The 97,376-nt window shown below is 59.1% G+C and carries 97 protein-coding genes, 2 tRNA genes and 2 pseudogenes (1 of these 101 cut by a window edge); 62 read left to right on the plus strand and 39 right to left on the minus strand.

Annotation, left to right across the window (positions count from 1 at the left end; all coding sequences use genetic code 11):
• Positions 1-154, minus strand: the 5' end (the start) of a protein-coding gene (locus KUW67_RS15625) for a type VI secretion system-associated protein TagO (protein ID WP_224826267.1). 464 nt of this gene lie to the left of the window's left edge; only the first 154 of its 618 coding nucleotides appear in the window; the start codon lies at positions 152-154; the stop codon falls past the left edge of the window.
• Between the two features lie 323 nt (positions 155-477).
• Between KUW67_RS15625 and KUW67_RS15630 the strand changes: the two genes are divergently transcribed.
• The 28 genes and pseudogenes from KUW67_RS15630 to KUW67_RS15770 all read left to right on the plus strand — a co-directional run bounded on the left by KUW67_RS15630 (position 478) and on the right by KUW67_RS15770 (position 23,292).
• On the plus strand, positions 478-1,197 hold the full coding sequence (locus KUW67_RS15630) for a hypothetical protein (RefSeq protein ID WP_224826268.1): 720 nt from the start codon (positions 478-480) through the stop codon (positions 1,195-1,197).
• On the plus strand, positions 1,194-1,508 hold the full coding sequence (locus KUW67_RS15635; RefSeq protein ID WP_224826269.1) for a hypothetical protein: 315 nt from the start codon (positions 1,194-1,196) through the stop codon (positions 1,506-1,508). Before KUW67_RS15630 ends, KUW67_RS15635 begins: the two co-directional genes overlap by 4 nt.
• A complete protein-coding gene (locus KUW67_RS15640) occupies positions 1,505-1,816 on the plus strand; it encodes a hypothetical protein (RefSeq protein ID WP_224826270.1) in 312 nt (103 codons plus the stop codon). The genes KUW67_RS15635 and KUW67_RS15640 overlap by 4 nt, the downstream gene beginning before the upstream one ends.
• Positions 1,817-1,818: 2 nt before the next feature.
• Positions 1,819-2,046 carry a DUF3310 domain-containing protein gene (locus tag KUW67_RS15645; protein ID WP_224826271.1) on the plus strand — a complete coding sequence of 76 codons (228 nt, stop codon included), beginning with the start codon at positions 1,819-1,821 and terminating at the stop codon, positions 2,044-2,046.
• Positions 2,043-3,254 (plus strand): primase-helicase zinc-binding domain-containing protein, encoded by a 1,212-nt coding sequence (locus KUW67_RS15650; RefSeq protein WP_224826272.1) that lies wholly within the window; start codon positions 2,043-2,045, stop codon positions 3,252-3,254. The genes KUW67_RS15645 and KUW67_RS15650 overlap by 4 nt, the downstream gene beginning before the upstream one ends.
• Positions 3,247-4,059 carry a DNA adenine methylase gene (locus KUW67_RS15655; protein ID WP_224826273.1) on the plus strand — a complete coding sequence of 271 codons (813 nt, stop codon included), beginning with the start codon at positions 3,247-3,249 and terminating at the stop codon, positions 4,057-4,059. The genes KUW67_RS15650 and KUW67_RS15655 overlap by 8 nt, the downstream gene beginning before the upstream one ends.
• A gap of 170 nt (positions 4,060-4,229) precedes the next feature.
• Positions 4,230-4,631: pseudogene (locus KUW67_RS15660) on the plus strand (DNA cytosine methyltransferase); the annotation flags it as partial.
• A gap of 700 nt (positions 4,632-5,331) precedes the next feature.
• The gene (locus KUW67_RS15665; RefSeq protein ID WP_224826358.1) at positions 5,332-5,544 is read left to right on the plus strand and encodes a DNA cytosine methyltransferase; all 213 of its coding nucleotides are present in this window, start codon (positions 5,332-5,334) and stop codon (positions 5,542-5,544) included.
• An 11-nt stretch (positions 5,545-5,555) separates the two neighbouring features.
• A complete protein-coding gene (locus KUW67_RS15675; protein WP_304522397.1) occupies positions 5,556-7,775 on the plus strand; it encodes a phage/plasmid primase, P4 family in 2,220 nt (739 codons plus the stop codon).
• Positions 7,776-8,242: 467 nt separating this feature from the next.
• Positions 8,243-9,010, plus strand: coding sequence for a hypothetical protein (locus tag KUW67_RS15680; RefSeq protein ID WP_224826274.1), 768 nt, complete (start codon positions 8,243-8,245; stop codon positions 9,008-9,010).
• Positions 9,011-9,127: 117 nt separating this feature from the next.
• Complete coding sequence (locus KUW67_RS15685; RefSeq protein WP_224826275.1) at positions 9,128-9,382, plus strand: hypothetical protein; 255 nt, start codon at positions 9,128-9,130, stop codon at positions 9,380-9,382.
• A 2-nt stretch (positions 9,383-9,384) separates the two neighbouring features.
• Positions 9,385-9,750 (plus strand): HNH endonuclease, encoded by a 366-nt coding sequence (locus KUW67_RS15690; protein WP_224826276.1) that lies wholly within the window; start codon positions 9,385-9,387, stop codon positions 9,748-9,750.
• Positions 9,751-9,978: 228 nt separating this feature from the next.
• Positions 9,979-10,323, plus strand: coding sequence for a hypothetical protein (locus KUW67_RS15695; RefSeq protein ID WP_224826277.1), 345 nt, complete (start codon positions 9,979-9,981; stop codon positions 10,321-10,323).
• Positions 10,323-12,038 (plus strand): terminase large subunit, encoded by a 1,716-nt coding sequence (locus KUW67_RS15700; RefSeq protein WP_224826278.1) that lies wholly within the window; start codon positions 10,323-10,325, stop codon positions 12,036-12,038. Before KUW67_RS15695 ends, KUW67_RS15700 begins: the two co-directional genes overlap by 1 nt.
• Positions 12,038-13,234, plus strand: coding sequence for a phage portal protein (locus KUW67_RS15705; RefSeq protein WP_224826279.1), 1,197 nt, complete (start codon positions 12,038-12,040; stop codon positions 13,232-13,234). Before KUW67_RS15700 ends, KUW67_RS15705 begins: the two co-directional genes overlap by 1 nt.
• Positions 13,235-13,247: 13 nt before the next feature.
• Positions 13,248-13,913, plus strand: a complete 666-nt coding sequence (locus tag KUW67_RS15710; protein WP_224826360.1) for an HK97 family phage prohead protease — start codon at positions 13,248-13,250, stop codon at positions 13,911-13,913.
• A 9-nt stretch (positions 13,914-13,922) separates the two neighbouring features.
• Positions 13,923-15,176: a phage major capsid protein gene (locus KUW67_RS15715; protein ID WP_224826280.1), complete on the plus strand. Its 1,254-nt coding sequence runs from the start codon at positions 13,923-13,925 to the stop codon at positions 15,174-15,176.
• Between the two features lie 74 nt (positions 15,177-15,250).
• On the plus strand, positions 15,251-15,628 hold the full coding sequence (locus KUW67_RS15720) for a hypothetical protein (RefSeq protein WP_224826281.1): 378 nt from the start codon (positions 15,251-15,253) through the stop codon (positions 15,626-15,628).
• Positions 15,628-16,176, plus strand: a complete 549-nt coding sequence (locus KUW67_RS15725) for a phage head-tail connector protein (RefSeq protein WP_224826282.1) — start codon at positions 15,628-15,630, stop codon at positions 16,174-16,176. The genes KUW67_RS15720 and KUW67_RS15725 overlap by 1 nt, the downstream gene beginning before the upstream one ends.
• Positions 16,176-16,532, plus strand: coding sequence for a phage head closure protein (locus KUW67_RS15730; protein WP_224826283.1), 357 nt, complete (start codon positions 16,176-16,178; stop codon positions 16,530-16,532). The genes KUW67_RS15725 and KUW67_RS15730 overlap by 1 nt, the downstream gene beginning before the upstream one ends.
• Complete coding sequence (locus tag KUW67_RS15735; protein WP_224826284.1) at positions 16,529-16,918, plus strand: HK97-gp10 family putative phage morphogenesis protein; 390 nt, start codon at positions 16,529-16,531, stop codon at positions 16,916-16,918. The genes KUW67_RS15730 and KUW67_RS15735 overlap by 4 nt, the downstream gene beginning before the upstream one ends.
• Complete coding sequence (locus KUW67_RS15740) at positions 16,915-17,334, plus strand: DUF3168 domain-containing protein (RefSeq protein WP_224826285.1); 420 nt, start codon at positions 16,915-16,917, stop codon at positions 17,332-17,334. The genes KUW67_RS15735 and KUW67_RS15740 overlap by 4 nt, the downstream gene beginning before the upstream one ends.
• Before the next feature lies 1 nt (position 17,335).
• Positions 17,336-17,752 carry a phage tail protein gene (locus tag KUW67_RS15745; protein WP_224826286.1) on the plus strand — a complete coding sequence of 139 codons (417 nt, stop codon included), beginning with the start codon at positions 17,336-17,338 and terminating at the stop codon, positions 17,750-17,752.
• Positions 17,753-17,799: 47 nt separating this feature from the next.
• A complete protein-coding gene (locus KUW67_RS15750; protein WP_224826287.1) occupies positions 17,800-18,135 on the plus strand; it encodes a hypothetical protein in 336 nt (111 codons plus the stop codon).
• A 124-nt stretch (positions 18,136-18,259) separates the two neighbouring features.
• The gene (locus tag KUW67_RS15755) at positions 18,260-21,385 is read left to right on the plus strand and encodes a tape measure protein (RefSeq protein WP_224826288.1); all 3,126 of its coding nucleotides are present in this window, start codon (positions 18,260-18,262) and stop codon (positions 21,383-21,385) included.
• Positions 21,385-21,747 (plus strand): phage tail protein, encoded by a 363-nt coding sequence (locus KUW67_RS15760; RefSeq protein ID WP_224826289.1) that lies wholly within the window; start codon positions 21,385-21,387, stop codon positions 21,745-21,747. The genes KUW67_RS15755 and KUW67_RS15760 overlap by 1 nt, the downstream gene beginning before the upstream one ends.
• The gene (locus KUW67_RS15765) at positions 21,747-22,508 is read left to right on the plus strand and encodes a phage minor tail protein L (protein WP_224826290.1); all 762 of its coding nucleotides are present in this window, start codon (positions 21,747-21,749) and stop codon (positions 22,506-22,508) included. Before KUW67_RS15760 ends, KUW67_RS15765 begins: the two co-directional genes overlap by 1 nt.
• A gap of 4 nt (positions 22,509-22,512) precedes the next feature.
• Entirely contained in the window at positions 22,513-23,292 is a 780-nt protein-coding gene (locus KUW67_RS15770) for a Mov34/MPN/PAD-1 family protein (RefSeq protein WP_224826291.1), read from the plus strand.
• On the opposite strand, the gene KUW67_RS15775 is transcribed toward KUW67_RS15770, so the two are convergent.
• Both KUW67_RS15775 and KUW67_RS15780 read right to left on the minus strand, forming a co-directional pair.
• The gene (locus tag KUW67_RS15775; RefSeq protein ID WP_224826292.1) at positions 23,289-23,672 is read right to left on the minus strand and encodes a type II toxin-antitoxin system HicB family antitoxin; all 384 of its coding nucleotides are present in this window, start codon (positions 23,670-23,672) and stop codon (positions 23,289-23,291) included. The two genes, KUW67_RS15770 and KUW67_RS15775, sit on opposite strands and share 4 nt — an antisense overlap.
• Positions 23,673-23,680: 8 nt before the next feature.
• Positions 23,681-23,866 (minus strand): type II toxin-antitoxin system HicA family toxin, encoded by a 186-nt coding sequence (locus KUW67_RS15780; protein WP_224826293.1) that lies wholly within the window; start codon positions 23,864-23,866, stop codon positions 23,681-23,683.
• A 62-nt stretch (positions 23,867-23,928) separates the two neighbouring features.
• On the opposite strand from KUW67_RS15780, the gene KUW67_RS15785 reads away from it, so the two are divergent.
• From KUW67_RS15785 to cysG, 15 genes and pseudogenes are all read left to right on the plus strand, one after another.
• A complete protein-coding gene (locus KUW67_RS15785; RefSeq protein ID WP_224826294.1) occupies positions 23,929-24,525 on the plus strand; it encodes a hypothetical protein in 597 nt (198 codons plus the stop codon).
• Positions 24,525-27,779, plus strand: a complete 3,255-nt coding sequence (locus KUW67_RS15790; protein WP_224826295.1) for a host specificity protein J — start codon at positions 24,525-24,527, stop codon at positions 27,777-27,779. The genes KUW67_RS15785 and KUW67_RS15790 overlap by 1 nt, the downstream gene beginning before the upstream one ends.
• A 15-nt stretch (positions 27,780-27,794) precedes the next feature.
• Positions 27,795-28,553 carry a phage tail protein gene (locus tag KUW67_RS15795; RefSeq protein WP_224826296.1) on the plus strand — a complete coding sequence of 253 codons (759 nt, stop codon included), beginning with the start codon at positions 27,795-27,797 and terminating at the stop codon, positions 28,551-28,553.
• Complete coding sequence (locus KUW67_RS15800) at positions 28,550-29,272, plus strand: hypothetical protein (protein ID WP_224826297.1); 723 nt, start codon at positions 28,550-28,552, stop codon at positions 29,270-29,272. The genes KUW67_RS15795 and KUW67_RS15800 overlap by 4 nt, the downstream gene beginning before the upstream one ends.
• On the plus strand, positions 29,272-29,682 hold the full coding sequence (locus KUW67_RS15805) for a hypothetical protein (RefSeq protein WP_224826298.1): 411 nt from the start codon (positions 29,272-29,274) through the stop codon (positions 29,680-29,682). The genes KUW67_RS15800 and KUW67_RS15805 overlap by 1 nt, the downstream gene beginning before the upstream one ends.
• A 3-nt stretch (positions 29,683-29,685) precedes the next feature.
• The gene (locus KUW67_RS15810; RefSeq protein WP_224826299.1) at positions 29,686-29,997 is read left to right on the plus strand and encodes a hypothetical protein; all 312 of its coding nucleotides are present in this window, start codon (positions 29,686-29,688) and stop codon (positions 29,995-29,997) included.
• 54 nt (positions 29,998-30,051) lie between these two features.
• On the plus strand, positions 30,052-30,876 hold the full coding sequence (locus KUW67_RS15815; protein ID WP_224826300.1) for a hypothetical protein: 825 nt from the start codon (positions 30,052-30,054) through the stop codon (positions 30,874-30,876).
• Positions 30,873-31,058 carry a hypothetical protein gene (locus tag KUW67_RS15820; protein WP_224826301.1) on the plus strand — a complete coding sequence of 62 codons (186 nt, stop codon included), beginning with the start codon at positions 30,873-30,875 and terminating at the stop codon, positions 31,056-31,058. Before KUW67_RS15815 ends, KUW67_RS15820 begins: the two co-directional genes overlap by 4 nt.
• 94 nt (positions 31,059-31,152) lie before the next feature.
• A complete protein-coding gene (locus tag KUW67_RS15825) occupies positions 31,153-31,512 on the plus strand; it encodes a hypothetical protein (RefSeq protein ID WP_224826302.1) in 360 nt (119 codons plus the stop codon).
• Between the two features lie 2 nt (positions 31,513-31,514).
• Positions 31,515-31,982: a hypothetical protein gene (locus KUW67_RS15830; RefSeq protein ID WP_224826303.1), complete on the plus strand. Its 468-nt coding sequence runs from the start codon at positions 31,515-31,517 to the stop codon at positions 31,980-31,982.
• Between the two features lie 117 nt (positions 31,983-32,099).
• Positions 32,100-33,338, plus strand: a pseudogene (locus tag KUW67_RS15835) ((2Fe-2S)-binding protein); the annotation flags it as partial.
• Positions 33,335-33,670, plus strand: a complete 336-nt coding sequence (gene nirD, locus KUW67_RS15840; RefSeq protein ID WP_224826304.1) for a nitrite reductase small subunit NirD — start codon at positions 33,335-33,337, stop codon at positions 33,668-33,670. The pseudogene KUW67_RS15835 and the gene nirD, both read left to right, overlap by 4 nt.
• Positions 33,667-36,243 (plus strand): nitrate reductase, encoded by a 2,577-nt coding sequence (locus tag KUW67_RS15845; RefSeq protein ID WP_224826305.1) that lies wholly within the window; start codon positions 33,667-33,669, stop codon positions 36,241-36,243. The genes nirD and KUW67_RS15845 overlap by 4 nt, the downstream gene beginning before the upstream one ends.
• Positions 36,240-37,175 carry a glycosyl transferase family protein gene (locus KUW67_RS15850; protein WP_224826306.1) on the plus strand — a complete coding sequence of 312 codons (936 nt, stop codon included), beginning with the start codon at positions 36,240-36,242 and terminating at the stop codon, positions 37,173-37,175. The genes KUW67_RS15845 and KUW67_RS15850 overlap by 4 nt, the downstream gene beginning before the upstream one ends.
• On the plus strand, positions 37,172-38,569 hold the full coding sequence (cysG, locus tag KUW67_RS15855) for a siroheme synthase CysG (protein ID WP_224826307.1): 1,398 nt from the start codon (positions 37,172-37,174) through the stop codon (positions 38,567-38,569). The genes KUW67_RS15850 and cysG overlap by 4 nt, the downstream gene beginning before the upstream one ends.
• 3 nt (positions 38,570-38,572) lie before the next feature.
• Here the strand turns inward: cysG and KUW67_RS15860 are convergent, their stop codons facing one another.
• The 3 genes from KUW67_RS15860 to KUW67_RS15870 all read right to left on the minus strand — a co-directional run bounded on the left by KUW67_RS15860 (position 38,573) and on the right by KUW67_RS15870 (position 41,631).
• Complete coding sequence (locus KUW67_RS15860) at positions 38,573-40,084, minus strand: tripartite tricarboxylate transporter permease (protein ID WP_224826308.1); 1,512 nt, start codon at positions 40,082-40,084, stop codon at positions 38,573-38,575.
• Between the two features lies 1 nt (position 40,085).
• On the minus strand, positions 40,086-40,571 hold the full coding sequence (locus KUW67_RS15865; RefSeq protein ID WP_224826309.1) for a tripartite tricarboxylate transporter TctB family protein: 486 nt from the start codon (positions 40,569-40,571) through the stop codon (positions 40,086-40,088).
• A gap of 73 nt (positions 40,572-40,644) precedes the next feature.
• On the minus strand, positions 40,645-41,631 hold the full coding sequence (locus KUW67_RS15870) for a tripartite tricarboxylate transporter substrate binding protein (RefSeq protein WP_224826310.1): 987 nt from the start codon (positions 41,629-41,631) through the stop codon (positions 40,645-40,647).
• A 108-nt stretch (positions 41,632-41,739) separates the two neighbouring features.
• Here KUW67_RS15870 and KUW67_RS15875 point away from each other — a divergent pair, with 108 nt between their 5' ends.
• From KUW67_RS15875 to KUW67_RS15885, 3 genes are read left to right on the plus strand one after another with little or no spacing between them, the layout of a single operon-like run.
• On the plus strand, positions 41,740-42,405 hold the full coding sequence (locus KUW67_RS15875) for a response regulator transcription factor (protein ID WP_224826311.1): 666 nt from the start codon (positions 41,740-41,742) through the stop codon (positions 42,403-42,405).
• Positions 42,398-43,765, plus strand: a complete 1,368-nt coding sequence (locus KUW67_RS15880; RefSeq protein WP_224826312.1) for a sensor histidine kinase — start codon at positions 42,398-42,400, stop codon at positions 43,763-43,765. The genes KUW67_RS15875 and KUW67_RS15880 overlap by 8 nt, the downstream gene beginning before the upstream one ends.
• On the plus strand, positions 43,744-44,739 hold the full coding sequence (locus KUW67_RS15885; protein ID WP_224826313.1) for an ABC transporter substrate-binding protein: 996 nt from the start codon (positions 43,744-43,746) through the stop codon (positions 44,737-44,739). Before KUW67_RS15880 ends, KUW67_RS15885 begins: the two co-directional genes overlap by 22 nt.
• A gap of 20 nt (positions 44,740-44,759) precedes the next feature.
• Here the strand turns inward: KUW67_RS15885 and KUW67_RS15890 are convergent.
• The 7 genes from KUW67_RS15890 to KUW67_RS15920 all read right to left on the minus strand — a co-directional run bounded on the left by KUW67_RS15890 (position 44,760) and on the right by KUW67_RS15920 (position 52,384).
• Positions 44,760-44,834 (minus strand) — tRNA-Gln (locus KUW67_RS15890).
• Between the two features lie 69 nt (positions 44,835-44,903).
• The gene (locus tag KUW67_RS15895) at positions 44,904-46,223 is read right to left on the minus strand and encodes a mechanosensitive ion channel family protein (RefSeq protein ID WP_224826314.1); all 1,320 of its coding nucleotides are present in this window, start codon (positions 46,221-46,223) and stop codon (positions 44,904-44,906) included.
• 57 nt (positions 46,224-46,280) lie between these two features.
• The gene (locus tag KUW67_RS15900; RefSeq protein WP_224826315.1) at positions 46,281-47,777 is read right to left on the minus strand and encodes a phosphomannomutase/phosphoglucomutase; all 1,497 of its coding nucleotides are present in this window, start codon (positions 47,775-47,777) and stop codon (positions 46,281-46,283) included.
• A 16-nt stretch (positions 47,778-47,793) separates the two neighbouring features.
• Positions 47,794-48,627 carry a 3-deoxy-8-phosphooctulonate synthase gene (gene kdsA, locus KUW67_RS15905; protein WP_224826316.1) on the minus strand — a complete coding sequence of 278 codons (834 nt, stop codon included), beginning with the start codon at positions 48,625-48,627 and terminating at the stop codon, positions 47,794-47,796.
• The gene (locus tag KUW67_RS15910) at positions 48,628-50,292 is read right to left on the minus strand and encodes a capsule biosynthesis protein (RefSeq protein WP_224826317.1); all 1,665 of its coding nucleotides are present in this window, start codon (positions 50,290-50,292) and stop codon (positions 48,628-48,630) included.
• Entirely contained in the window at positions 50,270-50,929 is a 660-nt protein-coding gene (locus KUW67_RS15915; protein ID WP_224826318.1) for an ABC transporter ATP-binding protein, read from the minus strand. The genes KUW67_RS15910 and KUW67_RS15915 overlap by 23 nt, the downstream gene beginning before the upstream one ends.
• A gap of 153 nt (positions 50,930-51,082) precedes the next feature.
• On the minus strand, positions 51,083-52,384 hold the full coding sequence (locus KUW67_RS15920; RefSeq protein WP_224826319.1) for a Na+/H+ antiporter NhaA: 1,302 nt from the start codon (positions 52,382-52,384) through the stop codon (positions 51,083-51,085).
• Positions 52,385-52,483: 99 nt separating this feature from the next.
• On the opposite strand from KUW67_RS15920, the gene KUW67_RS15925 reads away from it, so the two are divergent.
• Together KUW67_RS15925 and KUW67_RS15930 are read left to right on the plus strand one after the other, a co-directional pair.
• Entirely contained in the window at positions 52,484-53,071 is a 588-nt protein-coding gene (locus KUW67_RS15925) for a uracil-DNA glycosylase family protein (RefSeq protein ID WP_224826320.1), read from the plus strand.
• Complete coding sequence (locus tag KUW67_RS15930; RefSeq protein ID WP_224826321.1) at positions 53,064-53,837, plus strand: SseB family protein; 774 nt, start codon at positions 53,064-53,066, stop codon at positions 53,835-53,837. Before KUW67_RS15925 ends, KUW67_RS15930 begins: the two co-directional genes overlap by 8 nt.
• Here the strand turns inward: KUW67_RS15930 and KUW67_RS15935 are convergent.
• The 7 genes from KUW67_RS15935 to KUW67_RS15965 all read right to left on the minus strand — a co-directional run bounded on the left by KUW67_RS15935 (position 53,834) and on the right by KUW67_RS15965 (position 62,068).
• Positions 53,834-54,763 carry a glyoxylate/hydroxypyruvate reductase A gene (locus KUW67_RS15935; protein WP_224826322.1) on the minus strand — a complete coding sequence of 310 codons (930 nt, stop codon included), beginning with the start codon at positions 54,761-54,763 and terminating at the stop codon, positions 53,834-53,836. The two genes, KUW67_RS15930 and KUW67_RS15935, sit on opposite strands and share 4 nt — an antisense overlap.
• A gap of 3 nt (positions 54,764-54,766) precedes the next feature.
• Positions 54,767-55,906: a rod shape-determining protein RodA gene (rodA, locus tag KUW67_RS15940; protein ID WP_224826323.1), complete on the minus strand. Its 1,140-nt coding sequence runs from the start codon at positions 55,904-55,906 to the stop codon at positions 54,767-54,769.
• Positions 55,903-57,849 carry a penicillin-binding protein 2 gene (mrdA, locus tag KUW67_RS15945; RefSeq protein WP_224826324.1) on the minus strand — a complete coding sequence of 649 codons (1,947 nt, stop codon included), beginning with the start codon at positions 57,847-57,849 and terminating at the stop codon, positions 55,903-55,905. Before mrdA ends, rodA begins: the two co-directional genes overlap by 4 nt.
• Positions 57,850-58,386, minus strand: a complete 537-nt coding sequence (locus KUW67_RS15950; RefSeq protein ID WP_224826325.1) for a rod shape-determining protein MreD — start codon at positions 58,384-58,386, stop codon at positions 57,850-57,852.
• Entirely contained in the window at positions 58,379-59,290 is a 912-nt protein-coding gene (gene mreC, locus KUW67_RS15955; protein ID WP_224826326.1) for a rod shape-determining protein MreC, read from the minus strand. The genes KUW67_RS15950 and mreC overlap by 8 nt, the downstream gene beginning before the upstream one ends.
• 28 nt (positions 59,291-59,318) lie before the next feature.
• Positions 59,319-60,356, minus strand: a complete 1,038-nt coding sequence (locus KUW67_RS15960; protein WP_224826327.1) for a rod shape-determining protein — start codon at positions 60,354-60,356, stop codon at positions 59,319-59,321.
• A 140-nt stretch (positions 60,357-60,496) separates the two neighbouring features.
• On the minus strand, positions 60,497-62,068 hold the full coding sequence (locus KUW67_RS15965; protein WP_224826328.1) for a 2-isopropylmalate synthase: 1,572 nt from the start codon (positions 62,066-62,068) through the stop codon (positions 60,497-60,499).
• 241 nt (positions 62,069-62,309) lie between these two features.
• Between KUW67_RS15965 and KUW67_RS15970 the strand changes: the two genes are divergently transcribed.
• Both KUW67_RS15970 and KUW67_RS15975 read left to right on the plus strand, forming a co-directional pair.
• The gene (locus KUW67_RS15970; RefSeq protein WP_224826329.1) at positions 62,310-62,975 is read left to right on the plus strand and encodes an SDR family NAD(P)-dependent oxidoreductase; all 666 of its coding nucleotides are present in this window, start codon (positions 62,310-62,312) and stop codon (positions 62,973-62,975) included.
• Positions 62,969-64,495, plus strand: coding sequence for a cryptochrome/photolyase family protein (locus KUW67_RS15975; protein WP_370635014.1), 1,527 nt, complete (start codon positions 62,969-62,971; stop codon positions 64,493-64,495). Before KUW67_RS15970 ends, KUW67_RS15975 begins: the two co-directional genes overlap by 7 nt.
• A 6-nt stretch (positions 64,496-64,501) precedes the next feature.
• Here the strand turns inward: KUW67_RS15975 and KUW67_RS15980 are convergent, their stop codons facing one another.
• The 3 genes from KUW67_RS15980 to KUW67_RS15990 form a co-directional block, all read right to left on the minus strand.
• A complete protein-coding gene (locus KUW67_RS15980; protein WP_224826331.1) occupies positions 64,502-65,242 on the minus strand; it encodes an SDR family oxidoreductase in 741 nt (246 codons plus the stop codon).
• 9 nt (positions 65,243-65,251) lie between these two features.
• Positions 65,252-66,700 carry an aldehyde dehydrogenase family protein gene (locus KUW67_RS15985; protein ID WP_224826332.1) on the minus strand — a complete coding sequence of 483 codons (1,449 nt, stop codon included), beginning with the start codon at positions 66,698-66,700 and terminating at the stop codon, positions 65,252-65,254.
• A 63-nt stretch (positions 66,701-66,763) separates the two neighbouring features.
• The gene (locus tag KUW67_RS15990) at positions 66,764-68,149 is read right to left on the minus strand and encodes an MORN repeat-containing protein (protein ID WP_224826333.1); all 1,386 of its coding nucleotides are present in this window, start codon (positions 68,147-68,149) and stop codon (positions 66,764-66,766) included.
• A 157-nt stretch (positions 68,150-68,306) separates the two neighbouring features.
• Between KUW67_RS15990 and KUW67_RS15995 the strand changes: the two genes are divergently transcribed.
• Positions 68,307-69,965, plus strand: coding sequence for an NAD+ synthase (locus tag KUW67_RS15995; protein ID WP_224826334.1), 1,659 nt, complete (start codon positions 68,307-68,309; stop codon positions 69,963-69,965).
• Positions 69,966-70,038: 73 nt separating this feature from the next.
• Here the strand turns inward: KUW67_RS15995 and KUW67_RS16000 are convergent, their stop codons facing one another.
• Positions 70,039-70,962, minus strand: a complete 924-nt coding sequence (locus KUW67_RS16000; RefSeq protein WP_370635015.1) for an MBL fold metallo-hydrolase — start codon at positions 70,960-70,962, stop codon at positions 70,039-70,041.
• A gap of 140 nt (positions 70,963-71,102) precedes the next feature.
• Here KUW67_RS16000 and gltX point away from each other — a divergent pair, with 140 nt between their 5' ends.
• Both gltX and KUW67_RS16010 read left to right on the plus strand, forming a co-directional pair.
• The gene (gene gltX / locus KUW67_RS16005) at positions 71,103-72,428 is read left to right on the plus strand and encodes a glutamate--tRNA ligase (RefSeq protein WP_224826336.1); all 1,326 of its coding nucleotides are present in this window, start codon (positions 71,103-71,105) and stop codon (positions 72,426-72,428) included.
• Between the two features lie 4 nt (positions 72,429-72,432).
• Positions 72,433-73,824, plus strand: a complete 1,392-nt coding sequence (locus KUW67_RS16010) for an MATE family efflux transporter (protein WP_224826337.1) — start codon at positions 72,433-72,435, stop codon at positions 73,822-73,824.
• On the opposite strand, the gene KUW67_RS16015 is transcribed toward KUW67_RS16010, so the two are convergent.
• The 3 genes from KUW67_RS16015 to KUW67_RS16025 are packed head-to-tail and all read right to left on the minus strand — an operon-like array spanning position 73,799 to position 77,576.
• The gene (locus KUW67_RS16015) at positions 73,799-74,353 is read right to left on the minus strand and encodes a gamma-glutamylcyclotransferase family protein (RefSeq protein ID WP_224826338.1); all 555 of its coding nucleotides are present in this window, start codon (positions 74,351-74,353) and stop codon (positions 73,799-73,801) included. The genes KUW67_RS16010 and KUW67_RS16015 overlap by 26 nt on opposite strands.
• Positions 74,350-76,884, minus strand: coding sequence for an ABC transporter permease (locus KUW67_RS16020; RefSeq protein WP_224826339.1), 2,535 nt, complete (start codon positions 76,882-76,884; stop codon positions 74,350-74,352). Before KUW67_RS16020 ends, KUW67_RS16015 begins: the two co-directional genes overlap by 4 nt.
• On the minus strand, positions 76,881-77,576 hold the full coding sequence (locus KUW67_RS16025) for an ABC transporter ATP-binding protein (RefSeq protein WP_224826340.1): 696 nt from the start codon (positions 77,574-77,576) through the stop codon (positions 76,881-76,883). Before KUW67_RS16025 ends, KUW67_RS16020 begins: the two co-directional genes overlap by 4 nt.
• Here KUW67_RS16025 and KUW67_RS16030 point away from each other — a divergent pair.
• Positions 77,575-78,264, plus strand: coding sequence for an arylesterase (locus KUW67_RS16030; RefSeq protein ID WP_370635016.1), 690 nt, complete (start codon positions 77,575-77,577; stop codon positions 78,262-78,264). The genes KUW67_RS16025 and KUW67_RS16030 overlap by 2 nt on opposite strands.
• A 50-nt stretch (positions 78,265-78,314) precedes the next feature.
• Here the strand turns inward: KUW67_RS16030 and KUW67_RS16035 are convergent, their stop codons facing one another.
• From KUW67_RS16035 to KUW67_RS16050, 4 genes are all read right to left on the minus strand, one after another.
• Complete coding sequence (locus KUW67_RS16035) at positions 78,315-78,521, minus strand: cold-shock protein (RefSeq protein WP_224826341.1); 207 nt, start codon at positions 78,519-78,521, stop codon at positions 78,315-78,317.
• Positions 78,522-78,742: 221 nt separating this feature from the next.
• Positions 78,743-79,333: a hypothetical protein gene (locus tag KUW67_RS16040; protein ID WP_224826342.1), complete on the minus strand. Its 591-nt coding sequence runs from the start codon at positions 79,331-79,333 to the stop codon at positions 78,743-78,745.
• Positions 79,330-80,985 (minus strand): energy-dependent translational throttle protein EttA, encoded by a 1,656-nt coding sequence (gene ettA, locus KUW67_RS16045; RefSeq protein WP_224826343.1) that lies wholly within the window; start codon positions 80,983-80,985, stop codon positions 79,330-79,332. The genes KUW67_RS16040 and ettA overlap by 4 nt, the downstream gene beginning before the upstream one ends.
• Positions 80,986-81,049: 64 nt before the next feature.
• Entirely contained in the window at positions 81,050-81,745 is a 696-nt protein-coding gene (locus KUW67_RS16050; RefSeq protein WP_224826344.1) for a DUF2268 domain-containing putative Zn-dependent protease, read from the minus strand.
• A gap of 93 nt (positions 81,746-81,838) precedes the next feature.
• Here KUW67_RS16050 and KUW67_RS16055 point away from each other — a divergent pair, with 93 nt between their 5' ends.
• Positions 81,839-82,438, plus strand: a complete 600-nt coding sequence (locus KUW67_RS16055) for a nicotinate-nucleotide adenylyltransferase (protein WP_224826345.1) — start codon at positions 81,839-81,841, stop codon at positions 82,436-82,438.
• On the opposite strand, the gene KUW67_RS16060 is transcribed toward KUW67_RS16055, so the two are convergent.
• A complete protein-coding gene (locus KUW67_RS16060; RefSeq protein WP_370635017.1) occupies positions 82,420-83,352 on the minus strand; it encodes a DMT family transporter in 933 nt (310 codons plus the stop codon). The genes KUW67_RS16055 and KUW67_RS16060 overlap by 19 nt on opposite strands.
• Positions 83,353-83,356: 4 nt before the next feature.
• Here KUW67_RS16060 and dacB point away from each other — a divergent pair, with 4 nt between their 5' ends.
• Positions 83,357-84,844 (plus strand): D-alanyl-D-alanine carboxypeptidase/D-alanyl-D-alanine-endopeptidase, encoded by a 1,488-nt coding sequence (dacB, locus tag KUW67_RS16065; RefSeq protein WP_370635018.1) that lies wholly within the window; start codon positions 83,357-83,359, stop codon positions 84,842-84,844.
• A gap of 9 nt (positions 84,845-84,853) precedes the next feature.
• Here dacB and KUW67_RS16070 read toward each other — a convergent pair whose 3' ends face one another.
• Positions 84,854-85,276: a tellurite resistance TerB family protein gene (locus KUW67_RS16070; protein ID WP_224826347.1), complete on the minus strand. Its 423-nt coding sequence runs from the start codon at positions 85,274-85,276 to the stop codon at positions 84,854-84,856.
• 112 nt (positions 85,277-85,388) lie between these two features.
• On the opposite strand from KUW67_RS16070, the gene KUW67_RS16075 reads away from it, so the two are divergent.
• The 3 genes from KUW67_RS16075 (at position 85,389) to KUW67_RS16085 (ending at position 89,828) form a co-directional block, all read left to right on the plus strand.
• Positions 85,389-86,963 carry a lysine--tRNA ligase gene (locus KUW67_RS16075; RefSeq protein WP_224826348.1) on the plus strand — a complete coding sequence of 525 codons (1,575 nt, stop codon included), beginning with the start codon at positions 85,389-85,391 and terminating at the stop codon, positions 86,961-86,963.
• Positions 86,964-87,011: 48 nt separating this feature from the next.
• Positions 87,012-87,422: a DUF4864 domain-containing protein gene (locus KUW67_RS16080; RefSeq protein WP_224826349.1), complete on the plus strand. Its 411-nt coding sequence runs from the start codon at positions 87,012-87,014 to the stop codon at positions 87,420-87,422.
• 114 nt (positions 87,423-87,536) lie between these two features.
• Positions 87,537-89,828 (plus strand): glycosyl hydrolase family 28-related protein, encoded by a 2,292-nt coding sequence (locus KUW67_RS16085; RefSeq protein WP_224826350.1) that lies wholly within the window; start codon positions 87,537-87,539, stop codon positions 89,826-89,828.
• On the opposite strand, the gene KUW67_RS16090 is transcribed toward KUW67_RS16085, so the two are convergent.
• Both KUW67_RS16090 and KUW67_RS16095 read right to left on the minus strand, forming a co-directional pair.
• Positions 89,825-90,310, minus strand: a complete 486-nt coding sequence (locus KUW67_RS16090) for a HugZ family protein (RefSeq protein WP_224826351.1) — start codon at positions 90,308-90,310, stop codon at positions 89,825-89,827. The genes KUW67_RS16085 and KUW67_RS16090 overlap by 4 nt on opposite strands.
• A gap of 57 nt (positions 90,311-90,367) precedes the next feature.
• Complete coding sequence (locus KUW67_RS16095; RefSeq protein WP_224826352.1) at positions 90,368-91,063, minus strand: hypothetical protein; 696 nt, start codon at positions 91,061-91,063, stop codon at positions 90,368-90,370.
• Between the two features lie 133 nt (positions 91,064-91,196).
• Here KUW67_RS16095 and KUW67_RS16100 point away from each other — a divergent pair, with 133 nt between their 5' ends.
• Positions 91,197-91,607, plus strand: a complete 411-nt coding sequence (locus KUW67_RS16100) for a universal stress protein (protein ID WP_224826353.1) — start codon at positions 91,197-91,199, stop codon at positions 91,605-91,607.
• Here the strand turns inward: KUW67_RS16100 and KUW67_RS16105 are convergent.
• Positions 91,604-92,710, minus strand: a complete 1,107-nt coding sequence (locus tag KUW67_RS16105; protein WP_224826354.1) for a hypothetical protein — start codon at positions 92,708-92,710, stop codon at positions 91,604-91,606. The genes KUW67_RS16100 and KUW67_RS16105 overlap by 4 nt on opposite strands.
• Positions 92,711-92,839: 129 nt before the next feature.
• Between KUW67_RS16105 and KUW67_RS16110 the strand changes: the two genes are divergently transcribed.
• Complete coding sequence (locus KUW67_RS16110; protein ID WP_224826355.1) at positions 92,840-93,121, plus strand: zf-TFIIB domain-containing protein; 282 nt, start codon at positions 92,840-92,842, stop codon at positions 93,119-93,121.
• A 19-nt stretch (positions 93,122-93,140) separates the two neighbouring features.
• Here KUW67_RS16110 and uvrB read toward each other — a convergent pair whose 3' ends face one another.
• Entirely contained in the window at positions 93,141-95,324 is a 2,184-nt protein-coding gene (gene uvrB, locus KUW67_RS16115) for an excinuclease ABC subunit UvrB (RefSeq protein ID WP_304522398.1), read from the minus strand.
• Positions 95,325-95,732: 408 nt separating this feature from the next.
• Here uvrB and KUW67_RS16120 point away from each other — a divergent pair, with 408 nt between their 5' ends.
• A complete protein-coding gene (locus tag KUW67_RS16120; RefSeq protein ID WP_224826356.1) occupies positions 95,733-96,044 on the plus strand; it encodes an ETC complex I subunit in 312 nt (103 codons plus the stop codon).
• Positions 96,045-96,120: 76 nt separating this feature from the next.
• Here KUW67_RS16120 and KUW67_RS16125 read toward each other — a convergent pair.
• Positions 96,121-96,197 (minus strand) — tRNA-Arg (locus tag KUW67_RS16125).
• A gap of 56 nt (positions 96,198-96,253) precedes the next feature.
• On the minus strand, positions 96,254-97,111 hold the full coding sequence (locus tag KUW67_RS16130; RefSeq protein ID WP_224826357.1) for a lysophospholipid acyltransferase family protein: 858 nt from the start codon (positions 97,109-97,111) through the stop codon (positions 96,254-96,256).
• Positions 97,112-97,376: the final 265 nt, after the last annotated feature.

The raw sequence follows: 97,376 nt of genomic DNA on the forward strand, positions 1-97,376 counted from the left end.
TCTGAGACGGGCTGTCCGTGCGTGTCGGGGTGTGACCCAAAGCCTGATCGTAACAGGCCAGCCGGTCAGTATCCGATTTGATTGCTGCACATTGGCGACCGTCTGCCATAGCCGCGCCAGGCAGCATGGTCAGCGCAATAATCAGTCTTTTCATCGGAACCCCTCCGTTTTGCGAACTACACGGCAATATAGGGTTCGGTTGCGGGAATGTCAGCCATTGCGCGCGACCTCGCATTTTGAAGAATTTGCAGCATATCGGGCGTCCGCACTCGCTCGAATTGCCGCCGTAACAGGGGGGCACGGTCTGTGCTGCAAAGCCCCCCATCGTATTCTGACGCGCGGCCATTCTGGCCCATTTGGACCTAAAGCAAGGGGGCGGGTTGCGCGTCGTGTGGCCCCCTTATCCTCCCTGTTGGACTGTGGGCGGCATCATGCTGGTGTCGCCCGCATTTTTCCGACCGTCCGGGGGGAGGCATCATGAGCGCGAACCGTTCCACCGCTGTGATGCAGCGCCGTCATGAACCCCATGACAGCCTTGATTATTTCCCGACACCGCCATGGGCCACGCGCGCGCTGTGCGAACGGCTTATGGCGGTGTCACCGCTTCACCTGCTGCATGTCTGGGAACCGGCCTGCGGCGAAGGCCATATGGCCCGCCCGCTTGGTGAGTATTTCGACCGGGTCTACGCCAGCGATGTGCATGATTACACCGACGCCTTCCCGGCGCAGGATGATGTCTGCGATTTCCTGTGTTCATGGGATCACCCGTTTCAATTCACGCAAGCACCCGCATCAGGCGACCAAGACGCCGTGGATTGGATCATCACCAACCCGCCGTTCCGCATGGGCGAAGAGTTCATCCGCACAGCCCTGATGCGCGCCCAGGTCGGTGTCGCGGTCTTTGTCCGCACCTCGTTTCTGGAAGGCAAGGAACGTCATCGATCACTGTTCACGCCCACGCCGCCCGCGCTGGTTCTGCAATTCGTGGAACGTGTGCCGCTGGTGAAGGGCCGGTTGGACAAGGAAGCATCATCCGCCACCAGTTATTGCTGGATTGTCTGGCTGAAGGACGGGGCAACCGGCACCGCCTTTGACTGGATTGCGCCTTGTCGCACCCGGTTGGAACAAGCCCGCGACTATCCGATTGCCGAAACCGAACTGGCCCCAGCGCCATTGTTTGACGGGGGGGCGGCATGACCCAGAACCCTGTCGTTGCATTCGGGTTGAGCGCCACCGCCGCCGCAATGGGCGCGAAATGCGGGCAAACATCGCTGCGATCCCGCATGGATCTGGCCATCGCCACCCTTCGCTTGGTGCCGCGCGATGAAGCGGCCTGCACCGCAGTAGCCGATTTCCTTGTGCAGAGTGAGCGCGACCCGGTGACGGCAGGCCATGGCCTGCAGGATTTCGTGTCGACCTGGGTGAACCAGATACCGCGCCAAGACGCGCAAGAGGTCACAGACGGCGCGCCGCTCTTTGACTGGCAGAAACGGGCGGACCTGCAATGAGCAATCGAACCGCCTCTGCTGAACGCTGTCTGGTCGCGGCCTGTGCGCACCTGAGCATGATGACCGTGCGCAATGAGAATTTCCCGATGTGGGTCAGCATCATCCGCGACGTGCTGCCGGATTGCGAGGGCTGTGCATCGGCCATGGCGCAGCTGAAGGCCGCGGCTGACGTGCTGGCCCATGCCGAACGCGGCAGACCGCAGGACAACGCCATGTCCCGGCTTCGTTGGGAAACGGAACGCTATTTCGCCATGGCCGCGGCGCATCGGTTTGAGGCGTGGAAACAAGCAAAGTCTGGGGGCGCGTGAGCATGGCAGACAATGTGAATCACCCAAAGCACTACACATCGCACCCAAGCGGCATCGAGTGCATCCAGATCGTAGAGCATATGGGCTTTTGCCTGGGCAACGCGGTCAAATACATCTGGCGCGCTGATCTGAAGGGCCACGCCATCAAGGATTTGGAAAAGGCACGGTTCTACATCGATCGTGAAATAGAGCGCCGTCGCCGTGCAGGGTTGGTGGAGCGCTGCGAATGAGTTTTCAAGATGACCCACGGCTGATCGAGGCAAAAGCCATTCCCATGACGGAACTGGTCGACCGCCTTGGCATCTCACGGCTGAAGCCGATGGCTAATGAATTGATTGGCCCGTGCCCCCTGTGTGGTGGGCGTGATCGGTTCGGTATCAATTTGCGCACCGGGGCTTTCCTGTGTCGCAAGTGCGACCTGCGCGGTGGTGACCAGATTGCGTTGACAATGGGCGTCCTGAACATGGATTTCAAAGGCGCGCTGCAATGGCTTTGCGGTGACAAACCGGCGCAGCTGGATCAAGCGGAAATAGACCGCCGGCGCAAACGCGCGGCAGAGGCTGACCGGAAGCAGCAAGAGGCGCAAGAGCGCTACCGCCGCAAGGCCATCGCGGACGCCCGTGTGATCTGGAAAAACGCACGGCCCGGCCATTTGGGCATTGTGCCCGCCTATCTGGAAGCGCGCGGCATCAACCCGTCGCTGCTGTCCGAAATCCCGGTCGCGCTGCGCTTTATCGTGGATCATCCCTACGTCAAGAAAATCGGCCGGGAATATGTCACCGCGCATCGCGGCCCCTGCATGATTGCGGGCATTCTGAACATGGCGGGTGAGTTGACCGCAGTGCATCAGACATGGGTCGACATCAACCCGCCCCACGGCAAGGCCAAGATTTCACATGAGGGCGAAAGCCTGCCCGCCAAGCTGGTGCGCGGGTCGAAGAAATCCGGCGCCATCCGCCTGCATACGCCTGAAGGCGCTGACACGCTGGTGATAGGCGAAGGGATTGAAACGACGCTGACGGCGCTGGTCGCGGACCCGTTCCCGAACGCTGCCTATTGGGCCGGTGTGGATTTGGGCAACATTTCTGGCCGTATGCAAAAGGTGAAAGGCCAGAAATATTCCGGCCTGCCTGACATGAGCGATTCCGACGCCTTTGTGCCGCCGTCTTGGGTGAAGCGACTGGTGTTCATCATGGATGGCGACAGCGACCCGACCATGACCCGCGCCAAGCTGGAATGCGGGCTGCGCCGGGCCATGGCCCTGCATCCGGGCCTTGAAGGCAAAATCGTTCACGCTGGCAAAGGCGTCGACCTGAATGATGTGCTGATGGGGTCGAAGCCGGAAAAGGGAACGTCCAGTGGACGTTCCGAGGCTGAGACGGGCGAAGCCCCGGCCCGTCAGGGAACCCCTGAAGATGAAGGGGGTGAAGATGGTTGAGGTTAAACGCCCCGTTCTTCGCTGGCATGGTGGTAAGTGGATACTTGCACCGTGGATCATTTCGCACTTTCCAGTTCATCGCGTCTACGTCGAGCCATTTGGCGGTGCGGCTTCAGTTCTTTTGCGAAAGCCTAGAAGTTATGCCGAGGTCTACAACGACCTTGATGATGAAGTCGTAAACCTTTTCAGAGTGCTTCGAGGGGACCGTGCGCTAGAACTTACCGAACTGTTGCGTCTTACACCGTTCGCTTCCGATGAATTTTTCTCTGCCTATGAATCTGATGAAGATGAAGTTGAGCGCGCTCGAAGAACGGTTGTTCGGGCCTTTATGGGGTTTGGCTCAAACGGTGTACACAAGAAGACCGGCTTCCGGTCAAATTCTAATCGCAGTGGGACGACACCCGCGCGTGATTGGGTAAATTACCCTGATTGTTTGTCTGAGGTCGTTGAACGGCTGCGCGGTGTTGTTATTCTCAACAGAGATGCAAAAGAAGTTATGGCCGCTCACGATGGGCCAGACACACTGCACTATGTTGACCCTCCCTACATCGCAGGAACGGACTATGCGCATGAACTCACAGATGATGATCATGCCAAGTTGCTTGAGTTTTTAGCTGGCCTTTCGGGGCGTGTCATTTTGTCTGGTTATCCAGATGAACGCTATGATCACGCCTTGCCTACTTGGCGGCGGGTTACCCGAAAAGCGCTGGCTGATGGTGCGCGGGAACGGACTGAAGTTCTTTGGATGAACTTCCAAGCCCCTTTGCAACAAATTGAACTCTTTGATTCCGAGGGCACGGCATGATCGGCGCGACCTTCTGTTCCGGCATCGGTGCCCCTGAAGCTGCGGCCCCTTGGGTCGACTGGCGCTTTGCGTCGGAGATTGAGCCGTTCCCCCGCGCCGTGTTGGCAGAGCGGTTCGGCTACCGCGACCCGGACGCCCAGAACCAAGGTGAGCCGCTGCTGTGGGGTGACATGCAGACCGTCACGCCAGACCTCTGGCGCAGCCACGGCTTGCCGCTGCCCGAACTGATCGTGGCGGGAACGCCGTGTCAGGCCTTTTCTGTCGCTGGCATGCGGCGCGGGCTGGATGATGACCGCGGCAACCTCACCCTGAAATTTGTGGAGATCGTGCATGACATCGTCGCAGCTAGACATGATGGACAGCTTGTTGTCCTCTGGGAAAACGTCCCCGGCGTCCTCAGCGACAAGTCCAACGCCTTCGGATGTTTCCTGGGCGCGATTGTCGGAGCTGAACAGCCCATCACTATCGCTGGAAGCTGGCCAAGTGCAGGTATGGTTGGCGGACCACGGGCAAGGGCCGCGTGGATCGTTCGGGACGCTCAATATTTCGGAGTGGCCCAACGACGCCGCCGTGTGTTCGTTGTCATCGACTTTGGAAACCGGGTCGATCCCGCGCAAATATTATTTGAGCGCCAAGGCCTGCAGGGGAATTCTGCGCCGCGCCGAGAAACGGGGGAAGAGCCTGCCCAAACTCTTGATGCAGGCATTGGTCGCCGCCGCGGCTCAGGAATGAACCCAAATTCCTTGGTTGTTCCAAGCCAAGACCCAGCCGCAACCCTCGAAACAACCTGCAATGACTACAGCCGCGCAGATGGGTTCAATTTCGTAGCGGAAGTGCCGCCCTTGGCCTTCGACTGCAAAGGCTCTGAGGTTCAGCACGACACGGTCGCGCCCCCGCTGCGCGCCATGGGACATGCCGGATCGCACACAAATGGCGGCGGTCATGCAGCTGTGGCCATTCAGGAACGTGCCGTTTCGGAAAACCCCGATGCCGGGCCGGATGGCAAAGGTGTTCGGGATGATGACACAGCTTTCATGCTGGAAGCCCGCACCCAGCCGCAGGCCGTGGCCTTCAAGCCGTCACACTACACGCGCGGCAAGGATGGCGCGCCGTCACAAGTTTTCCCGCCCCTGACCGCCGATGCGGACAAGGGCGACCAGGGCCCGGTCATTGCCTTTGATCTGAGGGGCCGCGAGGGGGGGGGCATTGCCCGAAGGGCCGCACGATACGGCCAACCTGCGCGCGGCTTCCGGCGGATCGTCGCGCAGCTATGTGCAAACGGGTCCGATTGTTCGCCGTCTGACGCCGGTAGAATGCGCCCGGCTGCAGGGCTTCGAAGACAATCATTGTCAAATCACATACCGGGGGCGGCCCGCAGCGGACGGCCCCCAATACAAAGCATACGGCAATTCAATGGCCGTGCCCGTGGTCGCGTGGATCTTGGACCGTGTCGAGGCCGCTGTCGCGGCGGGCGATAGGAACTGATCGGGGCGAGGATGACAGGCAACATCGATCAGGAAGAGCAATTTAGACAAGCGGTCATGCTTGTCTGGGCCGAAGGCAAATGCTCGACCAGACTTGTTCAGCGAAAACTGGCAATAGGCTACAATCGGGCTGCAGGTCTTGTCGAACGCATGGAAGCTTTGGGCATAGTTTCGGCGTCCAATCATGTTGGAAAACGTGAGGTTCGTAACCCTGACGACATTCGTGCTGCATTGAACATCAGACAAGAAATTACAGATATTGCCGGGGAAGAGGCTGGCAAAATTCTTTTGAATGTGCTGGTAGAAGGTCTGCGAACCCTTCCTGAAGAACCTAAAGCGCAACCCGATGGGCTGTCTGAAGTTCGTTCAGCGTTCGAATCCGCAGAGGATGTCACCCCTGCCGATGGCCTGACGCCGCCTGATGATGGCCGCTTCGACGGGCCGTCTTACGGCGATGATGGTCCGCCGCCCCGCACCCCAGACTTGCCGATGCCCGAAATGGATGGGGCCAAGCTGCCCCTGAATGATACGGGCAATGGGCAGCGCTTCGCGCTCTATTGCGGCGATGATGCGATGTTTGTGCCCCGTGTCGGGTGGCACATCTGGGATGGCAAGCGCTGGAAGCTGGACCCAGACGGCATTGCCGTGCGCCGTCATGCGCAGACGATTCATGAGCGCATCGAGAAGGAAATTCCCCACCTTCAGCTGAATTCGGCTGAACAGCGCCGGGTCGACCGCCTGGAAACCATTCGTGTCGACTTGCGAGATTTCGACCAGACATTTGTCGACTTATCCGACGAAGAGCGCATCGAGAAGCGCCAGAATCTGGTGGCGGAAAAGGATAAGTTGAACTCTGAACTCTGGGGACGCGGGTCGACCAGGCAGCGCCACAAGGCCTTCGCCAGATCAGCTGGCAACAGCAACGCCATCAAGAACCTTTTGGCGGAAGCTGTGACCAGCCTTCACCGCGATGTTGAAGACCTCGATGCCGATCCGCTGACAGTGAACACTGAAACTGGAATTCTGAGATTTCTTCGCAAGGATAACCCAAACTTTGGCGTTGCGGGCGCGACGGGATCAAGCCTGAAGTGTTTCGCTGAAGTGGAGATTGAAGAGCACACGCGCGTCGTGTCGATCGAGGGCAGGAATCGCCCACAATACATCACCAAGATGATGCCAGCCGCGTATGACGCCGACGCCAAATGCCCAAAGTTTGATGCGTTCTTAGAGCGGGTGCAGCCCGACCCGGCCATGCGGGCCTGTCTTCAGCGTTGGTTTGGCCTGAGCATGACCGGCGAACCGATTCAGAAATTTCTCTACATGTATGGCATGGGTGCCAACGGCAAATCGCTGTTGGCGGGTTTGATGCGCCGCATGTTGGGCGATTATGCCACCATGGTCCGCATCGAAAGCTTGACGGGCAAGAACCGCAAATCCGGCTCAGATGCCACACCGGACCTGATGCGCTTGATTGGCGCGCGCGCGGCCATCACCAACGAACCTGAAGAAGGCGAACGCCTGCAGGAACAGAAGGTCAAGGAAATGACCGGTGGCGACGAAATGCTGGTGCGGAACCTGCATTCCGACTTTGTCGCCTTCACGCCCTATTTCAAGCTGACCTTTACCGGGAACCACAAGCTTGAAATACGCGGCACCGATGACGGTATCTGGCGGCGTCCGCTGTTGTTTCCGTTTGATGTCCAGATCCCGGAAAATGAGCGGGATGAAAAGCTTGGCGACAAACTCTTCGAGGAAGAGCGGTCGGGCATCCTGAATTGGATGATTGCAGGTCTTCTGGACTATCTGGAAGGCGGGCTGCAAGAGCCAGCACAGGTTCTTGAGGCAACAGAAGAATATCGCAAGGACAGTGACCCGGTGGGCGACTTCCTTGCCACTGGCTGTGAGATTGATGGCGGAACGGATTTCCTTGCCGCCCGTGACCTTGTCGACGCCTGTTACCTCTACCTGCTAGAGAACACCGCCCACGCATGGCAACCAGGCAATCTGCAGCGCAAGCTGAAAGAGCGCAACGGCAAATATATGCATCCGGCCACAGGCAAGTCCTACACGCGCCACAAGCGGAATGGGACTTGGGGTTATTCAGGCATTCGTTTGACAGACGATATGCGCGACCGACTGGCAGATGCGCCACGCGACCCCAAAGGCCTGCCAATGTTGCGAAAAGATGGAAGTAGCGGTTCTTCGCCGCACTCCGAGGGCTACCCGCTGTGACGCGCCGGGCGGCACATACGCAAGCCACCGCCGCCCGCACCCCGCACCCCTACAACCACATTCTTCGAAAATCGGGGCAGCTTTCCGACTTCTGCCCCGTATCGGGGCGCAATTCCCAAATCTATCTGTTGGGAAAAAGCATTTTGTTTCTGAGGTTTGTGACTGTTTCGGGGCGTTTGGGGCGCTTGGGGCAGAAAAATCCGGGTTACGTGCGCGCGCGTATTCTGGGGGGTCTGGGGGGGAGATGTCTTGCGTATAGGTCGCGCTCTTCTGCCCTATCTGCCCCGCGCGCCCCGCCAGACGGATTGTGCTCATGTTTTCAGTGGGTTGCCGGTCTAGCGATTGTTGTGGGGTTCTGCCCCGTTCTTTTGCGTTCTGCCCCGTCTGCCCCGCCATTCATCACTCGAAATCAACATCTTGGTTTCCTTTCATTCGAAACAACAAAATCTAGAAAGTAGAGGTCAGGCATGAAGCTAAAGAGGGTCGAAAAGACGTGCTGTGTGGATGAAACAGGGGCAAAACTGGCCTTTCATCTGTGCTGCCCGGATTGCCGCAAAGAGTTGGCACAAGAGGAACGGGCGTGGCTGATGGATGTGGGAACGGCACCGGACGGATGCAGTGCTGAGATTATCACGGCACCTGCGCGTGGCCCGCTTGCCCGGTTCCGCGAAGGCTATTGGCATGAGAAAGACGGCCAAGGTGAATGGCGGCACGTTCCCTATCGGTCAGGCTGTCCCGGTCAGGCCCGTGACATCTTCGACACCATGACAGACCAGGCAACGCGGCGGGGCGGTGATGCGCCATTTACGGCGGCTCAGGTTGGTGCTGCCCGCGACTATCGCGCGCTGTTTGAGCGGGTGCAGTCTGCAGGCGTCAAGTGTTCCAAGGCCTTCGATGTCCAGATGGGTGGCCAAGGCGATACCGATTTCATGACCGCCTATATGCGCGATGCCGAACGTCTGGCCATGTTCCACGACGCAATCGGCAGCGTGATTGCCAAGGATATGAAGCGGGTCAGCCCCGACAAAGCGCAGCGCGTCATCATCACAGATGACATCCTTGCCCAAGTCGACAAGCGCATCATCACTGTGCGAACGTTGGTGGATGACGTGTGTATCAAGGAACGCGCCCTGAGCGACGTTCTGGACGCGCATGGCTGGTCTGTGACTGGAAAAAACCGAAAAGCCCTTCGGGACGCCCTATGCGCCGCTTTGGGGCGTATGCAGGGCATCTGAATAGCAGGGATACAAAATGTTGTTGACATAAGGACCACCGGATGATTCTAAATAGCTATCATCACGAAATGCGCCCGCAGGTATCCCCTGACGGGCGCTTTTGTTTGGGAGGTAGCCATGCAGATTGGACATATTGAAGGCGCAACGCGGGTCATCGGGAAGTCACAGGGCTACCTTGGCCTGCCCATCCGTGATGTTGCCATCGACTGTTCGGTCAATGGCGAAGGCACACCAGCGATGGTGACGGCGTGGCATCCGACACCGGATGAACTGGAAGCGCTGATGAACGGCGCACCGATCTATGTGCAATTGCTGGGCCAGTCGCATCCGCCCATCATGGTGGGTGTCGGCCCGGAGCCTGACCCGGTCTGACCATGGGTCGCCTGTCCGCTGCCAAGCCGCGTCTTGGTTCCATGTCATCCCGCTTGGGTGGCGCGCCAAAGTCCGAAGCCGAACGGTCCCGTCATCGTGACCAGACGCAAGGATGGCGCAGCTGGTACAAGACCGCGCGCTGGCAGCGGCTGAGACTGAAGGTGTTGCAGCGCGACGGCTACACCTGCCAAGCTACGGGCGCGCTGCTGGTCGGCAAGCATCCGGCACCCAACAGCCCGGTGGTTGACCACGTTCGACCACATCGCGGCAACCCAGACCTGTTTTGGGATGAAGACAACCTGCAGGCTGTGTCGAAGGAATACCACGACAAGGTCAAGCAAAGCATCGAGAAGCGCGGGCGGCACTGAGCGCCCAGCCATCACCACAACAATCAATCAAGGGGGGGGCGGTCAAAAGTCTGACGGCCCCAAACGGCTAGACCCGCGCCCCCCCAATTCGGAGATTTTTTTCCTGTGAAACCTGAAAATTCCACTGCAGATCTGGAAACAGACCTCTTTGGAAATCCCTTGCTGCCGATGAAAGACCCGCGCGGTCGGAAGGCGTATGCAAAAAGCAAGGCAAATCAGGAACTTGTCGTGGACCTGCGCGCCGGGGGCATGACGCATGGGGAGATCGCCACCGTTCTGGGGTGCGATGAAAAGACCTTGCGCAAGTATTATTCCCGCGAACTTCACGAGGGGGCGATTTTGGTTCAGGCCGAAGCCATCCGCGTGATGATGCGCAAAATGCGCACCGGCAACATGGCTGCGACAAAACAGGTTCTGGAAATGGCCAGCCTGCAGAACACGCCCATGAAAAAGCCCCAGGCGGCTGAGCCAAAGCCCGAACCTTTGGGCAAAAAGGCTTTGCTGGAAAAGGGCGCGTCCGAAGTGCCGTCCGGCTGGGGCGACCTGCTGGGTGACGGGAAACCGGTGAACTGATGCCCTTTGACTTCGCTTGCCCCGACTGGATTGAAAAGCTTCAATCCGGCAAAACGCCGATTCCTGAACTGCCGCTGGATGATGTGGCGGCGGAACGTGCGGTCGGGGTGTTCAACAATCTGCGCCTGCCGGATGTTCCCGGCAATCCTTCTCTGGGCGATGCGGCTGGCGAATGGATGAGGGAAATTGTCCGCGCCGTCTTCGGATCGATGGCTACTTCCGCCGACGCGATGGCGTCCCGTCAGGTTGGCGAAGTCTTCATCCTTGTTCCCAAGAAAAACGCCAAGACCACCAGTGCCGCCGCCATCGCGCTGACGTTCATGCTGCTGAATGAACGCCGTCACGCGGACATGCTGATCATCGGCCCGACCCAGAAGATTTCGGATGTGGCCTTTGAACAGGCCAAGGGCATGATTGACAGCGACCCGGAAGGGTATCTGCAGAAGCGCTTTCATGTCCAGGACCACAAGAAAACCATCATGTGCCGTGTTACCAAGGCGCGGTTGATGATCCGAACCTTTGGCATGGACGTTCTGACTGGGGCGAAGCCAGTCTTCTGTTTGATCGATGAAGTTCACATTCTGGGGTCAATCCCCCATGCCGCTGATGTCATTCGCCAGATCCGGGGCGGCATGCTGCCATTCCCCGAGGCGCTGTTGGTGATGATCACCACGCAAAGCGACCATCCGCCAGCGGGCGTGTTCAAATCGGAACTGCAATATGCGCGCGGAGTGCGGGACGGCAGCATCACGGAAAACGTGCGCCTTCTGCCGGTGCTGTATGAATTCCCCGAAGACATCCAGACCAGCGAAGACCAGAAATGGCTGGACCCGAAGAATTGGTTCATGGTCACGCCCAATATGGGGCGGTCCATCAATCTGGACCGGCTTGTCGAAGGGTTCGAGCGCGCCAAACATGACGGCCCAGGCGAAATCGCAGCTTGGGCCACCCAGCACCTGAATGTCGAAGTGGGCCTTGCACTTCACACTGACCGCTGGATTGGTGCTGATTATTGGCAGTCCTGTGCCGAACCGTGCCTGACCAAAGCAGAACTGTTGCGCCGCTGCGATGTTGTCGTGGCGGGCTTCGACGGTGGTGGCCTCGATGACCTTGCTGGGCTGGTTCTGATCGGGCGTTGCCGCGAAACACGCAAGTGGCTGTTCTGGGCGCATGCCTGGGCGCAAACTGATGTGTTTCAGAAACGCAAAGAAATCGCGGCGCGGTTGCGCGATTTCTCGGATGATGGCGACCTGACCATCTGTCCCGAAGGCGACCCACAAAGAGACTTCCGCGAAGTGACCCAGATCATTTCGGAAATCAACGATATGGGGCTGCTGCCTTCCCATGGCGCGGTCGGGCTGGACACCTACGGCGTTGCTGATCTGGTCGACATGCTGCTGGAAGCTGGGCTGACCGAAGACCAGCTTGTCGGGGTGCCACAGGGCTACAAGCTTTCGTCTGCCATCTGGGGCATGGAACGCAAGCTGAAGGACCGGTCGCTGCTGCATGGCGGCGCACCGATGATGAACTGGGTTTTGGGGAACGCCAAAGCCGAACTGCGCGGCAACAACATCTACATCAGCAAATCTGCGGCGGGCAAAGCCAAGATTGATCCGCTGACGGCAGGTTTCAACGCCTTCCAGCTGATGGCCCGTAACCCTGAGCCTGCCGGGCGCGGGTCAATGCTGCTGGACATGGAAGAGGTGCTTGTCTGATGTTCCGTTTTCTTCAGAGAAAATCAGCCGTGGAAGCGCGCATCCTTGAAGCCATCGACAGCGGTGTGCCGGGTAGCGCGACGGCCATCAAGGTATCTGCAGAACAGGCCTTGGGTGTCATGGCCGTCTTTGCCGCAGTGCGGGTGATTTCGGAAGATGTCGCCAAGCTGCCCGCGAAGCTGAAGCGCGAAACCGAAGACGGCAGCGAAACCGCGACGGCGGAGCCTGAACACATCGTTTTGAGCCGTATCGGGAAGCCCGCCAGTGAAGAGGATGACGGCTTCACCGCCATGGAATGGATCGAAGCGGTTGTGGCAGCAGCAGCGCTTGGTGGGTGCGGCGTGGTCTATCTGAACCGGGTGGGCGGTAAGGTCCGCGAAGTGGTTCCCATCAAACGCGGTTGCTGGTGCGAAGAGCGGGGGAAATGGCGCATCAAATGGCGCAAGGACCGTTGGGAAGAGGTCGACCGGGCTGATTTGATGGTGTTGCGCGGCCCGCAGTTGGGCATGGACGTAACCCAGACCGCGCGTCAGGCCATCGATCTGGCGCGGCGGTTGGACATGATGATGACCAGCCTTGCCAAGAAAGCGGGCCGGGCCAACGGTATCATCAGTTCGGAAAGCCTGAATTCGCAGGACAAGGCCCAGACCTTTGTCAGCCGCATCAAGAACTATTTCGGCCCGTCCGGCGATGGTGGCCTGATGCCTGTCGACCTGGGGGCGCTGCACTATATTCGGCTGAGCATGACGCCGGAGGAACTGCAGCAAGACAAGACCTATTCCCGCGTTGTCACCCAGATTGCCAGTGCCTACCGCGTTCAGCCGGCGCATTTGATGCATGCCCTGACCGAACACAACAACGCGAGCCTCTACAGTTCGAACCGCCAGCACGTCGAGGTTTGCATCCAGCCTTGGACCAAGCGCTTTCGCCAGACCTTCGACAAGGATGTGCTGGGCGAAGCCAGAGTTTCTGAAGGTTACTATTGCGACATCGCCCTTCAGGGACTTCTGCAGGGCGATCCAGATTCGCGCGCCAAGCTTTACATGGCATTGCGAACAGTTGGCGCGATGTCGCCGCTGACCGTGGCCAAGTTGGAAGACCTGCCGACCAAAGGTGTCAGTGATGACCCGGCATTCCCGCTTTTGACCAACCCCAAACCGAAAGAAGAAAAGGACGGCGACGATGATGACGAATGATCGTTGTCACCCGATGGAACGCAAGTCGGCCGTCGAGGTGGCAGAGGGTCTTGTGACCCCTGAATTCAAAGCGGCCAAGGATGGCACCGTGGAAGGCTATGGTGCAATCTTCGGCAATATCGACAAAGGCTATGACATCGTTGAGGCGGGCGCATTTGCTGACAGCCTTAAGGGCGGCGTCAAGGTCAAGATGCTTTGGCAGCATGATCCCTACAATCCGATTGGTGTCTGGGATGAAGTCAAAGAGGATGACAAGGGCCTTTGGGTTAAAGGTCGCGTCCTTGGTGACGTTGAAAAGGGCCGCGAAGCCACGGCCTTGGTCAAGGCTGGCGCCATTGACGGTCTGTCGATCGGCTATCGCACATTGGAATTCCGCGAAGCCAAGGTCGCTGACCGTTGGGTCCGCGTGATCGAAAAAGCAGAACTTTGGGAAGTGTCTCTGGTGACCTTCCCGATGAACCCCGAAGCGACCATCGACTCGGTGAAGGCCGCGGCCATGTCGCAACGGGAATTTGAGCGTCAACTTCTGAGGGATTCGAAGATGTCGCGCAGTGTCGTCAGCGCCTTGATGCGGGACGGCTTCAAAGGTGTTCAGGCCCTGAGTGACTCGGGCGATGAGGACTATTCCGAACTGCTGGAAGCCCTGGAGGCATCCAGTCTCATGAACTCGTTGTCATAGGAGGAAATCATGGCAACTCTTGCAGAAGTGAAAGCAGCGATCGAGGATCAGGCCAAAGGCACCCAGACGTTGCGTGACGAAGTGAAAAAGCTTCAGGGTGATGCGGTCGACCGTGACAGCTTCGCCAAGTTGGAAGCACTGGTGACCGATCTGGACGAAAAGCGCCAGAAGATGGAAACCGAATATCTGGCGGAACTGAAGGAAGCCAAAGAACTGGCCGAAGAGGCATCTCTAAAGGCGGGTCGCCGGGGTTCCGGGACCGATGAAGGCCCGAACGAAGACCAGATCGCACACAAGTCGGCCTTTGTCGATTTCATCCGTGGTCATGGCACTGCGGATCTGAAACACGCCGCCGACGAAGCCGAGAAGAAAGCCCTTGGTTCTGCCACTGGTTCTGGCTCTGGCGTGGCCGTGCCCACCGTGATCGCGCAAGACATCCAAACCAAGACCAATGATGACAGCGTCATGGCTGGTCTGGTGAAGGTCGTTCGCGTCGGCACCAGCGATTACAAGGAAATCGTGGACAAGGGCGGTATGGGCTTCGGTTGGGTTGGTGCGGGTGATGCCCGTGCGGCGACCGGCAAGCCGGATGTCTATGAGGTCGAACCGGCCATGGGCACCGTTTATGCCTACCCCGAAGCGCAGGAAGAGCAGCTGGACGATGTGTTCTTCGACATCGAAAACTGGTTGGTAGACTCGGCCCGCACGTCCTTCGCCAATGCGCGCGACGTGGCGGTGATCGCCGGTGACGGCACCAAAAAGCCGCTTGGCCTGCTGGGCACAGCGCCCGTTGCTGATGCCGATGGTGCGCGCGCGGACAAGGTGTTCCAGTTCCTGGCGTCGGGCAATGCGGGCACGATTGGTGATGCGGACAAGCTGGTCGAACTGGTCTATCTGACCAAGGCCCAGTATCGCGCCAATGGCCGGTTCCTGATGAACTCGCTGACCACGTCCAAGGTGCGCACCATGAAGGACGGCGACGGTCGTTTCCTCTGGGCCGATGGTCTTGCAGTTGGCCAGCCCGCAACCTTGCTGGGTTATGCAGTGTCCACTGCCGAAGCCATGCCTGGCATCGCGGCCAATGCGACACCTATCGCCTTCGGTGATTTCCGTATGGCCTACACGCTGGTCGAACGTCATGACCTGCGCGTGACCCGCGACGAAATCACCAAACCGGGTTTCGTCAAGTGGCACATCCGCCAGCGTCTTGGTGGCGCGCCCACCAATGATGATGCCGTCAAGTTCCTGAAGGTCGCCGCGTAAGCCGGACCTGCAGGACAGTAACGCAATCACCCCGCGAGGTTCACGCTTCGCAGGGTTTTTCATAAGGACATGACATGAAGATCAAACCTATCCTGCCCTTCCGGGCCGTGGTGGCCGGTTCGGCTTACCCCAAAACTTTCACTGTGGATGATGATTTGGCCCCTGATTCGGAAGCGGCGAAAGCTGCGCTCGAACTTGGGTGCCTCAGTGATGAAGATGCGGTTACAGTCCGCGAGGCGCTTGGTTTGGGCGTAGACCAAACCAGCGCCGCTGCTGACAAGGCCGCTGCTGACAAGGCCGCTGCTGACAAGGCCGCTGCTGACAAGGCCGCTGCTGACAAGGCCGCTGCTGACAAGGCCGCTGCTGACAAGGCCGCTGCTGACAAGGCCGCTGCTGAGAAGAAAGCGCAAGGCGCAGCACCAGAAAACAAAGCGGGCGGAGCAAAAGACTGATGCGCCCGTTTCAAGTGGAAGCGCCGCAGGGCGTGTTGGTTCCCGTTGAAGAACTGCGACAGCAGGTTCGTGTGGATACCGATGAACAGGATAGTTTGATCGAGGCCTATGAACAGGCCGCGGTTGACTTCCTTGATGGCTACACTGGTCGGTTGGGCCGTTGCATCCTGCGCCAGAAATGGGCGCTTCCGCTTGTTGGCAATCCCCAAGCGGTATTTCTGCCGTTCCCTGATTGCCGAGAATTTGCCATCGAACGGCTTGATGATCAGGGTGCTTGGGCACAAGTGGCTGGTGTCACTGTAACTCAGCTGGAAGACTATGCGCTGCTGGTGGACCTGCCCAGCGATCAAACCGGCCTGCACCTGACGTGCTGGGCGGGATGGGCAGCTGCCGACGATGTGCCCGAAAATCTGAAACAGGCGGTGCGGCTTCTGGTTGCGCATTGGTTCGACCCGGAAGCGGACAGGAATGCGCGGAGCATTGCGCCTGGCGGGTTGCCGAACTCCGTTGCGTCGATGATCCAGCCGCTTGTGCATGTGTTCGTCTGATGCGCGCTGAAAAATTCGACACGCGCGTGACCTTCGAAGAAAAGGTCAAAGTGCCCAATGGCGGCGGCGGTCACACCGTTGAATGGCGGGAAATGCTGGGCGCGGACTTGGGTAAACGGTGGGCAGCGGTCTGGCCGGTTGCCCAGGATAAGTCCGACGAAGAGGCCACCGCATCACATGTCGGCAATGCGCCAGACTACAAGCTGACGGTTCGCACCGATCGCGGCACCCGCACTGTGAAATCGGACTGGCGCGTCATGATCGATGGCCAGCCCTTTGCCATCAAATCTGTTGCCCGCCCCGACCGTGCGCGCGGCACCATCACCATGATCATTCAGGAAGGTCAGCCGACATGAGCCGTTTGAAAGGGGTCACAAAGGCCCGTGCCCGTGCCCGTCAGCGTCCTGACATCCTCGATCAAAAAGCCGTGGCCGCGATTTCCGACACGGTCGATGAAGTCCATCAGGCAGGCCGCGCGAACATCGACAGCATGGTCAAGCGCCGTAGTGGCCTTTTGCGCCGGCGCTATCGCAAGGCCGTGCGAAAGCAGACGAAAACCGGGAAGGTTGGCTACATCACCAAATCTGCCCAACGCGCCGCGTTCTATGCGCGGTTTGTGCATGACGGGACCAAATTTGCGACGGCGCGCCCGTTTCATGATTTGGCTGTGGCCCAGACTGAAGGCGCATATGTTCGCCGCATGCGCCGCGCTTTGGGTTCTACAATCCGGGGCCGCAAATGACCGTCGCACAGCGCTGGCCGCTTCAGCAGGCCGTTTATGCTCGGTTGGTCGCGCAGCTGGCCGGTCAGGGCGTCGATGGTGCGGATGTGCCGGTCTATGACCACGTCCCGTCTAATCCGCCCCGGCTGCATGTGCGCATCGACGGCTTTGGCGTCATTCCCGGTTCGACCTCGAATGGGCGCCGGGCACGTCACGATTTTTCCGTGCATGTCTTCGATGACAATACCGGCACCGATACCGGCGCAGGCACGGCAGAGATTGCGCGACTTCAGCCCATCGTGGTTGCCGCGCTTGAAGATTGGTCACCGTTAGTTGGCGCGACGGGGATCACGCATATCAGCAGCAACAGCGCCGCAGACGAAGACCCGTTGACCCAGCATGGGGTCAGCCGGTTCTCAACCTACATAGGAGTGTGACATGGGCACAGCAGTGAAAGGCAAGGATCTTCTGATCCACATCCACGATGGCGGCGATCCGGGCGGCATGGTGGAAGTTCCCTACCAGGGGGACGCAACCTACAATCCGGGCAAATCGTCCAACATTTCGGTCACCAAAAACGGCAAGCATCCGTATCAGACCGAAGAGGGTGCGACCATCACCTTTTCGTTCGAAAAAGAGCGCCCGGCGCTTGCGGTTCATACCCGCCTTCGCACGCTGTCACAGACCGGCGATGCTGTCGCTGTCGAATACAAGGATAGCAATTCCGGCGGTGAATCCTATTCCGGCAATGCCGTCATCACCCTGGGTGAAGAGGAAAGCGGCGTCGAAGGCGTCATCAAGACCAACGTGACCATCGCCTTTGTGGATGATCCGGTCATCGGGAACGTCGCCTGATGGCGGGTGGCGTTGTCCAGGTCACCCTTGGGGGGGCTTCATACCATATGAAGCCCACCTATGGGTCCATGCGCGATATTGAGACGCGCACCGATTTCACCATCACCGAACTGCTGGAATTGGTGATCGCGCAGCGTCTCAAAATCCAAGAGGCCGCTTTGGTCATCTGGTTTGCCTGTCAGGCGGCAGGCGAAGGCTTCGATAGCATCGAAGCCGTTGGCGATGTGCTGTTCGAAGAAAAGCTGACCAGCCCTGCCTTGCGCAAATCGCTGTCTCAGTTTTTGCTGAACTGCCTTTACGCCCCGCTCGATGCAAAAAAAAAGTTCGAAGACGAGGTGGCCCCACTCCTGATGGCGGACCTCGATCAGAACGCGACTGGTTAGAAACCACATTTTCCTTTGCGGTCGTTCATCTCGAATGGCCCCCATCTGATTTCTGGCGGGCCACGCCATTTGAGTTTTGGCCCGCTCAGCAAATGCATCTGAAGAAAGTCAAGGCACAGTCCAAATGACAACCGAACGTCTGGTCACAGAATATACAGCTGACACGCGGAACTTCCGCCGTGGCGCACGGGTCTATGACCAGACCTTGGCGCGTCAGGAACGGCTGACCAATGACCGCCTGTCCCGCATCGATCGACGGTGGGAACGGTCGACCCGGTCAATCCTGAATACGCGGACGGCACTGGTTGGTTTGACAGGGTATGTCGGCACCCAGGCCCTGCGCGAATTGCGCAATTATGCCGAAGGCTGGCGAGATGTCGAACGCCGTTTGCAGAGCATCGGTGTCGTTTCGGCAGAGGGTCAGAAGAACCTTGTTCAGTTGGCCTTGCGCACAAGGTCCGCAGTCGGCGGCACAGCGACCATCGTGCAAAGGTTTCAGCGGTCTACTGGGGCGGGTATTGAGATCACAACGCGCCGCGTCGAAACTTTGCAGAAGCTATTGGCGGTTCAGGGTGCGACGGGTTCAGAGCGGACAGCGTTGGGCGTGCAGCTGGGTCAAGCCTTGCAGTCCGGTGTTCTGTCCGGTGATGAATTCCGCACCATTCGAGAGAACGCACCAATTGAGTTCCTTGATGCGCTCGCAAGCGCCGCAGGTGTCACACGAAAACAGCTGAAAGCGGTGGCAGAAGACCAAAAGTTGACGACAGACGTGGTGCTCCAAGCATTAGATGGCCTCGCTGCAACGGCAGACCAAAAGTTTGGCGCTTTAGCCATGTCTGGTGACGAAGCTTTTAACGTTCTGGTGACAGGTCTTACGGCCTATGTCGGTGGTATTGATGAAGCTTTGGGTGCTACGGCAGCGATTAACGGTGCCATGGCAGGTTTGGGCCAAATCATGGCTGAATCTTCTGGTGGTGGTGCGGATCTGGCTCGTGCCATTGAAATCGTTGGCTCAGTCGCATTGGCAGCTGCGGGCGGAAAAGGGTTGGGCGCACTCCAATCGTCTCTTCAGTCCGGTACTGCGGCGCGTCGACAAGATGTTGCGGCATCACAGGCCCAAGTCGCTGCCAGCCGCGCTTTAGTTGCTCAGGCAGGTCAAGAATTGAACGCGGCCAATGCGCGCCAACGCGCGGCAAATCAAGAGTTACAATTCCGATTGGCTGCGGGTCGCGCTCATAAGACAGCGCGCCGCTCGGCTGCGGCTGCTGATCGTGCGCAAGAGCGGGCCGCGCTGGCGCTGGCTGGCGCACACGCGCGGGCCACTGCGGCTAAAAACGGTCTGGTTGCGGCCCAGAACCGATTAAACATGGCTTACCGTGCAGGCATTGCTTTGGGCCGAACGATGCGCGGTGTTATGGCGTTTTTCGGTGGTCCGGTAGGCTTGGCAATTACTGCCATTGGCGCGTTGGCCCTGGGGATGGCATCGGCCCGCACTTCAACAGAGCGTCTTGAATCAAGTATTGGTGACCTGAACACGACGATGGGTCGCTTGGAAGGTGTCAATGACACAATCCTCTCAGATCTTGAGCAATTGAAACTGTCGCAAGACAGGCTGTCGACTGCGGTTCAAGAAGGTGGTGAGATTGCCGTTAATGCGGCTCGCAAAGAAGTCTTGGCAATTAATGACAGGATTCGGGCAAATGCCCTGTTGCGACAGGAACTTGCAATTCAGGCAAGGCTGCGTCTCAACGATTTGGAAAAACAGCTTGAGGCGGCAGAGCGTGGTCAGCTGGAGAACCTAAGACAGGCATATGCTCAGGCTACCGGAGATCTGGAACTAGGGGCGATTGATGCCACCTATGAACAATTGGAACAATTTAGAAAGCAGCTAGTAGCTGCTGCCGATGCAATCATCAAAGCTGGTGGGTCGACGTCTGATCTGACTGATGAAATGCGTTTGGCGATGTCCAGCACTGCAGAACTCGCTGCTGAAGTCGAGGCTGCACGGCAGAAATCAGAAGCTCTTTCTGCAGAAGGCGAACAAATTGAGATGTCTTTGAACGGCGCTGCAGATGCTGCCGCCGCTCTTGGTCAGACTGATGTCAGTTCTGAGATTTCGCGCGCAGCTGACGAAGCGGGGCGATTATGGTCAAATCTGGCGTCTGCTTTGAATATTTCGCCCGCAGTGAGTGCGCGCCGTGTCCAAGCGGGCATCGCAGATGGGTCTATCCCGCCGCAAGCCGCTGCGGATTTGCCAAAGACCGAGGCGGATCGCGCTATGGACCGTGTCCTTCAGACGCGCCGCCAAGTAGCGGCTGCTGCGGCAAAAGAAGCGGCGCGACCCAAATCGCGATCTGATGGTTCTCGCGCGCGCTCCGAAGCGAAAGAAGCGCGTGATGCTGAGCGTGATTTGTCAGCAGCGCGCGAACTTCTTGTCGAGAACGGCCAGAAGGCGCTCTACATCGAACAAGAGTTGAATGCCGAACGTCAGCGTTTGCTGGAATTGCTGCCCGCCCTAATCGACATGGGCCTGTCGCGGGCCGATGCGGAAGCCGTCATAAATTCGGAACTTCAGCGCACGGAAGAGCGCCTTGGCCGTGTCAAAACTGCGAGTGAAGAGGCTGCAGAAGCATTTGCTCGAGGCATCATGTCGGACATTCGCCAAGCTGAGAACCTTGGCGATGCCATCGGGCGAATTGGTGATCGACTACTTGATCTTGCTTTAGATCCCGTTTTTGACATGCTTACGCAACAGTTCGCGACAATGCTTACTGGCGGTGGTGCAGGTGGTGGCTTGCTGGGAAGTTTTGCCAGTGCTTTGTTTCCGGTTACCGCAAGCGCCAATGGCAACGCTTTCAATGGTTCGGGTGTTGTTCCTTTTGCTCGTGGTGGTGTGGTCGACAAGCCGACATTCTTCAATTTCGCAGGCAAGCGAAAAGGTGTGATGGGCGAAGCCGGACCCGAAGCCATTCTACCGCTGAGCCGTGGCAAGAATGGCAAGCTGGGTGTGGTCGCAGAACTGCCAACGACACCGGCGATGCCGGCCGGAGCGATGCAGGCGAATTCGACCTTCAGTTGGACCGGTGACATGGTCATCCAGTCGAACAGCGATCAGCCGCAGGATGTCGGCCAAGAGGTCACAGACCAAATGCGCGCCATGTTTGTGCAGATGTTCAGCAAGCAACTGGGGGATGCGATGCGCGGTGGCGGCATCCTCAACTCCACCTATCAGAAAAAGGCAGGTGCCTAATGGTGCTTGAGTTCAACCCTGCATGGGAGCCGACGCTCGAAGGCTATGCCGAAGACAAGGTGCCAAACGTGCGCCGCGCACAGTTCGAGGGCGGCTATTCGCAGCGTTCGAAAACTGGGCCGAATTCTGTTGGCCGTGAAGTGTCGCTGTCCTGGGAAGTCGAGCAATCGCAGAAGGACTACATTGATGGCTTTCTGTCTGATCGAGGCGGCGCAGAAGCGTTTCGCTATCAGCTGCCCTGGGATGCCGGAACAACCCTTTGGACATGCGATGCCTGGGGCAGCGTCCCTATTGGCAAGAGTCGTGGCGTAACCATGTGGCGCATCCGTGCCACCTTCCGGCAAGAATTCGACATCGTCTGATGGATAATTTTGAAGACCCAATGCGCCGCGAGTTGGAAGGTTTCGCGCTCGATGATGTGGTGGAGTTGTTCACGGTGGATGCGCGCATGATCGGCGGTGATGTTTACCGCTTTGCGCCCACGCCTGTGCCGGGCGCAGATTTTGCGCAGGCCCAACCTGTTTTCGGCGGTCAAACCTACGCGGTCATACCGTTTGAATCGGAAGGCTGGGAATGGTCCGCTGGTGGCACCCTGCCGCAGCCCACTGTGCGCTTTATAATGGCGCGCGAAGACGGCGATCAGGTGTCGGTCGCGGCTTATCTGATGTCGATGGTTGAAGCCTATGATGACCTGCTGGGCGCGCAGGTGCATCGGTTGCAAACTCTGCGCAAGTTCTTGGATGATGGGTCGGAACCTAACCCGCAGGCGCATATGGGCGTGGAAATCTACACCGTTGCGCGCAAGACCAACCAGACGCCTGACATGATTGAATTTCAGCTGCAGTCCGCGCTGGATTTGGAAGATGTGTTTCTGCCGCGTCGTCAGGTGCTGAACCATTGCCAGTGGACCTATCGACGGGCCTTGCCGGATGGCAGTTTCGACTATTCGAACGCGACCTGTCCCTATGCGGGCAGCAAGATGTTCGATGCCAACGGCAATCAGGTTTGGTCACCAGATCAGGACCGATGTGGGCGTCAGCTGCGCGATTGCAAACTGCGGTTCGGTCAAAATGCCAAGCTGCCCTATGGCGGTTTTCCCGGCGCAGGTAAATTCAGAGGTTGATGTGATGTTTCATCCTGATTTCTTCCGCCAGCCCGGCGGGGTGTTTTCGCGCGAGGTGCTATTGGACGCGGCAGCGCATGCCGTCCGTGCCGCCCCGAATGAAGCCTGCGGTTTGGTTCGGGCTGGCCGCTATTCGCCGTGTGAGAATGTCGCCGCTGATCCAACGGTCGAGTTCGAGATTGCGCCCGTCGAAATCGGCAAGGCGTTTAGGGCTGGGGATCTGGAAGGCGTCATTCATTCGCATCCGGGTGGGCCGTGGTGGCCGTCGCGCACTGACATGGTGGGCCAGATCGAAACGCGCGTCCCGTGGGCCATTCTGGTGCCGGGTGACGATGGCGCAGAATTGGCCTGCCACTGGGGCGGGCCGCGCCCGCCCGTGTTCCACGATGGCCTGCATGTGCCGCGCGCGTTCCTGCACGGGGTCAGTGACTGTTTCTCGTTAATTTGTGATCACTACGCAGAGGTTATAGGGCATCCGATGGAAGATTGCCCACGCGATTGGGAATGGTGGGTCAATCCAAAAACGGAAGGTGGCCTGTATCTCGATAATCTTGAGGAGTGGGGTTTTGAAGTCATCTCAACAGCGCCGCATGAGTATGCCGCGATCGCGCGTCCGGGTGACGTTTACCTGATGTCAATTCGCTCAAAAGTGCCCAATCACGGCGGCATCTATCTGGGCGACGGGCTGCTGCTGGAACACATGCACGGCAACCTATCTCACCGGGAGCCGATTGCCCGTAAGCTGAAGCACATCACCCACTGGCTGCGACCGAAGGGCGTTTAGGAATGATTCAGGCGTTCCCTTGCCAGTTCCGCGAAGAATGCGGATCGATTGCTGGTCGCGGCATCAATTCGGGCGATCAGCGATTTTGGCAGTGTCAGGAAGATGCGTTCAGCAGCGTTGCTGAGCATCATCGGGACATAGACAATCTTCCCGCCGTCCGCCTCGATGTCTTCGGGCGCAGTGGGATCTGGAATGGCGTCTTCGGCTTCGATCAGATCGGCCAGCGCGCCTTCGATCATATATTGCGCTTCATAAATGGCGTCTGTTTCGGTCGGCGCGCCGCCACCCCCGAATTCGGGGCTGAAATACCCCCAAGTGTCACCTTCGCGGTGAAGGATAACAGGGTAGAGGCGGGTTTCTTTTTGGATCGTCTTGGGCATGGTGGTTCCTATTTTGGCAGTTTGACTTTCGCTTGCTTGGCGATCAGTCGGGCTGTTGGCAGCGGGATGTCTTTGTGGCGTCCCACAATGGTGGTGCGACCATCCTTGTGCGCCCACTTTTCGTGGTTGGTGCCGCCCTTGCTGATGAAGCCTGCGGCTTCCAGTGCTTTAATGATGTCGCGTCTCTTAGTCATGTCTTTTTATACACGTATGTGTATGGAAAGGTCAATATAAAATGCACAAAAGAGCATAAATAATGATCCGAACCGTTTACCTTCACGGGGCCTTGGGCGAAGCCTTTGGTCGCGAATTCCGCTTGGCGATTGACAGCCCGGCGGAGGCGGTGCGCGCGCTTTGCACGATGATCGGCGGCTTTGATGCGCATATGCGTGACCGCTACTATCAGGTGTTTCGGGGGGCAGAAGTCGATGGCCGGGACCAGACCCCGCAGGAACTGCATGTGGCCTTCGCGGATGACGAAACCGAACTTCACATCATCCCGCGCGCGATTGGGGCGAAGCGACAGGGTATCGGCAAAGTTGTGTTGGGTGCGGTGCTGATCGCGGCATCCTTTGTCATTCCCGGCGGTTGGGCAATCGCTGGAAAGGCGGTTTCCGGCCTTGTGGCGCAGGCAGGTGTGGCGATGGTTCTGGGTGGGGTGTCCCAGATGCTCGCCCCGCAACCGACAAGCGGCACTTCGGACTATGACAGCCGCGAGGGGCCAAAATCGGAACTGTTTGGCAGCGCTGTGAATGTGTCGACGCCCGGTGTTGCTGTGCCGGTTGTTGTGGGTGAATGCGAGGTTGGCAGCGTCGTTGTTTCTGCCGCAATTCATGTTGAGGATCTGGGCTGATGGTAAGTGCATTGCGTGGTGCCAAAGGCGGTGGCAAGGGCGGCGGATCGAAGCAGCGCACGCCCAAAGAAGACCCTGACAATCTTTTGGTTGAATCGACAGCCTACGTCATCGACGTGCTGTCTGAGGGGCCGATTGAAGGCTTTGCGGATGAGCGTTACCCGGCCAAGTGCATCTATTTTGATGATACGCCACTGCAGAACGCAAACGGCACCTATAACTTCTCAGGGGTCAAATACTGGTTGCGCACCGGCACCCCGTCGCAAGATCATGTTCCGGGTTTTGCCGCCGTCGAAAATGAAATCGGTGTTGGTGCTTTGGTCGAGCATGGCCAGCCCGTGGCCCGCGCAGTTATGTCACAAGACGTTGATGCTGTGCGGATTAAAGTTGGCGTCAATCAGCTGTCGACCCTGAACAAAAAGAACGGTGATCTGAAAGGCGCGCGCGTCGAATTCGACATCGAAATGCAGGTTAGCAATGGCGGGTGGCGGCGCGTTGGAAGCCGCAAGCGACTGAGCGGTAAGACCACATCGGGTTATCAGCGCGATTATCGTATCAACCTTCCATCGGTGCGGCCTGTTTCGCTGCGCGTAAAGCGGGTGACGCGAGACCGCGATGAAAGCAACGTGCAAGATGACTTGTTTTTTGTGTCCTACACGGAAGTCATCGACGCCAAGCTGCAGTATCCAGACACGGCCTATGTCGCGCTTGCCATTCCTGCGCAAGCCTTTGGTGGCAGGGTGCCGCGTCGATCTTATCGGATCAAAGGTGTGCAGTGCTGGGTGCCGACAAACTACAACCCGGAAGCGCGGACCTATGACGAAAGCGCGATCTGGGATGGCACATTCAAGCTGGCCTATTCCAACAATCCGTCGTTTTTCCTTTACACGATCTTTCTGGAAAACCGTTGGGGGCTAGGCGAACGCATTGCGCCGGAACTGGTCGACAAATGGCGGATCTATCAGATTGGAAAATACTGCGATCAGCTGGTTCCAGATGGATTGGGTGGATCAGAGCCGCGTTTCACAATCAATGGCGTCATGAATACACGCGAAGCGGCCTATCAGGTCATCACGCAGCTTTCGACCGTGTTTCGGGGGGTGACCTATTGGGGAGCGGGTGCGGTAGTGCCTGTGCAGGATGCGCCCGCCGATCCAGTGAAGCTGGTGACCAATGCCAATGTGGTCGATGGGGCGTTCAACTACGCGGGCACGGGGCTGAACGCGCGCAAAACCGCTGTGGTGGCAAGTTTCCGGGATGTGGCGGATCACTATAAGCTGAAGGCGGGTGTGGTCTTTGAGGACCATGACGCCATACAGCGCTACAATCGCCGTCAGTCCGACATCAGCTTGCCCTTCACCACGTCCCGTGGGGAGGCGCTGCGGGCAGCGAAATGGCTGGTCGATACCGACACCACGCAACGCGAGACGGTGAACTATCAGGCGGGATATGATCACGCGGCGCTGCGGCCTGGTGACCGCATCCTGATTTCAGACAAACACCGGGTCGGCTTTCGCATGGGTGGTAGGGTTTTGTCGATTGCCGAAGATCGGCTGTCGCTGACAGTAGATGATCCGGTGGCGCTGCAGGCTTCAGAAACCTACAGGCTTCTGTTGGCAGACTCGGTGGGTGACTTCGTTGAAGCTGATTTGCAGGCCGGGCAGGATGGGTCGCAAACTGTGCTGCTATTTGATGCGCCGGTGCCAGACGGTGTGAGCGCGGGCACGGTATTCATCGTCACGGCATCAAACCTTGCGCCCCGTCAGTTCCGGGTGCTGTCCAACACACCGGAAAAACACCTTTACAGCATCATTGCGCTGGAAGATGACCCGAACAAGTATGACCGCATCGAACAAGGCATCACGGTCGATGACGCGGCCCCATATATTTTGCCCAGTGTCCAGCGACCTTCCCCTGTGGTGGGGCTGTCGGTTGATGTCAGCTATCGCGCGGAACCAGCGGGGCTGGTGGCATCGGTCAGCTGGCAGGTGGCCCCCGGTGAGACCGTTGCTGCGTTTCAGGTTGATTTCACCGATGAAGCGGAAACCCGCACAGTGTTGGGCGAACAGTCGGGTCAGTCGATTGATGTGCCGCTGACGGGTGACAGCTTTGGCCCCTTTACAGTCCATGTCCGAGTGCGAAATGCACTTTTCACGTGGTCAGAGTGGTCTGATCTGACGTTCTATGTGCCCGAAGGCGTCATCACGCCGGGCGATGTCACGGGCTTCAGGATGCGTGTGCTGGGCGATCAGGCGCATCTGACGTGGGATCGGGGCGAGCCGGTTGTGTCGCACTATCACATTCGCCATGCCGCCGATCCGGCATCGGGCTGGGCGAATGCAGTAGATGTTATGGTTGATGCAATTGGGCGTGATGCCATGGTCCCTGCGCTGTCGGGAGCATACTTCATTAGGGCCGTTTCTGTCTTTGACCGCAAAAGCGCTAATGCTGTCATGGTCACGTCCAACACAGTCAATCTGGCGCATTTCAACGTGGTCGAAGCGGTGTCTGCCGAACCTCAGTTCGAGGGAAGCCGTGGTGCTGGTTTGGTCCGGTCTGGCGATGTTCTGGCACTCTTGGCCAGTAATTCGATCTTTTCAGGGCAAAGCATTTATTCCGGTCAGCGGATATTCGCGGGCGATGCGGTGCCTGCTGCGGCCTACTATCAGATGGAAGATATTGTCGATTTGGGCGACGTGTTCACATCGCGGCTGTCTGCGGATCTGCGTGGCTATGGCTATCGTCTGAATGACAGCGTCTTTTCCGGGCAAAGCATCTTTTCTGGTGCGAGTGTTTGGGGGGGTGTGGACGGGCTGTGGCGGTTGTCTGTGGAAGTATCGACGGCGCAGACGGCTAAGGATGATCCTGCCATTGTGTGGTCGGACTGGTCGCCTTTGATTGTGGGCGATTACCTTGCCCGATCCTATCGCTTCCGGGTGCTGTTCGAAGCCTTTGAACCGCGCGTCAGTGTGGTTTTGGAACAGCTGGCGCTGCAGGTCGACATGCCCGACCGCATTGAACGGGGGGATGACATTGCCTGCCCCGCAGCAGGTGTTCAGGTGACGTTCTCGCCGCCGTTTCTGGCCAAACCTGCCATCGTGGTGGACGGTCAGGAACTGCCAACAGGTGCGCGGTCTGTGCGCACCAATGCGGATCGGTTCGGCTTCTTTCAGCAGTTCTTTGATGCAAACGACAATCCCATTCCTGCGGTGATCGACTTCACCGCAGCTGGCTATGGCCGTGGGTCGGCCTAAACAACGGAGTTAATCATGAGCAAATATGGATACGGGGCAATGGTGCCGCCGCCCAATGGACCGGACTTCACCGATGTGCAGTTCGTGTCTCAGGTCTACCAGTCCTTTGTCACCGCCTGCCTGAGCGGGCATTTCGACGATGAGCTGCCCGAAGGCGTTGGTAAGGGGCTGTTTCGCAGCCGCCCGAATGGCGATGACATTGAATTGGTGTTGCATGACGGGGGACAAGAACGGCTGTTTGCGACGTGGCGGACTGCAGCAGGAAATTTTCGACTGAATGCCGCGGGTCAATTTGTTGGTGCCGTAACATTTTTTGCCGCGAGTGTGCCACCATTGGGCTGGATAAAGGCAAATGGCGCTGAGTTGGCCCGCGACACTTACCCTGAATTGTTCGCTATCATTGGCACGTCTTTTGGCGTAGGCGATGGTGCGACCACATTCAATTTGCCCGACCTTCGTGGCGAGTTTTTGCGGGGTTGGGATGATGGCCGGGGTGTTGATAGCGGTCGTGTTTTTGGTTCATCACAGCAGGATGCAATGCAGGATCACAACCACTTTCTTGGCTTGAGCCAGTATGGTTCGGCTGGTCGGTTTGGTGTGAAATCAGGCCAAGCAGATGTTCGTGCTATTGAGAATAGTTCAGCGTCAACAAACGCCAACATTACATCACCCCCTGACACAGCGGGCGGAGGGGCGCCTCGAACCGGTTCTGAGACCCGGCCCCGCAACATGGCCCTTTTGCCCTGCATTTGCTTTGAAGGATCGCTCTCATGAAAATTTACAATTTCGACGCTGAAACGGGAGTCTATACAGGTGAGGCTGCGGCGGATAAGTCGCCGCGTGACGGTGCGTGGCTTGTTCCTGCCTTTGCGACCAAAATTCGGCCACCACAGGTGCCTGATGGCCGTGTGGCGATTTTCCGCGACGGTGCGTGGACCATTGTCGAAGACCATGTCGGGACGGAATACTGGATGCCAGATGGCAGTCATCACGTCATTGAGGCGTATGGCGACGTTCCGCCTGAAGTTGCGTTGTTCGAAGAGCCTGATCTGCGCACGGATGCTGAAAAGCGGCAGGATGTTGTTCGTGACGTTCAGGCGATTGCAAGCGCGGTGCGAACAATCGCGACTGAAGGTGCCGACCATGTCAAAATTGCGGGCTGGAACGCCAAGGTCGAGAGGGCCACGCGCGTCATTGCTGGCGCTGGTTCGGACGCTGATGTGCGTGTTTTGGGCGCAGAGGCTCAAATTCGCGGGCGTAGCGTTGAAGAGCAAGCGCAGATTATCGTTGCTCGCGCCGAAGCGCTTGGTGAACTGAACGGGCTTGTTGAGGGCTTTGAAAGCGAGCTGATCGAAAAGGCGCAGGCTGGGTATGTGGAAGTCGTTAGCGGCTTTGTTGAACAGGCTGAAAAAAGCCTGGAGGGACAGTCGCGTGATACAATCGCGGTTTGGGTGATAGAAACAGCACAAAAGTTGAAGGCGGCTTTGGCCTGATGAGCGCTCTGCGTTGGCTTTGGGCGCTGGATTGGCGACCTGCTGAGTTCTTGCTTGGTCTTGAAATGATGCGGCGCGGCTTTTTGTGGCTGACGGGTTGGGCTGATATGGCGTCACCGATATACGGATCGTTCACGGCGCTGGCTGATCATCATTTCTGGGGACTTCTATTTCTGGTGGTTGGGCTTGGCCAGATCGCCGGTATTGTGATCAACGGTAATTGGCATCACTCACCTACATTGCGGAAGGTATGTTTGCTGTTTTCATTCGCCATGTTCGCTATCCTCATGGTTGCGTTCTGGTCGGTCACGACGACAGGGGCAGGGGTTCAGGCTTGGACATCCGAGGCCTTGAACGCTGTCATGGCTGCCGTGTTCATTTTGAACATTGCGTCCAAACAGCAGGGGTAGGTTATGTGGAAAGAGTTAGTGGCCGATCCGGCTTGGATCGTCGCTGTCACGGGTTTGGTCGGCCTGTTGATTGGTCAGAGGGCCGTAAAGGGTAAAGCGCAAACCGCAAAGTCGGCGGTCGATGAGCCACTGCCGAACACTGAGGTTCTGCACCTCTTGAAGCAGATTACTGAAGGTGTCGCAGCGCTTCAAACGGGCCAGATGGCAGAGCGCGAAGACATCCGAAAAAGCCAAGATGACCTTCGCCGCGTCAATGAGACAGTGCAGACGATCCTAATTACGGTCCGAGTACTTCAGGAACTTCACCGAAGCTGATTTCAGCACACAACTTAACAGCAATGCCCCGCCAGCGGGGTTGGAGGTATTTCTATGGATAAGCAGAAATTCTACGCCGCTTTGCGCAAGCGCAATAGCGGGGTATTTGGCACGTCTTTTTCACAAGCACAGGTTGACGGCATTGAGGCCATCCTTGCTGAGTGCGTGTCGCAAGCCGCTGATCTGGGGCAGACAGCTTATGTCTGTGCGCGCGCTTATGGCGAGACAGGTGGCAAAATGCAGCCAGTCGAAGAAAGCCTGTGGTATAGCGAGAAGCGGCTGTTGCAGGTGTTCGGCAAGCATCGCCGCCAAGGCATCCCCGCATCAAAGCTGGCGCGCAACCCGAAGAAACTGGCGAACGTGGTCTATGGCGGTCACTGGGGCCGGGCAAACCTCGGCAATACAGAACCCAATGATGGATGGGACTTTCGCGGGCGCGGGCTTGGGCAGATTACAGGGCGGCGCAATTACACAAAGTGGTCGCAAGGTCTCGGCTTGCCTCTGATCTCGCAGCCTGATCTGCTTATGGATCTCAAAATTTCGGTCAAAGCATTGGTCGTGCCGATGCTGGAAGGCTGGGCGACTGGTTTGAAGCTGTCTGAATTTATTGAGGGAAGCCATCGCGATTATCTCAATGCGAACGCAGTTTGGAACGGCAATCTTGACGCCGACAAATATGCTGCAGCGGCCCGCGCTTTTGATCTGGCTCTAACGCAATCCGGATATGCGCCCCGCACTGCCCCAGCCGTCCCACAGGTTCCAGAGCGCGATCCTGCGCCTGTTGCCGACACCACCACTCACAAACCCGCTGAGGAGCGCTCAGGCGGTTGGTCTGTGCTTCTGGCGGCTATTCTCAGCATCTTTCGGAGGAAATCATGAACTACGGACCTATTGTGCGGATCATTCTTCGCTACGTTGTTGGCGGTCTTATCATGGGATCGCAAGCGGCGGGTGACGCCCTGGCAGCTGACCCCGACATTGTGATCGCAGGTGCGGCGCTTCTGGGTATGGCTGTTGAAGGTTTCTATATGCTTGCCAATCGCAAAGGATGGGCGAAGTGATCTGGTGGCGACTTGTTGGGAGCACCCTTCGCTTGATCGCGAGCATTGTCTTGTTCCGTGAACGCCTGAAACACTGTGCGGAAGGGGTGCGCTGATGTTGCGGACACTTCTGAATTTCCTTGGCGGCGGCATTCTGGATCGGGCGTTGGATACGGTCGACCGCAAGATTGCCGCCGAAACGGACCGCGAAAGGATCAAGGGTGACATCGTGCGAGAACACTACCGCAACCGGGCAGACTGGATGCGTTCTGGCGGCTTTGTCCTGTCGCTGTTGTTCGCGGTGCCGTTGGCGCTCTGGTTCGGGTCTGTGGTGCTGTATTCCATTCTCTGGTGCCAAGGGTGCGCCTATCCTCAAGATTGGTCCATTGCGGCCCTTCCGGCGCCGCTTGATGATTGGGCGGGCGGCATCATCATCAGCATCTTTGGCGTGATTGGCGTGTCGCGGTTCAAATAGCGATGGCCGTCACGCTTGCTTTCTACAAAGGTCGCGCGAAGACGCGCTGGCACCGGTTTCAAGATGCATCTGTCCGGTTGGCGACCCGCAGCCGGTATAGTCATGTCGAACTGATTGCTGGCACTGCGCTGCATGGTGTCACCACTCAGTGCCTATCGGCGTCTGGCCGGGATGGCGGCGTCCGCGTCAAGCGCATCCTGCTGAAGCCGGAAAGCTGGGATCTGGTCGAACTGCGGATCGATCCTGTCAATCCTGCCCAGTTCATCCACGACCGCATTGGCGCGCAGTATGACTATAAGGGCATTCTGCTGTCGCAGGTTTTGGCTCTTGGTCGTCACTATGAATCGCGTTGGTTCTGTTCGGAGATTTGTGCCGCTGCGCTTGATCTACCCAACCCACAGCGCGTGTCGCCGCAGTTTCTGTTCGATGTCGTGACCTGGGGGCATCAAGGAATCGAGAACGCGGGGTGAACTCTGCCCAAAATTGCGGGACACCTTGCTGCTAACCTATTGATATGCTTAGGGCTGTTCTGAGATTCTGAGGGACACCAGCCCATTGATTTCATTGGTTTTTTCGGGAATTTGGTGGGCGACACTGTGGACCCTCTCTCAGCCGTTGCAGCCTTACCGCGTGATGCGGAAATCTGTGGCTGTAACGGCATTTCCAAAGGTCAGATCGAAGACGCCATCGCAGCAGGCTCGACGGATTTAGGGGCGATCAAGGCCACCACAAAGGCGTCTGCATCCTGCGGGACCTGCACCGGTCTGGTCGAGCAGGTTCTGGCGGTGTCACTGGGCGATGCGTTTGTCATGCCGACCGCGCAACCGATGTGCGGCTGCACCGATATGACCCATGAAGACGTGCGCCGGATGATAAAATCGCAAAGGCTGACGTCGATGGCAGAGGTCATGCAGGAATGCGGGTGGAAGACGCCGTGCGGGTGCCATGTGTGTCGCCCGGCGCTGAACTTCTATCTGCTGGCTGATTGGCCCTTGGAGTATCGCGACGATCCGCAAAGCCGTTTCATCAACGAACGTAAGCACGCCAACATTCAGAAAGACGGCACGTTCAGCGTTGTGCCGCGCATGTGGGGTGGAATCACCAACGCCAACGAGCTGCGCGCGATTGCCGATGCGGCGGACAAATACAACGTGCCGACGGTGAAGGTCACCGGCGGTCAGCGCATCGACTTGCTGGGCGTCAAGGGCGAGGATTTGCCTGCGATCTGGGCCGATCTGAACGCGGCGGGCATGGTATCTGGCCATGCGTATTCCAAAGGCCTGCGCACAGTGAAAACCTGCGTTGGCACCGATCATTGCCGGTTTGGCACGCAAGACAGCACTGGTTTGGGGATCAAGCTGGAGAAGGCGCTTTGGGGCTCGTGGACGCCTCATAAGGTGAAGCTGGCCGTGTCTGGTTGCCCGCGCAATTGTGCGGAGGCGACCTGTAAGGATGTCGGCGTGATCTGCGTGGACAGTGGCTATGAGGTCAGCGTCGGTGGCGCGGCTGGTATGGACCTGAAAGAGACCGAAGCGCTGGCGAAAGCCGCGACCGAGCAGGAGGCGATTGATCTGACGATTGCCTTTGTCCAGCTCTACCGCGAACACGCAAAGTATCTGGATCGGCCCTATAAATTCATCGCGAAATTTGGCCTCGATTGGGTGAAAGAGCGCGTTGTCGATGATTTGGACGAACGCGTGGCTTTGATCGAACGCTTCGAGCTGTCCCAATCCATCTATCGCAAAGACCCTTGGGCCGAGCATGCGGCGGAGAAAGCTGAAAGCTATCAGCCGCTGGCCAATTTGACTTTGGAGGCCGCAGAATGACCGACTGGATTGATATTGCCGATCTGAACGATGTTCCCAAGCGCGGGGCGCGGGTGGTCAAGACGCGCGAAGGCTGCGTTGCGATTTTTCGCACGGGTGCGGATCAGGTTTTCGCGCTTGATAACACGTGTCCGCACAAGCAAGGACCCTTGGCCGAGGGTATCGTGCATGGTGCGTCAGTGACGTGCCCGCTGCACAACTGGGTGATCTCGCTTGAGACGGGCCTTGTGCAGGGCGAGGACGAGGGGCAGGTCGCGACCTATCCCGCACGGGTCGAAGGCGGGCGCATCCTGCTGGATGCCACGTTCCTGCGCGCGCGAGCGGTCGCATGAGCGTGACCCGCACCACATGCCCCTATTGCGGCGTGGGCTGCGGGGTCTTGGCCGGTGCTGACGGCACGATCAAGGGCGATCCGGAGCATCCGGCGAATTTCGGGCGGCTCTGCTCGAAAGGGGCGGCTTTGGGTCAGACGATTGATCTGGAGGGGCGGCTTTTGGCCCCGCAGATCGACGGGAGTGGGGCTAGCTGGGATGATGCGTTGCGGCTGACGGCAGACAAGTTCAGCGCCGCAATCCGCGACTACGGGCCTGATAGCGTTGCGTTTTATGTCTCGGGCCAGATCCTGACCGAGGACTATTACCTCGCCAACAAGCTGATGAAGGGCTTTATCGGCTCGGCCAATATCGACACGAACTCGCGTCTTTGCATGGCGTCTTCGGTTGCTGGGCATAAGCGGGCGTTTGGGACGGATACCGTTCCTGGCATCTACGCCGATTTGGAGGAGGCGGACCTGATCGTTCTGGTCGGCTCGAATCTGGCGTGGTGCCACCCGGTGCTGCATCAGCGGGTGGCAGAGGCCAAAGCCAAGCGCCCCGAAATGCGGGTCGTGAATGTCGACCCGCGCCGGACAGCGACCTGTGATTTGGCCGATCTGCATCTGCGGATCACGCCTGATGGGGATGCGGCCTTGTTCAATGGGCTGCTGGCGCATCTGGCCGAAACGGATTGCGTGGATGCCGATTATGTGGCGCAGCATGTAAACGGGTTTGATGCCACTTTAGACGCGGCGCGCAGCTCTGATCCGATGGACAGCGGCGCAGATGCGGCTGATATTCAAGCGTTTTACCAGCTTTGGGCTGAAACGCAGAAGGTCGTGACGCTTTACTCGCAAGGGGTGAACCAATCGGCTTGCGGCACTGATAAGGTCAACACGATCCTGAATTGCCATCTTGCAACGGGCCGCATCGGCACTCCGGGATGCGGGCCTTTCTCGCTGACAGGTCAACCCAATGCGATGGGGGGGCGTGAGGTGGGCGGTTTGGCCAACATGCTGGTCAATCATCTGGATATCGAGAACCCCGCGCATCGCGCGGCGGTGCAAGGCTTTTGGGGCAGCCCGACGATTGCCGCACAGCCGGGTCTGAAAGCGGTCGATCTGTTTCAGGCCTGTGCCGACGGCCAGATCAAGGCGCTTTGGGTGATGTCGACGAACCCCGCCGTGTCGATGCCGGACGCGGATGGCGTGTCAGAGGCGATCCGCAACGTGCCGTTTGTCGTTGTTTCAGACGTGATGGCGCGCACGGATACGGGCGATCTGGCGGACGTGTTGCTACCCGCTACGGCATGGGGCGAAAAAGACGGCACCGTCACCAATTCTGAGCGGCGTATCTCTCGCCAGCGCGCGTTTTTGCCCGCGCCCGGAGAGGCCCGTCCAGACTGGCGCACCATCGCGGATGTTGCGGCCTACATGGGCTGGGGTGCCTCCTTTGACTATGAGGGCCCCGCGGATGTCTTCGCGGAATATGTGAGTCTCGGCGCAGCAACTCGCGACTTCGGAAAAGACCTTGATCTGAGCGTCTTTGCTGATGCGGATTATGCCAATCTGCTGCCTACCCAATGGCCCGCCAACGATCACCGCTTCTTTGCAAAAGGTGGCTTCTATCACCCGGATGGCAAAGCGAAGATGGTGCCCGTCACGCCGCCCGCTTTGCCTGCAACAACAGGCTTCAAGCTAAACACCGGGCGCAATCGCGATCAGTGGCATACGATGACGCGCACAGGCAAAGCGCCTCAACTTGGGGCGCATCTGGCGGAGCCTTATGTGCAAATCCATCCCGATGACGCGGCAGACTTGGGGGTGGCCGAAGGCGATCTGGTGCAGATCAAGAACGGACACGGGCAAGCGATCTTGCGGGCGCTGATCACGGACAGCACGGCCAAGGGGCAGCTTTTTGCACCGATGCATTGGACGCGTCAGCGCAGTGCGTCGTCGGCTGTGAATGCGGTGACGCCGCAGGTTGTTGACCCGGTCTCGGGCCAGCCAGCGTTGAAGGGCGGCATGGTGGCAGCGCAGCGGTTTGAAGCGGCGTGGTATGTATTTGCGGCCTCAACGACTAGGATGGCCCCCTCGCAGGACTATGCCGCCGTCGCGCGTATCCCTACGGGTTGGCAGGCAGAGTTTGCGGGGCTGACAACACCTGTGGACTGGTCTGATTTTGCGCGCGAGCTGACCCAACAGACGGGCGACGTTGCGGTGATGGAGGATTGTCCCAGCGGGCAGACTCGTATCGCGATTACCCGCGATGGGTCTTTGCAGGCGCTGGTTTTCAGCAGCACACGCCCCGTTGCCTTGTCGCGCAGCCATGCGGTGTCGTTGATCGGCACGCAGGTGAGCGCGTTGCAAGCTTTGTCCGGGCGCGCGAGCATTGATCAGCCCGATCCGGGTGTCACGGTTTGTGCGTGTATGTCGGTCGGGATCAACACCATCCGGGGTGCGATCCGCGAAGGTGCTGGCAGCGTCGAGGCGATTGGCGCGAGGACCTGTGCGGGCACAAATTGCGGGGCCTGCAAGCCAGAACTGGCTGCATTGCTGAGCACTACAGACTTGCCGATGGCCGCCGAATGAGCATGGCGCCGTTCATACGGATCGTCGCCCAAGGCAAAGGGCGCGCGCGGTCGCTGACGCAAGACGAGGCAACAGAGGCGATGACGCTGATCCTGTCGGGCAAGGCCGAGCCTGAGGCGATTGGTGCCTTGTTGATGGTGTTGCGCCTGCGTGGCGAGACCGATGCGGAGATTGCGGGGTTCACCGCTGCGCTGCGCACCTCTGTTTGCAATGATTTGCCCCCCGTTGATCTGGATTGGCCGTGTTATTCGGCTGGACGAACACGTGGTGCACCGCTGTTCTTGCTGGCGGCGAAACTGGTGTCGCAGGCGGGTTACCGTGTGATGTTGCATGGGTCCAATCGATCGCGGCATAACCTGCGTGACGCCTTAAGCCAAACCGGGATATTGAGCGAAACGCTGAGCTATCACCCGCTGGATACTTTGAGCCCCGTGGCGCAAAGCCTGCTTGATCTGCGCGACACGTTCGGGCTGCGCTCGTGCATTAACACGGTGCTGCGGATGTGGAACCCGGCGGCGGCCAGTGCCACGGTACAAGGCGTGTTCCATCCGTCTTATCGCGGCCTGCAAGCCCGCGCTGCCAAGGCGTTGGGCCAGACAAACCTGAGTGTCATCAAAGGTGGTGGTGGCGAGTTTGAGCGCAATCCGGCGAAAGACATCGCTGTATTTGGCTTGCGGGATGGTGCGCATATCGAAGAGCGCGCCTCATCCCTGATTGACGAGACGCGCCGGTTGCATGAGCCGGATCAAGCGATTGATCTGGCGGGCTTTTGGTCAGGCGATCTATCGGATGAATTTGCCGAAGCGACCGTAATTGGCACTGCAGCTCTTGCGCTTTGGACGCTTGATGCGGCGCTGAGCATTTCCGCAGCTGATCGTTTGGCTGAACGGCTCTGGCAGTTGCGCCACGCCCCTGAAAGGAAAATCGCATGAAGACGTTTCCGATGTTTTTGCAGATGAAAGGCCGCCGCGTTGTGATTGTGGGCGGGGGCGAGCAGGCGGCGCAGAAGACGCGGTTGATGCTGAAGACCGAGGCGCGGATTGAAATCCTGGCACAGGGGCTGGAAGAGGAGCTGCAAGCACTGGCCGAGGCGGGGCGCGTTACACATGTCACCGAACGTGTGACCCCTGCACATTTCGCGGACACCGCGCTGTGCTTTGTTGCCAGCGGGTGTCCGGGGGCGGATGCGGCGATGCACGCCTTGGCAAAAGCAGGCGGCGCGACCGTGAATGTCGTTGATCAGCCAGAGCTGTGCGACGCGCTTACGCCGTCGATTGTCGACCGCGACCCGGTCGTGATCGCGATTGGCACGGAAGGCACTGCGCCCGTTTTGGCGCGGCAGATCAAAACGCAGATGGAGCAAGCGCTGGAGCCGCGATTGGGGGAGTTGGCGGCTTTGGCGGGCCGTTTGCGCGGGGCTGCGATGGCGCGCTTGGCCCCACGCGACCGCCGAGATTTGTGGCGGTGGGTGTTCAACGACCTGCCGCGAAAAGCCTTTGCGCGTGGATCGGAACGCGAGGCGGCGCGGGCGATCAAGGACGCAATCCAAACTGGCGATTTCCGTGCAGACAAAGACGGCAGCGTGGCGTTGGTTGGCGCAGGTCCGGGCGCAAAGGACCTGATCACATTGCGAGGTGTTCAGCGGTTGCAGGAAGCGGATGTGATTTTCTATGACCGGTTGGTCGATCCCAAAATTCTGGAGCTGGCCCGCCGTGATGCGGAGCGGGTTTATGTGGGCAAAAAGCCCGGCTGTCATGCGTGGCCGCAGTCAAAGATTACTCAGATGCTCGTGGCGGCGGCCAAGCAAGGCCAGCGCGTTGTGCGTCTGAAATGTGGTGATCCAGGCATCTTTGCCCGCGGGGCCGAAGAGCTGAGCGCATTGACCGAGGTCGGGATCCCGGTCGAAATCGTGCCGGGTGTGACAGCAGCAAGCGGGGCCGCTGCAGCGTCTGGTCAGATGCTGACCCAGCGCGGCGAGATTGATCAGTTGATCCTGACGACGGGCCATCTGGATGATGGTCCGCGCGCGCCTGATTGGCTCGAGCAGCTGAAACCGGGCGCGTGCGTTGCGCTGTATATGGCGGTCTCTGCCGCGCCGATGATCGCGCGGAACCTGCGCCGCTCGCCTTATTGCGCATTGGTCGAGGTCGAGATCGTGGCGGATGCGCAGCGGGCGAACCAGAAGGTTCTGCGCTGCGCCCCGGACCAGCTGGCTGAGACGCTAAGTCAGAACGACATTCGCAACTCTGCGATGATCTTCCTGCGTTTGCCGAAATCGACGGTGCAACCGGCTCGACAGCCGCTCAGGGTTGTCGAAACCGCCTAAACCTCAATCACCGTCCGCAACACCTTGCGAGCGAAGCTTGGCGCGGCGGGCGCGGTAGCTGGGCAGGATCACCAAAATTACAGCGATCACCAGTAGACCAAGGGTCATCGGGCGCTCCCAGATGAAGGACACCCCGTCATAGAGCTGCATCGAGCGGGAGAAGTTATCTTCAAGCATGCCGCCCAGAATGAAACCGATCAACAGGGGGGCGAGCGGGTAATCTGCGAAGCGCAAGATCGTTGCGAAGATACCGAAGCCAACGAGTAGCAAAAGCTCGGTCGCGTTGTTCTGGCCGATATAGGCACCCATGAGGGTGAAGAACAAAATGAACGGGATCAGATAGTTGCGCGGAACCGACAGGACCTTGGCGATGTATGGGATCAGCGGCAGGTTCAGGACAAGCAGCACCAGATTGCCGATGAACATCGACATGATAACGGCCCAAAAGACTTGCGGTTCGTCCAGCATCAGACGCGGGCCTGGGGTCACGTTCAGCGCGATCAGCGCGCCCAGAAGGATGGCCGTGGTGCCGGAGCCGGGGATACCGAGCGTGAGCAGCGGCACGAAAGAACCGGTGCAGGCAGCGTTGTTTGCCGTTTCCGGTGCAGCGAGGCCTTTGATGGAGCCTTTGCCGAACTCTTCCTGCTCTTTCTTCGGCGCGATATTGCGTTCGACTGCATAGCCGAGGAAGGAGGCGATGGTTGCGCCTGCGCCGGGCAGGACGCCGATGAAGAAGCCTTGGATCGATTGTCGGCCAATGACGGGCGCGATGGATTTCGCCTCGGCCCGGGAAATGCGCAGGTCCTTGATTTCACCATCGGCAGAGCCTGCATCTTTGGGTTTCAGCACCAGGAACAAGGCTTCGGGCAGGGCAAACATGGCCATGGCGAGCGTGATGAAGCCAAAGCCCGATTGCAGGTCCATCAGACCCATCGTGAAGCGTGGCATATTGAAAAGCGCGCCCTCACCGACCGTGGCCATGATCAGGCCAAGCAGAGTCATCAGCATCGCTTTGGCGACTTGCCCCGTGCCAGCAAAGGCCGCAATGGCCGAGAGGCCGACGACCATCAGCGCGAAATACTCGGCAGAGTGGAAGAGGAGCGCGACGGAGGACAGTGCGGGTGCGAAGACCATCAGCAGTAGCGCGCCGATAGTGCCGCCTGCAAAGCTGGCAATGGCGGCGATGGTAAGCGCTTTACCCGCCTTGCCTTGTCGCGCCATCGGGTAGCCGTCGAAACTGGAGGCAACCGTGCCTGCCACGCCCGGCGCGTTGAGTAGGATCGAGGAGGTCGAGCCGCCAAAGATTGCTCCGTAATAGACGCCAGCAAGCAAGATCAGGGCTGCGGAGGGGTCGCCCATCGAGATGGCGACCGGGATCATGATGGCAATGATCGACATCGGGCCGAGGCCGGGCAGCATGCCGATGAACGTGCCGATCAGGCATCCGCCGATTACCATCAGCAGGTTCTGCAGGGATAGGGCGGTTTGAAGGCCGATCAGAAGTCCTTCGAGCATATCAGCCTCCTACCAAAAAGCCGGGGAGCGGGCGCAGGAAGATGCCCAGAACGACCTGAACCAGGTACCAGACGATGCCTGTGGCAATGCCGGATACGAGCAACATCATGATCCAGCGGCGCTCTCCCAGGATGAAGGAGCCGCCGGCAAGGAAACCCACGGTCGAGAACAGGAAACCCGCAGGCCGCAGCAGCAGCGCATAGGCAACCATGAGGCCAAGAAGCATCAGCGCTTGGCCGATTTTGTAGTCGCCGAGGCGGCGGTAGTCTATGTCGCCAATCTTCGGTTCGCCCTTCTCGATACCGAGCAAAATGATGAGCGCTGCGATAATGGCGAGGACTGAGAGCACCTTGGGAAAGGTCGACGGCCAGATCGGATTGCGCCGCATGAAGGGGGCAAGGGTGTCATCCATCGTGAACCAGGCAGTGTAGCCGTAAATCAGGCAGATGCCGAGCAAGACAAGTGCGATCCAGCGATCAAGCGCCATGATGCCCTCCGGTCTAAAGTGAGAAAGGAAAAAAGCGGGGCGCAGCCTTGGCCGCGCCCCGATCAACACTGTCTTAGAGGAAGCCGAGCTTCTTCATCAGATCGCCGATGACCTTCTCCTGATCTTCAAGGAAGGCTTTGAAGTCGTCACCGCTGTTGTGGATGTTCACCCAACCGTTGCGTGCGCGCACTTCTTCCCATTCGGGCGTGTCATACATCTTCATCAGGGCGTCCTGATAAGCTGTGACCTGCTCTTCAGGGAGCCCGGGGGCGCCGAAGAAGCCACGCCAGTTCACAAAGGTCATGTCGATGCCTTGCTCGGCCATTGTCATGGCGTCGCCTGCGGCTTCAACACGCTCGTCCGAGGTGATGCCGATGATCTTCACTTCGCCAGCATTGGCCAGGTCGACGGCCTCCGACAGACCGGTGGAGAGCGCTGCGATCTCGCCCGACAGCAGGGCTGCCATGGCTTTGCCGCCTGCGTCATAGGGGATGTATTTCACCCCAAGCGCGTCCTTGCCGGCCGCTTCCATGACCATCGCGGCCACAAGGTGGTCCATGCCGCCGGGCACCGAACCGCCGCCGATGGCGGTTGCGTCCGGATCGGCGTCATAGGCCGCGATCAGGTCTTCCATCGAGTTCACGGGGCTATCCTTGCCCACGACGATGGCTGCGTAGTCACCGATGGTGCCTGCAATCAGCGTGAGGTCACGGAAGCTTTGCGGGAACACACCGGTGAGTGAGCGGATCACGATGGGGGTCGAGTTGACCATCAGCGTGCCGTGGTTGCTTTCGGCGTTTTCGATCAGATAGCCGATGGCTTTACCGCCGCCGCCGCCCGACATGTTCTCGTAGGATGCGGTGCCGACAAGACCGGCTTCGGTCAGGGCTTCGCCTGTGCCGCGCGCTGTGCCGTCCCAGCCGCCACCGGCACCGCCGGGGATCAGGAAATGAATGCTGTCGACGACCTGATGGCCCTCGGCATGTGCGGGCGCGGTAAAGCCCAGCATTGCCACAGCAGCCGCAATCACGGCCCGACGGCCGAGTTTAAAATTTGTCATGTAGTCCTCCCATTTGACAACTGTCCGCATCGCGGGTCAGTTGAGACGATCAAGCATGAGAACCTGACACAAACCTGTCAAGCCGCGCAAAAAAGGCGACATCCAGCGATGAAGTTTCTCTTGGTGGAGGACAATCAGGAATTGGCAGAGGCCGTCATTGGGCGGATGCAGCTGGATGGCCATGTCATTGACCACGCTGATAAAATTCAGGACGCCATCGCTTTTTCAGAGACCGGAGAGTATGATCTTATCTTGCTCGATATCATGCTGCCTGATGGAGATGGGCGCGACTTTCTCAAGCAGCATCGTGCGGCGCGGCGCAATACGCCGGTGATCGTGCTGACCGCGCGCTCGCAGGTCTCGGACAGAATCGGTGTGCTGGATCTGGGGGCGGATGACTATGTCACCAAGCCCTTCGATCACGCAGAGTTGCAGGCCCGGTGCCGGGCTGTTTTGCGGCGCAAGGCCGGGGCCGCGCAAAGCGAACTGCGCATGGGCGATGTGCGATTTGACCCGGTGGCAGGGCGGCTGACCGTCAAGGATGAGGTGATTGATCTGCGCAACCGCGAACTGCGCCTGCTGGAGCTGCTGTTCAACGCGCCGGGGCAAATCTTTCCGAAGCAAAAGCTGGTAGATCGACTGTTTTCTTATGAAGAGGACGTGTCGGAAAACGCGGTAGAGGTTTATATCGCGCGCTTGCGCAAGCATCTGGAACCGTCTGAGCTCAAGATAACGACCCATCGCGGGCTTGGCTACAGGTTGGACAATGTCTGAGGCGGTGCGCGTCTCAGGCTCGTTGCGCAACCGGTTGACGGTGATCCTGATTGGTGGAGCGGCGATCCTTGCGGTGCTGTTGTTCTTCATTGTGCGCAATTACGCGGCGCAGATCGCGCAGCAAAGTCAGGACAATATTCTTGGCGCATCGGTGACGTCGATCCTTGGGGCGGCGATCATTCGCGATGGCGCGGTGGAGGTCGACTTTCCCTATGCGTCCTTTTCGATGCTGAACACGGACTCTGATGATCGCGTGTTTTATGCAATTTATCAGGATGATACGCTGCTTTCCGGGTATGAGAGCCTGCCCTTGGTCGCGCCCGATTTTGGCGAAGGCACAGTCTTTCGCAGCGCTACAATACAGGGCACGACCCTGCGCGTTGCGACCGCGTCGCGAGTTCTGATCGGAGAAGACAGACGCACGCGCATCTCGGTCTCGGTCGCACAGACGCAAGACGCATTGTCAGGGGTGCTGAACCGCATATCGCGCAATGTCGCGTTGTTTGGCGCGGGGTTCTTTGCCTTGGCGACGTTGCTTGCGTTTTGGGCAACGTCCACGACCATTGGGCAGCTGAAACGTCTGACAACCTCGGTGACGCGGCGTGGGCCGCAAGATTTGAGCCCGGTGGTCAAGCCGGTGCCGTCCGAGATGGTGCCGCTGGTCAGCTCGCTCAATCATCTGATGTCGCGGCTTGATCATTCGCTGAGCCAATCGGAGGACTTTATAGCCGAAGCCGCGCACCGGGTGCGGACGCCCTTGGCGACGGTGCGCTCCCATGCCGAAGCCACGCTGCAGCGTGTAGGCCGCGAAGAGAACCGACAAGCACTGCGGTCCATGGTGCGCGCGATTGACGAAAGCTCTCGCGCGGCGGGGCAGTTGCTGGATCATGCGATGATCACCTTTCGGGCCGATCATCTGGATCGGCAGGATCTTGATCTGGTTGATCTGGTGCAGGAACTGGTGCTTCGCCTGACCCCGGTTGCGGACATGAAAGACGTCGATTTACGTCTTGATGCTGCGCCCGGTATTCGCGTGGCGGCTGATCCGATCCTGCTGCAAAACGCGATCCGCAACCTGATCGACAATGCGTTGAAATACTCCCCTAGCGACAGCACGATTATGATCCGGCTGCGCAGTGCGCCCCATATTCAGGTCGAGATTTGCGACGAGGGGCCGGGATTTCCACCGGATCAAATCGGCGGTCTGGTGGCGCGATTTGCGCGTGGCTCGAACGCGGACGGGATCATCGGATCAGGACTTGGTCTGACCATCGCGCAGGATGTCGCGTTGGCCCATGGCGGGCATATCTCGCTGGCAAACCGACCGGAGGGCGGCGCATGTGTTACCTTTTCCTTGTGATCTTCAGCCTTTGGGCTGCGTCCGGCACGGCGCAGGATTGGGAAGACGAGCAGGTCTTTCCCGAAGAGCAGGCCGCGCGCGTGCTGACAGTGCTGTCCAGCACCGACACCTCCTTTTTTGCGTCTATTATCGAAGGGTTTATCGCGCGCAATCCATCTGTGCAGGTTCGCTATCTGGTAACCAGCACTGCCGAGATCGACACCGTTTTCCGGGCCAGCCCCGCGGCGTTCGATATCGTCATCTCCAGCGCGATGGATTTGCAGATCAAATTGGCCAATGACGGCTTGGCCCTTGAGATTGAGGGGCTGAACTACCCCAACTGGGCCGCGTGGCGCCGCAGTCTGTTCGCGTTCACGACTGAACCCGCGGCCATTGTCATCAATCGCGCGGCTTTTGCAGGGCAATCCGTGCCAGAGACCCGGCAAGACCTGATCCAGGTGCTGCGCGCGCAGCCGGAGGCGTTTGAGGACAAGCTGGGCACCTATGATGTGAGGGTATCCGGGGTTGGCTATCTTTTTGCGACGCAAGATGCCCGCACGTCAGAGACCTATTGGCGGCTGATGGAGGTGATGGGCAGTCTTGGCACCCGGCTTTATTGCTGTTCGGGTGATATGATCGAGGATCTGGCCGCAGGCCGCATTACAGTGGCCTATAACGTGCTGGGCAGTTATGCGATCGCGCGCACCGATCTGGCAGATCAGATTGAAGTAATCCTGCCTGCGGATTTCCAGACGACGATGATGCGCACGGCGCTTGTGTCAGCACAAACCGGCCAGCCTGAGTTGGCGACGGCCTTCATCCGCCATCTGATTGATGCGCAATCGAATGAGGATATGTTTCCCTTGCCCCCGCTTCAGGACGCCGCAAAAGCGGGGCAGCCCACGATCACGCTGGAGCCTGCCTTGATGACTTATCTGGATGCGCTCAAGAAAAGGACGTTTCTGGATGAATGGGTAAATGCCGTCATCCAGTAGCGGCGGCTTTTTCAGAGAAATGGCTGGGGTGGTAGGATTCGAACCTACGATACACGGTACCAAAAACCGATGCCTTACCGCTTGGCTACACCCCAACGTAGGCGGCTAAATACGCAGGCTGCGGGGGGTAATCAAGTGCGTTTTCGCAAAAAGTGCAGACGGGGCTATTCGCGCTCGGCATTGCGGTCCAGCAGGTCGCTCTCGGACTGCGCATTGCGCTCATCCTCAATGATCTCGGAGAGTTCCTTATCCGCGGTCGCACTGACCTCTTTAGGCTCCGCGATGACTGGTTTGGCTGGGCTTTTCTTGATGCGCGGCGTGTCCTGAGCCGTCTCGCCCATATCGGTGATAAGGCGGTAGGTCGGCTCGGGCATTTCGATGCCGTCGGCGGTCAGTGCAGCCATCACAAGGCGGATGGCTTCGCCGCGCGCGGCAACGAGGCTTGTCTCGTGCTGGGCGATCCAGCCGGTCACGCGCAAGGTGATGGTGCTGTCGCCGATGGCCTCAATCCAGCAATCCGGCGCGGGTTTATCCAGCACAAACGGTAGGGCTTCGATGGTTTCTTGCGCGATATCACGGGCCTGTGCCAGATCGGCATCCGGCGCGATGCCCAGATCAAACAGAAAGCGCCGCTCATCGTTGCGCGTATAGTTCACGATGCGGCTTTTGAAGACGGTCGCATTCGGGATGTGAATATGATTGCCGTCAAAGCTGAGCAGGATGGTTGCGCGGCTGGTCAGGCGGATGACCTTGCCAATATCGCCTTCGATTTCGACTGTATCATTGGGTCGAAAGGGCTGGCGGATCGACAGCATGATCGAGGCGATGAAGTTCTCGACCGTGTCGCGGACGGCGAAACCAATGGCCAGGCCAACGATACCGGCCGCCCCGAGGATGGTAGAGAGCAGCGCGGTGGCATTCAGGATGTCGAGTGCGACCACAAGGCCACCGATCATAAAGGCAAGCCGGACCAATTGGCGGTAGATATTGGCGATGAACTTGTTGGGGGCAAGCCTGTCCCACGGCTGTCGCATCCGCGTGATCAGTATACCCACGACGACGACCACCAGAAACGCCAGAAGGGCGACAAGGGCCAACGGGATAAAGGCAATCAGCTGTGTCAGGCGCGCCTGAAAACGCTCGACCGCGGGGTTGAGACGTTCAACGACATCCGTGGTCTCAATCACATTGTTCTCAATGGCAACGACGCCTTCAACGCGGCCTGCCAGATCGTTCAGTCGATTGGCGGTGAACGCATCCAGCGTGGTGCCGCGCAGGGTGACGATGCCGTTGGAGACCGAGACGGTGACGTCCTCAAAGCCCTGTAACTCGCCCAGAATACTGCGAATGCGGGTGGCGATGGCGGCATCCTGTGCGGCGCTGTCTTCGACCGCGATGGTGCCGGTGGGCTGCTCGGTCGTGTCCTGTGCCATAGCCGCAAAAGGCAGAAACAGGCACAAGACAAGGGATAAAAACAGGCGCATAAAATCAATCCGCATCAATCGGCGCTCAGAATAGGCACTTGGGACGGTGTGTAAATGTCAGATCGTCTGATCGTAATCGCCTACGGAGGGTTCGGTGCGAATAACCGCGTCGACATCCGCAAAAATCGCACGCATCTCAGCGTCGCTTTCGGGGCTTTCGCAGACCACCACCAGATTGGGGGTGTTGGACGAGGCGCGCACAAGCCCCCATGCACCATTCTCAAGGATCACGCGAGCGCCGTTGACCGTGACGACCTGCGCGATCTTGCGGTCTGCGATGGTCTCCCCCGCGTCGTGCTTGGCGACAAGCTTGGCGACGAGGCGTTCCAGAACTTCGTATTTCTCGGTATCGGCGCAATAGGGTGACATGGTGGGCGTCGCAAAGGTCTGCGGCAGAGCTTTACGCAGATCGGACATCGACATTTCGGGGTTGCGGTCCATCAGCTTGCAGATCTCGACCGCGACGCGCATGCCGCAATCATAACCGCGCCCGATCGGTTCGGCGAGGAAGTAGTGGCCAGATTTCTCGAACCCTGCCAGCGCGCCGATCTCGCGCACGCGGCGTTTCATATGGGAATGGCCTGTCTTCCAGTAGTCTGCTTTCACGTCGAGCTTTTGCAGCTCTGGGTCCGAGGCGAAAAGGCCGGTGGATTTCACATCGGCCACAAAGGTGGAGCCGGGATAGATTTTGGCCAGATCACGGGCCATGATGACGCCGACCTTATCGGCAAAAATCTCTTCCCCCTCGTCATCGACCACACCGCAGCGGTCACCATCGCCGTCAAACCCAAGCGCGAAATCCGCGCCCGAGGCTTTCACGCTGTCGGACATATCATGCAGCATTTCCATGGCTTCGGGGTTCGGGTTGTAGTTGGGGAAGGTGTAGTCAAGTTCGTTATGGGAAGGGACAACTTCGACGCCCAGACGTTCAAAGACCTCCGGCGCGAAAGCCGAGGCGGTGCCGTTGCCGGTCGCGCAGACAACCTTGAGCTTACGGGTCATTTTGAAATCACCCACGAGATCATCCAGATAGGCCTCGCGCACGCCGTCCACAAATTCGTAAGAGCCGCCTTCGCGGGCTACGCCTTCGCCGTTCAGGACGATATCACGCAGTTCTGCCATTTCGTCTGGGCCGTGGGTGAGGGGGCGATCAAAGCCCATCTTCACACCGGTCCAACCGTTGGGATTGTGGCTGGCGGTGACCATGGCGACCGCGGGCAGATCCAGATGGAACTGTGCGAAATAGGCCATGGGCGACAGCGCGGGGCCAATATCTTTGACCGCGATGCCTGCCTGCATCAGGCCGAGCATCAGCGCGTTTTTGATCGACAGCGAATAATCACGATAATCATTGCCCACGGCGATCTCAGGTTTGATGCCGCGTTTGTGCATCTGTGTGCCGAGGCCAAGACCCAAGGCCGTGATGCCTGCGAGGTTGATCTCTTCTGGGTATTTCCAGCGGGCGTCGTATTCGCGGAACCCGGTTGGCGTGATCATGGCATCGCGGAGGAAGGCCCACGTGTTCGGGGTGACGGTCGTGGCAGGTTTGGTCACGGGAAGTAGTCTTTCGTTAGATGCGAATGGGGGTCTCTTTCGCCAGCGTATCGAAAGCCATCAGAGTTGCAATCAAACTGTCCATATCCTGCAGCGGGATCATGTTCGGCCCGTCAGATGGCGCAGAATCGGGCGCCTCGTGCGTTTCGATGAAGACCGCTGCGATGCCTAAAGCGACGGCAGAACGCGCCATAACTGGCGCAAATTCACGCTGTCCGCCGGTTGAACCGCCTTGTCCGCCGGGTTGTTGCACGGAATGGGTCGCGTCCATCACGACCGGATAGCCGGTCTGCATCATGCGCGGCAAACCGCGCATGTCTGCGACCAGGGCGTTGTAGCCAAAGGATGTTCCACGCTCTGTCAGCAAAAGGCGCTCATTTCCGGTCGAGGCGAGCTTGGCGACGACATTGTCCATGTCCCACGGCGCCAGAAACTGACCCTTTTTGACGTTGATGGCGGCGCCGGTTTCGGCGGCGGCCAGCAGTAGGTCTGTCTGGCGACACAGAAAGGCGGGGATCTGCAGCACGTCGCAGACCTTGGCAACAGTGGCGCATTGATCGGCGGTGTGAATGTCGGTCAGTGTCGGCACATCAAGCCCTGCGCTGACAGCCTGCATGACGCCAAGCCCTTCGTCGATCCCAAGGCCACGCTTGCCCGAAAGCGATGTACGGTTGGCCTTGTCAAAGGAGCCTTTGAAAATGAAGTGCGCGCCATGCTTTGCGCAAACCTCTTTCATGGTGCCTGCGATCATCTGGGCGTGATCCACGCTTTCAAGCTGGCATGGACCCGCGATCACAGTCAGGGGTGCATCATTGCTGACGCGCAGATCCCGGATTTCAACGGTTTTCATTTAGGATGTTACCTGTTCGCGAAGGATGGATGCGGTGAGCGAGACCATCAAGTAAATGCCCGCCAGAATGATGAACGCCAAAATCGTGTTCTCGAACTTGCGCGGGTACACGGCTTCGTCCGGCGCTGTAGGTGTCACACCAAGCGAGAGGTAACGCACCTGGCGATTGGCTTCGATCCGGGCGGTCTCCATTTGCTGGAGCGCGCCTTGTAGCAGTCCGTCACGGGTCTGCAGGTCAATCTCGGCCCGGCGGAGTTCGGCGTTTTTGGTGGCGAGAGAGACACCATCGGTGCTGGCGACGGTCAGGCGGGTGCGCAGGCTGTCGATCAGCGCTTGCAGGCGCCGGATATCGGCGCGCACGCCTTCAACGCGGGCGGCGTTGGGCTGGGCGTTGTCGAGCAGGGCCTGCAATTGAAGCTCCTTCTCCTGCAGTTCGGTTTGCCGTTGGCCGATCTGGCTGTTGATCGTCGCAACCTCGGACAACGGGTCTATGGTTTCGATGCTGCGCTGGATATCGACGAGCCGGTCAAGAGCCGCATCGCGTTCCGCCAACGCTTCTTCAAAGCTGTCACGCGCGCCTCTCATCTGGTCTTCGCGAACACGTTGGGTGATGCTGTCGACCCGCTGTTCTGCATAGGAAATCAAGGTGCGCGCCCACTGTTCAGAGGTTTGGGGATCGGCGGCGATCACCTCCATCTTGACGATGCCTTCGGTGGGATCATAGCCGATTTTTACGTTCCGTTTGAAAAGCTTATAAGCCTGTTCGTCAGTCGCATCAGGGGCAAGGCGCTGGATCGCGTCAATCTCGTCTCGGGCGAAATGTTCCTTGAAACCAAGGTCTTCGTCGAGCCGTTGCATGGCCTCGCGCGAAGTCAGATAGCCTTGCACGGCGATACTATCCTGCACGGTGGCCAGTTGCGAGCTGCCAAACATGCTGCCCAGAGAGCCTGCGCTTGCGCTTTCGGCTTGCTGGATGATGAATTCAGAGTTGGTCGCATACATCGGTGTCGCGATAATATAGAAGTAATACCCCGCCATGATCGTCGGCAGGAAGATGAAAAAGCTCAGCCGTGAGATCAGCAAGACGATCTTGCGGCGGCGACGTTTGGCGATGTCGCGTTGAATCTTCATTATCTCGCTGGCGCGTTCGTTTGCGCCGGACAGTAGATCGGTCGACGGCAGATTATTCTCGCCCGATGGAACGGTCTGAGGCAATTGGACCGGTGGCTCCCCACCGCCACCGCCATCGCCCTCGTTCGGCACGACAAGCTGCAGCATGTTTGAACGCTGGAAAGGATCAATGCCTTTGGCGCGCAGCAAGCGCACCGCATCAAAGTCCGAGGTCGGGGCCAGCCCGTGTTTCTGGGCCACCCGGCGGGCCATACGTAGTTGCCGTCCAGTCAGCCCTTCGCGACGCACTGCGTCGATATCCGTCTCCGACGCGACATCACCGGGGCTTGCGATGTCGCCACGCGGGGGCGTCGCGGGGGGCGTTTGCGGGGCCTGCTCAGCAGCGCGTGGACTGGCGGGCGGCACAGGTGCAGCCTGGGCCGGTGCAGTTGGGGCCTCGACGGGATCCTGCATCGGCTCTTCGGCGCGCGCGGCAGAGCCAAGCGCGCCAGTGCGTCGAATGCGGAATTTTTTAGCCTTGGGTTTCATAGTCATAGAGCTGTTTCGCTTCTTCCAAGGTGTCAAACATATGTAACCGCCCGTCGCGCAGAACTGCGGCAGAGCGGGCAAATTTCTCAAGCGTGGCGGGTTGGTGCGATACGATAATCACCGTCGTGGTTCGCAACCGTTCTTTCAGGATCGCTCCGGCCTTGCGATTAAATTCTACGTCAGTTGTGCCGGGCATGCCTTCGTCGATCAGGTAGATGTCGAAATCAAGCGCCAACAGCAGCGCAAACGTAAACCGTGCGCGCATGCCCTGGCTGTAAGTGCCGACAGGCATGTCGAAATATTCCTCTATCCCGCAAAGCCAACGGCAGAACGCCTCGACATAATCCGGATCAAGGCCGTAAAGCCTTGCGATGTAACGCGAATTCTCCATCGCGGATTGGCGGCCTACTACCCCGCCCATGAACCCCAGCGGAAACGAGACGCGGCATTCGCGGCGAATTTCGCCCTCATCTGGTTTCTCCAGCCCGGCCATCATGTTCACCAGCGTGGTCTTGCCGGTGCCGTTTGGGGCCAGAATGCCCAGCGAATTTCCCAATTCCACGCGGAAAGAGGCGCGTTCAAGGATCACCTTGCGCTGTTTGCCCGTCCAGAAGGACTTGCTGACATTTTCAAACTCGAGCATTCACTCGCACTCCGGCACTGCCTCGATGGCCGTTCATCCTTGACGGATTGTTTCGTTTTGACCGGTTTATACCGTCTTTCTGGCTATATTATGTCGGATAGCGCCCCATCAGGGCAACTGAGAAAGAGACAAGGGGCGCATATGCCTCGCTTTTTATGAAAGCTCTTGCTTTTCGACCTTCAAGATTTTGCCCGCGACGATGGCCATGATGGCGGCAAAGAACGAAAGCAAAGCCCCCATTTTTGCGGCATCTTGCACGGCTCCGACCGGGAAGGCGACCGATGCGATGAAAAGCGAAACGGTGAACCCAATCGCGGCGACGCAGCCGATCACGAACAGGTCTGAAGATTTCATGCCCACTGGCAGGCCCAGTTTCAGCGGGTAGGCGGCCAGATAGCCCATTGCCAACACGCCCAGAGGCTTGCCGATCAGCAGACCGGCCAGCACAAGCCATGTGGGTTCACTGATGGAGGAAAACGCAACACCTGCGTTCATCAAACCGAAGAAAAAGAGGATCACCTCAACCGGGTGTTTGAGTAGATGTTCGCTGTGGTTCAGCAGGTCTGTCAAATACTGCTCGGCCTCTGCAAAGATGCCAAAGGCGCGATCTGCGTGGGGCAGTGTTGGAACGATGGGCAGCAGGCCCAAGGCAGGGTGCAGGCCGCTTTCCTGAAAGCCATACCAGCTGAGCGCGCCTGCAAAGAGGTAGGGCCAGAACGACAGCTTGTTGCGCACCCAGGTGGAGTTAGGGCGGACCTGATTGCCGCGATCCATCCGGCGTGGGAGCCAATTGAACAGCACAAAAACGCCCACCGCCGAGAAGACCGAGAGGAGCAGCCAGATCGGTGCCAAGTCGCCCTCGGGGTAGAAAATCGCGAGGATGATTAAGCCCGCAGCGTCATCGGCAATGGCCAGCAACAGCAGGAACCGGACCGCCGGATGGCCCGCGCCAAAGACGATGCGACCGACCAGATAGCTGAACGCGATATCGGTGGCTGTTGGGATCGCCCAGCCGCGCGCAACCGCGTCGTAGACATCGCTACCCAGAAAAAACGCAAGGCCCAGATAGATGGCGATGGGACCGATCATGCCGCCCGCTGTGGCAAACAGAGGCGTGGCGGCTTTCTTGCCACGCAGAGCGCCGTTTTTGAGGATGATCGCCTCCCACACCTCTTTGGCGGCGATGGCGAAGAAGAACGCCATCAGCAGGTCATTGACGAGGTAATGCAGACTTAAAACCCGCTCGGCCCCGCCGTGGTCGTATTTTTCGGCCCCGTGGCCATAGGCATGAAACCAGTGGTCATATTTGGCGCCCACAATATCATTGAACCAAAGCGGGGTTTCGGCGAAGTGGTGATACCCCTCCATATCGATATTGGCCCAGACCAGCGCGATCAAAGCGCCCAAAATCAGCAGGATCGAGTAGTTGAGTACGAAATTCCAGACGCGATACATGCCGTTCTCCCGGTCTTGTGAATGCCATAGTGGGCGAAGCTGTGGCTTCGGACAAGTCACCTTGTATCGCGGATTTCCAAATGGCGAGAGGCATTTGGCATGAAAGCGCTGATGGAGGAGTTGCGCAATTGCACGATTTGCACAGAGCGTTTTGCGGCAACTCAGACGCAACACCGGCCCAATCCGGTGGTTTGGTTTCGACCCGGTGCGCGTTTGTTGATTGCCAGTCAGGCACCGGGGCTGCGGGTGCATGAGGCGAATACGCCGTTCTGGGATCAATCCGGCGTTCGGCTGCGCCGGTGGTTGGGGCTAGAGGACGCGGCGTTCTATGATCGCAGCCGGGTGGCGATTGTGCCGATGGCTTTTTGCTTTCCGGGTTATGATGCCAAGGGGGCGGACCTGCCGCCGCCGAAGGTTTGCGCCGAGACGTGGCGGGCAGAGGTTCTTGCCGGGCTTTCGGATATTCGTCTGACCGTTCTTATTGGCGGCTATGCCCAGCAGTGGCATTTGGGCGGGCGCATGAGCGTGACAGCCCGTGTTGCCGCGTGGCGCGATCTGGCGCCGGATGTCTTTTGCTTGCCGCATCCGTCCTGGCGCAATACGGCATGGCTGAAGAAAAACCCCTGGTTTGAGGCCGAGACCGTTCCGGCTTTGCAAGCCCGCGTCAAAGAGGTGATGGATGACTGAAACCGCACTGGACCGCGCCCATGCGCAGATGGAGCAGAGCGATGCAAAGCGCCTCGCGTTCTTTGAGCGTGTGGCCGATAGCGAGTTGTTTTTGCTTCTGCAAAGCGAGGCGGAGGGCGATCAACTGACGCCGGAGGTGTTCGATCTGGGCGACGCGCAGTATGTGCTGGTCTTTGATCGCGAAGACCGCTTGTCCTCATTTGCGGGGCGGATCGTGCCCTATGCAGCGCTGTCGGGGCGTGTGATCGCGCAGATGCTGGCGGGGCAAAGCGTGGGTTTGGGGATCAATCTGGATGTCGCGCCGTCAGCGACGCTGTTGCCCGCAGAGGCGGTGACGTGGTTGGCCGAGACCTTGGCGCATACACCTGATGAGGTGGAGGCGCGCCCGGTTGAGGTGACGCCGCCTGCGGGTTTGCCGGACACGCTGATTGCGGCGCTGGATACCAAGCTGGCAACGGCGGTCGGATTGGCGTCTATGGCCTATCTGGTCGGTGTGGCTTACGAGGGCGGCGCGAAATCTCACATGCTGGCGTTCATCGGCGCGGCCCCGGGGGCGGAGGATGCGCTGGCCAAAGCGGTGAGCGAGGCGCTGACCTTTAGCGGGATTGAAGCAGGTGCGCTGGATGTTGCGTTTTTCAAAGCGAGTGATCCGATGGCCGCGCGCCTTGCGCGGGTCGGCTTGCGGTTTGACTTGCCGCAACCCGAAGAACCGGAGGAGCGGGCGGCGCCTGGCAGTGACCCGGATGCACCGCCTATCCTGCGTTAGTAGCCCGCGCTGCGATCCACAAGATGCAGAAACGGCAGTCCGTTTTCGCCCCGCCGGATGTTCTCGGCAATAACGCGGGCGGCGGAGGATGCGCGTGTTTCTGATGCAATGTGGGGCGTGACAGTGACGTTCGGATGGGACCAATAGGGATGGTCTTTGGGCAGCGGCTCAACCCGGAACACATCAAGCGTCGCGTGGCCGATCTGGCCGCTATTTAGCGCGGCGAGAAGCGCGTCATCGTCGATCAGGCCGCCACGGCCGGGGTTCAGGATGACAGCACCCTTCGGCAAAGTGGCGAGCGTCTCGGCATTCAGCATGTTTTCGGTCTGAGGGGTCAGGGGAAGGAGCAGGACAAGGATGTCTGCGGTGCTGAGCGCTTGGGTCAAACCGTCCGCGCCTGACAGGCAGGTGATGCCGTCGATCTGCTTGGGTCGGCGGCTCCACCCGGTGACGTTGAATTTGAGCTGCGCAAGCATCTGGGCGCAGGCGGCGCCGAGGGCACCGAGGCCGAGGATCGTTATTTGGCGGTCTCGCGCGAGCGGGGGCGCGACATTGCGCCAGTCGCCATCCAGCCCGTGGATATGCGCGTCCATGCCCAGATGGTGGCGCAGCACATGGCCGGTGACCCACTCGATCATGCCATCGGTCAGACCTTCATCGACCATGCGGGCCAGCGGTTGGGTGAGGGTTTCGTTACCAGTGATCGCCTCCACTCCAGCCCAGAGGTTCAGCACGGCTTTGCAGCGCGTGTAGGGCGTGAAATCCTGCAAGTCGCTGTTGGGGGCATAGACGATGTAATCGACTTTGTCCGGGGCGAAGTCGCGGCGCAGATCGACGGTCAGGCCAGCCTCGGTAAAGGCGGTTTTCAGGGGCGTTTCATACTGTTCCCAGCGCGCATCAAGCGCTGCAAAGAGGACATTGGTCATTGTCTAGCGCGCTCTGTGGACATGGGCGCTTTGGACAAGGCCGAAAGCGGCCATGAGCACCAGCATCGCCGAACCGCCATAGCTGACCAGTGGCAGCGGGACGCCAACGACTGGGGCAAGACCCATCACCATCGACATGTTTACGGCGAAGAACAAAAAGAATGTCGCCGCGATGCCAAGGGTCAGAAGCGACGAGAAGCGGTCTTTCATCCGCATCGCCGAGATGATGCAGAAAAGGATGATGAGCGCGTAGAGCACCAATAGGGAGAACGCGCCGACAAAGCCGAATTCCTCGGCCAGTGTGGTGAAGATGAAATCGGTATGTTTTTCGGGCAGGAAATTCAGCCGGGATTGCGTGCCTTGCATAAAGCCCCGTCCGGTCCAGCCCCCTGAGCCAAGGGCGATCTTGGATTGGGTGATATGATATCCCGCACCCAAGGGGTCGGTTGAGGGGTCGATGAACGTGTCGATCCGGCGATACTGGTAGTCGTTGAGCAATTGCCAATCGGTGCCGCGGCTGACCAGAACCGCGTAGATCAACGCGACGCCAATCAGGATCACCACGGCAAAGTAAAGCCAGTGGACGCCTGCCAGAAACATCATGATGCCGCCACCGGCGGTCAGCAGGATGGAGGTGCCCAGATCGGGCTGGGTCAGTACCAGAAAGACCGGTGCGAGGATCAGCAGAAGCGGGATCAGCACCCAAAGCGGGCGGGAGACCTTATCTTGCGGTAGCCAGTCGTAATAGGCGGCGAGCAACATCACGAGGGTGATTTTAGTGAGCTCGGAGGGTTGAAGGCGCATGAAACCAAGGTTGATCCAGCGCTGGGCGCCCATCCCGACGACGCCGAAAAACTCGACGTATAACAGCAAGATAAGTGAAAAGCCGAAGGCGACAGCCGCGATGTTGCGCCAAAACCAGATGGGGATCATCGCGACGACAAACATCAGCACGACGCCCATCGCAAAGCGTTCCATCTGTTGGCCCGCCCAAGGACTGAAAGAGCCCCCTGCGACGGAATAGAGCATCAGCACGCCGACCCCTGCGACGGCTGAAATCAGCAGTAAGAGCGCCCAATTGATGTAGAAGATCTTCGTTGGACCGCTTGGGACCGTCTTCAGATTATACTCAAGATAACTCATGCGCGGTCGCTGCCTGTTCCGTCATCTGTGTCGCGCTCGCGTAGGTCCATGTTCTCGTGCATTTGCTGGATTTGATCGCGCGCGGCTGTTGGATAGGCCTCCAGCGGGGGAACCTCACCGTAAAGCGCGCGCAAAGTGATGTCGCGCCCTATGGGTGCCGCCGCTTTGGAGCCACCGCCGCCATGCTCGACAACGACGGCAACGGCGATCCGCGGATTCTCGTAGGGCGCATAGTTGACCCAAAGCGCATGATCACGACGCTCCCAAGGCAGGTCTTCGTTGCGGGTCACGCCGCGCCGCCGTTCTTCAGCGGTGATACGGCGCACCTGCGAAGTGCCGGTCTTGCCCGCCATGCGAAACGCGTCTTCGATGATGCGCGAGCGATATCCTGTCCCACGGCGGTGGTTCGAGACAGCGAACATCGCATCCTGCACCCGCTTGAGCAGGTTTGCGTTCAAGCCCAACTCGCCCTCGTCGCGGATCGGCTCATCCACGCCGTTTACGGATTTTATCAAACGCGGGCTGATCGCCCGACCGGTTGCCAGGCGGGCGGTCATCACGGCCAATTGTAGCGGGGAAGACAGCACATAGCCCTGACCGATGGAGGCGTTTACTGTGTCGCCGATCCGCCAGTCGGCATCGCGCACAGTGCGCTTCCACTCCTTGGTGGGAGCAAGCCCTTGGGCGACGGCGGACATCGGCAGGTTATGATCGACGCCAATGCCCAAGCGTTTGGCCATTGCGCTGATCTTTTCGATGCCGACGCGCTGGGCGATATCATAGTAATAGACGTCACAGCTTTGCACGAGGCTGTCATGCAGGTTCATGTTGCCATGGCCCGCACGTTTCCAGCAATGAAAGCGCAAGCCAGAAACGGTCGTGTGGCCCGGACAATACACCGTTTCATCCACGCCGATGACGCCGTCCTCGAGGGCGGCCAGCGCCGTGACCATTTTGAAGGTGGAGCCGGGTGGATAAATGTCTTGCACGGCTTTGGAGCGGAACGGGCGGTATTTGTTGTCGCGTAGCGCGTTATAGGCGTTGCTGGAAATGCCACGCACAAAGAGGTTCGGATCAAAGCTGGGCGCAGAGCCGATGGCAAGCAGATCGCCCGTCTGCGTGTCCATGACAACGGCAGAGGCGGCTTCGCCTTCCAGCCGCGCTTGCACGTAGTTTTGCAGGTCCGTATCGACCGTCAGTTGCAGATCATCGCCGGGTACGCCTTCGGTGCGGTCAAGTTCGCGGATCACGCGGCCCAGCGCGTTCACCTCGATCTGACGGTTGCCCGCTTTGCCGCGCAGGTCGCGCTCGTGTTTGACCTCGACCCCAGTTTTGCCGATCTGGAACCGCGGAATTTGCAAAAGTGGGTCTTGGTCATCAATGCGGCTGAGGTCAAAATCGCTGACCGGGCCAACATAGCCGAGGATATGCGCGTAGTCTTGTCGCATCGGATAGACGCGGGACAGGCCAACCTCCCCGCTGATGCCGGGCAGGGCGGGGGCGTTGACGGCGACCTTGGCAATATCCTCCCAAGCGACGCGTTCGGCGACAGTGACGGGCACAAAAGGGCTGCGCCGTTTGAGTTCTTTGCGCGCGCGGTCAAGGTCTGTGGGATCGAGCGGCACGATCGAGGATAGGCGCGCCAGTGTGTCGTCTACATCGCCTGCATCCTCGCGCACCATAACGATGCGGTAATTCTGCTCATTGTCTGCAATCACGATACCGTTGCGGTCATAGATCAGGCCTCGCGCGGGTGGGATGAGGCGCAGGTTGATGCGGTTTTCTTCGGCCAGAAGGCGGAACTGATCGGATTTTTCAATTTGCAGATGCCGCATGCGCAGGCCGAGCCCGGCGACAAAGACAAGTTGCAGGCCGCCCAGGACCAGGGCGCGGCGGCCCAGCTTGCGGCTGCTTTCTTGTATCTCGCGTTGTGACTTTCGCATCTATCGCGCCTCGACAGGGTCGTATTCGCCGGGGGCGGCCTTGCGCACGCCGAACAGGAAATGCGAGGCCGCAACCATCACAGGATAGGCGAAAGCGGTGGACAGGAACAGGCTTGCGTCAAGCGCCAGCGGCGCGGGTTCGACCAGAAAGAGCATCAGGATCAGCCGGTGAGCGACCACCACGAGGCCGGTGACAACGATGACCGTGAACCATTCCAGAAGGAAGGTGCCGCCGCGCATGAAGATCGCGCGCGATCTGAGCACTTCGAGACCGATAATGACGCAGGCCGCCCAGAGCCCTGGCGGTCGTTGGAACAGGAAATCGGCTAGCAGGATCACTGCGGCGACCAGTAGGGGGGGCACAGCATCGGGGCGGCGCAATACCCAAGCATAGGCCAGACACATCATGTAATCAGGGGCGGCCCAGCGGCGCGGCTCTGTCTCAAGCGGGAGGAGTTGAAGGAAGATCACCAACACGCCAAGACCTGCATAAAGCGCCCAGAAGGCGAAGGGGCGGTTTGCGGTTTGCTCAGCCATCGGTAGCCTCTTGCGTTGGCGCAACCTCGGCTGTGGGGCGTGCGGGAAGCGGGCCGATCAGGTGGCCGGGCTCGTCGATAACCTCAATCGAACGGGAGCGCAGGACACGCAAGAATTCCAGCCGCTCGTAATCGGCAGACAGGCGCACGCGCAGGCGCCGGTCGGGGCTTTGAGCGACTTGGCCGATCAGCAGGCCCGCGGGGAAAACGCCGCCGTCACCGGAAGAGACGACGCGGTCGCCGGGGCGTACGAGGTCGGGGTCTTCGAGAAACTCAACCGGTGGGGCGGGGGAGTTATCACCCGCGAGGATAGCACGCTGGCCAGATGGCTGGATCGTCACGGGAAGGCGCGAATTGCTGTCGGTCAGCAGGATCACGCGGGCGGTGCGGTCCCCGACGCCGGAGATGCGCCCGACAAGGCCAAGGCCATCAGTTGTCGCCCAGCCGTCCTGAATACCGTCGCGCGCGCCGATGTTCAGCAGCACGGATTGTCGGAAGGGCGAGCCGCTATCGGCCAGCACAACGCCGGTCACGAAGGTGAGCTTCGGATCTAGACGGACCTTGTTCAGATCGAGCAGTTTCGCGTTCTTCTGCTCAAGCTGAAGGGCGGCTTCTTTCCACGCCTGCATCTGGCGCAGCTCACGTCGAAGTTCCTGGTTTTGCTCGTAGATTTTGCGGTAAGAGCGGAAGTCAGCAACGATATTCGCAGTCGCTGTCACCGGTGCCATCGCCCATTCGAAATTCGGCACGATCTGGTCAACCAAGTTGGCGCGCAATCGCTCGACACGGGGGCTGTCGATGCGCCAGAGCAGGAACACACCGAAAAGCACAATGACAAGCAGCCCGATCAGCAAGCGGCGGATCGGGCGCACATAGTCATCGCGTCTGGACGTGTCTCGTGCCAAGGGTCGCCCCTTTGCGGGTCAAAAAGGATCAGGTGTCGTAGTCTATCACATGCTTGAGCTTGTGTTCATACTCAAGCGCGCGGCCCGTTCCCAGCGCCACGCAGTTCAAGCTTTCGTCAGCCACCGAGATGGCCAGACCGGTCTGCTCGCGCAGGGCCAGATCAAGCTCGCCCAGCAGCGCGCCGCCACCGGTCAGCATGACGCCCCGGTCCACGATATCGGCGGCCAGATCTGGGGGTGTGGCTTCTAGCGCGGTCATCACCGCTTCGCAGATCTGTTGCACGGGTTCGGCAAGAGCTTCGGCGACCTGCGCTTGGTTGATCTCGGTCTCTTTCGGCACGCCGTTCAGCAAGTCGCGTCCGCGGATTTGCAGCGCCGCCCCCCGGCCATCGTCGGGCATCCGAGCGGTGCCGATGGTGGTTTTGATCCGCTCCGCGGTGGTTTCCCCGATCAGCAGGTTATGCTGGCGGCGCAGGTAGCTGATGATCGCCTCGTCCATGCGGTCACCGCCGACGCGGACCGAGCGGGCGTAGACGATGTCGGCCAGCGACAGAACGGCAACTTCGGTCGTGCCACCACCGATATCGACGACCATGTTTCCGGTCGGGTCAGTAATCGGCATGCCCGCGCCAATGGCGGCTGCGATGGGTTCGGCGATCAGGCCCGCGCGGCGCGCGCCCGCGGACAGAACCGACTGACGGATTGCACGTTTCTCAACAGGCGTCGCGCCGTGGGGGACACAGACGATGATCTTCGGCTTGGACAGCGTCGTGCGGCGGTGCACCTTGCGGATGAAGTGCTTGATCATCTCCTCGGCAACGTCGAAGTCGGCAATCACGCCGTCTCGCATCGGGCGGATCGCCTCAATCGAGCCGGGGGTGCGGCCCAGCATCAGCTTGGCGTCTTCGCCAAAGGCCAAAGCGGTCTTTTTGCCGTCTTTTACCTGATAGGCCACCACGGAAGGTTCCGACAGGATCACGCCTTTTCCTTTGACATAGACAAGCGTGTTCGCTGTCCCAAGGTCGATCGCCATATCCGACGAAAACAAGCCCCCTAAACCAAACATCTGCGCGGTCCCTTACCCCAATATCTCAAAGGCCCGCGACTCTTTCAGCCGCGGGCCATGGGTGCTTATACGGAGCAATGCTGCGCTGCGAAAGGGCCTGATCCAGCCATATCAGCGCGTTTTTGCCGCTGGTGCCGGGTTCAGGACACGTCTTTGTAGGTCACAACGCGCTTGTCAGCCCCCGGACCCGCTTGCTCGCGTCGCATCAAGAGACGGTTGAGCGCGCTGACATAGGCCTTGGCAGAGGCGACAACAGTATCGGTATCAGCAGACTGGCCGGTCACGATGATGCCGTTTTCCTCCATCCGGACAGAGACCGTCGCTTGCGCGTCGGTGCCTTCGGTCACGGCATGCACTTGGTAGAGCTGCAGACGCGCCTCGTGGGGGAAGAGCGCTTTAACCGCGTTGAAGGTGGCGTCCACGGGGCCATCGCCCTCGGCGGTGATCTGGTGCTGCGCGCCGTCGATGATCATCGTCAGATCAGCTGATTGAGGGGCTTCGGTGCCACAGATCACGCGCAGGAATTTGATTTTCAGACGCTCGTCCTCGGGGCGGGCATCGGACATCAGCGCGACCAAGTCGTCGTCGTAGATTTCCTTTTTGCGGTCAGCCAGTTCCTTGAAACGCACAAACACATCATTGAGCTGATTGTCTGCCAACTCAAACCCCAGATCTTTGAGTTTTGAGCGCAGCGCGGCGCGGCCCGAATGTTTGCCCATCACCAGATTGGTATCGTTCAACCCGATGTCCTCGGGCTTCATGATCTCGAAGGTTTCCGCGTTTTTCAGAACGCCGTCCTGATGGATGCCGCTTTCGTGCAGAAACGCGTTCTTGCCGACGATGGCCTTGTTGAACTGCACAGGGAAGCCCGACACGGTGGCAACGCGGCGCGAGATGTTCATGATTTTGGTCGTGTCGATCCCCGTTTGGAACGGCATGATATCGTTGCGCACGCGCAGGGCCATCACGACCTCTTCAAGCGCTGTGTTGCCTGCGCGTTCGCCCAAGCCGTTGATCGTGCACTCAATTTGGCGTGCACCCGCATCGACAGCAGCCAGCGCATTGGCCGTCGCCATGCCGAGGTCATTGTGGCAATGCGTTGCGAAGGTAATCTCGTCCGCGCCCGGCACGTTCGCGATAAGGTCTTCGATGATCTGTGCGCTTTCGCGTGGGGCGGTGTAGCCCACAGTGTCAGGAATGTTTATCGTGGTGGCACCGGCTTTGATTGCGATTTCCACGACGCGGTAGAGGTAATCGGTTTCTGTGCGCGTGGCGTCCATGGGCGACCATTGGATATTGTCGCAGAGGTTACGGGCGTGGGTCACCGTGTCGTGGATCCGCTCGGCCATCTGATCCGGGTCGAGGGCAGTGATATCGCGGTGGAGCGGCGAGGTGCCGATGAACGTATGGATGCGCGGCTTACCGGCGTGTTTGACGGCCTCCCAGCAGCGGTCGATATCCTTAAAATTCGCGCGCGCCAGACCGCAGATTACGGAGTTCACAGAGCGTTCGGCGATTTCTTTGACGGCTGCGAAATCCCCATCGGACGCAATCGGGAAGCCCGCTTCAATAATATCAACGCCCATTTCGTCGAGCAGGGTGGCGATTTCCAGTTTCTCGGCATGGCTCATCGTGGCGCCGGGGCTTTGCTCGCCGTCGCGCAGGGTCGTGTCGAAGATCAACACGCGATCTTGTTTCGATGTATCGGTCATATCATGTCTCTTGAGTTTTGTTTCCTTAGCATTTGGCGCGAAATCCCCCCCTGAGCGGTCGCGCCAAAAGGCACGCTCAGAGGCGGCTAAGGAGAAGCAATAGGCCAGCGCGCAGCGAAAGGCTGCTTGCGAATTGGATATGGCCATTGGTCATCATGCGTCCTGTTATACCGCAGGTTTGATGAATGAAAAGTGCTTTGTCGATTTGACGAGGAAGGGTGGCCTCTTATGTGACACCGCCATGGAACGTGCATTGATTATCGGAGACAGCGGCGGCATCGGCAGCGCTGTGAAAGCGGCTTTGGTAGCGCAAGGCGTGACGGTGGTCGGGTTGTCGCGGTCGGTCGACGGGCTGGACGTAACATCCGAGACATCGGTTGCGGCCTGTCTGGGGGCGTTGCAAGGACCGTTTGATCTGATTTTCGTGGCCACGGGCGCGTTGGAGATCGACGGGCATGAGCCGGAAAAGACGATCAAGGCGCTGGAGCCGGAGGCGTTGCTGGCGCAGTTCAAGCTGAATACGGTTGGCCCTGCGATGGTGCTGAAACATGCGCTGCGGTTGCTGCCGACGGACGGGCGCGCGGTGATTGCGGTGCTGTCGGCAAGGGTCGGTTCGATTGGGGATAATGGTTTGGGCGGGTGGTATTCTTATCGGACCGCAAAGGCGGCGGTGAACCAGATCGTGCACTCGACAGCGATTGAGGTGGGGCGGTCGCACAAGGAGGCGATTATTGTGTCGCTGCACCCAGGCACGGTGGCGACGAAATTTACCGAGAAATACGCAGGGCGTCACAAGACGGTGCCTGCGGACGAGGCGGCGCAAAACTTGCTGTGTGTCATCTCAGAACTTGGAACAGACCAATCGGGTGGGTTTTTCGATTGGGCCGGTAAAGAGGTGCCGTGGTGAGTAAACTGCTGCTTGTGCTGGGCGACCAGCTTTCGATGGATATCGCATCTTTGCGCGAGGGCGATAAGGTGAGCGATGTGGTCGTGATGGCCGAGGTCGCTGATGAGGCAAGCTATGTGCAGCATCACCCCAAAAAGATCGCCTTTATCTTTGCAGCGATGCGCAAATTCGCCAAAGCGCTGGAGCAGGATGGCTGGACCGTTGCCTATACCAAGCTGGATGACGACGAGAACAGCGGGTCGATTGGTGGAGAGCTACTGCGTCGCGCCGAAGAATATGACGCGGGTGAGGTGATCGCGACAGAGCCGGGGGAATGGCGGCTGATCTCGCATCTCGAAGACCTGCCGATCCCGGTGCATCAGTTTCAGAACGATCTGTTCATCGCCTCGCATAAGGAGTTCGAGGACTGGGCCGAGGGCCGAAAGGCGCTTCGGATGGAGTATTTCTATCGCGATATGCGGCGCAAGACCGGGCTGTTGATGGATGGCGATAAGCCGGTTGGGGAGAAGTGGAATTTTGACCACGACAATCGCAAGCCTGCACCGGATGAGGTCACGTTTGACGGACCGTTGAAATTTGAGCCCGATGAGATTGTCGAAGATGTGCTGGACCTAGTTGAGACGCGGTTCGACAATTCCTTTGGCGACCTGCGACCGTTTTGGTTCGCAACGGATCGCGGGCAGGCGCTGGAACAGCTGAATCATTTCATCGAGCATGGTCTGCCGAAGTTTGGCGACTTTCAGGATGCGATGCTGAACGATAATCGCTTCCTCTATCATGGGCTTGTGTCATTCTACATGAACGCCGGTTTGCTCAGCCCGCTTGAGGTGTGCGAGGCGGCGGCGAAAGCCTATGACGACGGAAACGCCCCGATCAACGCAGTCGAAGGGTTCATTCGCCAGATCATCGGCTGGCGGGAATATGTGCGTGGTATCTATTTCTTGGAAGGGCCGGATTACCCGCGCCGCAACGGGTTGAACCATCAGCGCGGGCTGCCGGATTTCTACTGGGGCGCTGAGACGAAGATGAATTGCATCTCGAAGGCGGTGGCCCAGACGAAAGAGGATGCTTACGCGCATCACATTCAGCGGCTTATGGTGACGGGCAATTTCGCGCTGCTTGCGGGCATCAACCCGAACGAGGTGCATGAGTGGTATCTGGCGGTTTACGCAGATGCCTACGAGTGGGTGGAAGCGCCCAACGTCGTGGGCATGAGCCAGTTCGCCGATGGTGGGATCATCGCCTCGAAGCCGTATGTATCTAGCGGCAGCTACATCAACAAGATGTCGGATTACTGCAAGAATTGCGATTACAGCGTCAGTAAGAAAACCGGCGACGGGGCGTGCCCGTTCAACCTTCTTTATTGGCATTTCCTGATCCGGCACCGGGATCGGTTCGATAACAACCCGCGCATGGCGCAGATGTATCGCGTGTTTGACCGCATGGATGAAGAGCGCCGCGAGACTGTGCTGGCTGAGGCCGATGCGTTTTTGGAGAAGCTCGGCAAAGAGGTCGTCTAGACCGGCCTAGATACAGCGCCCTCCATCGACCTCCATCGCGACGCCGGTAATCATGCTGGCCTCGTCCGAGCAGAGAAACGCGGCGGCGTTGCCCATATCCTCGGGTGTGGAGAAACGCCCGATGGGGATCGTGGAGAGGAACTGCGCGCGACGTTCAGGTGTGTCATCGCCCAAAAACGATTTCAGAAGCGGCGTGTCGCCTGCCACCGGGTTCAGCGCGTTCACGCGGATGCCAGCGGGTGCAAGCTCAATCGCCATGGTTTTCGTGGCCGTAATCATCCAGCCTTTCGATGCATTATACCAATTGAGATGCGCACGTGGAGAGACCCCGGCGGTGGAGGCCACGTTCAGGATCGCCCCGCTTTTGCGCGCTTTCATCAGCGGCACGATATGGCGGGCGGTCAGAAAGACGGACTTGGCGTTCACGGCAAGAACGCGGTCGAAATCCTCAACCGTGACGTCTTCCAGTGGGCCGGGCAGATGGGTGATGCCTGCGTTATTCACAAGCACGTCGATATGGCCAAGTTGGTCCAGTGTGGTTTGGGTCATCGCCTCGACCGAGGTATCATCGGCCACGTCTACATGGCAGGCGACGCCACCGATGCGTTCGGCAATGTCACGCGCGGCATCCATGTTCAGGTCCGCGACCACGACGCGGGCGCCCTCGGCTGCGAATTTGCGCGCGATGCCTGCGCCGAAGCCGGAGGCGGCACCTGTGACTATCGCTGTTTTTTCCCGCAATCTCATGGCTTTCTCCTATCCGTGATGGGCGGCGACGGTTTTGAGTTGCGAGAAACCATACAGCGCCTCGAACCCCTTTTCGCGGCCATGACCGGATTTTCCGACCCCACCGAAGGGCAGCTCCACGCCGCCGCCTGCGCCGTAATTGTTGATGAAAACCTGTCCTGCTTTGATCTGTTTGGTCAGCCGCATTTGGCGCGCGCCGTCGCGGGTCCAGATGCTGGCGACGAGGCCGTAATCGGTGCCGTTGGCAATCGCGATGGCCTCGGCGTCGTCGTCAAAGGGGATGATGACCTGGACGGGGCCGAAGATTTCGTCTTTGGCGAGGGTGTGATCAGGCGCGACATTTGTGAAAAGCGTTGGCGCGATGTAGCTGCCACCCGTGGGTGCGTCTGCGATGATCTGGCCTTGGGCGGCTGTTTCAAGGTCATAACCTTTGTCCAGAAAACCGCTGACGATGTCCCTTTGGCGGGCCGAGACGAGCGGGCCGACATGTAGATCATCCAGCGCCGGGCCAACTTGGAGAGCATTGTAACGCTCGGCCATGCGGGTTGTGACTTCGTCCAATTTGGAGCGGTGCACGAGGATGCGTGACGAGGCCGAACAGGTCTGGCCTGCATTCTGGATCGCGGCGTTGACGAGGAACGGCGTTGCGGCGTCCAGATCGGCATCGGCAAAGACAAGCTGTGGGGATTTACCGCCCAGCTCCAGCGTGACGGGCACGACGTTTTGACCCGCTGCTTGCTGGACCAAAGCGCCGACGGGGACAGAGCCGGTGAATGATACATGGTCAATATCGGGATGGCCGGAAAGCGCCGCTCCGGCCTCTGTCCCGAGCCCCGGAACGGTGTTGAGCGCGCCATCGGGAAGGCCCGCATCATAGGCAAGATGGGTGAAGGCGAGCGCGGTCAGGCTGGCCTCTTCCGCTGGCTTCAAAACGCAAGCATTGCCCATGGCGAGAGCCGCTCCGACCGAGCGGCCGATGATTTGCATCGGGTAATTCCACGGCACGATATGACCCGTCACGCCATGGGGCTCGCGCAGGGTGTAGACCGTGTAGCCATCCAGATAGGGAATCGTGGTGCCATGGAGCTTGTCGGCAGCTCCGCCGTAAAACTCCATGTAGCGGGCCAAAGCGATGACGTCGTTGCGAGCCTGGGTCAGGGGTTTGCCGACATCGCGCGCCTCCATCCACGCCAGATCGTCGGCGCGTTTCAGCACAAGCTGGCCGATCTTTGTCAGGATACGTCCGCGCTGGGTCGCGGTCATGCGGCCCCAATCGCTGTGTAATGCAGTGCGGGCAGAGGCGACGGCGGTGTCGATATCCGCGGCGGTCCCGCGCGCGATTTGGCTGAAGGTTTCGCCCGTTGAGGGATCTTTTACGGGCAAAACCTCGGCGCCGTCAGCTGTGCGCCACGCGCCGCCAATGCAGATTTTGTCGGTGTCAAACCAGATGCGGCTCATATGCCCTCACTCCCCAGTGGTCGGATCAACTGTGCCGGGGATTGGGGGAATGGTAAAGCGGTCTCAGTTGCCGGAAGTCAGCGCGCCATTTTCCCATTCGCCCGAGCGTTCTTCGCCGCTGGCGTAGCGCATCGTCCCGGTGCCTTGGCGTTTGCCTTGCACGAACATGCCTTCGTAGACATCGCCGCTGGCATAGGTAGCGACACCGCTTCCGCTGATCTCGCCCCGAAGCCATTCGCCTTCGTAGACAAAGCCCTTGGCCATGGTGATCTTGCCGGTTCCGTGGCGCTGGCCGTCCTCGAAATTCCCCTCGTAGACAGAGCCATCCGCATAGGTCGCCTTACCCGCGCCCTGACGTTTGCCGTCGACCCAATTGCCTTCGTAAACATAGCCGTCGGGATAGCGCATGGTGCCTTGGCCGTGGTTCTTGGCGTTCTTGAAGCCGCCTTCATAGGTCAGCCCGCTGGTATAGGTGGCGATCCCTTGGCCTTCGATCACACCGGCGACCCAAGTGCCTTCATAGGTATTGCCATCTGGGTAGACGATCTTGCCTTGGCCTTCTGCAAGGTCCTCCACAAACTGACCCGTATAGACGGAGCCGTCAGGGTAGGTGACCTCGCCCGTGCCGTGGATCATGCCGTTCTGCCAGCCCCCCTGATAGAGGTAGCCATCCGCGCCGATAAAGCTGCCTTGACCATGGCGCTGATCGTTCAGAAACGCCCCTTCATAGACGTCGCCGTTGGCGTAGGTCACCTTGCCCTGGCCTTCGCGCTTGCCTGCCTTGAACGCCCCTTCATAGACGTCGCCATTGGCTTGGGTCAGCACGCCTGTGCCGTCGATCTGACCGGCTTTCCAAGTGCCTTCATAGCGCAGCCCGTCCGGCATGATGAGCGCACCAGTGCCAGAGCGTTGACCTGCGGCCATCATGCCCTCGTAGCGCGCGCCATCGGGGTAAGTGATCGTGCCTTGGCCTTCTTTGACCCCGTTGACCCAATTACCCTCGTAGACATAGCCGTTGGGGCCGGACAGCGTGCCGATGCCGTGGTGGAGCGCGTTGCGAAAGCTGCCTTCATAGCGCATCTCGTTGGCGTATGTGGCAACGCCGGTTCCGGTGCGTTCGCCGTCGACCCACTCGCCTTCATAGGTGGAGCCATCGACATAGGTGATCGTGCCGAACCCCTCGGGCTTGCCACGTGCGAAACTGCCAATGTAGACCGCGCCATTGGGGTAGCTGGCCTGACCCTGGCCTTTGATCTCTCCATCGACCCATTCGCCTTCATAGACATAGCCATTGGGCAAGGTGTAGCTGCCTTGACCGTCCTGCTTGCCGTTCTTGAACGTGCCGACATAGACGCCGCCATCCTCGTATTGCTTTGTTTCCACTTGCTGAGCAGCAGCTGGCAGGGCAAAGGCAAGGCTGGTGAGGGTGGCAATCGCGATGCGGCGCATGTGGGCTGATCCTTGAAAAATCCTTCAAAGCGAGGGTAATTGAGCCCCCGCTCGCCCGCAACGGCTTTCCTTTGACGGGCGACCTATTCCGACGCAGGGCCTTCCCCTTGCGCGGCAATCTGCTAAGTCGCGGAGAGACAGACGAAGGACGACCCCGATGAGCGCGAAATTCCGCATGACGCTGGCCCAGTTGAACCCCACGGTCGGGGATCTGGCAGGCAATGCCGCGAAAGCCAAGGCTGCGTGGGAGGCTGGCAAGGCCGCAGGGGCCGACATGGTCATGCTGCCTGAGATGTTCATCACCGGGTATCAGGTGCAGGATCTGGTTATGAAACCTGCCTTCACGCTGGACGCGATGGCGCATCTGGATGCTTTAGGGGCCGAGTGTGTGGACGGCCCTGTGCTGACGATTGGTGGGCCCTTCATCGAAGGGGTGGCGCTGCACAACGCGTACTACGTTTACGAAAGCGGTGCGCGTAAAGCGGTTGTCTGCAAGCACGAGCTGCCGAACGAGACCGTCTTTGACGAGGTGCGCCTTTATGAGCCCGGCGACATCTCGGGACCGTATGTCGTTGGCCCGATGCGCATCGGATCACCCATTTGCGAGGATGCCTGGCACGAGGATGTCAGCGAGGCGATGGCAGAAAGCGGGGCGCAATTGCTCGCTGTGCCAAACGGATCGCCTTACTACCGCAACAAGTATGAGACCCGGTTGAACATGATGATCGCGCGGGTTGTCGAGACTGGCCTACCGCTGGTCTACCTGAATATGGTGGGCGGTCAGGATGATCAGATGTTTGATGGCGGCTCTTTCGTGCTGAACCCCGGTGGGGAAATGGCTGTGCAGTTGCCCGTCTTTGACGAGGCCATCGTGCAGGTCGATTTTGAGGAAACGGAGGCTGGCTGGCGCGCGGTGCCACAAGAGTTTGCGCCACATCCTGATTTCTACGAGCAGGATTACCGCGTCATGGTCGAGACCTTGCGCGACTACATGCGCAAAACCGGGTTCAGGAAGGTCCTGCTGGGGCTGTCCGGCGGGATCGACAGCGCCATTGTCGCGACGATTGCCGCTGATGCGCTGGGCCCGGAGAATGTGCGCTGCGTGATGCTGCCGTCGGAGTATACGTCCAAGGGCTCCCTTGACGATGCGGAGGCGGTTGCGACTGCACTGGGCACGCAACTGGACACGCTGCCCATCTCCGGCCCGCGTGCGGCGGTGACGGAGGCTCTGGCACCGTTTTTTACCGGGACCGCGCCGGATATTGCGGAAGAAAACATTCAGTCGCGCCTGCGCGGGCTATTGCTGATGGCGCTGTCCAACAAGTTCGGTGAGATGCTTTTGACGACCGGTAACAAATCGGAAGTCGCCGTGGGCTACGCCACGATCTATGGCGATATGTCGGGCGGCTACAACCCGATCAAAGACCTCTACAAAACACGTGTGTTCGAGATTTGCCGCTGGCGCAATGCCAATCATCGTCCGTGGATGATGGCTCCCGCAGGCGAGGTCATCCCGCCGCGTGTCATCGACAAACCGCCCTCGGCAGAGCTGCGCCCGGATCAAAAGGACGAAGACAGCCTGCCGCCCTATGACGTGCTCGACGGTATTCTAACGATGCTGGTGGATGAAGATCGGTCCGTCGCGGATTGTGTGGCGGCTGGCTATGATCGTGAGACGGTCAAGAAGATCGAGCATCTGATCTACATCTCGGAGTATAAGCGCTTTCAGTCAGCCCCTGGCGCGCGCCTGTCTCATCGCGCCTTCTGGCTGGACCGGCGCTATCCGATTGTGAACCGTTGGCGCGATCCGTCCTAACTTCGCTTTTGTGAAGTATCCCGGGGGTGCGGGGGCAGAGCCCCCGCGGAGCGACGCACGAAGTGCGGCGCAATCAGCCCATGAACTGATAGCTCACCGGCACATAGCGGAACCCGTCCTCGCGCGTGTCCACGAAGCCTGCGGCAGGGAAAGGCATGTGATAGCCAATTGTCGCGATTTTGTCAGCGGCCAGCATTCCAAGCACGCGGCGACGCGTGGCGGCGGCAGCTTCCTTATCCATATCAAAACGCACTTCCCAATCTGGATAGGCGAGCGACCAGACGTAGTGGTTTGCCATGTCTGCCATCAGGAACAACTGACGTCCGCCGCTTTCCAGCATGTAGCCCATGTGTCCGGGCGTATGACCAAAGGCCGCCATTGCGGTGACGCCTGATGCGACGCTGCCGCCATCATCCAGAAAGGTCATCTGCTCGGCAAGTGGCGTCACGTTGGAGGCGACCATATCGCCCACGCGATTGCCGGCCTCCATCGCAGACCAGAAGTTATATTCTGCGCTGCCGGTGATGTAGCGGGCGTTCGGGCAGGTGGCTGCGCCATCGCTCATCATGCCACCGATATGATCGGGGTGCATATGAGTGATGACAACGATGGAGATATCTGCAGGGCTGTAGCCCGCTTGGGCGAGCGCACTTTGCAAACCGCCCTGACCAAGGCCGGTGTCGAAAAGAATCCGCTCGGCCCCGGTATCGACCAGCGTTGGGTTGAAGAAGAACTGGCCCATATCCGAAGGGATGAAGTTGGCCTCAGACACCGATTGGAACTCTTCAGCCGAGACATTCATGCCGAAGGTTTCCTGCGGGTTTTCAGCGGCGCGGGAGCCATCCAGAAGCGTGACGACCGTGAACTCGCCCAGATTGAACCTGTGCGCGAGGGTCATGGCCGGGCTGTGACCCTCCGCGCGCAAAAGGGTTGGGGCCAATGTAGCCGCGGGCAACGCGGCTGCTGCGGTTAAGGCTTGGCGGCGTGTGAATAACATCTGCAATCTCCCTCATTTCCTGACCAAGAAAGTAGAGCGCGCATGGCGAAAACCCAGCGTTTGACGCAGATGTGACCCGCGCGGGACGCTAGACAAAAGGCCCCTGCTGTGGGAAGCCACGGGCCAACAGGAGAGCTTGCATGACCGTCACCCGTTTCGCCCCGTCGCCCACCGGCTATATCCACATCGGCAATCTGCGCACGGCGCTGTTCAACTACCTCATCGCGCGCAAGGCGGGCGGCACGTTCATTCTGCGGATCGACGACACAGACCCAGAGCGGTCAAAGGAAGAATATGTCGACGCGATCAAGGAAGATCTGGAATGGCTTGGCCTGACCTGGGACCGGATTGAGCGGCAATCGGGTCGGCTGGATCGCTATGCAGAGACGGCAGACAAACTGCGTGAGATGGGCAAGTTCTATGAAGCCTTTGAAACGCCGACCGAGCTGGATCTGAAGCGTAAGAAGCAGCTCAACATGGGCAAGCCGCCCGTCTATGACCGCGCGGCTCTGGCGTTGTCTGACGCGGAAAAGGACGCGTTGCGTGCCGAGCGGGGCAGTGGCGTGTGGCGCTACAAACTGGATCATGAACGCATCGCGTGGACAGATGGCATTCTGGGCGACATCTCGATTGATGCGGCCAGCGTCAGTGACCCGGTGCTTATTCGCGGTGACGGGCAGGTTCTTTATACGCTGGCCTCGATTGTGGATGACACGGATATGGGCGTGACCCATGTGGTGCGTGGATCCGACCATGTGACCAACACTGCGACGCAAATTCAGATGATCGAGGCGATTGGCGGCACGGTGCCCGAGTTTGCGCATCATTCGCTTTTGACCGGTCCGCAGGGGGAGGCGCTGTCCAAGCGCCTTGGCACATTATCGTTGCGCGATCTGCGCGCACGCGGAGTGGAACCGATGGCGCTTCTGTCGCTGATGGCGCGGCTCGGGTCGAGCGATCCCGTCGAGCTGCGAGGCTCCATGGACGAGTTGATTGAGGGGTTTGATATCAGCCGGTTTGGCTCTGCTCCGACCAAGTTTGACGAGAACGATCTGTTCCCGCTGACGGCGCACCATCTGCAAACCTTGCCTGTTGAGGCAGTCGCGTCGGATATCGCGGCTCTGGGCGTGCCGGATGACATCGCGGGGCAATTCTGGGCGGTCGCGAAAGACAACATCACGACCCGCGCCGATCTGGCCGAATGGTGGACGCTGTTTCGCGATGGCGCTGAGCCGCTGATCGAAGAGGGTGATGAGGCGTTCGTAGCCGAAGCCATGACCCTGCTGCCCGATGGGCCGTATACGGAGACGACGTGGAGCGAATGGACCTCTGCCGTCAAGGAAGCTACGGGGCGCAAGGGCAAGGGGCTTTTCATGCCGCTGCGGTTGGCGGTGACAGGTCGCCGGAATGGTCCAGATATGGCCTCGGTCATGCCGCTTTTGCAGCGTGTGCGGGCGAAGGGCTGAGATTATGGCGCAGGCCCCGGCGAAGTTTCTGACGGGGAGCCTGTTTAAGCATGTATCGGTGATGTCGCTGACCGCATCGGTCGGCTTGATGGCGGTCTTTCTGGTCGACTTTATCGACATGGTCTTCATCTCGATGCTGGGCAAGGCAGAGCTTGCTGCAGCCGTGGGATATGCAGGCGCAATCCTGTTTTTCACGACCTCGTTCAGCATCGGTCTGGCAATTGCCGCGGGGGCTTTGGTGGCGCGCGCTTTGGGCGAGGGCGACGAGGCTCTGGCCGCGCGCCGCACATCGACATCGCTGATCTATGGCGTGGTCTTTTCGGCCATCTTCGCAGCGCTTGTCTGGCTGAACCTGCGATTTTTTGCGGAGCTTTTGGGGGCGACGGGAAATACGCTGGATCTGACCGTGCACTACCTGCAGATCATCGTGCCGTCCTTGCCTTTGCTTATGATCGGGATGATGGGCGGGGCGATCCTGCGCGCCCATGGCGATGCCAAACGCGCAATGATGGCCACGATTTATGCAGGCGTCGTCAACGCGATCCTCGATCCGATTTTGATCTTTGGGCTTGATCTAGAACTCACCGGCGCAGCGCTGGCCTCTGTCTGTGCGCGGATCGCGCTTGCCGCGACGGCTTTGCTGCCAATTCTCAAGTACTATGGCGGATTGAAGCTACCAACTTTCGGTTGCCTGATTGAGGACTTGCCGCCGACCCTCACCATCGCGTTCCCCGCGATCCTGACTCAACTGGCGACGCCCGTGGGGCAGGCTTACGTGACCCGCGCGATGGCAGAATATGGTGAGGCTGCGGTCGCTGGCATGGCGATTGTCGGACGGTTGATGCCTGTGGCCTTTGCGGTGATTTTCGCCCTTTCTGGTGCGATTGGCCCGATCATTGGGCAGAACTACGGCGCTAAGAACAGTGCTCGGGTTGAAGGGGCTTTCTTTGCAGGCCTGACGTTCACCGGGCTGGTGGTAATCGGCATTTCGCTAGCGCTGTTTGGATTACGCGGACCTATTGCAGCGCTGTTTGATGCCGAAGGGGTCACGAGAGACCTGGTCTTCTTGTTTTGCGGGCCGCTTGCGCTTTTGTTTTTCTTCAACGGTGTTCTTTTTGTCTCAAATGCTGCGTTCAACAATCTGGGCCATCCGTTCTATTCCACTTGGGTGAACTGGGGGCGGCACACGCTTGGCACGATGCCGCTGGTGGCGCTTTGCGCTTGGGCGTTTGGCGCACCTGGCGTGCTGATCGGACAGGCGCTGGGCGGCGTTGTCTTCGGAACGGTCGCGTTCTTTCTGGCGCGCAAGGTGATCCGGGACGGGCACGCGCCGTCTGATCGTGATCCGTTTGCCCGACAGGCCCGGCTGCTTAGCCTTTTGAACTTGCGGCGATGAAATGATCGACCAGCGCGATTTCGCTGTTCGTCAGCGTTTGAGCGCGGGGATAGCGGGGCGCTGCGCGGTCGTTCAGGATAGGTGCGTTCCACCCGTCTGTGGTCGCGAAGAACCGGGCGACGCCGTCTTCTCCGAACCGGTGCAGATAGCCTTGCACAACCACATCCAGATAGCTGAGCAGAATCGGATGTTCGACCGACGGCGCGACATGGGCGTCGTCGGGGATCGCGTAGACCGCTGTTTCGCTGGGGGCATTGGTGGCTGTGATCAGCGGCGTCACATTGTGGCGGTCATAGGCATATTCACGAGCGTCTAATGCATGCCAGTCGGCGTCAGGGACGGCTGCGATAAGACCCTCAAGTGTCGTATTGGGATCAGGGCGCACGGTGAGGAATGCCGCTGTGCGATGGGTCGTATGACGCCAAACGCGCCGCCAGCCTTTCAGCGTCGCGTGTTGCACGCCGGGAAAGCTATGGGTGGCGGTGTTGACCAAGGATCCGTAGCCGAAGAAATGCGGATGATGGATCATTCGCGCGCGCGCAGCACCTGAGCAGGGCGGGCCGCGAGTGGGCGCAAGGCGAAGGCCAGACCGGCAAAGAGCGTCGCCAGCACACCCCCGATCACGATGACCAGCGCATTCGGCCAGATTACGGAGAAGGACGTCTCCATCACAAACGTGGTGACGGCCCATCCCGCTGTGATCCCTGCGGCGATGGCGACGAGGCCCGCGCCAGCACCCAAAAGCGCCGCACGCAGCGCAAAGCTGGACAGGATACGCCCGCGGGACGCACCGATTGTCTTGAGCACGGCAGCCTCGTAGGTGCGCGCGCGTTCGCCTGCGGCAGCGGCGCCGATCAGCACCAGAAACCCGGTCAGCAAAGTGGCTGAGGCCCCGTAAGAGGTGGCGGCGGCTAATCCCGCCAGCACGTCCGAGACGCGGTTGATGGCATCGCGCACCCGCACGGCGGTAATGTTGGGAAAGAGGTTGGCCAGCTCGCGCAGGATGCCTGCTTCGGCATCCTCGTCGGCATAGACGGTGGCGATATGGGTATGGGGCGCGCCTACCAGCGCGCTTGGGTTCATCGAGAGGATAAAGCCGATCCCGGCGGTCGAGAAATCGACCTCTCGGAAAGACGCAATCGTGCCAGTGATATCTCGGCCCAGTATGTTGACCGTCATGGTGTCGCCAAGGGCGAGGCCCATCTCTTCGGCTTCCTCGGCGGCGAAGCTGATGAGGGGCGGGCCGGTGTAGTCCTCGGGCCACCATTCGCCCGCGGTGAGGGTCGTGTTTTCAGGCTGCGCGTCCGTGTAGGTGACGCCCCGATCCCCATCGAGAACCCAGTGCCCGCCCGCAACATCACGGGCCGGGCGGTCATTGATGCGGGTGATGATGCCGCGCAGCATGGGCGCGCTGTCAACGCGGGACACGGCCTCGTTCGCATCCAGACGTTCGCGGAACTCGGGCAGTTGGTCGTTCTGGATGTCGACGAAGAAATAGCTGGGTGCGACCTCAGGAAGCTCTCCGGCGATGGCGTTGCGCAGGTTGCCGTCGATCTGGCCGACGGCGGCGAGGACCGACAGGCCAAGGCCAAGGGAAAGGACGACAGAGGTTGCCTCTTCACGTGGGCCGCCAATAGAGCCGAGGGCGAGGCGCAGCGCAGTACGCCCCCGGGTAGAGCGCAGCTTGGTGGCGCGGCGGGCAAGCGCACGGATGCCCATCGCAGCGAGGGTCAGCACAAGAAGCACGCCGACGATGCCGCCTGCGGTCGCCAAGGTCAGCGTCATCGCGTCAGAGAACCAGATGGCGATCCAGATAAGCGCGGCAAGCAAGGCCGATATCGCGATCAGGTAAGGCCACGCTGGTAGCAAACTGCCACTGCCCAATGCGTCGCGAAAGAGGGTCGCGGCGCGGATGTCGTCTGTGCGGGCCAGCGGCCAAAGCGTGAAGATGAGCGCGGCGAGCGCGCCGTAGATCGCGGCTTCCAGAAGCGGAGCAGGGTAGATCGCGAAAACGGCGGGGATTGGCAAGCGTGCCTCGATGATCGGAGAGAGGAGCAGTGGTAGACCTGCGCCCAAAACCAATCCCAACAGGATACCCAGAATCGTGAGCGCGCCGATTTGCAGGAAATACGTCTGAAAGATCGTGCGACGGTCCGCGCCAAGGGTTTTCAGCGTCGCGATCACGCCGGTTTTGCCGGACAGATAAGCGCGCACCGCAGCGGAGACGCCAACGCCGCCAACGGCAAGGCCCGAGAGACCGACCAGCACCAGAAACGCGCCAAGGCGGTCCACAAATTGTTGCACGCCCGGCGCGCCGTTTCGCGCGTCGGTCCAGCGTAGGCCGCTGGCCTCAAAAAGGTCCTCGGCCTCATCCTCGAGCGCTTCCAGTGGGGCGGCTTCAGGCAGATCAAGGCGATATCTTGTTGAGAAAAGCGTGCCCGCGCCAAGCAGGCTTGAGTTGGCAAGGTCCTCGGTCCGGACAATTGTGCGCGGGCCAAGGGCAAAGCCACCTGCGGCGCTATCAGGCTCGGTGACAAGGGTTGCTGACAGAATGAAGTCTTGCGTGCCAAGGCGGAAGGTGTCGCCCGTCTCCAACCCCAGACGATCTTTGAGCACCCGTTCCATAACCGCACCGGGCAAAGCGTCTGTGCCTGCAAGCGCGTCGGGCAAGGGGATCGGCGGATCAAGCACGACCTCGCCGACCAGTGGGTAGGCCGCATCGACGGATTTGATCTGGGTAAGGCCGCGCTCTGCTCCGGTTGGTCCGTCCACAACGGCCATGGAGCGGAAATCAGTCACCTCCGACACCGCGATGGCCTGCGCGTTCATCCACGCGCGTTCTTCGTCGGTCGCGAAGCGGTAGGTGAATTCCATTTCGGCATCGCCGCCGAGAAGGGCTGCACCCTCGCGCTCCAAACCCGCTTGGATGGAAGTGCGAACAGAGCCGACAGCGGCGATAGCGGCGACGCCTAGTGCAAGGCAGGCGAGAAAAATGCGGAAGCCGCGTAAGCCGCCGCGCAACTCGCGGCGTGCAAAACGGGCGGCGATGGCAAGGCTCATTCGGCAGCGTCCCGTGCCGGGGCTTCGTCCACGCGGCCGTCGCGCAGATGCACGGTTCGGTCACAGCGCGCGGCCAGTTCAGGCGCGTGGGTGACCAGAACGAGGGTGGCCCCGTGGCGGTCGCGCAGCCCAAAGAGCATGTCGATGATCGCGGCCCCGTTCGGGCCGTCAAGATTGCCGGTCGGTTCATCGGCCAGCAGGATATCCGGACGCGGTGCGGAGGCGCGCGCGAGCGCGACGCGCTGTTGCTCGCCCCCCGACATCTGGCTCGGATAGTGGTCAATCCGGTGGGACAGGCCGACTGCGTTCAGTTCCTCTTCGGCCCTGTCGAACGCATCGGCATGCCCTGCAAGCTCAAGCGGGACGGCGACATTTTCGAGCGCTGTCATCGTGGGGATCAGGTGAAACGACTGGAACACAACGCCCATATGATCGCGCCGAAACCGCGCGAGCTTGTCTTCGTTCATCTGGGTCAGATCGCGGCCAAGAGCGGTCACGCTGCCGCCTGTTGCCGTCTCCAGCCCGCCCATCAGCATCAAAAGCGAAGATTTTCCCGAGCCGGACGGGCCGACAAGGCCCAGCGTATCTTCTTTGTGAACGTCTAGCGTGATTCCGTGCAGGATATCGACCCGTCCGGCATTGCCATCCAGCGACAAGCGCGCATCTCTAAGGGAAAGGACGGGTTCGGACATGAAAGGACGCCTGCTGATGTTGGTTGCTTTGGGATATGGGGCGCGGGCTCGGACGCGCAACCTGATGGCGCTGTTTTTCATGGTTTTTGCAAGTGTGGCCATGGCTGACCCGCTGCGCATCGCGGCGCTGGGTGACAGTCTCACCCAAGGCTACGGCTTGATGGAGCAAGACGGCTTCGTGCCGCAGCTGCAAGGCTGGCTGAACGAAAACGGCGTTGAGGCAACGGTCGTGAATGCGGGTGTGTCGGGGGATACGACACAAGGCGGATTATCGCGCATCGAGTGGACGTTGACGCCGGATATCGGCGCATTGATCGTGGCTTTGGGTGGCAATGACGTGCTGCGCGGGCTTGATCCTGCGGTCAGCCGGGCGAATTTGCGCGGCATCCTGGAGGTTGCGCAGGCCCGCGAAGTGCCGGTTCTGCTGATCGGGATGGAAGCGCCTGGCAATTACGGTCCGGAGTATAAGCAGGCGTTCGATGCAATGTATCCGGAGTTGGCTCAAGAGTTCGGCGCGCAACACCTTGAGAGCTTCTTTGCAGGCCTCATGCGCGACAGCGACGATCCCGCAGACCTCGTGCAATACATGCAGCCGGACGGCATTCATCCGAATGCGGACGGGGTTTCGAAGATTGTTGAGGCTGTTGGACCTGAGGTTCAGGCCTTGGTTGATCCGCTGATTAACTAAGCGCGATCAAGAGGTTGGGCGGCCCCGAACACGGCGCCGCCCGGAATGCTTTAGGCCAGTGCGAGGTTCGCAGCAGCTTCGCGGCCATTGCGGCCTTCTTCGACGTCGAACGTCACTTTCTGGTTGTCGGCAAGGCCGGTCAGACCAGCGCGCTCGACCGCAGAAATGTGAACGAAAACGTCTTTGCCGCCATCATCGGGCGCGATAAAGCCGTAGCCTTTTGTGGTGTTGAACCATTTAACGGTGCCATTGGCCATCCGTCTGTCTCCTTAAATTAACTGCCCACAGGATGTGGCAGGTCGGCTTGGTCATGCGTTTCAACTGACTGGCCGGATAGGAGCAGGTGGTCGAATAACGGTAACGGTCGCAACCCTCACATGGGGGGTGGGTCATTGAAAAGCAAGTGAAATAAATATGAAAGTTGCGCGTGGCGCCAACCGACGACACTCAGATCTAGCTGGGTCGCTGACACGGATTGTTATCTCAAGGTTTGCGAAACGTCTGCGATAATCCTCTCATTCGAGATGAAGAACATTAGGTCCAGCCCGTAGGCCAAGCGGAACCTAACTTCTTCTGGAAACTCGCTGAGCGCTTCAACATCCCTTATAAAGTCATCGAAGATTTCTAGTTTCTGTCCGGCATCAAGGCTATTGTAAACCGATAATAAAGATGTGGTCATCAATGCTGCGTCATGTGCAAACTGATTTCGAATCGCAAATATCCGTCTTGCGGATTTTATTTGCGCATTACTGAAGAGCCCAAGGTCTTTCGAAAGAGCCAGTTTTCCATTCGCACCGTTCACGGGATGCCGCTTTAGCCAACGCGCTGTTTTCGAAGCTATTTTTTCATTACCAATTGCTTCAAACCAAAACCCATCAATCGCTGCGTTTATTGCGCCTTCGACTACTGAACCGGCCTTCATTGCCAGAGACCAGTCGTCCCCGGCATTTATTGAGTTGACTATGAAGCCTGAAGCTAGGGAGAGCCTTTTTTCGACAAGGCGAAGATGCTTCTTAAATTGCCTGTACTGATCTTCACCTTTGATCGGTTTCCAAGTTTTTTCGCTCAACGAACGAACTTCTTATGCTTGATCCGCTTCGGCTCCAAAGCATCCGCACCCAAGCGCCGTTTCTTGTCTTCCTCGTAATCCTCGAAGTTGCCTTCAAACCATTCCACATGGGCCTCGCCCTCGAAGGCCAGAATATGGGTGCAGATACGATCCAGGAAAAAGCGGTCGTGGGAGATGACGACGGCGCAGCCGGCGAAATCGACCAGCGCGTCTTCGAGGGCGCGGAGGGTTTCGACGTCGAGATCGTTGGTCGGTTCGTCGAGCAGCAGCACGTTGCCACCAGACCGCAGCAGTTTGGCCATGTGGACGCGGTTACGTTCACCACCCGATAGCAGGCCGACTTTCTTTTGCTGATCGCCGCCTTTGAAGTTGAACGCCGAGCAATAGGCGCGGGAGTTCATTTCGGCGTCGCCAAGCTGGATGATGTCATTGCCGTCCGAGATCACCTCCCACACGGTTTTGTCTTCGGGCAGCGCATCGCGGGTTTGATCGACATAGGACAGCTGCACGGTATCGCCGTATTCCAGCGTGCCGTCATCGGGCTGTTCCTGGCCGGTCATCATCCGGAAGAGCGTGGTTTTACCGGCACCGTTGGGGCCGATCACGCCGACGATGCCGCCGGGGGGAAGGGCGAAGGTCAGGTCTTCGACCAACAGCTTATCACCCATGGCTTTCTTGAGGCCGTTTACCTCAATCACCTTGCCGCCAAGGCGGGGGCCGTTGGGAATGATGATCTGGGCGCGACCAAGCTTTTCGCGCTCGGACTGGTTGGCCAGATCGTTATAGGCGTTGATGCGGGCCTTGGATTTGGCTTGGCGCGCTTTTGGGGATTGGCGCATCCATTCAAGCTCGCGCTCCAGCGTTTTCTGCTTGGATTTGTCCTCGCGCGCTTCCTGTTCAAGCCGCTTGGCCTTCTGTTCCAGCCACGAGGAATAGTTACCTTCCCACGGCACGCCGGAGCCGCGATCCAGCTCAAGAATCCAGCCGGTGATGTCATCCAGGAAATAGCGGTCGTGGGTGACGATCAGGATTGTGCCTTTGTAATCAATGAGATGCTGTTGCAGCCACGCGATGGTTTCAGCATCGAGGTGGTTGGTCGGCTCGTCCAAGAGCAGCATTTCGGGCTGTTCCAGCAGCAGTTTGCAGAGCGCCACCCGGCGTTTTTCACCACCGGACAGCTTCGTGACGTCTGCATCGTCGGCGGGGCAGCGCAGCGCCTCCATCGAGACGTCGATTTGCGCGTCGAGGTCCCAGAGGTTCTGGGCGTCGATCTCGTCTTGCAGCTTGGCCATCTCCTCGGCGGTCTCGTCGGAGTAGTTCATGGCCAGTTCGTTGTAGCGATCAAGGATGTCTTTCTTGGCCTTCACACCAAGCATCACATTGCCGCGCACATCGAGGCTTGCGTCCAGTTCCGGCTCTTGCGGGAGGTAGCCGACTTTGGCGCCTTCTGCCGCCCAGGCCTCGCCCGAGAAATCCTTGTCGATGCCAGCCATGATGCGCAGCAGTGTTGATTTACCGGCGCCATTGACGCCGACCACACCGATTTTCACGCCGGGCAGAAAGCTCAGGCGGATGTTTTCAAAGCATTTTTTGCCACCGGGATAGGTCTTTGAGACGCCGTCCATGTGGTAGACATATTGATAGGCTGCCATGGGAAATTCTCCGCTCGCGTGTCGCTGTTCGGCCTTAGATAGCGGGGCGTCCCGGTAAGGGCAATCAGGTGGAGCGGCGGCGGAAGACAGGGCGCATCATTTGCTCTTCGCGCGCGAGCGCTGTCAGCGCGGGTAAAAGTGCGTCTGCTGGTGTGTCGGCTGCGGTAGAAGCACGCGCGCCTTGTGTCCCTGCGAGCCACAGATGTGCCATTGCGTAGCCAAGGGAATAACCGGCCCAATTGGGCAAGTGCCCCGAGCCAAAGAACCAGCGGGCGTGGTCATATTCCGGGTCTGCCCATTCGCGCAGGGCCGCACCCGCAAGCGTTGGGATTAGGCTGTCGTCGATGGCGCATTCCCACGGTTCGGGTTCGGTGCCGTATACTTCGCGAACGAACTGCCCCGCCAAGCCCTCGCTAACCAGAGCTTCGCCTAAAGTGCGTCCATAATGGGCAGCGTCCCACCGCAAGGCGTGGTGTATTTCGTGCGCAATCATGCGTGACAAAGGCCCGTCGAGATTGCGCCGCATGTTGGGATTTTCCGGATCAAAACTCAGGATGATGACGCCCGCGCGCGGCGCATGTCCAACATGTCCAAGCTGTGGAATGCCAAAACCCGGGGTGGCTTGGACGACCAGATCGAGGCGCGGCAGGGTCACAACCTTCGCCAAGCGTTCTTCGGTCGCGACCAGTGTGCGATTAATCTGCGGCAGGACGGGATCCAGCGCGGCTCTTGCGTTCAGGTAGTGGACCGTCCAAACCATATACCTACGCTAGGCGGCAGCTTTTGGCTTGCCCAGCAGCAAAAGGCACACCGTTTAGGTAACTGGCGGGATGTCGCGCGAAAGGGAATTGAGATGCGCGAAGGCTTGCCGATGGCGCGGGCAGGGCAGACGGTTGGGCTGCTGGGAGGATCGTTCGATCCGCCGCATGCAGGGCATGTGAATATCACGCGACAGGCTTTGCGGCGCTTCGGTCTGGATCAGGTGTGGTGGTTGGTGTCACCCGGCAACCCGTTGAAATCGCATGGACCTGCGCCTTTGGAGGATCGGCTGGCGGCCTGTCGAAGGCTGATGCAGCATCCACGGGTGCGCATTACGGATTTCGAGGCGCGTGCCGGGACGCGGTATACGGCAGAGACGATTGTCGCGTTGCGGTTGGCCTATCCCGGTGTTCGGTTCGTCTGGCTGATGGGGGCCGATAACCTTGCGCAGTTTCATCGCTGGCAGCAGTGGCGCTGGATCATGCGCACGGTGCCGGTGGGTGTTCTGGCGCGGCCCGGAGACCGGCTTGTGGCGCGTACATCGAAAGCCGCGCAGGTGTTTGAGGGGGCGCGATTGTCGGGGCGGGCCTCTCAACTGCTTGCCTATGCAGAGGCGCCCGCGTGGTGCTTTATCAACGTGCCGATGGTGGATTTGTCGTCTACGGCGATCCGGGCTCAGGGGAACTGGGGATAAGTCCTTTTGCGGATCAGGGAGGCAAAGCCGGACCCGATCAGCAAGGCGAGACCCACGAAGGTCAGCGTGTCGGGCAGGTCTTGAAAGACGAGCCATCCCAAGGATGTGGCTGCGATGAGCTGGAAGTAGACGAACGGGGCCAGTTTCGTGCTGGGCGCCATGCGGTAGGCGACGATCAAAAGCAGATTGCCGAGCATTGAGCAGAGGCCGGAGGCGAAGGTCAGTGCTGCGATTTCAGCGGAGATTGGAGGCAGCGCTTGCAGGCCGAAAGGCAGGGTGACTACCGCGCTGATGGCAAGCTGGGTGAAGAGCAGCGATCGCGGGCGAGCTGTCTGGGCGAGCCATTTTGAGGCTGTGAGAAACGCGCCGTAGAAGCATCCGGCGAGGACCGCGAAAGCGAGGCCTGTCGTCATGCCAAAGCCCGGTTTAACGACCAACAAGACGCCTGTGAAGCCGAGGAAAAGCAGCAGCGTTTGTGTCCGCGTGATCGGTTCGCGCAAAAGCCAGCTGGACAGGAAGAAGCTGAGGATCGGGCCGATGAAGAAGGCTCCGAAGACATTGGCGATGGGTTCTGTTTGCAGGGCGGTGAGGATCGAGGTGATCCCGCCGGTCAGCAATAGCGCCCGGAACCAGACGCGCCAGTCTTTCAAAAGCGGCCATGTGCCCGCGGGAATGAAAGGCAGCACAAGCACGGCGCCGACCACGAACCGGGTCCAGGCGACATAAATCGGGGCGACGCTGTTTTGAGCAACCAGCAGCTTGCCCGCCGTGTCCCCCATCGGGATGAACGACATTGCGACAAACATCAAGGCAACGGGCTTCCACATGAATGCGGCGCTATCACGCGGATTTGCGGCGCGAAAGCGCAAATGGGCGGTTGAGCGCCGCGCGGTGCTGCGCTTAACTGGGGCCATGGGGATGCGTTTCAATCGTCGCGGATTTGTGGCCGCTTTGCTGTCTGGTGTGGCAGCGCCCGCCTTTGCAGGTGCACCTGCACGATCCGACAGGCCAAGCCCGCGCGGGGCCGGCGGCGGGTCTGTTGCGCGCAGGCCCAAGAGCACAGAACGAATTTTGGCCGAGGCCGGGCTATCAGGCGCTGTGGGTTTCGTCGTGGCAGACGCAAAGACCGGGCTGGTTCTGGAGAGCGTGGGCGCGTCAGCCAGTTTGCCGCCCGCGAGCGTCGCCAAGGCGATGACAGGTGCCTACGCGCTGGAGACGCTTGGATCGGAATTCACATTCAAGACGCGTATTTTCGCGCGTGGGTCTGTTTCGGGCGGCATTCTGAGTGGTGATTTGATCTTCGCCGCTGGCGGTGATCCTGTTTTGAATACCGATCATCTGGGCGAAATGGCCGCACAACTGAAAGCGCGGGGCATCCGCGAAGTGCGCGGTAAGTTTCTGGTCTATGGCGGCGCGCTGCCGCGGGTCGACAAGATCGACAAGTCCCAACAGGACCACTTTGGTTATAACCCGACGATCAGCGGCGCGGTGTTGAACTTCAACCGGGTGCATTTTCAGTGGAAGCGCTCCGGTGGGGCCTGGAACCTGACCATGGATGCGCGGGCCAGGCGGTATCAGCCTCAGGTGGCGATGGCGCAGATCAGCGTTGCTGAGCGCTCGACACCGGTCTTTGATTACCGCGATGGCGGGAATGTGGACCGGTGGCGTGTTGCAAGCCGGGCGCTGGGTAATGGCGGTGCGCGCTGGCTGCCAGTGCGCAAGCCTGAGCTTTATATCGGGGATGTGTTTCGCACATTGGCACGGAGTCATGGAATTGTCCTGCCTGCGGCGCAAGCAGGTAGTCGCAAACCGTCCGGGACGGTTCTGGTGCAACGCGACAGCCCGCCTTTGCGAATTCTCGTGCGCGATATGCTGAAATACTCGACCAATATCACCGCCGAGGTTGTGGGGATGACGGCCACGATAAAACGTAAAGGCCAAGTGTCCGGCCTGCGCGCGTCAGCGTCCGAGATGAACCGTTGGGCGCGGTCCCGGTTCGGAGTGCGCGCCGAACTGGTGGATCATTCGGGCCTTGGGGACGCCTCGCGCATCACGGCGGCCGATATGGTCAAGACGCTGGTCGCTCTGGGACCGCAGGGGCGGCTTGCGAGCCTGATGAAAGACATTCCGATGCGCAATGCAGAGTATCAGGTCATCAAAGGGGATCCGAACAAAGTGCGCGCCAAGACCGGGACTTTGCACTTTGTGTCCTCTTTGGCCGGGTATCAGCGTGCGCCCGATGGCACGGATCTGGCTTTTGCGATTTTCTGTGCGGACGTTCCGTTGCGCAAGAAGACGGCAAATGCCAACGGGGACCGGCCCCGCGGGGCGCGCACCTATAATGGGCGCGCGAAGCGCTTGCAACAGCGGCTGCTGCGGCGGTGGGGGCAGCTTTACGGGGCTTAATTCCGGAGCTTAAAGCGTCATGTGCCGGGCACGCGAGCCGCGTTCGATCGCAGCGGCGTGCAGACGGTCGATGTTCAACTCGTAGCGGATTTCTTCAAGCAGGCGCAGTTCTGTCTCGGCAAGGGTGCCGTCGGCGACGGCCACATCACAGGCCAGTGCGTAGGCCGTTTCGTAAAGTTGCGCGGGAAGCACATCGCGGATCAGGCCAAAGAGCGCGTCTAGACCTTCTTCCTGCTCGAACAGGTCAAAGACCGTTTGACTGATGGTCTGCAGCCGGTCAGCGTCGTACCCTGCGAAGATAGGTAAGTGGTTGACTGCATTTGTAATTTTCACAAGCTCGGATGTTCGGATATTCTCATCGGACGCTGAGATCGCGATCATGATGGCGGCAAGGCCATCCTGAGCAGTGAGGGCATGCGGTAGATCGGGCAAGGGGGACTCCTGTTGCGGTTGATCGGACTTTATTGACCTCTGAGCAGGCCAGCAATAGGGAGAGTGCCGAGAAACGGCGGCAAGGGCCGCATGTCAGCGAAAGTGATCCGAGATGTCGAATTTGCGCGATGAAGCAATGCAATCAAAGGCGTGGCCCTTTGAAGAGGCGCGCCGGGTTCTCAAACGCTATGCCAAGAAGGACCCCGAGAAGGGGTATGTGCTGTTTCAGACAGGGTACGGGCCTTCTGGCTTGCCGCATATCGGGACCTTTGGGGAGGTTGCGCGGACTACGATGGTGCGTCGCGCCTTCGAGATTCTGTCGGATATCCCGACCAAGCTGATCTGCTTTTCGGACGATCTTGACGGCTTCCGCAAAGTGCCGGGCAACGTGCCGATGCAGGAAGAGTTGAAGGAAGACCTTCATTTGCCGCTGACGAAAGTGCGCGATCCTTTCGGGCTTTATGAAGGGTTTGCGCAGCATAACAATGCGCGGCTGAACGAGTTTCTGGACAGCTTTGGGTTTGAGTATGAGTTTGCATCCTCGACCGAGTATTACACGTCCGGTCGCTTTGATGAGATGTTGCTGGTCGCGTTGGAGCGCTTTGATAAAATTCAGGAAATCATGCTGCCGACCCTCGGGGAAGAGCGGCGCGCGACCTATTCGTGTTTCCTGCCGATCAGTCCGAAAACAGGGCATGTGCTGCAGGTTCCTACGCTGGAGCGCAACGTCGCGAAAGGCACGATTGTCTATGAGGAACCCGATGGCGAGCGTGTCGAGATCCCGGTGACGGGCGGCAATGTGAAGATGCAGTGGAAGCCGGATTGGGCGATGCGTTGGGCTGCCTTGGGCGTGGATTACGAGATGTCGGGCAAGGACCTGATTGATAGCGTCACGCAATCGAGCAAAATCTGCCGCGCGCTGGGCAAGCCTGCGCCGGAAAGCCTGTCATATGAGCTGTTCAATGACGAGCAGGGGCAGAAGATTTCCAAATCGAAGGGCAATGGTCTGTCGATGGAGGAATGGCTGACCTATGCGGCACCAGAAAGCCTGCAGTATTTCATGTATCAGAAGCCGAAATCGGCCAAGCGGCTGTATTTTGACGTGATCCCGAAGGCGGTGGACGAGTATCACCAGCAATTGCGCGGGTATCCGGGCCAAGAGTTGAAGCAGCAACTGGGCAATCCGGTGTTTCACATTCACGGGCATAATGTGCCCGCCTCGAACATGGTCGTACCGTTTTCTATGTTGTTGAACCTGGCCTCGGTCGCGGGGGCGGAAGAAAAGGCGCAGCTTTGGGGCTTTATCCAGCGCTACGCACCTGAGGCGAGTGCTGAGACGCATCCTGATCTGGATGCAGCGGCCGGATTTGCGGTGCGCTATTACAATGATTTCGTGAAGCCCGAGAAAACTTATCGTGCGCCGACGGATCTGGAGCGTGAGGCGCTGGAAGAGTTGGCGCAAGGTCTGCGGGACTGGGACGGTCCAGCGGATGCCGAAGAGCTGCAAGGCCTTGTTTTTGCCTGTGGTCGCGAGCGGTTTGACCCGCTGCGGGATTGGTTCAAGGCGCTCTACGAGGTGCTGCTGGGCGCCTCGCAGGGTCCGCGCTTTGGCGGGTTCATCGCGCTTTACGGGATCGAGGAGACAGTGGCGCTGATTGAAAAGGGTCTGGCGGGCGAGTTGACCTAGCGTCTTTGTCGCCTACCGTCTCTCTCATAGCCATTGGGAGAGACGGCCATGCACCGACTGCTTTTTTCCGCAATTTTCGCCTTTGGACTGGCCGGATGGGGGCATGCGCAAGATGCCCGAGAGCCTGCTATTCAAAGCACGATCCAAGATCAGATCGACGCGTTTCGCGCGGATGATTTCAATACGGCGTTCTCCTATGCGAGCCCGATGATCCAAGGGATGTTCGGCACACCGGAGAATTTCGGTGTGATGGTGCAGCGTGGTTATCCGATGGTCTGGCGGCCCGATGATGTGCGGTATCTGGAGCTTGCCGAGAAGGGCGGACGGCTTTTTCAGAAAGTGATGATCCGTGATCAGAGCGGCGCATTGCACATGCTGGAGTACCAGATGATCCAAGTGAACGGGGATTGGCAGATCAACGGTGTGCAATTGCTTCCGCAGCCTGATCTGGGCGCCTGACCGCACGGTGGTTTGAGAGCCGCTTAACTTTCCCTTGATACCCCTCTTGCCCGACTGCGGATCGCTTGGATGCGCGGGGTCGAGCAACCACCGAATGCGGTGAAAGGGGTCTTCATGAACAAAGCGATTACCGATGGGCTGGTGCTGACACCGCCCGCATTTGAGAACGGTCTGGATGTGTGGTCGAGCCAGGATGGCACGCCGGGGTCCAACACCTATGCGAGTGCTGCCAACGCGGCGTTTGTCCCGGCAGATCAGGATTTCGGTGGGTGTCTGGAGCTTCAGAAAACCACAACCGTCACCAAGCTCCGCTATATGGGCGAGACACCGATCCTGCCCGGATGCTATCTACGCATCACCGCACGCGTGAAATGCGTCAGCGGTAGTCTTCCGTCCGTTCGGATTGCGGGTTGGGCCGGTGCGGCAGGTGGAACTCATGCCGCGGGTGTTCCAGAGACCGCGGTCAGCACCACGATGACCGACTACGGTGAGGTCTATGAGATTTCGGCGATCGTCGGCACCGGTGATCGCAATGGCGTCGATCTGGTCTGGGGCACGGCCCCGATTTACGGCCATTTCGGGATTGATCTGACGGGCGCCAATGGCGGCATTGTGCGCGTTGACGACATCCAGATCGAAGACATAACAGGTGCGTTCCTGCGTGACATGATCGACGTGGTTGATGTGCGTGATTACGGCGCGAAAGGCGACGGCACGACAGATGATAGCGCGGCTTTTGAGGCGGCGGATGCGGCCTCGGATGGTCGGCGTGTGCTGGTGCCGGCGGGCGTTTATTACATCGGCAATCACGTCACCATCGAAAGCCAGATCAAGTTTGAAGGCACGGTGACGATGCCCAAGAACATTCGCTTTCAACTGCGCCAGGACTTTGATCTGGCAACCTATGGCGACGCGTTTGGCGACGATCTGCTGGGCTTTAAAAAAGGTCTCCAGGCGCTGCTGAACTCTGCCGGACACGAAAGCTTTGATCTGAACGGGCGTCGGATTGCGGTTGATGGTCCGATTGATCTGCACGACGTCGTGGACAACAAGACAAGCTATCATATCCGGCGCGATGTGCGGAATGGTCAGCTTGAAGCGGCTGACACGACGGCTTGGGATACCGACGTTGTGACCTCGCAAGCCAGCTATTCGGCCAGCAACCCGACCCGGCTGACCAATGTGGTGAATGTCGCCAATATCCCCCAAGGTGCGTTGGTCGAAGGCACAGGCGTGGGCCGCGAGATTTACGTGCGCGCGGTGGATGTGGGCGCGCAGACGGTCACGCTTTCCAACCCGCTTTATGATGCGCAAGGTGTGCAGACTTATACATTCAAACGGTTCAAATACCTCTTTGATATGAGCGGGTTCTCGGCGCTAAGCCGCTTTGGCTTCGAAAGTGTCGAGTTTCAATGCAGTGGACGCTGCTCGGGCATTATGCTGCCGCGCGAGGGCTCTATCTTTCGGCTGAATGAATGCACGATCAACCGTCCGAAGGATCGCGGGATTACGTCGACCGGCGGGGGCGATCAGGGCATGCTGATCGACAATTGCCAATTCTTGTCAAACGAGCAGGGATCGCTGGTGGAGGACCGCACGACGGTCGCGCTGAACTCGAACTCGAACGACAACAAACTGCGCAACAACCGTGTGGTTCTGTTCGGACATTTCGCCGTGATGAACGGGTTCAACCACTTGATTTCGGGCAATCACTTCTTTCAGGGCGGATCCTCCACGGATGGGATCCGCCGCGCGGGGATCGTCCTGACCAACCCGCATGCGCGCACGACGATCATCGGCAATTACGTGGATAATTGTTTCATTGAGTGGACGAACGAGCATGATGCGACACCCGATTACACCAGTGGCTTTGGCTTCAGTGCGTTGACCATCACCGGCAACATCTTCTTGGCCAGTAACACGGCCAATTGGTTCAAGTGGCTGGTCGTGAAGCCTTATGGAACCGGTCATTTCCTGCACGGGCTTAGCGTGACCGGCAATACGTTCGGTTCGGTTGGAGGAAGCGTTCAGCGGGCAGAAGGCGTGGATACGACATTTGCCGATCTCGACAAGAACCGCTTCCGCAACATCACCTTCTCGGGCAACACGTTCAATGGCATTTCCGAGGCGGCATATAATCCGGTCACGATCCGCCACGGCGAAGGATCGGATGCATCTGTCTGGGTGATTGATTGCGCGCCATATCTGCCCTTTGGCGGGCGGGTGAAGAGCATTCAGGGAGTTGTGCCTGATGGAAAGGTCGAAAGCGGGGCGAGCGGGACGGAATGGTCCTTCCCCTATGCGCGTTTGCAGCAGGGGGTGAACAAGGATCAGATCAAACTGACCTGGAAAAACGCATGCCGCGGTGAGGTGCACGTCACCGTGCGCTGTGACACGCCCGTCTAGGCAAGATCGGCGGGGGTCAGGCGGAACGCTTTGCCGAAGCCCCCATTCAAATGCGCGTCTTGCACGTCGAACAGCGCGAAAGAAAAGTCAGCGAAGTCGATATAGAGCTTCGCCTTGGGATGCGTGGTCAGGTAATGGCCGCGCATTTCTTTGTAAGCGGCATCGCTATGGGCGATGAAACGGGCTTTGCATTGCAGCGTCAGGCGCGGATGGGTCAACGGGTCGCCTTTTTCCTCTGGCTCTCCAACCAGAAGCGAGCAATGTGGATCGGCTTTCAGAGCCTTGGTATGGGATGACAGGTCGCTGATCAGCGTGAGCGGTGTGCCATTCGGGGCCTGACCCACAGCGATGCGACTGACCATCGGCATGGCGGTGTCCGGATCAATCACGCCAATCGCGCCAAACCTGGCTTTGGAGATGAGGCCGCGTGCGAGCGTGCGGGCCTCGTCGGTCGTTTCGCGGATCGGATTGATCTCAGGCATAGATGCTCCTTTTGTTGGTCCAAAGGCTAGCGGGACCGCGGCGGGAGACAAGAGGGATCAGAACTCGGTCCAGCTGCCCAGTTTCAGCGCCGGCTCTCCTTCTCCTTGCAGGGGCTGGATGACACCGACTTCAAGGCTGACGCGGTCGGTCATTTTCCAGACGATACTAGGGGCGAAGTTTGTGTAGCTGTCGCCCTCGGCGGGTTGTCCGGCCTGCATTTGCGCGATGAACATCCAGCGGTCCCAGGGTTTGAGCCCCCAAGTGACATCGAGCTTGAGGCTGGTGCCGTCTGCCTCTTGCGTGGCGAAGGCATCCGCCCCGACCCAGCCGCGTGCCAGACCGCGCCCGTAGTGAAGCCCGAGGCGGGTGAGCGTCGTGTATTCGGCTTCCAGATGATCGGTGTCGATGATGGTGTCGATGAACTGCCCAATGGCAAAGCTCGCAGCATAGCGGTTCCGGGCGCCCTGATCGCCCAAGGCGACGCGGGCAAAGATCAGCGCCTGCCCGTAGGAGACGCTGTCGGTCATCATGCCGTCAAAGCCAAGTGTAACACGCGGGGTGAGCCCGTATTCCGCATAAAGGCTGTTCTCGGCACTGTGCGCGAGTTCTTCGATCTGGGTCGCATGGGTTTGCGGACTGGGGCGTGTTGTCGTTGAAAAGGACAGAAACACACTGCCCTTTTCGCGCGGCCATGCGCCCGCGACGCTGAGGGACGGCCACACAAGCAGCAAGAGAAGTATCGCCAGGCGCATTCACCAAGATGTCGCTGAAAATGGTAAACGGGCGGTTAAGGATGCTTAACGCTTGCAACGCTGATTTAAATCAAAGCGGTGTGCAATCTGGCATGGCACCAAGGTCTCAAGTCACGAAGGGAGACATACGTCCATGCTATATTCCAACATCATCGTGCCGGTTGCATTCGATCATGACCGCGACACGGGCCAAGCGCTGGAGATCGCCCGCGCGATCTGCGCCGAAGGCGGCACGATCACTGCAATGCATGTTGTCGAGGCTTTGCCGAAATATGCGACCGAATATCTGACGGAAACCCAAATCGCGCAGGCGCATCTGGATATTGAGGAAAGCCTCAAGGATGCGGTCGGGCGCGCTGATGACGTTCAGGTGCTTGTCGTGACCGGACATTCGGGCCGCACGATCCTGGAGCAGGCCGAAAAGAAACACGCCGATTGCATCGTGATCGCATCGCACCGTCCGGGGCTGCAGGACTACTTCCTTGGTTCCACCGCGGCGCGGGTTGTGCGCCACGCCCAATGTGCCGTGCATGTGATCCGTTAATCCGAGTGGTGCTCAACCCTGTCAACGGACTGGCCGAACCACGTCTTTTTGCCGGTGATCTTGATCTGATCGCCGGTGGACAGACGTTTGGCCAGCGCGTGGTCTTTTAGGCAGAACTCGTAGCTGTCCCACAGGGACTTCACGTCGGTGACGTAAACCTCCGTCTGATGAGTGCAGCGGTTATCGTAGCTGATGTCCTTGATCGTATAGGTCGCCTCGTATTGTTCGCCGCTCAAGACGATATTGGCGGCGACAGGGATTGCAGAGAAGCTTGCAAACCAAACCACCACTCCGCCGAGAAGTGCGAGCGGTGAACGCATCAAATACCAGCGTGCGGGGAGTTTGGTTGGCTGGCCAGACGCATCAAAAATGCGGATTTCGACCAAGACACACAGAGAAAGAACGAAGCCTGCCACAAAGGCATAAAATGCGCGCTCTGCGTAAATTTCTGCATATACGATTGATGGAATGGTGGGCATATATAAATGGCCAAACATCAAGAACGTTATCGGGGCCGTAAGCAGAAGCAGGTATGGCAGTATCTTCTTATTGAGAGCAAAGCGGCGCTTTTCATCTCTTTTCAGCAAGTCTGATGGCGGGTGTTGCTCTGTTGAAGAGGCCGTTGGTGGAATACGCGTGGCGCGGTATTCATGATCGCCGTTTTCGATCACCGCCTTTTTCTCGCGCAGCAGATCATATGATGCGCCGGGCAGCAGATGGTTGAAGATCAGCAGCACCATCATCACCAGCCATATCACGCCAGCATTGCTGGATAAAAAGCTCCATCCGGGAAAAGGAATTGGGGTATCTTTCAGAATAAGAAGCATGGCCGCACACATGAAGCTCCAACCTGCGGCGACCAAGAAGAAAGGTATACGCGTGAGCCATGAGAAGGACCACCGCAAGACGGTTTCATGCGCTGATGGCAACAGAAACACCGTTGCGGGAACAAAGAGGATCATCGCGCCGATATAGTTCATCGCACTGCATGAGCAGTCGAGGGCCATCAAGCTGTAGGTCGCGACAAAACCGAACAAGCCCAACAAAATCGCAAAGACATCCGCCAATAGAAGCCTGATCCGCATTCCAGTCCCCAGATCCATTCAATTCACCCAGAGGTTGCTTTGCAATTGCGGCAAGAGTTTGAAGGAGTGGCGGCTTTCCGAGGTGTTCGCTTGTTTTGTGACGGACAATCTCCATATCCAAAGGGCAACAACCCAAGGGAGCGCATGATGCAATGTCCAATTGACGGAACGCAACTGGTGATGACGGATCGCAGCGGGGTCGAGATCGACTATTGTCCGCAATGTCGAGGTGTCTGGCTGGATCGGGGCGAATTGGACAAGATCATTGAACGCTCTGCCGCGCCCACACCACCGCCACCGCCCGCCGGGCGTCAAAGCTATGATGACGACTATCGAGGTGGGGATCGCGATTATCGCCGGGACGACCGCGGGTATCGCAAGAAGAAAAAGGGACCGGGGTCTCTTTTGGGCGAAATCTTCGACTTCTGAGGTCGGGCAGGCGGGGCGCTTAACCGCCCCGCTTCTTGCGCCGTTTCACACCGCCGCGCTGACCCGGGCGACCGGCGGTTGAGCGACCTGCGGCTTTCTGGGCGTCATCCACCGCTTTCTCGACCGCGTATTGGCGCGCCATCGGATCGTCTGAGACGGTCAGGTCAACGGTTTCCAACCGCTTGACCTCGTCGCGTAGGCGGGCGGCCTCTTCGAACTCAAGGTTCTCGGCGGCTTTGCGCATCTGGTCGCGCAGCCCGTCCAGATGGGCCTGCAGATTGGCCCCAGCCATTGGTTTGTCGACCTTGGCGGTGACGCGGTTCATGTCCACATCGCCTTTGTAGAGACCTGCCAACACGTCTTCGACGTTCTTTTTCACCGTTTCCGGCGTGATCCCGTGTTCCTCATTATAGGCGATCTGCTTGGCGCGGCGACGGTTGGTTTCACCCAAAGCGCGCTCCATGCTGCCGGTGATCTTATCGGCATACATGATGACCCGGCCTTCGGCATTTCGCGCGGCACGACCGATGGTTTGCACGAGCGATGTTTCGGACCGAAGGAAGCCTTCCTTGTCGGCGTCCAGAATGGCGACGAGGCCACATTCGGGGATGTCGAGCCCCTCGCGGAGAAGGTTAATACCGATCAGCACATCGAAGGCACCAAGCCGCAGGTCGCGCAGAATCTCGATCCGTTCGATTGTGTCGATATCGGAGTGCATGTAGCGGACCTTGATGCCCTGTTCGTGCATGTATTCGGTCAGGTCTTCGGCCATGCGTTTGGTCAGCGTTGTGACAAGCGTGCGGTAGCCATCGGCGGTCACCTTGCGGATTTCGTCCAGTAGGTCATCGACTTGCGTCTCGACCGGTCTGATCTCGACCTCCGGGTCCAGCAGACCCGTGGGGCGGATGACCTGTTCGACGAAGACGCCGCCGGATTGCTCGATCTCCCACGCGGCGGGGGTGGCGGAGACGAAGACCGATTGCGGGCGCATGGCGTCCCATTCCTCGAATTTCAGGGGGCGGTTATCCATGCAGGAGGGCAGGCGGAAGCCATGTTCGGCCAGCGTGAACTTGCGCCGATAGTCGCCCTTATACATGCCGCCGATTTGCGGAACCGAGACGTGGGATTCGTCGGCGAAAACAATGGCATGGTCGGGGATGAATTCGAACAGGGTGGGGGGCGGCTCCCCCGGCGCGCGACCCGTCAGATAGCGCGAGTAGTTCTCGATGCCGTTGCAGACGCCGGTGGCTTCCAGCATCTCGATATCGAAGTTGGTGCGCTGCTCAAGGCGCTGGGCTTCCAGCAGTTTGCCTTCATTGACCAGCTGATCCAGCCGCGTTTTCAGCTCTTTTTTGATGTTCACCACGGCCTGCTGCATCGTCGGTTTCGGCGTCACATAGTGGCTATTGGCGTAGATCCGGATCTTGTCGAACGTGTCGGTTTTCTGCCCCGTGAGAGGGTCAAATTCAGTAATCCCTTCCAGTTCTTCCCCAAAGAAAGACAGCTTCCAGGCGCGGTCATCCAAGTGGGCGGGCCAAATCTCAAGACTGTCGCCGCGCACCCGGAACGAGCCGCGCTGGAACGCCTGATCGTTGCGGCGATATTGCTGGGCGATCAGATCAGCCATGATCTGACGCTGGTCATACATCTTGCCTGCCGCCAAATCCTGAGTCATCGCGCCGTAGGTCTCGACCGAGCCAATACCATAGATGCACGAGACCGAGGCCACGATAATCACATCGTCCCGTTCCAGCAGCGCGCGGGTGGCCGAGTGGCGCATGCGGTCGATCTGCTCGTTAATCTGGCTCTCTTTCTCGATATACGTGTCCGAGCGCGCGACGTAGGCCTCGGGCTGGTAATAGTCATAATAGCTGACGAAATACTCGACTGCGTTGTCGGGGAAGAAGCCCTTGAACTCGCCATAAAGCTGGGCGGCGAGCGTTTTGTTCGGGGCAAGGATGATCGCCGGGCGTTGGGTTTCCTCAATCACTTTCGCCATCGTAAATGTCTTGCCGGTGCCGGTCGCGCCAAGAAGAACCTGATCGCGCTCGCCCGTGTTCACGCCTTCTGTCAGCTCCGCGATTGCGGTGGGTTGGTCGCCAGCGGCGCTAAACTCTGTCTGCATGCGAAATGCGATGCCGCCTTCCAGCTTGGGGCGGTCGCGCACATCGGGGGCAGGGTTTTGCAGAACGGGCGTATTCATATCGATTCCTTTGCTGATCCCTCTAATTTGATCTGTTTTTGTTCTACTTCAAGCCATGTTCACGGGATGGCGTCCCATTGCTGCCACCTATTTGTCGCACTGTGTCAGACGGCCCAAATAAAATATATTTATCAGCGGCTTAAGGGCCAAGTTGACTGTCAACTTGTCAGGGTTGAATCAGCGGGCTTGTTTTTTTATTGCCAGAAAAAACCTCGAATTGTTACAAAATAAAGGCAAGCAGCAGAATTGGTTGCCGACCGGGTCACACACCCACCCACCCCTCGCTCCCTCGTGGACTGGTCGGCAGCCAATCTTCTTGCAAAACGCTCTGGAAATTGTGCTTTTTGTCCTCTTGCGAGAGACGCATTGCCTGTGGTTTATCAATGCCAACCGCAAAGGAAGCCTGCTATGCGTGCACGCATTTACCAACCTGCGAAAACTGCCATGTCGTCTGGCACGGCCAAGACCCATCATTGGGTTCTGGAATATGCCCCTGCGTCCAAGCGGGAGGTTGATCCGTTGATGGGGTGGACGTCGTCTGATGACACGCAATCGCAAGTGCGCTTGCAGTTCGACAGCAAGGAAGCCGCGCTGGATTACGCCAAAGAGCATAATATCGAAGCGATTGTTCAAGAGCCGAAAAAGCGCAAAGTGAACATCCGGCCCGGCGGGTATGGCGATAACTTCGCGACGAACCGGCGTGGGACGTGGACGCATTAGGGCAATTGACTAAAGGTCTTACGGTGTTTGTTCCAAACACCTATCGGCACTGTCATTTCGCTGCTCGAATTGACTTTGGCGTCCCCTGAAGGATTCGAACCCTCGACCTGCCGATTAGAAGTCGGCTGCTCTATCCAGCTGAGCTAAGGGGACGCTTGAGCGATGGCCTAGCGCGGTGCTTGCGGATTTTCCAGTTAAAAACGGATGCCCTAGACCCAAGCTGGCTTGCGGCTGCTGTCGACCAAGGACACAGCAGGCGCATGTTCACCGCCTAAAGCCAGCGTCGCACGGCGCAGGATGTCGATGCCGTCTTCGGATTGTGTCGGTAGGCTGGCACCGGAAATTGGCTCCCCGACAGTGAGGCGGAAGGGCTGACGATCCTTGTTCAGGGTCTCATGGAACAGGGTGATATCGCGCAAGGTCGGGTGCAGTAGATCGAAAAGATAGAACAGCACCGAGTTGCGCGCGCGAATGTTGATCGGGATAACGGGCAATTCAAACTTGCGCGCAATCATCGCGGCAGAGGGCATCCAGGGCCGCTCATGCAATTTCAGCCCTCGTCTTTTGGCCAGCCGTCCCGACGGAAAGATCACGCCCAGCCGATCCTCTTCAATCGCCGTGCGGGTCAGCGACATCGTCAGCCGGGTCTTTTTCAGCGACCGCCGCTCAGGCTTCCACTCGACCGGGACGATCATATCCTCCATCTGCGGTAATACTTTGAGGATATCGCCATTGGCGTAGAAGAACAGATCAGGCCGGACGCCGGCGATCAGGTGATGCAGGATGATCCCGTCTGCAATGCCGGTCGGGTGATTGGCCACGATCAAGGCCGGTCCGTGGCGGGGAATGTTCTCAAGCCCCGAGACCTCGACATCTTGCGCCAGTTGGCGACCCATTTCCGCCATGATGTGCGGGGTTGTCTGATGCTCGAACTGTTCGGCCAGTTCGAGTGTGTGTCCGTAGCTCAAAAGCCCGGTCAACGCCTCTCGTGCGACACGCGCATGCGGTTTATCGGCGAAAAGCCACGGGGCGCGGTCCGCAATCAAGGGATCAAAACGATCTTTCATACGAGTAAAAAACCAAAATCCCGCAACAGTTCCATGACGATGCGAAAATTTATGCCCTTTGGGCCGAGGCTTGCCAAAACCTCGCTTTAGGTCGGCAAAGGACCGCGTGTCAGAAACCCACGGGCAGGCGTCGGTTTTGGGCTGATTGTGTTGAAAAACTCTTGCTTGATCGAAGTGGTAATCGCTGATTCAATTCCTTTATTGATTGGGGGATTTGGCGATGATGGGACCAAAGCAGGAGGCACAAGCGGCGCTGTTTTACGAA

This window comes from Cognatishimia sp. MH4019, assembly GCF_020177595.1.
Lineage (GTDB): Bacteria > Pseudomonadota > Alphaproteobacteria > Rhodobacterales > Rhodobacteraceae > JAHTBL01.

Coding starts and splice junctions, on each gene's coding strand:
- KUW67_RS15630 (WP_224826268.1), top strand. CDS start 478: ATGAGCGCGAACCGTTCCACCGCTGTGATGCAGCGCCGTCATGAACCC.
- KUW67_RS15635 (WP_224826269.1), top strand. CDS start 1,194: ATGACCCAGAACCCTGTCGTTGCATTCGGGTTGAGCGCCACCGCCGCC.
- KUW67_RS15640 (WP_224826270.1), top strand. CDS start 1,505: ATGAGCAATCGAACCGCCTCTGCTGAACGCTGTCTGGTCGCGGCCTGT.
- KUW67_RS15645 (WP_224826271.1), top strand. CDS start 1,819: ATGGCAGACAATGTGAATCACCCAAAGCACTACACATCGCACCCAAGC.
- KUW67_RS15650 (WP_224826272.1), top strand. CDS start 2,043: ATGAGTTTTCAAGATGACCCACGGCTGATCGAGGCAAAAGCCATTCCC.
- KUW67_RS15655 (WP_224826273.1), top strand. CDS start 3,247: ATGGTTGAGGTTAAACGCCCCGTTCTTCGCTGGCATGGTGGTAAGTGG.
- KUW67_RS15675 (WP_304522397.1), top strand. CDS start 5,556: ATGACAGGCAACATCGATCAGGAAGAGCAATTTAGACAAGCGGTCATG.
- KUW67_RS15680 (WP_224826274.1), top strand. CDS start 8,243: ATGAAGCTAAAGAGGGTCGAAAAGACGTGCTGTGTGGATGAAACAGGG.
- KUW67_RS15685 (WP_224826275.1), top strand. CDS start 9,128: ATGCAGATTGGACATATTGAAGGCGCAACGCGGGTCATCGGGAAGTCA.
- KUW67_RS15690 (WP_224826276.1), top strand. CDS start 9,385: ATGGGTCGCCTGTCCGCTGCCAAGCCGCGTCTTGGTTCCATGTCATCC.
- KUW67_RS15700 (WP_224826278.1), top strand. CDS start 10,323: ATGCCCTTTGACTTCGCTTGCCCCGACTGGATTGAAAAGCTTCAATCC.
- KUW67_RS15705 (WP_224826279.1), top strand. CDS start 12,038: ATGTTCCGTTTTCTTCAGAGAAAATCAGCCGTGGAAGCGCGCATCCTT.
- KUW67_RS15710 (WP_224826360.1), top strand. CDS start 13,248: ATGGAACGCAAGTCGGCCGTCGAGGTGGCAGAGGGTCTTGTGACCCCT.
- KUW67_RS15715 (WP_224826280.1), top strand. CDS start 13,923: ATGGCAACTCTTGCAGAAGTGAAAGCAGCGATCGAGGATCAGGCCAAA.
- KUW67_RS15720 (WP_224826281.1), top strand. CDS start 15,251: ATGAAGATCAAACCTATCCTGCCCTTCCGGGCCGTGGTGGCCGGTTCG.
- KUW67_RS15725 (WP_224826282.1), top strand. CDS start 15,628: ATGCGCCCGTTTCAAGTGGAAGCGCCGCAGGGCGTGTTGGTTCCCGTT.
- KUW67_RS15730 (WP_224826283.1), top strand. CDS start 16,176: ATGCGCGCTGAAAAATTCGACACGCGCGTGACCTTCGAAGAAAAGGTC.
- KUW67_RS15735 (WP_224826284.1), top strand. CDS start 16,529: ATGAGCCGTTTGAAAGGGGTCACAAAGGCCCGTGCCCGTGCCCGTCAG.
- KUW67_RS15740 (WP_224826285.1), top strand. CDS start 16,915: ATGACCGTCGCACAGCGCTGGCCGCTTCAGCAGGCCGTTTATGCTCGG.
- KUW67_RS15745 (WP_224826286.1), top strand. CDS start 17,336: ATGGGCACAGCAGTGAAAGGCAAGGATCTTCTGATCCACATCCACGAT.
- KUW67_RS15750 (WP_224826287.1), top strand. CDS start 17,800: ATGAAGCCCACCTATGGGTCCATGCGCGATATTGAGACGCGCACCGAT.
- KUW67_RS15755 (WP_224826288.1), top strand. CDS start 18,260: ATGACAACCGAACGTCTGGTCACAGAATATACAGCTGACACGCGGAAC.
- KUW67_RS15760 (WP_224826289.1), top strand. CDS start 21,385: ATGGTGCTTGAGTTCAACCCTGCATGGGAGCCGACGCTCGAAGGCTAT.
- KUW67_RS15765 (WP_224826290.1), top strand. CDS start 21,747: ATGGATAATTTTGAAGACCCAATGCGCCGCGAGTTGGAAGGTTTCGCG.
- KUW67_RS15770 (WP_224826291.1), top strand. CDS start 22,513: ATGTTTCATCCTGATTTCTTCCGCCAGCCCGGCGGGGTGTTTTCGCGC.
- KUW67_RS15775 (WP_224826292.1), bottom strand. CDS start 23,672: ATGCCCAAGACGATCCAAAAAGAAACCCGCCTCTACCCTGTTATCCTT.
- KUW67_RS15780 (WP_224826293.1), bottom strand. CDS start 23,866: ATGACTAAGAGACGCGACATCATTAAAGCACTGGAAGCCGCAGGCTTC.
- KUW67_RS15785 (WP_224826294.1), top strand. CDS start 23,929: ATGATCCGAACCGTTTACCTTCACGGGGCCTTGGGCGAAGCCTTTGGT.
- KUW67_RS15790 (WP_224826295.1), top strand. CDS start 24,525: ATGGTAAGTGCATTGCGTGGTGCCAAAGGCGGTGGCAAGGGCGGCGGA.
- KUW67_RS15795 (WP_224826296.1), top strand. CDS start 27,795: ATGAGCAAATATGGATACGGGGCAATGGTGCCGCCGCCCAATGGACCG.
- KUW67_RS15800 (WP_224826297.1), top strand. CDS start 28,550: ATGAAAATTTACAATTTCGACGCTGAAACGGGAGTCTATACAGGTGAG.
- KUW67_RS15805 (WP_224826298.1), top strand. CDS start 29,272: ATGAGCGCTCTGCGTTGGCTTTGGGCGCTGGATTGGCGACCTGCTGAG.
- KUW67_RS15810 (WP_224826299.1), top strand. CDS start 29,686: ATGTGGAAAGAGTTAGTGGCCGATCCGGCTTGGATCGTCGCTGTCACG.
- KUW67_RS15815 (WP_224826300.1), top strand. CDS start 30,052: ATGGATAAGCAGAAATTCTACGCCGCTTTGCGCAAGCGCAATAGCGGG.
- KUW67_RS15820 (WP_224826301.1), top strand. CDS start 30,873: ATGAACTACGGACCTATTGTGCGGATCATTCTTCGCTACGTTGTTGGC.
- KUW67_RS15825 (WP_224826302.1), top strand. CDS start 31,153: ATGTTGCGGACACTTCTGAATTTCCTTGGCGGCGGCATTCTGGATCGG.
- KUW67_RS15830 (WP_224826303.1), top strand. CDS start 31,515: ATGGCCGTCACGCTTGCTTTCTACAAAGGTCGCGCGAAGACGCGCTGG.
- nirD (WP_224826304.1), top strand. CDS start 33,335: ATGACCGACTGGATTGATATTGCCGATCTGAACGATGTTCCCAAGCGC.
- KUW67_RS15845 (WP_224826305.1), top strand. CDS start 33,667: ATGAGCGTGACCCGCACCACATGCCCCTATTGCGGCGTGGGCTGCGGG.
- KUW67_RS15850 (WP_224826306.1), top strand. CDS start 36,240: ATGAGCATGGCGCCGTTCATACGGATCGTCGCCCAAGGCAAAGGGCGC.
- cysG (WP_224826307.1), top strand. CDS start 37,172: ATGAAGACGTTTCCGATGTTTTTGCAGATGAAAGGCCGCCGCGTTGTG.
- KUW67_RS15860 (WP_224826308.1), bottom strand. CDS start 40,084: ATGCTCGAAGGACTTCTGATCGGCCTTCAAACCGCCCTATCCCTGCAG.
- KUW67_RS15865 (WP_224826309.1), bottom strand. CDS start 40,571: ATGGCGCTTGATCGCTGGATCGCACTTGTCTTGCTCGGCATCTGCCTG.
- KUW67_RS15870 (WP_224826310.1), bottom strand. CDS start 41,631: ATGACAAATTTTAAACTCGGCCGTCGGGCCGTGATTGCGGCTGCTGTG.
- KUW67_RS15875 (WP_224826311.1), top strand. CDS start 41,740: ATGAAGTTTCTCTTGGTGGAGGACAATCAGGAATTGGCAGAGGCCGTC.
- KUW67_RS15880 (WP_224826312.1), top strand. CDS start 42,398: ATGTCTGAGGCGGTGCGCGTCTCAGGCTCGTTGCGCAACCGGTTGACG.
- KUW67_RS15885 (WP_224826313.1), top strand. CDS start 43,744: ATGTGTTACCTTTTCCTTGTGATCTTCAGCCTTTGGGCTGCGTCCGGC.
- KUW67_RS15895 (WP_224826314.1), bottom strand. CDS start 46,223: ATGCGCCTGTTTTTATCCCTTGTCTTGTGCCTGTTTCTGCCTTTTGCG.
- kdsA (WP_224826316.1), bottom strand. CDS start 48,627: ATGAAAACCGTTGAAATCCGGGATCTGCGCGTCAGCAATGATGCACCC.
- KUW67_RS15910 (WP_224826317.1), bottom strand. CDS start 50,292: ATGACTATGAAACCCAAGGCTAAAAAATTCCGCATTCGACGCACTGGC.
- KUW67_RS15915 (WP_224826318.1), bottom strand. CDS start 50,929: ATGCTCGAGTTTGAAAATGTCAGCAAGTCCTTCTGGACGGGCAAACAG.
- KUW67_RS15920 (WP_224826319.1), bottom strand. CDS start 52,384: ATGTATCGCGTCTGGAATTTCGTACTCAACTACTCGATCCTGCTGATT.
- KUW67_RS15925 (WP_224826320.1), top strand. CDS start 52,484: ATGAAAGCGCTGATGGAGGAGTTGCGCAATTGCACGATTTGCACAGAG.
- KUW67_RS15930 (WP_224826321.1), top strand. CDS start 53,064: ATGACTGAAACCGCACTGGACCGCGCCCATGCGCAGATGGAGCAGAGC.
- KUW67_RS15935 (WP_224826322.1), bottom strand. CDS start 54,763: ATGACCAATGTCCTCTTTGCAGCGCTTGATGCGCGCTGGGAACAGTAT.
- rodA (WP_224826323.1), bottom strand. CDS start 55,906: ATGAGTTATCTTGAGTATAATCTGAAGACGGTCCCAAGCGGTCCAACG.
- mrdA (WP_224826324.1), bottom strand. CDS start 57,849: ATGCGAAAGTCACAACGCGAGATACAAGAAAGCAGCCGCAAGCTGGGC.
- KUW67_RS15950 (WP_224826325.1), bottom strand. CDS start 58,386: ATGGCTGAGCAAACCGCAAACCGCCCCTTCGCCTTCTGGGCGCTTTAT.
- KUW67_RS15960 (WP_224826327.1), bottom strand. CDS start 60,356: ATGTTTGGTTTAGGGGGCTTGTTTTCGTCGGATATGGCGATCGACCTT.
- KUW67_RS15965 (WP_224826328.1), bottom strand. CDS start 62,068: ATGACCGATACATCGAAACAAGATCGCGTGTTGATCTTCGACACGACC.
- KUW67_RS15970 (WP_224826329.1), top strand. CDS start 62,310: ATGGAACGTGCATTGATTATCGGAGACAGCGGCGGCATCGGCAGCGCT.
- KUW67_RS15980 (WP_224826331.1), bottom strand. CDS start 65,242: ATGAGATTGCGGGAAAAAACAGCGATAGTCACAGGTGCCGCCTCCGGC.
- KUW67_RS15985 (WP_224826332.1), bottom strand. CDS start 66,700: ATGAGCCGCATCTGGTTTGACACCGACAAAATCTGCATTGGCGGCGCG.
- KUW67_RS15990 (WP_224826333.1), bottom strand. CDS start 68,149: ATGCGCCGCATCGCGATTGCCACCCTCACCAGCCTTGCCTTTGCCCTG.
- KUW67_RS15995 (WP_224826334.1), top strand. CDS start 68,307: ATGAGCGCGAAATTCCGCATGACGCTGGCCCAGTTGAACCCCACGGTC.
- KUW67_RS16000 (WP_370635015.1), bottom strand. CDS start 70,962: ATGTTATTCACACGCCGCCAAGCCTTAACCGCAGCAGCCGCGTTGCCC.
- gltX (WP_224826336.1), top strand. CDS start 71,103: ATGACCGTCACCCGTTTCGCCCCGTCGCCCACCGGCTATATCCACATC.
- KUW67_RS16010 (WP_224826337.1), top strand. CDS start 72,433: ATGGCGCAGGCCCCGGCGAAGTTTCTGACGGGGAGCCTGTTTAAGCAT.
- KUW67_RS16015 (WP_224826338.1), bottom strand. CDS start 74,353: ATGATCCATCATCCGCATTTCTTCGGCTACGGATCCTTGGTCAACACC.
- KUW67_RS16020 (WP_224826339.1), bottom strand. CDS start 76,884: ATGAGCCTTGCCATCGCCGCCCGTTTTGCACGCCGCGAGTTGCGCGGC.
- KUW67_RS16030 (WP_370635016.1), top strand. CDS start 77,575: ATGAAAGGACGCCTGCTGATGTTGGTTGCTTTGGGATATGGGGCGCGG.
- KUW67_RS16025 (WP_224826340.1), bottom strand. CDS start 77,576: ATGTCCGAACCCGTCCTTTCCCTTAGAGATGCGCGCTTGTCGCTGGAT.
- KUW67_RS16035 (WP_224826341.1), bottom strand. CDS start 78,521: ATGGCCAATGGCACCGTTAAATGGTTCAACACCACAAAAGGCTACGGC.
- ettA (WP_224826343.1), bottom strand. CDS start 80,985: ATGGCAGCCTATCAATATGTCTACCACATGGACGGCGTCTCAAAGACC.
- KUW67_RS16050 (WP_224826344.1), bottom strand. CDS start 81,745: ATGGTTTGGACGGTCCACTACCTGAACGCAAGAGCCGCGCTGGATCCC.
- KUW67_RS16055 (WP_224826345.1), top strand. CDS start 81,839: ATGCGCGAAGGCTTGCCGATGGCGCGGGCAGGGCAGACGGTTGGGCTG.
- KUW67_RS16060 (WP_370635017.1), bottom strand. CDS start 83,352: ATGGCCCCAGTTAAGCGCAGCACCGCGCGGCGCTCAACCGCCCATTTG.
- dacB (WP_370635018.1), top strand. CDS start 83,357: ATGCGTTTCAATCGTCGCGGATTTGTGGCCGCTTTGCTGTCTGGTGTG.
- KUW67_RS16075 (WP_224826348.1), top strand. CDS start 85,389: ATGTCGAATTTGCGCGATGAAGCAATGCAATCAAAGGCGTGGCCCTTT.
- KUW67_RS16080 (WP_224826349.1), top strand. CDS start 87,012: ATGCACCGACTGCTTTTTTCCGCAATTTTCGCCTTTGGACTGGCCGGA.
- KUW67_RS16085 (WP_224826350.1), top strand. CDS start 87,537: ATGAACAAAGCGATTACCGATGGGCTGGTGCTGACACCGCCCGCATTT.
- KUW67_RS16090 (WP_224826351.1), bottom strand. CDS start 90,310: ATGCCTGAGATCAATCCGATCCGCGAAACGACCGACGAGGCCCGCACG.
- KUW67_RS16095 (WP_224826352.1), bottom strand. CDS start 91,063: ATGCGCCTGGCGATACTTCTCTTGCTGCTTGTGTGGCCGTCCCTCAGC.
- KUW67_RS16100 (WP_224826353.1), top strand. CDS start 91,197: ATGCTATATTCCAACATCATCGTGCCGGTTGCATTCGATCATGACCGC.
- KUW67_RS16105 (WP_224826354.1), bottom strand. CDS start 92,710: ATGGATCTGGGGACTGGAATGCGGATCAGGCTTCTATTGGCGGATGTC.
- KUW67_RS16110 (WP_224826355.1), top strand. CDS start 92,840: ATGCAATGTCCAATTGACGGAACGCAACTGGTGATGACGGATCGCAGC.
- uvrB (WP_304522398.1), bottom strand. CDS start 95,324: ATGAATACGCCCGTTCTGCAAAACCCTGCCCCCGATGTGCGCGACCGC.
- KUW67_RS16120 (WP_224826356.1), top strand. CDS start 95,733: ATGCGTGCACGCATTTACCAACCTGCGAAAACTGCCATGTCGTCTGGC.
- KUW67_RS16130 (WP_224826357.1), bottom strand. CDS start 97,111: ATGAAAGATCGTTTTGATCCCTTGATTGCGGACCGCGCCCCGTGGCTT.